The sequence below is a fragment of the Streptomyces montanus genome (genome assembly GCF_005786655.1).
Lineage (GTDB): Bacteria > Actinomycetota > Actinomycetes > Streptomycetales > Streptomycetaceae > Streptomyces > Streptomyces sporangiiformans.
In genome coordinates this window covers 1-89,739 of record NZ_VBZC01000029.1, presented here as the reverse complement: position 1 = coordinate 89,739, position 89,739 = coordinate 1, and the positions used below count along the sequence as shown (strand labels likewise).

Annotated in this window: 82 protein-coding genes; 40 read left to right on the top strand and 42 right to left on the bottom strand. The window is 70.7% G+C overall.

What is annotated here, in order from left to right; translation table 11 throughout:
- The 4 genes from FE633_RS25495 to FE633_RS25480 all read right to left on the bottom strand — a co-directional run.
- Positions 1–682, bottom strand: a 682-nt coding sequence (locus tag FE633_RS25495; protein ID WP_246113828.1) for a hypothetical protein, incomplete at its 3' end; no start/stop codon positions are given.
- Positions 675–1,415 carry a T4 family baseplate hub assembly chaperone gene (locus tag FE633_RS25490; RefSeq protein WP_138047522.1) on the bottom strand — a complete coding sequence of 247 codons (741 nt, stop codon included), beginning with the start codon at positions 1,413–1,415 and terminating at the stop codon, positions 675–677. The genes FE633_RS25495 and FE633_RS25490, both read right to left, overlap by 8 nt.
- A gap of 69 nt (positions 1,416–1,484) precedes the next feature.
- Complete coding sequence (locus FE633_RS25485) at positions 1,485–2,009, bottom strand: phage tail protein (RefSeq protein ID WP_138047521.1); 525 nt, start codon at positions 2,007–2,009, stop codon at positions 1,485–1,487.
- Positions 2,010–2,048: 39 nt separating this feature from the next.
- Positions 2,049–3,914: a phage tail sheath family protein gene (locus FE633_RS25480; RefSeq protein ID WP_138047520.1), complete on the bottom strand. Its 1,866-nt coding sequence runs from the start codon at positions 3,912–3,914 to the stop codon at positions 2,049–2,051.
- Between the two features lie 371 nt (positions 3,915–4,285).
- Between FE633_RS25480 and FE633_RS25475 the strand changes: the two genes are divergently transcribed.
- Positions 4,286–4,708: a YchJ family protein gene (locus FE633_RS25475; RefSeq protein ID WP_138047519.1), complete on the top strand. Its 423-nt coding sequence runs from the start codon at positions 4,286–4,288 to the stop codon at positions 4,706–4,708.
- A 14-nt stretch (positions 4,709–4,722) separates the two neighbouring features.
- Here FE633_RS25475 and FE633_RS25470 read toward each other — a convergent pair whose 3' ends face one another.
- The gene (locus tag FE633_RS25470; protein WP_138047518.1) at positions 4,723–5,424 is read right to left on the bottom strand and encodes a FadR/GntR family transcriptional regulator; all 702 of its coding nucleotides are present in this window, start codon (positions 5,422–5,424) and stop codon (positions 4,723–4,725) included.
- Between the two features lie 163 nt (positions 5,425–5,587).
- On the opposite strand from FE633_RS25470, the gene FE633_RS25465 reads away from it, so the two are divergent.
- The 4 genes from FE633_RS25465 to FE633_RS25450 all read left to right on the top strand — a co-directional run bounded on the left by FE633_RS25465 (position 5,588) and on the right by FE633_RS25450 (position 9,446).
- Positions 5,588–6,121, top strand: coding sequence for a gluconokinase (locus tag FE633_RS25465; protein ID WP_138047517.1), 534 nt, complete (start codon positions 5,588–5,590; stop codon positions 6,119–6,121).
- A gap of 64 nt (positions 6,122–6,185) precedes the next feature.
- Positions 6,186–7,583, top strand: a complete 1,398-nt coding sequence (locus tag FE633_RS25460) for a GntT/GntP/DsdX family permease (protein WP_138047516.1) — start codon at positions 6,186–6,188, stop codon at positions 7,581–7,583.
- Positions 7,584–7,614: 31 nt separating this feature from the next.
- The gene (locus FE633_RS25455; protein WP_138047515.1) at positions 7,615–8,379 is read left to right on the top strand and encodes a glucose 1-dehydrogenase; all 765 of its coding nucleotides are present in this window, start codon (positions 7,615–7,617) and stop codon (positions 8,377–8,379) included.
- Positions 8,380–8,393: 14 nt separating this feature from the next.
- Complete coding sequence (locus tag FE633_RS25450; protein WP_138047514.1) at positions 8,394–9,446, top strand: L-idonate 5-dehydrogenase; 1,053 nt, start codon at positions 8,394–8,396, stop codon at positions 9,444–9,446.
- A gap of 244 nt (positions 9,447–9,690) precedes the next feature.
- Here FE633_RS25450 and FE633_RS25445 read toward each other — a convergent pair whose 3' ends face one another.
- The 5 genes from FE633_RS25445 to FE633_RS25425 all read right to left on the bottom strand — a co-directional run bounded on the left by FE633_RS25445 (position 9,691) and on the right by FE633_RS25425 (position 15,619).
- Positions 9,691–10,290: a cytochrome b/b6 domain-containing protein gene (locus FE633_RS25445; protein ID WP_246113827.1), complete on the bottom strand. Its 600-nt coding sequence runs from the start codon at positions 10,288–10,290 to the stop codon at positions 9,691–9,693.
- A gap of 37 nt (positions 10,291–10,327) precedes the next feature.
- A complete protein-coding gene (locus FE633_RS25440) occupies positions 10,328–11,071 on the bottom strand; it encodes a molybdopterin-dependent oxidoreductase (RefSeq protein ID WP_138047512.1) in 744 nt (247 codons plus the stop codon).
- A 135-nt stretch (positions 11,072–11,206) separates the two neighbouring features.
- The gene (locus FE633_RS25435; RefSeq protein ID WP_138047511.1) at positions 11,207–12,781 is read right to left on the bottom strand and encodes an APC family permease; all 1,575 of its coding nucleotides are present in this window, start codon (positions 12,779–12,781) and stop codon (positions 11,207–11,209) included.
- Positions 12,782–12,816: 35 nt separating this feature from the next.
- Positions 12,817–13,773 carry a hypothetical protein gene (locus tag FE633_RS25430; protein WP_138047510.1) on the bottom strand — a complete coding sequence of 319 codons (957 nt, stop codon included), beginning with the start codon at positions 13,771–13,773 and terminating at the stop codon, positions 12,817–12,819.
- Between the two features lie 190 nt (positions 13,774–13,963).
- Positions 13,964–15,619 carry an FAD-binding dehydrogenase gene (locus tag FE633_RS25425; protein ID WP_138047509.1) on the bottom strand — a complete coding sequence of 552 codons (1,656 nt, stop codon included), beginning with the start codon at positions 15,617–15,619 and terminating at the stop codon, positions 13,964–13,966.
- Positions 15,620–15,765: 146 nt separating this feature from the next.
- Here FE633_RS25425 and FE633_RS25420 point away from each other — a divergent pair, with 146 nt between their 5' ends.
- The 5 genes from FE633_RS25420 (at position 15,766) to FE633_RS25400 (ending at position 19,445) form a co-directional block, all read left to right on the top strand.
- Positions 15,766–16,281: an NUDIX hydrolase gene (locus tag FE633_RS25420; protein WP_138047550.1), complete on the top strand. Its 516-nt coding sequence runs from the start codon at positions 15,766–15,768 to the stop codon at positions 16,279–16,281.
- A 43-nt stretch (positions 16,282–16,324) separates the two neighbouring features.
- Positions 16,325–16,717 carry a YidH family protein gene (locus FE633_RS25415; protein ID WP_138047508.1) on the top strand — a complete coding sequence of 131 codons (393 nt, stop codon included), beginning with the start codon at positions 16,325–16,327 and terminating at the stop codon, positions 16,715–16,717.
- The gene (locus tag FE633_RS25410) at positions 16,714–17,064 is read left to right on the top strand and encodes a DUF202 domain-containing protein (protein WP_138047507.1); all 351 of its coding nucleotides are present in this window, start codon (positions 16,714–16,716) and stop codon (positions 17,062–17,064) included. Before FE633_RS25415 ends, FE633_RS25410 begins: the two co-directional genes overlap by 4 nt.
- 137 nt (positions 17,065–17,201) lie before the next feature.
- A complete protein-coding gene (locus FE633_RS25405) occupies positions 17,202–18,224 on the top strand; it encodes a phosphotransferase family protein (protein WP_138047506.1) in 1,023 nt (340 codons plus the stop codon).
- Positions 18,225–18,230: 6 nt separating this feature from the next.
- Positions 18,231–19,445, top strand: coding sequence for an acyl-CoA dehydrogenase family protein (locus FE633_RS25400; protein ID WP_138047505.1), 1,215 nt, complete (start codon positions 18,231–18,233; stop codon positions 19,443–19,445).
- Positions 19,446–19,556: 111 nt separating this feature from the next.
- On the opposite strand, the gene FE633_RS25395 is transcribed toward FE633_RS25400, so the two are convergent.
- Genes FE633_RS25395 through FE633_RS25385 form a run of 3 tightly spaced genes read right to left on the bottom strand, consistent with a single transcriptional unit; the run spans position 19,557 to position 22,625 of the window.
- Complete coding sequence (locus tag FE633_RS25395) at positions 19,557–20,150, bottom strand: TetR/AcrR family transcriptional regulator (RefSeq protein WP_138047504.1); 594 nt, start codon at positions 20,148–20,150, stop codon at positions 19,557–19,559.
- 25 nt (positions 20,151–20,175) lie between these two features.
- A complete protein-coding gene (locus FE633_RS25390; RefSeq protein WP_138047503.1) occupies positions 20,176–21,861 on the bottom strand; it encodes a class I adenylate-forming enzyme family protein in 1,686 nt (561 codons plus the stop codon).
- Positions 21,858–22,625: an SDR family oxidoreductase gene (locus FE633_RS25385; RefSeq protein WP_138047502.1), complete on the bottom strand. Its 768-nt coding sequence runs from the start codon at positions 22,623–22,625 to the stop codon at positions 21,858–21,860. The genes FE633_RS25390 and FE633_RS25385 overlap by 4 nt, the downstream gene beginning before the upstream one ends.
- Before the next feature lie 186 nt (positions 22,626–22,811).
- On the opposite strand from FE633_RS25385, the gene FE633_RS25380 reads away from it, so the two are divergent.
- Both FE633_RS25380 and FE633_RS25375 read left to right on the top strand, forming a co-directional pair.
- On the top strand, positions 22,812–24,131 hold the full coding sequence (locus FE633_RS25380; RefSeq protein ID WP_138047501.1) for an exo-beta-N-acetylmuramidase NamZ family protein: 1,320 nt from the start codon (positions 22,812–22,814) through the stop codon (positions 24,129–24,131).
- Positions 24,132–24,334: 203 nt separating this feature from the next.
- Positions 24,335–25,738, top strand: coding sequence for a serine-threonine protein kinase (locus tag FE633_RS25375; protein ID WP_138047500.1), 1,404 nt, complete (start codon positions 24,335–24,337; stop codon positions 25,736–25,738).
- Positions 25,739–26,048: 310 nt separating this feature from the next.
- Here FE633_RS25375 and FE633_RS25370 read toward each other — a convergent pair whose 3' ends face one another.
- On the bottom strand, positions 26,049–28,910 hold the full coding sequence (locus tag FE633_RS25370) for a penicillin acylase family protein (protein ID WP_138047499.1): 2,862 nt from the start codon (positions 28,908–28,910) through the stop codon (positions 26,049–26,051).
- Between the two features lie 59 nt (positions 28,911–28,969).
- Between FE633_RS25370 and FE633_RS25365 the strand changes: the two genes are divergently transcribed.
- Together FE633_RS25365 and FE633_RS25360 are read left to right on the top strand one after the other, a co-directional pair.
- On the top strand, positions 28,970–29,203 hold the full coding sequence (locus tag FE633_RS25365) for a hypothetical protein (protein WP_138047498.1): 234 nt from the start codon (positions 28,970–28,972) through the stop codon (positions 29,201–29,203).
- 15 nt (positions 29,204–29,218) lie between these two features.
- A complete protein-coding gene (locus tag FE633_RS25360; protein WP_119103396.1) occupies positions 29,219–29,821 on the top strand; it encodes a hypothetical protein in 603 nt (200 codons plus the stop codon).
- 76 nt (positions 29,822–29,897) lie between these two features.
- Here FE633_RS25360 and FE633_RS25355 read toward each other — a convergent pair whose 3' ends face one another.
- Positions 29,898–30,416: a hypothetical protein gene (locus tag FE633_RS25355; protein WP_138047497.1), complete on the bottom strand. Its 519-nt coding sequence runs from the start codon at positions 30,414–30,416 to the stop codon at positions 29,898–29,900.
- Positions 30,417–30,546: 130 nt separating this feature from the next.
- Positions 30,547–31,071, bottom strand: coding sequence for a redox-sensitive transcriptional activator SoxR (gene soxR / locus FE633_RS25350; protein ID WP_138047496.1), 525 nt, complete (start codon positions 31,069–31,071; stop codon positions 30,547–30,549).
- Between the two features lie 123 nt (positions 31,072–31,194).
- Here soxR and FE633_RS25345 point away from each other — a divergent pair, with 123 nt between their 5' ends.
- Positions 31,195–31,656: a MaoC family dehydratase gene (locus FE633_RS25345; protein WP_138047495.1), complete on the top strand. Its 462-nt coding sequence runs from the start codon at positions 31,195–31,197 to the stop codon at positions 31,654–31,656.
- A gap of 167 nt (positions 31,657–31,823) precedes the next feature.
- Here FE633_RS25345 and FE633_RS25340 read toward each other — a convergent pair whose 3' ends face one another.
- Complete coding sequence (locus FE633_RS25340; protein WP_138047494.1) at positions 31,824–32,450, bottom strand: TetR/AcrR family transcriptional regulator; 627 nt, start codon at positions 32,448–32,450, stop codon at positions 31,824–31,826.
- A gap of 162 nt (positions 32,451–32,612) precedes the next feature.
- On the bottom strand, positions 32,613–32,900 hold the full coding sequence (locus tag FE633_RS25335; protein WP_119103401.1) for a YiaA/YiaB family inner membrane protein: 288 nt from the start codon (positions 32,898–32,900) through the stop codon (positions 32,613–32,615).
- Between the two features lie 198 nt (positions 32,901–33,098).
- Between FE633_RS25335 and FE633_RS25330 the strand changes: the two genes are divergently transcribed.
- From FE633_RS25330 to FE633_RS25320, 3 genes are all read left to right on the top strand, one after another.
- Positions 33,099–33,740 (top strand): TetR/AcrR family transcriptional regulator, encoded by a 642-nt coding sequence (locus tag FE633_RS25330; protein WP_138047493.1) that lies wholly within the window; start codon positions 33,099–33,101, stop codon positions 33,738–33,740.
- 91 nt (positions 33,741–33,831) lie between these two features.
- On the top strand, positions 33,832–34,578 hold the full coding sequence (locus FE633_RS25325; RefSeq protein WP_138047492.1) for an ArsR/SmtB family transcription factor: 747 nt from the start codon (positions 33,832–33,834) through the stop codon (positions 34,576–34,578).
- Between the two features lie 122 nt (positions 34,579–34,700).
- Positions 34,701–35,669 carry a DMT family transporter gene (locus tag FE633_RS25320; RefSeq protein ID WP_138047549.1) on the top strand — a complete coding sequence of 323 codons (969 nt, stop codon included), beginning with the start codon at positions 34,701–34,703 and terminating at the stop codon, positions 35,667–35,669.
- A 39-nt stretch (positions 35,670–35,708) separates the two neighbouring features.
- Here FE633_RS25320 and FE633_RS25315 read toward each other — a convergent pair whose 3' ends face one another.
- The 9 genes from FE633_RS25315 to FE633_RS25275 all read right to left on the bottom strand — a co-directional run bounded on the left by FE633_RS25315 (position 35,709) and on the right by FE633_RS25275 (position 47,885).
- A complete protein-coding gene (locus FE633_RS25315; RefSeq protein WP_138047491.1) occupies positions 35,709–37,031 on the bottom strand; it encodes an MFS transporter in 1,323 nt (440 codons plus the stop codon).
- A 248-nt stretch (positions 37,032–37,279) separates the two neighbouring features.
- On the bottom strand, positions 37,280–38,362 hold the full coding sequence (locus tag FE633_RS25310) for a Zn-dependent alcohol dehydrogenase (protein ID WP_138047490.1): 1,083 nt from the start codon (positions 38,360–38,362) through the stop codon (positions 37,280–37,282).
- Between the two features lie 11 nt (positions 38,363–38,373).
- Positions 38,374–39,765 (bottom strand): aldehyde dehydrogenase family protein, encoded by a 1,392-nt coding sequence (locus tag FE633_RS25305; RefSeq protein WP_138047489.1) that lies wholly within the window; start codon positions 39,763–39,765, stop codon positions 38,374–38,376.
- A 111-nt stretch (positions 39,766–39,876) separates the two neighbouring features.
- Positions 39,877–41,217: an ABC transporter ATP-binding protein gene (locus FE633_RS25300; RefSeq protein ID WP_138047488.1), complete on the bottom strand. Its 1,341-nt coding sequence runs from the start codon at positions 41,215–41,217 to the stop codon at positions 39,877–39,879.
- Between the two features lie 180 nt (positions 41,218–41,397).
- Positions 41,398–42,624, bottom strand: a complete 1,227-nt coding sequence (locus FE633_RS25295; protein ID WP_138047487.1) for an MFS transporter — start codon at positions 42,622–42,624, stop codon at positions 41,398–41,400.
- A 36-nt stretch (positions 42,625–42,660) separates the two neighbouring features.
- Positions 42,661–44,136, bottom strand: a complete 1,476-nt coding sequence (locus FE633_RS25290; protein WP_138047486.1) for a CitMHS family transporter — start codon at positions 44,134–44,136, stop codon at positions 42,661–42,663.
- A 122-nt stretch (positions 44,137–44,258) separates the two neighbouring features.
- Positions 44,259–46,571 (bottom strand): molybdopterin oxidoreductase family protein, encoded by a 2,313-nt coding sequence (locus FE633_RS25285; RefSeq protein ID WP_138047485.1) that lies wholly within the window; start codon positions 46,569–46,571, stop codon positions 44,259–44,261.
- 109 nt (positions 46,572–46,680) lie between these two features.
- Entirely contained in the window at positions 46,681–47,298 is a 618-nt protein-coding gene (locus FE633_RS25280; RefSeq protein WP_138047484.1) for a TetR/AcrR family transcriptional regulator, read from the bottom strand.
- Positions 47,295–47,885, bottom strand: a complete 591-nt coding sequence (locus FE633_RS25275; protein ID WP_138047483.1) for a hypothetical protein — start codon at positions 47,883–47,885, stop codon at positions 47,295–47,297. Before FE633_RS25275 ends, FE633_RS25280 begins: the two co-directional genes overlap by 4 nt.
- Positions 47,886–48,091: 206 nt before the next feature.
- Between FE633_RS25275 and hmgA the strand changes: the two genes are divergently transcribed.
- The 3 genes from hmgA (at position 48,092) to FE633_RS25260 (ending at position 51,557) form a co-directional block, all read left to right on the top strand.
- The gene (gene hmgA, locus FE633_RS25270) at positions 48,092–49,441 is read left to right on the top strand and encodes a homogentisate 1,2-dioxygenase (protein ID WP_138047482.1); all 1,350 of its coding nucleotides are present in this window, start codon (positions 48,092–48,094) and stop codon (positions 49,439–49,441) included.
- Between the two features lie 28 nt (positions 49,442–49,469).
- A complete protein-coding gene (locus tag FE633_RS25265; RefSeq protein WP_138047481.1) occupies positions 49,470–50,216 on the top strand; it encodes a GntR family transcriptional regulator in 747 nt (248 codons plus the stop codon).
- Positions 50,217–50,357: 141 nt separating this feature from the next.
- Positions 50,358–51,557 carry a type ISP restriction/modification enzyme gene (locus tag FE633_RS25260; RefSeq protein ID WP_138047480.1) on the top strand — a complete coding sequence of 400 codons (1,200 nt, stop codon included), beginning with the start codon at positions 50,358–50,360 and terminating at the stop codon, positions 51,555–51,557.
- 52 nt (positions 51,558–51,609) lie between these two features.
- Here FE633_RS25260 and FE633_RS25255 read toward each other — a convergent pair whose 3' ends face one another.
- The gene (locus tag FE633_RS25255; RefSeq protein WP_138047479.1) at positions 51,610–52,341 is read right to left on the bottom strand and encodes a TetR/AcrR family transcriptional regulator; all 732 of its coding nucleotides are present in this window, start codon (positions 52,339–52,341) and stop codon (positions 51,610–51,612) included.
- Between the two features lie 63 nt (positions 52,342–52,404).
- Between FE633_RS25255 and FE633_RS25250 the strand changes: the two genes are divergently transcribed.
- A complete protein-coding gene (locus FE633_RS25250) occupies positions 52,405–53,361 on the top strand; it encodes an ATP-binding cassette domain-containing protein (protein WP_138047478.1) in 957 nt (318 codons plus the stop codon).
- Positions 53,358–54,140: an ABC transporter permease gene (locus tag FE633_RS25245; RefSeq protein WP_138047477.1), complete on the top strand. Its 783-nt coding sequence runs from the start codon at positions 53,358–53,360 to the stop codon at positions 54,138–54,140. The genes FE633_RS25250 and FE633_RS25245 overlap by 4 nt, the downstream gene beginning before the upstream one ends.
- A gap of 196 nt (positions 54,141–54,336) precedes the next feature.
- On the opposite strand, the gene FE633_RS25240 is transcribed toward FE633_RS25245, so the two are convergent.
- From FE633_RS25240 to FE633_RS25230, 3 genes are all read right to left on the bottom strand, one after another.
- The gene (locus FE633_RS25240) at positions 54,337–54,606 is read right to left on the bottom strand and encodes a hypothetical protein (RefSeq protein ID WP_138047476.1); all 270 of its coding nucleotides are present in this window, start codon (positions 54,604–54,606) and stop codon (positions 54,337–54,339) included.
- Between the two features lie 115 nt (positions 54,607–54,721).
- The gene (locus FE633_RS25235) at positions 54,722–55,558 is read right to left on the bottom strand and encodes an anti-sigma factor (protein ID WP_138047475.1); all 837 of its coding nucleotides are present in this window, start codon (positions 55,556–55,558) and stop codon (positions 54,722–54,724) included.
- Positions 55,555–56,097, bottom strand: a complete 543-nt coding sequence (locus tag FE633_RS25230; protein WP_119103422.1) for a sigma-70 family RNA polymerase sigma factor — start codon at positions 56,095–56,097, stop codon at positions 55,555–55,557. Before FE633_RS25230 ends, FE633_RS25235 begins: the two co-directional genes overlap by 4 nt.
- A 263-nt stretch (positions 56,098–56,360) precedes the next feature.
- On the opposite strand from FE633_RS25230, the gene FE633_RS25225 reads away from it, so the two are divergent.
- The 4 genes from FE633_RS25225 (at position 56,361) to FE633_RS25210 (ending at position 63,631) form a co-directional block, all read left to right on the top strand.
- Positions 56,361–57,923, top strand: a complete 1,563-nt coding sequence (locus tag FE633_RS25225; RefSeq protein WP_138047474.1) for a DUF4331 domain-containing protein — start codon at positions 56,361–56,363, stop codon at positions 57,921–57,923.
- A 106-nt stretch (positions 57,924–58,029) separates the two neighbouring features.
- Entirely contained in the window at positions 58,030–60,288 is a 2,259-nt protein-coding gene (locus FE633_RS47420; protein ID WP_138047473.1) for a tetratricopeptide repeat protein, read from the top strand.
- A 17-nt stretch (positions 60,289–60,305) separates the two neighbouring features.
- Positions 60,306–61,922 carry a HoxN/HupN/NixA family nickel/cobalt transporter gene (locus FE633_RS25215; RefSeq protein ID WP_138047472.1) on the top strand — a complete coding sequence of 539 codons (1,617 nt, stop codon included), beginning with the start codon at positions 60,306–60,308 and terminating at the stop codon, positions 61,920–61,922.
- A gap of 44 nt (positions 61,923–61,966) precedes the next feature.
- On the top strand, positions 61,967–63,631 hold the full coding sequence (locus tag FE633_RS25210; RefSeq protein ID WP_138047471.1) for a serine/threonine-protein kinase: 1,665 nt from the start codon (positions 61,967–61,969) through the stop codon (positions 63,629–63,631).
- A 3-nt stretch (positions 63,632–63,634) separates the two neighbouring features.
- On the opposite strand, the gene FE633_RS25205 is transcribed toward FE633_RS25210, so the two are convergent.
- Complete coding sequence (locus FE633_RS25205) at positions 63,635–64,444, bottom strand: SGNH/GDSL hydrolase family protein (RefSeq protein ID WP_171060117.1); 810 nt, start codon at positions 64,442–64,444, stop codon at positions 63,635–63,637.
- Between the two features lie 361 nt (positions 64,445–64,805).
- Here FE633_RS25205 and FE633_RS25200 point away from each other — a divergent pair, with 361 nt between their 5' ends.
- The 6 genes from FE633_RS25200 to FE633_RS25175 all read left to right on the top strand — a co-directional run bounded on the left by FE633_RS25200 (position 64,806) and on the right by FE633_RS25175 (position 73,254).
- Positions 64,806–65,156: a hypothetical protein gene (locus FE633_RS25200; RefSeq protein WP_342791213.1), complete on the top strand. Its 351-nt coding sequence runs from the start codon at positions 64,806–64,808 to the stop codon at positions 65,154–65,156.
- Between the two features lies 1 nt (position 65,157).
- Entirely contained in the window at positions 65,158–66,279 is a 1,122-nt protein-coding gene (locus FE633_RS25195; protein ID WP_138047469.1) for a GNAT family N-acetyltransferase, read from the top strand.
- Positions 66,280–66,611: 332 nt separating this feature from the next.
- Positions 66,612–67,433 carry a glycosyltransferase family 2 protein gene (locus FE633_RS25190; RefSeq protein ID WP_138047468.1) on the top strand — a complete coding sequence of 274 codons (822 nt, stop codon included), beginning with the start codon at positions 66,612–66,614 and terminating at the stop codon, positions 67,431–67,433.
- Positions 67,430–68,434, top strand: coding sequence for a glycosyltransferase family 2 protein (locus FE633_RS25185; protein ID WP_138047467.1), 1,005 nt, complete (start codon positions 67,430–67,432; stop codon positions 68,432–68,434). Before FE633_RS25190 ends, FE633_RS25185 begins: the two co-directional genes overlap by 4 nt.
- Before the next feature lie 37 nt (positions 68,435–68,471).
- Positions 68,472–69,266 (top strand): polysaccharide deacetylase family protein, encoded by a 795-nt coding sequence (locus FE633_RS25180; RefSeq protein ID WP_171060116.1) that lies wholly within the window; start codon positions 68,472–68,474, stop codon positions 69,264–69,266.
- Positions 69,259–73,254: a lipopolysaccharide biosynthesis protein gene (locus FE633_RS25175; protein WP_138047466.1), complete on the top strand. Its 3,996-nt coding sequence runs from the start codon at positions 69,259–69,261 to the stop codon at positions 73,252–73,254. Before FE633_RS25180 ends, FE633_RS25175 begins: the two co-directional genes overlap by 8 nt.
- Before the next feature lie 67 nt (positions 73,255–73,321).
- Here FE633_RS25175 and FE633_RS25170 read toward each other — a convergent pair whose 3' ends face one another.
- Complete coding sequence (locus FE633_RS25170) at positions 73,322–74,740, bottom strand: GH39 family glycosyl hydrolase (protein WP_138047465.1); 1,419 nt, start codon at positions 74,738–74,740, stop codon at positions 73,322–73,324.
- 190 nt (positions 74,741–74,930) lie between these two features.
- Here FE633_RS25170 and FE633_RS25165 point away from each other — a divergent pair, with 190 nt between their 5' ends.
- Both FE633_RS25165 and FE633_RS25160 read left to right on the top strand, forming a co-directional pair.
- Positions 74,931–76,025 (top strand): DUF5925 domain-containing protein, encoded by a 1,095-nt coding sequence (locus FE633_RS25165; protein ID WP_138047464.1) that lies wholly within the window; start codon positions 74,931–74,933, stop codon positions 76,023–76,025.
- A 51-nt stretch (positions 76,026–76,076) separates the two neighbouring features.
- The gene (locus tag FE633_RS25160) at positions 76,077–76,877 is read left to right on the top strand and encodes a DUF72 domain-containing protein (RefSeq protein WP_138047463.1); all 801 of its coding nucleotides are present in this window, start codon (positions 76,077–76,079) and stop codon (positions 76,875–76,877) included.
- Between the two features lie 120 nt (positions 76,878–76,997).
- Here FE633_RS25160 and FE633_RS25155 read toward each other — a convergent pair whose 3' ends face one another.
- Entirely contained in the window at positions 76,998–77,372 is a 375-nt protein-coding gene (locus tag FE633_RS25155) for a GntR family transcriptional regulator (RefSeq protein ID WP_171060115.1), read from the bottom strand.
- A gap of 71 nt (positions 77,373–77,443) precedes the next feature.
- Between FE633_RS25155 and FE633_RS25150 the strand changes: the two genes are divergently transcribed.
- Entirely contained in the window at positions 77,444–78,364 is a 921-nt protein-coding gene (locus tag FE633_RS25150; RefSeq protein ID WP_138047461.1) for a GNAT family N-acetyltransferase, read from the top strand.
- Positions 78,345–78,845, top strand: coding sequence for a ribonuclease FAU-1 family protein (locus tag FE633_RS25145; RefSeq protein WP_138047460.1), 501 nt, complete (start codon positions 78,345–78,347; stop codon positions 78,843–78,845). Before FE633_RS25150 ends, FE633_RS25145 begins: the two co-directional genes overlap by 20 nt.
- On the opposite strand, the gene FE633_RS25140 is transcribed toward FE633_RS25145, so the two are convergent.
- A complete protein-coding gene (locus FE633_RS25140) occupies positions 78,842–79,474 on the bottom strand; it encodes a class I SAM-dependent methyltransferase (protein ID WP_425473224.1) in 633 nt (210 codons plus the stop codon). The two genes, FE633_RS25145 and FE633_RS25140, sit on opposite strands and share 4 nt — an antisense overlap.
- Before the next feature lie 177 nt (positions 79,475–79,651).
- Between FE633_RS25140 and FE633_RS49295 the strand changes: the two genes are divergently transcribed.
- Positions 79,652–79,786 carry a hypothetical protein gene (locus tag FE633_RS49295; protein WP_281291256.1) on the top strand — a complete coding sequence of 45 codons (135 nt, stop codon included), beginning with the start codon at positions 79,652–79,654 and terminating at the stop codon, positions 79,784–79,786.
- A 6-nt stretch (positions 79,787–79,792) separates the two neighbouring features.
- Here FE633_RS49295 and FE633_RS25135 read toward each other — a convergent pair whose 3' ends face one another.
- From FE633_RS25135 to FE633_RS25125, 3 genes are all read right to left on the bottom strand, one after another.
- The gene (locus FE633_RS25135) at positions 79,793–80,242 is read right to left on the bottom strand and encodes a GNAT family N-acetyltransferase (RefSeq protein ID WP_138047459.1); all 450 of its coding nucleotides are present in this window, start codon (positions 80,240–80,242) and stop codon (positions 79,793–79,795) included.
- Between the two features lie 59 nt (positions 80,243–80,301).
- Positions 80,302–81,162 (bottom strand): esterase/lipase family protein, encoded by an 861-nt coding sequence (locus FE633_RS25130; protein ID WP_138047458.1) that lies wholly within the window; start codon positions 81,160–81,162, stop codon positions 80,302–80,304.
- Between the two features lie 180 nt (positions 81,163–81,342).
- Positions 81,343–81,789 carry a MarR family winged helix-turn-helix transcriptional regulator gene (locus FE633_RS25125; protein WP_138047457.1) on the bottom strand — a complete coding sequence of 149 codons (447 nt, stop codon included), beginning with the start codon at positions 81,787–81,789 and terminating at the stop codon, positions 81,343–81,345.
- 100 nt (positions 81,790–81,889) lie between these two features.
- On the opposite strand from FE633_RS25125, the gene FE633_RS25120 reads away from it, so the two are divergent.
- Positions 81,890–82,264, top strand: a complete 375-nt coding sequence (locus FE633_RS25120; RefSeq protein WP_138047456.1) for a cupin domain-containing protein — start codon at positions 81,890–81,892, stop codon at positions 82,262–82,264.
- A 3-nt stretch (positions 82,265–82,267) separates the two neighbouring features.
- Here the strand turns inward: FE633_RS25120 and FE633_RS25115 are convergent, their stop codons facing one another.
- From FE633_RS25115 to FE633_RS25100, 4 genes are all read right to left on the bottom strand, one after another.
- Positions 82,268–83,245: a DNA polymerase Y family protein gene (locus FE633_RS25115; protein WP_138047455.1), complete on the bottom strand. Its 978-nt coding sequence runs from the start codon at positions 83,243–83,245 to the stop codon at positions 82,268–82,270.
- Positions 83,242–86,736 (bottom strand): DNA polymerase III subunit alpha, encoded by a 3,495-nt coding sequence (locus tag FE633_RS25110; RefSeq protein WP_138047454.1) that lies wholly within the window; start codon positions 86,734–86,736, stop codon positions 83,242–83,244. The genes FE633_RS25115 and FE633_RS25110 overlap by 4 nt, the downstream gene beginning before the upstream one ends.
- A gap of 191 nt (positions 86,737–86,927) precedes the next feature.
- Positions 86,928–88,010 carry a S1 family peptidase gene (locus FE633_RS25105; RefSeq protein ID WP_138047453.1) on the bottom strand — a complete coding sequence of 361 codons (1,083 nt, stop codon included), beginning with the start codon at positions 88,008–88,010 and terminating at the stop codon, positions 86,928–86,930.
- 285 nt (positions 88,011–88,295) lie between these two features.
- A complete protein-coding gene (locus FE633_RS25100) occupies positions 88,296–89,351 on the bottom strand; it encodes a slipin family protein (RefSeq protein ID WP_138047452.1) in 1,056 nt (351 codons plus the stop codon).
- 106 nt (positions 89,352–89,457) lie between these two features.
- Between FE633_RS25100 and FE633_RS25095 the strand changes: the two genes are divergently transcribed.
- On the top strand, positions 89,458–89,739 hold a 282-nt coding region (locus FE633_RS25095), incomplete at its 3' end, for an alpha/beta fold hydrolase (RefSeq protein ID WP_138047545.1).

Genomic DNA, 89,739 nt, shown 5'->3' with positions numbered 1-89,739 from the left:
CCGACGGCGAGCCGGCCGCCGTCACTTCGAGCCGCCCGATCTGCACCTGCACCACCTGCTCGGCGCCGCGCGCCGACCGCCTGCCCGCCGCCTGCCGTACGGCGTCGCGTGCTGCCGCCGTGTCCGCGGCGCTGGGGCGCAGCGCGGCGGACACGGCGGCGCGGGAAGCGGCGTCCGTACCCGGGGGGGTGGGTACGGGCGTCGCACGCTGGTCGGAGGGACGCTCCGCGTCGCCACGAACTGCCGTCCGCCGCGTGGTGTCGGGTACCGGCCGCGGGCTGGGCGTCACCGGTATCGCGGGGCGGAGCAGCGGCGCGTCGGGCACGGCCCGCTCGGCAGGCCACGGCTCGGTTTCCCCGGACGGCGCCCGCTCGGTCCGTACGACGGTCCGCTCGTGCTCCGTGCGGAACCGGACCTCATGAGCCGCCGAAGGCGCGGGGTCGCCGTCCGGCGCCGGTGACGGAGCGGAGGAGGGCCACAGTGGCTCCGTCGCGTCCGGCTCCGGCGGCCCGGACCGTACGGCTTCGACCCGCTCGAAAGGACCGGCGAGTCGCGGCCGTACCCGCACCACACCGGAACGTGGCGCGGCGGCCGGCGTGTGCCGGGCGAGCAGCCGGTCGAAGAAGTCGGGGGCCCGGGACGGCCGGTCCTCGACGGGGCGCCCTCCCCAGGAGTCAGACATCCGCACACAGCTCCAGGTAGTAGCGACGCCGCAGCGGGCTGAGCGCCAGGATCTCCGGCTCGCTCCAGCCGTACGCGGTGGCGAGCAGGTGGACGTCGAGGAGCGTGTCCCGTGCCCAGGCGTCCAGTTCGGTCCACAGATAGGAGGCGATGTCGAGTTCGGCGCGGGTGGCCGCCGCGCACTCGGGGCAGTTGACGTTGAGCGTCACGTCGGCGCCCGGGTCGGCTGCCTGTGCCGCCTCGGCGAGCCGGCGCTGCACCACCTCGGGCAGGGCGTCGGAGAGAACGTCGGCGGCGACGGTCTCCCCGTCGCGCACCGCCGAGACGACGCACCGCGCGAGCAGGGCCCGCCGGGCGTCCGGCTGCCGGGCCGCCGCCGTCAGGTCGGCGACGCTCGGCACCCGGAACTCGACCTCCCAGCCGCCCTCGGCGACCCGAACCCGCGGTTCGGCGGGAGCGGCCGACGACCGGGCGAACTCCCGGGCGTCCAGGTCGAATTCCATGTCCTCGCCGCACGCACCGCAGGCGAGGCGCACCTGCATCCGCTCGCCGAACAGCGCCAGGCGCAGCGCGAAGAGGTCCGCCTCTCGCTCGCCCACCGGCAGCGAGGACAGCGCCTCGCCGCCGGTGTCCGGACGTGCGGCACGGTGCAGCAGCTGGGCGCGTCCCCAGGGAGCCTGGGCAAGCCCCGCTTCCCAGGTGGCCAGGAGTTCAGCCGCCCGAGTGATCGCCATGCCCGCCCCCGTTCCGTACCCGCCCCGCCGCCATGGCAGCAGCCCCGCTTTCGTTCAACACGCCACCGTTCAGGCGGGGTTGAGGAACGAGGGCTCCTCCGGCTCGGACACCTCGTAGTCCCGCTCCCAGCCCTCGCACTCGAGCTTCAGCGACTGGATCGCCACCGCGTTGGCGTTGGCGTCCATCTCGCCGAGGACCTGGTACTCGCTCGGCCAGGTCCGGTAGAGCTTGTGCGAGACGGCCACCTGACCGGCCTCGTTGAGGACCTGGATCACGATGTCCTTGCGGAAGTCGGCGAGGGACACCTCGGAGCCGAGGCCCGCGCCGACCTGCCAGACCTTGTTGGCCCAGCGGTCGAACTCGGGGTCGTGCGTGACCCCGCGCTCCAGCGTGATGCCCTCGAACTCGGAACGCCCGGGCGACTTGCGCGGGGAGCTGGGGTCGCCGCCGTGCCGGTGCTTGACGACCTCGGTGGTCCGCTTCAGCGGACTGATCTTGCTGATGCCCGCGACCGTACGGCCGTCCCAAAGGACGAGGAACTTGAAGTTCTTGTACGGGTCGAAACGCTGCGCGTTGACAGTGAACTCAGCCATCGATTTTCCTCAAGATTCCATTCCCTGGAGCCGGATTCCCTAGAGCTCGAACTGCCCGGACGTCTGCTGGATCCTGACGATCACGAACTCGGCGGGCCGGACCGGCGCGATGCCGACCAGGACGTTCACGACGCCGTTCGCGATGTCCTCGTCCGTCGTGGTGTCGTGGTCGCACTTGACGAAGTACGCCTCGCGCGGCGTCCCGCCCTTGAAGGCGCCCTGACGGAAGAGGTTGTGCAGATACGCGGAGGCGTTGAGCCGGATCTGCTGCCAGAGGTTCTCGTCGTTGGGCTCGAAGACGGCCCACTGCAAGCCGCGCTGCAGGCTGTCCTCCACGTGCAGTGCGAGCCGCCGCACGGAGACGTACTTCCACTCGCCGTCGAGCGCGTCGGAGCCCTCCAGGGTGCGCGCGCCCCACACCAGCGGGCCGACCATCGGGAAGGTGCGCAGGCAGTTGACGCCGAGCGGGTTGAGCAGCCCGGTCTCGCGGTCGGTGAGGTTGACCGTGAGCGAGTGCACTCCCGCGAGCCGTGCTTCGGTGCCGGCCGGTGCCTTCCATACGCCGCGCTCGGAGTCGGTGCGCGCGAAGACCCCCGCGACCGCGCCGGACGGCGGGAAGGAGCGCAGCCGCCCGGTGAGCGGGTCGGTGAGCTGGAGGTGCGGGAAGTACAGGCCCGCGTGGTTGCCGCGCACGGCGTCGAAGGCCGCGAGTCCGGCTCGGGCCGTGTCCACGCTGACCCAGTTGCCGGGGGCGTCGACGAGGAGGAAGATCCGCCGCTCCTGGCACAGCCGCTGCGCCGCCGAGACAACCGTGATCATGTCCTCGGTCGACTCGTACGCCGCGAGCTCCGGCAGGACGAGCAGGTTGACGTCCGCGACACCGCGCAGCGACTGGATGCCGCTCTTGTCGGCCTCGCTGCCGATGAGGTCACGGGGTCCCGGCGCCTCGCCGTCCTCCCCGCCCTCCAGCGGGAACACGGGCGCGTTGACGGAGGCCTCCAGGCCCAGGTCGTTGGCGCACTCGCCGACGAACCGGACGACGTCCTCGGGGTCGGTGGAGCCCGCCACGACCTGGATGCGCCGGCCGAAAGCGGTGACCTCGGCGCCCGCGAAGGCGTGCTTGCCGGGCGCGTCGGGCAGCGCCCGCAGCTTGCGCTCCAGGAGCAGGGCCAGTTCGGTGACGCCGCTCGGGGCCTCGCCGTCCGTGTCGGGGTCGTAGAGCGTGAACTCGCGCTCGACCTCGCCGATCTTGACGGTCAGGTCGACGGCCAGGTCGGGCAGTTCCTGCCCGAACGGCTTGGAGACGGTGCCGGACGGGTCGGGGCGGCCCTCGCCGACGGCCTCGACGCGGATCAGCCGGGAGCCCGCGTTGACCACGGTCGGCGCGTAGTGGCCGTGCGAGGCGTCCATGGACAGCCCGGTGAAGCTCTCGCGGGCGTCGCCCTTGGCGTCGTACACACGCAGGTTGAAGGTTTCTTCGGTGCAGGGCGCCTCGTAGTCGACGGCGACGCGCAGGCCGTTGCCCCACACGCCCGGCTCCTTGGCGTGCACTTCGAGGACCGGGCTTTCGCTGTGGCCCTCGGTGGACTCCAGGGTGACGCAGGCGGCCTGGCCGCTGCCCGCCTTGGCGACGCGGACGATCACGGCGACGGTGCCACCGTTGCCGAAGAACTGGTGGACCGCGTAGCCGACGGCGCTCTGCGAGCTCAGGCCGCCGAAGCGGCGCTCGAACTCGGTGAAGCTGGTGACGCGCACCGGCTCGTTCAGCGGTCCACGCCGGGTGTGCCCCACGAAGGCAGTCACCGAGGTGGTGACGGTCGAGATGGTACGGGCGCTGCTGGGAAGCTCTTCGACGTAGACGCCGGGATACGTCGGCTTGGCAGTGCTCGCCGCGGTCATCGGCATTCCCCCTCCTAATCCGTTCTCGGGCACCGGATGAAAGGCACCAAGAGACGGCAGAGGAAGAGGGTGCGGTACAGCGCGCGCCAGATCGTCCCGCGCGGAGTAGCCGCAGCGGGACAGGCGCACCTCATCAGTCCCCCGTCAGTGCCCCGGGCGGTTGGCCGTCCAGGTCAAGCGATGTGCTTGTGACTCCTGATGCGTGAGTGCTGCCGCCAACCCTGCGGCGTGCGGAAAGGCCGGAACAAGACCCCTTCAGGCCACCACGCGGGGAGGTTCCGTGAAGAGGATTCCACGCCATTCGCACGCCGTTGCCTCGTGTCGCGGCGGATGATCCACAACACCGGCACAGGAGGCGATGCCGCAGAATGGGGACCATGTCCCGACGCACCAAGCGCCCCGCGCGACAGGGGTCGACCCGTCCCACACCGTCCGCTTTCTGCCCCTGTGGGCGGCCGGACAGCTACGTAACCTGCTGTGGCCGGTTTCATGGGGGTGAGGGAGCGGCGCCGACCGCCGAGGCGCTGATGCGGTCTCGGTATGCGGCGTTCGTGAAGCGCGACGAGGCGTATCTGTTGCGAACCTGGCATCCACGGACCCGGCCGGCGCACGTCGAGTTCGATCCGAGGATGCGCTGGACCGGCCTGGAGATTCTCGCCACGGCCGAGGGCTCGGCCTTCCACAGCACCGGGACGGTGACCTTCCGGGCCTCGTACGCCGGGGGCTCGCTGCAGGAGCGCAGCCGCTTCGAGCGGGTCGACGGGGCGTGGGTGTACGTGGACGGGGACTTCCCCGAGTAGCGACGGCGCCTCGGTCAGGGCGCGAGGATGTCGAGCTCCTGGAGTGCGCCCACCGTGATCTCGCGGGTCAGTTCCTCGGCGCGGGACGCGTCGCCCCCGCGTACCGCCTCGGCGACCTGGACGTGCAGGGTGACGGCTTCCGGGTCGGGGTCCTCGAACATGACCTGGTGGTGGGTACGGCCCGCCAGGACCTCGGCGACCACGTCACCGAGGCGGGCGAACATCTCGTTGCCGGACGCGTTGAGGATGATCCGGTGGAAGGCGATGTCGTGCACGAGGTACGCCCGCAGCTGGTTGCCGCGTGAGGTGGCGACCATGTTCAAGGCGCACTGGGTGAGTTCGGCGCACTGGTCGGCCGTGGCGTGCTGGGCGGCGAGGCCCGCGGCGACCGGCTCGACGGCGGAGCGCAGCACGGTGAGCGAGCGCAGCTGGCGCGGGCGGTCGGCACCCGCGAGGCGCCACCGGATGACCTGGGGATCGTAGACGTTCCACTCGCTGGTGGGGCGCACGGTCACGCCCACCCGGCGGCGGGACTCCACGAGGTGCATCGACTCCAGGACCCGGACGGCCTCGCGCATCACCGAGCGCGACACTTCGAAGCGCTGCGCCAGTTCGTCGGTGCGCAGCACGCTGCCCGGCGGGTACTCACCGGCGGTGATCGCAGGCCCGAGGCCGTCCAGTACATGGCCGTGCAGCCCCCGGCCCGGTGTGCTCATGGGGCTCAGCCTACGAGGCGGACGCCCCGGAGAAAAAGTCAGACTTTTTAGGGTCGACCTCTTGAACTCGTATGACCTAATGAGTTTCAGTGTCGTGAACGGATGCGGCACCCGACGTACCCCGACGTCGACCATCCGATGTCGAAGAAGACAGCGAGACACGATGAATTCACCGCGCACCCACGAACCGCGCAGTCCCCATGTCGTCGTGATCATGGGTGTGGCGGGCACGGGCAAGACCACCGTCGGACCCCTGCTCGCCGACCGGCTCGGCGTGCCGTACGCCGAGGGCGACGGCTTCCACCCCGAGACCAACATCGCCAAGATGTCGGCCGGGACGCCGCTCACGGACGAGGACCGCCGGCCATGGCTGGACGCCATCGGCGAGTGGGCGCACGAGCGGGCCGGACTCGGCGGCGTGGTCAGCTGCTCGGCGCTGAAGCGGAGTTACCGCGACCGGTTGCGGGCCTCCGCTCCCGGCCTGGTGTTCGTCCAGCTCACCGGCGACCGGAAGCTCATCGAGGACCGGATGACGCACCGTCAGGGTCACTTCATGCCGACGGCCCTGCTGGACTCCCAGTTCGCCACCCTCCAGCCGCTCCAGGCGGACGAGGCGGGTGTCGCCGTGGACGTCTCCGGCAGTCCGGAGGAGATCGCCGAACGGGCCCTCTCCGCTCTGCACGGCCTCGACCAGTAACTCCCCCTGGCATCCCCCGCATTCCCCCTGACTGCCCCAGCCCACACCCCAAGGACCAAACACCGTGACCGGACTCAGCGTCGAGATGCTGGCAGCGGACCCCGTCGAGCCGATCACCTCGGCGGGACATGCGCAGCTGGGCATCGCCGTCCTGGCAGGCATCGCCGTCATCGTCCTGCTCATCACCCAGTTCAAGTTGCACGCCTTCCTCGCGCTGACCATCGGGTCGCTGGCGCTCGGCGCGATCGCCGGAGCGCCGCTCGACGCGGCCATCACCAGCTTCAGCAAGGGTCTTGGTGACACGGTCGCCGGCGTGGGCGTCCTGATCGCACTCGGCGCCATCCTCGGCAAGCTGCTCGCGGACTCCGGCGGCGCCGACCAGATAGTCGACACGATCCTCGCCAGGGCGGGAGGGCGCGCGATGCCCTGGGCGATGGTGCTGATCGCCTCGGTGATCGGGCTGCCGCTGTTCTTCGAGGTCGGCATCGTGCTGCTGATCCCGGTCGTCCTGATGGTGGCCAAGCGCGGCAACTACTCGCTGATGCGGATCGGCATTCCGGCGCTCGCGGGTCTGTCCGTGATGCACGGTCTGATCCCGCCGCACCCCGGCCCGCTGGTCGCGATCGACGCGGTCAAGGCGGACCTTGGTGTGACGCTGGCCCTCGGCGTGCTCGTCGCCATCCCGACCGTGATCATCGCGGGCCCGCTCTTCTCGAAGTACGCGGCCCGCTGGGTGGATGTCCCCGCGCCCGAGAAGATGCTCCCCCAGCGCGCCTCCGACGACCTGGAGCGGCGCCCCGGCTTCGGCGCCACCCTCGCCACCGTGCTGCTGCCGGTCGTGCTGATGCTGGCCAAGGCGCTGGTGGACATCGTCGTGGACGACCCCGAAAACATGGTGCAGAGGGTCTTCGACGTGATCGGCTCGCCGCTGATCGCGCTGCTCGCGGCGGTCCTCGTCGGCATCTTCACGCTGGGCCGGGCGGCCGGGTTCACCCAGGGACGGATCGCCTCGACCGTCGAGACGTCGCTCGCCCCGATCGCGGGCATCCTGCTGATCGTCGGCGCGGGCGGCGGCTTCAAGCAGACGCTGATCGACTGCGGTGTGGGCGAGATGATCCTCGACATATCCCAGGACTGGTCGATACCCGCCCTGCTCCTCGCCTGGCTGATCGCCGTGGCGATCCGGCTCGCGACCGGTTCCGCGACGGTCGCCACCATCTCGGCCGCCGGTCTCGTCGCCCCGCTCGCCGCTGACATGTCGACCACGCACACCGCCCTGCTGGTGCTGGCGATCGGCGCGGGCTCGCTGTTCTTCAGCCATGTCAACGACGCCGGCTTCTGGCTGGTCAAGGAGTACTTCGGCCTCGGCGTCGGTCAGACGATCAAGACATGGTCGGTGATGGAGACCATCATCTCGGTGGTCGCCGGAGCCGTGGTCCTGCTGCTGTCACTCGCCATCTAGGGATACAGGGAATCAAGGAAGAGGTACGGCCATGAGTCACCCTCTGTTCGACATCAGCGGCCGTACGGCGCTGGTCACCGGGTCCAGCCGGGGCATCGGGCTCGCGCTGGCCCGGGGGCTCGCGGAGGCCGGCTGCACGGTGGTACTCAACGGGCGGGACACCTCGCGGCTCGCGAAGGCGGCGGCGGAACTGGACGGCACCGGCAGGGTCCACACCGCGGCCTTCGATGTCACCGACGGCCCGTCAGTGGCGGCGGGCATAGCGGAGGTCGAGGACCGAGTGGGCCCGCTCGACATCCTCGTCAACAACGCGGGGATGCAACTGCGCGCTCCCCTGCTGGAGTTCGCGGACGCCGACTGGCACCGGATCCTGAACACCAATCTGACGAGCGCGTTCCTGGTGGGCCGGGAAGCCGCCCGGCGGATGACGGAACGCGGTCACGGCAAGATCGTCAACATCTGCTCGCTGCAGAGCGAGGTGGTACGGCCCGGGATCGCGCCGTACGCGGCCACCAAGGGTGCGCTGAAGATGCTCACCAAGGGCATGTGCGCGGACTGGGGGCCGCACGGCGTGCAGGTCAACGGGCTCGGTCCCGGTTACATCGAGACCGAGCTGACCCAACCCCTCGTGGACGACCCGGAGTTCAGCGCGTGGGTGCGGCGGCGTACGCCCGCCGGGCGCTGGGGGCGTACGGAGGACCTGGTCGGCGGGGTGCTCTTCCTCGCCTCACCCGCCGCCGACTTCGTGAGCGGGCAGATCCTGTACGTCGACGGCGGCATGACCAGCGTTCTGTGAAAGGAGCCTTCGCGATGCTCGGTTGCGTGATCCACGGCCAGGGAGACCTGCGGGTCGACGAACTCCCCGTCCCTTCCCCCGGCCCCGGCGAGGCGCTCGTCGCCGTGCGGTACGGCGGCGTGTGCGGCTCCGATCTGCACTACTGGCGACACGGCGGCGTCGGTGACTTCCGTCTGCGGGAGCCGATGGTGCTGGGGCACGAGGTGGTGGGGACGGTCGTGTCGTACGGGGACGGGGGCGACGAGTCCGCGCCGACCGGGGCCCTGAACCTTCCCGCGCCGGGTACGGACGTCGCGGTGCATCCGGCGACGCCCTGCGGGGTGTGTCCGGAGTGCGTGTCAGGGCGGCGGAACGTGTGCCGGGACACCCGCTACCTCGGCAGCGCGGCGCGCACACCGCATGTGCAGGGCGGGTTCGCGGGCCGGGTCGTCGTGCCCGTCGAGCAGGTGCGGGCGCTGCCGGCCGGGCTTTCGCTGCGCCGGGCCGCGCTGGCCGAGCCGTTGTCGGTCGCGTTGCACGCGGTGCGGCGGGCCGGTGATGTGGCCGGCCAGCATGTCCTTGTCACCGGCGCGGGGCCCATCGGCTGTCTCGTCGTCGCGGCGGCGAAGGCGGCGGGTGCCGCGCAGGTGACGGTCACGGATCTGGTGCCGCGTGCGCTGGAGTTCGCGGAGGCGGCGGGTGCCGACACCGTCGTACGCGCCGACGATCCTGCCGCTCATGGGTGGCCCTCGGAGGTGGACACCGCGATCGAGGCGTCCGGGGTTGCCGCCGGGCTGGACACCTGCCTTCGCCTCGTGCGGCGCGGCGGTGTCGTCGTGCAGCTCGGGATGCTTCCGCCCGGCCAGAGTCCTTTCGCCGGGAACCTTGTGGTCAGCCGGGAGATCGACCTTCGCGGGGCGTTTCGCTTCGACTCGGAGTTCGACGACGCGCTGGCGTTGCTCGCGCGGGAGTCTCGCTTTGATGCGCTGGTGAGCGCGACGATCTCCCTCCGGGAGGCGGAGCAGGCATTTGCTCTGGCGGCGGATCGGGGCAGGTCCTGCAAGGTGTTGCTGGACTTCGAAAGCTAGCCACTCCGTGGACCTGCGGTCGCCCTCGGGCGGGAGGGAGGAAGGGGGAGGGGTGGGTTTCGTCCTTCGGCTGCGGGCCGGCTGTGGCTGGTCGCGCAGTTCCCCGCGCCCCTAAAGGGGCGCGCCCCACTCGCCCTCAGTCACCCAGCGGCCCCTGAAGGGCGCACCCCCACGCTCCCGCGGTCGCCCCCGACCCACCAACCCAGCAGCAGGCGCCCCCGCCCAACCGCCGGAGGCCAGAGGCTCACGGGCGCCACAGGGGATGCTCGCGCTCCGCCCACTCGCGGCTCACCGAGCCGGTGCGGAGGCCTCTGCGGGACTCCGGGGCGGACAGGGCCATGCCGATGTGGCCGGCGAGGACGATGCCGATCGTCAGGGCGAGCCAGTCGTGGACGAAGGTCGCGCTGGTGCGCCAGACGAGCGGGGTGAGGTGGGTGAACCACATCAACAGCCCCGTGCCCAGCATCACCAGCGTCGCTCCGGCGATCCAGGCCGCGTACGTCTTCTGCCCCGCGTTGAACTTCCCGGCCGGCCGCGAGGCCGGCCGGGCGTCACGGCGCAGGGCCGAGCGCAGCCAGACCCGGTCGTGCGGGCCGAAGCGGTTCAGCCGGCCCAGGTCCGCCCGGAACGCGCGAGAGGCAAGACCCAGCAGCACCGGAACCGGCAGGAGCAGACCCGACCACTCGTGCAACGTGACCACCAGGGCGCGGCGGCCGACGAGTTCCGCCAGCTGGGGAACGTAGAGGCAGGCCGCGGTCAGTACGCACAGCCCCATCAGGAGGGCCGTCACCCGGTGCACCCAGCGTTCGGCGCGGGTGAAGCGGCGCACCCGGGAGGAGCTCATGGGCTCCCCGGTCTTCGCCGCCGCAGGCGCCGTCGTCTCATGTGGACTCATCGTCACGTCCGTTCGAGCGGCCCACCCACGCGTCCACGTCGTAGCCACGGTCCTCCCAGTAGCCGGGGCGGACGTCCGACGTGACGGTGATGCCGGACAGCCACTTCGCCGACTTGTAGAAGTACATGGGGGCGACATAGAGGCGGACGGGGCCTCCGTGGGAGTGGGACAGGTCCTTGTCCTGCATACGGAGCGCGACGAGCACGTCCGCGCGGCGGGCTTGAGAGAGCGTCAGGCTCTCCGTGTACATGCCGTCGAAGCACCTGAAACGCACCGCACCCGCCGAGGAACGCACCCCCGCGGCATCCAGCAACCGGGACAGCCGCACCCCCTCGAAGGGCGTGTGCGGCACCCGCCAGCCCGTGACGCACTGGACGTCGCGGACCAGCCGGGTCTGCGGCAGCGCACGCAGATCGGAGAGCGTGTACGTGGTGGGGTGGTCGACGAGGCCGTCGATGGTGAGGCGGTAGTCGTCGGCGTCCTTGTGCGGCACGGACGAGGTGACCGAGTAGTAGCGGAAGCCGCCTCCATTGGGAAGGAGGCCGGTCAGACCGGTGGGGTCCTTGTCGGCGGCGCCGCCGAGGAAGGACTCGAGGCCGCGCTGGAGCGTGGGCGCGGCGGCCACGCCGAGCGCCCCGAGCCCGAGCATGCCGAGCAGGAGCCGCCGCCCTACGGGGGAGCCGCCCTCCTCGGGCTCCCGATCCCGTTCCGGTTCCGGTTCCGATGGCATCGGTCGTTGCGAGTTCACCCTCTGATTCGAGCACCCTTGGCCCCCGATGGCCAGGGGATCAAGGGTGCTCGTCAGTGTTCCGTAATCACTGGTGTTCCGTGATCACTGGTGTTCCGTCATCACTTCCGACCGGCCTCAGGAGACGGATTCCGCCGCCTTGTCCAACTGGAACGCCTCGTTGCCGAGCCCGATGCGGGCGTGGGCCTCGGGCTTGCGGGAGCGCATGAACAGGCCGTGGAGCAGCCCCAGAACGGCGGCCAGCGCGATGATGCCCGGCAGCACCCAGCTCAGCGCCGACCCGGGGCCCGAGCCCACGAGGACGTCGAAGTCCTTGACCGTGTAGCCCGCGATGACCAGGAGTGCGACGCCCGCGATCGCGGAGGCGGCCAGCCGCCACGCCTGCGCTCGGGCGGAGCCCCGGCGGGCGAAGAAGACGACGACCGAGAGCGAGGCCGTCGCCATCAGCAGGATGACGCCGAGCGCTCCGATGTTGCCCAACCACGTGAACAGGTGCAGCACGGGCGCGGTCGGGTCCCCGGCCGGCTTGTCGTCGGCCAGCGCGAAGGCCGCCACGACCACCACCGCGACGGCGCTCTGCAGGAGCGAGCCCGTGCCGGGAGCGCCGCTCAGGCCCGTCGTCCGGCCGAACGCGGCGGGCAGCAGCCCCTCGCGGCCCATCGCGAAGGCGTACCGGGCGACGACGTTGTGGAAGCTGAGCATCGCCGCGAACATGCCGGTGACGAACAGGACATGGAGGACGTCCGTGAACGTCCCGCCGAGCCGCGACTCGGTGAGGGCGAACAGTAGCCCGGCGCTCTGCTTCTGCGAGGCGGCCACGATCCCGGAGGGGCCGGTGGCGACGGTCAGCGCCCAGGAGCTGATCGCGAAGAAGACGGCGACGAATCCGACCGCCAGGAACATCACGCGCGGGACCAGGATGTGCGGACGGCTGGTCTCCTCGGCGTACACGGGGGCCTGTTCGAAGCCGAGGAATCCGGCGACGCAGAAGCACAGCGCGGTGCCGAGTCCCGCCCCGGTGAGGGTGTCCGGGTTGAAGGCGTGCAGCGACAGGCCCTCCTTGGCGGGGTCGGCGACGGCCGCGAGGTCGAAGACGACGACGAGCGCCACCTCGATGAGCAGCAGGACGCCGAGGACGCGCGCGTTGACGTCGATCTTCAGCCAGCCGAGCGCGCCGACGACGAGTGCCGCGGCCAACGCCGGTATCCACCAGGCGACTTCGACCTCGAGATAGGTGGCGAACAGTCCGGACACCTCGAAGCCGAAGATGCCGTAGATGCCGACCTGGAGCGCGTTGTAGGCGACGAGCGCGACCAGTGCGGCGCCGGCGCCCGCGGTGCCGCCGAGGCCGCGCGCGACGTAGGCGTAGAAGGCGCCCGCGTTGTGGACATGGCGGCTCATCTCGGCGTACCCGACGCTGAAGAGGACCAGCACCACCCCGAGGACGACGAAGAGCACCGGCTGGCCGACGATGCCCATCACCGCGAATGTTGTGGGCATGACACCAGCGACCACCATGAGCGGGGCGGTCGCCGCGAGGACGGAGAGCAGCAGGCCCCCCGTACCGAGCCGGTCGGCGCGCAGCGCGCGATCCTGCCCCTTGAAGGTGCTGATGCCGGCACCGTCGGCCGCCTGTCTGCTCGTGCCCGAGACGCTCGAGGCGCTCGAGGTGTGGGAACTGCCCGTCGTCATCGCGGGGTTGTCCTTTCGGATTTCGGGATGGTCGTTCATGCCGTGCCGAGCGCGCTGTCGCGTGCGGCGCGGAAGGCCTTGTACGGGTCGCGGTCCGGGTACGACCACGGCGCCGGGGTCGCGTACGGTCCGATGCGGTGGAACAGGGCGGCCGCTTCGGCACCCCGGCCCTCGCAGAACTTCGCGTGGGCGAGGAAGTTGAGGTCGATGTGGCTGCGCGGGTGGTCGTCGCGCTCCCACTCCAGCCACCAGTCGAAGGCCGCCTTCATCACCTGGCGGGCCCGGCGGCCGACCCAGTGCCCGGAGGCCACGGGGTCGGTGGCGCCGCCGCCGGCGGCGGCCAGGACGCGGTAGCGCTCGGCGTGCGCGACGACGGGCAGGATCGCGAGCGGCGAGTCGGCGGGCGCGTGTTCGGCCGACCAGGCGGCGAAGTCGTAGACCTCGTGCAGCGGGTCCCGGCCCGCGTCCGGCCGGCGCTCGGCGAGCCGGGCCGTCATCAGATGGTGGGCGTGGTGGTGATCGGGATACCGGTGCCGCACCTCGTCGAAGAGCTTGACCACGTCCTCCTCGGCGCCGAGGAATCGCTCCAGGATCAGCAGACCGAGCCAGGGCGTGGGGTCGGCGGGCGCGAGGGCGGCCGCGGCGCCGCAGGCCGTGCGCGCCCGGTCCGGCTTCGACTTGCCGTTCAGGGCGCGTTGCACGGTGGCCAGGGCGAGCAGGACGTTGGCGTCGGCGGACTCCGGTTCGGCGACCAGCCAGTCACGGGCCCAGGCGTGGGTGTTCGGTTCCTGCGCGAGCACGGTGACGCGATGCCCGCGACGGTCCCAGTCGTCACCGGTCGCGGCGAGCAGCGCACGTACGGCGGTCCACCGTCCCTGCGCCAACGCGGCGCGGGCGCCGATGAGTTCGACGTCGTCGAGCGCGGCGTCGAAGGTCTGGGCCGCACGCTTGCGGCCACGGCCCAGGGGCGGTGGAGGTGGGGGTGGGGGCACCGCGGGACTTCCTCACAGGACAGCGGTTCTGTCAGCACGTGATCGCGCAAAGACAATCTCTAACCAACGCTTCACGTCAAGCGGAACAGAGGCGCTACCCGTGTGAACAGGCCAGACCGCCGACCGCCGGTCCGGCCTTAGCGTCCTCCTTGGCCAAGGATCCGTGCCGTCGGCCCTGCCTCCGGCGCGCTCAGCTCACCGCCCTCGCCGCCGCACGGCCCGCCGTACGGCCCGAGAAGAGGCAGCCGCCGAGGAAGGTGCCTTCGAGGGAACGGTAGCCGTGGACGCCGCCCCCGCCGAACCCGGCTGCCTCGCCGGCCGCGTACACACCGGTCAGCGGGTCTCCGCCCTCGGTCAGTACGCGTGAGGAGAGGTCGGTCTCCAGGCCGCCGAGGGTCTTGCGGGTGAGGATGTTGAGGCGTACGGCGATCAGCGGGCCGGCCTTGGGGTCGAGGATGCGGTGCGGGGCGGCCGTACGGACCAGCTTGTCCCCGAGGAACCTGCGGGCGCCCCGGAGGGCCATCACCTGGAGGTCCTTGGTGAAGGGGTTCACGACCTCCCGGTCGCGGGCGGTGACCTCGCGGCGCAGGGCGGCTTCCTCGATGAGCGGCTCCTTGGTGAGCGCGTTCATGCCGCGGACCAGCGCGCCCAGGTCCTTCTCCACGACGAAGTCGACGCCGTGGTCCATGAACGCCTTGACCGGAGCGGGCACGTCCGCGCGCGCTCGCACGAAGACGTCCCTGACGGACTTCCCGGTGAGGTCGGGGTTCTGCTCCGAGCCCGAGAGCGCGAACTCCTTGCCGATGATCTTCTGGTCGAGCACGAACCAGGTGTAGTCGTACCCGGTCTTCATGATGTGTTCCAGCGTGCCGAGCGTGTCGAAGCCCGGAAAGAGCGGGACGGGCAGACGGTTGCCGCGGGCGTCGAGCCAGAGCGAGGACGGGCCCGGCAGGATGCGGATGCCGTGGTTGTCCCAGATGGGATTCCAGTTCTGGATGCCCTCGGTGTAGTGCCACATGCGGTCGCGGTTGATGAGGTGGGCCCCCGCGCCCTCGGCGATACCGAGCATCTTGCCGTCGACGTGCGCGGGTACGCCGGAGATCATCCGCTCCGGCGGACTGCCCAGCCGCTCCGGCCAGTTGGCGCGTACGAGATCGTGGTTGCCGCCGATACCGCCCGAGGTGACGATCACCGCCTGCGCCCGGAGCTCGAAGGCCCCGGTGACCGTGCGGCCGCTCGCCTGGCCTCGCTGGATGTCCGAGGGCTCCAGGATCTCGCCGGTGACCGTGTCCACCGTGCCCGCACTGCGCGACAGACCGGTCACCCGGTGCCGGAACCTGAGCTGTACGAGGCCACGCGCGACCCCGGCGCGCACCCGCCGCTCGAAGGGCGCGACCAGTCCGGGCCCGGTCCCCCAGGTGATGTGGAAGCGCGGCACGGAGTTGCCGTGCCCGTTCGCGTCGTAGCCGCCGCGCTCGGCCCAGCCCACCACCGGGAAGAACCGCACTCCCTGGCCGTGCAGCCAGGACCGCTTCTCACCGGCCGCGAAGTCCACGTACGCCTCGGCCCACTTGCGCGGCCAGTGGTCCTCGGGGCGGTCGAAGGCGGCGGTGCCCATCCAGTCCTGGAGGGCCAGCGCGTGACTGTCCCTGATCCGCATACGGCGCTGCTCGGGAGAGTTCACGAAGAACAGTCCGCCGAAGGACCAGTGCGCCTGGCCGCCGATCGACTGCTCCGGCTCCTGGTCGAGGAGGATCACCTTGCGCCCCGCGTCGACGAGCTCCGCGGTCGCCGCGAGCCCGGCGAGGCCCGCCCCGATCACGATCACGTCAGCGTCGTACGCCATAGCAGGCCCTCCCGGCATTGTTACTGGTCAGTCAGATCCTTGGGCAACGGCGTGACCGAGTCAACTGCCTGGATGCGGCGCATCCCGTCCTGTTTGGATGACGCCATGAGTTCCCAGGAGAAGGCATGAGTTCCCAGGACAGCGGCATGAACCCCGCCGACGAGATCCTCGACGTCGTCGACGAGCACGACCGGGTGGTCGGACAGGCCCCGCGCGGTGAGGTGTATGCCCGCGGGCTGCGGCATCGCAGCGTGTTCATCGAGGCCCGGGACGCCTCGGGGCGCGTGTTCGTCCACCGCCGCACACCGACCAAGCTGATCTTCCCGTCCCTGTACGACATGTTCGTCGGCGGGGTCGTCGGGGCGGGCGAGACGTACGACGACGCCGCGCTGCGCGAGGCCGAGGAGGAACTGGGCGTGACCGGCCTGCCGCGGCCGGTACGTCTCTTCAAGTTCCTGTATGACGACGGGGCCGGGCAGACCTGGTGGTCGGCCGTGTACGAGGTGCGCTGCGAGGTGCCGGTGCGTCCCCAGGCGGAAGAGGTCGCCTGGCACGGCTTCCTGCCGGAGGACGAGGTCCGGCGGCGGCTCGGCGACTGGCCGTGGGTGCCGGACGGGCTGGCGGCGTACGAACGCCTGCGGGAGTACCGGGCGACGGGCTGAGACGGGTTCGGTTTTCTTCCCCGCGGTCGGTAAGGTCGCCCATGTGATCGAATTGGTGCGGAACGTCCGAGTGTGGTTCGCGCCCGAGCGGGTCAGGGAGGACGGCGCCACGCCGGACTACCGGTTCTCGCTCGCCAATGAGCGCACGTTCCTGGCCTGGCTGCGCACCGCGCTGGCACTGATCGGCGGAGGCTTCGCCGTGGATCAGTTCCTGCCGGACCTGCGATGGGGTTGGCGGGTCGGGCTCGCGCTCGCGCTGCTGGCGGCCGGGGTGCTGTGCTCGTTGCGCGCGGTGAACCACTGGGTGCGCTGTGAGCGCGCGATGCGGCGCGGCGAGGACCTGCCGGTCTCCCGCTTCCCCGCGCTGCTGGGCATCGCGGTGGCGATCGTCGCCGTCGCGATGGTCGTGATCGTTCTCGCCGGCTGGGAAGGATGACCGTGCCCGCCGCACCGGACCCCCATCAACAGCCCGCCGCGCGGGACCCCGGCCTGCAGCCGGAGCGCACCCGGCTGGCATGGCGGCGTACGACCCTCGCGAGCACCGTCGTCGCCGTGCTCGCCGCGAAGACGACCCTCCAGGGCGGGCCGACGGCCGCGCGGGTCGCCCTGAGCGCCGTGTGCTGCGCCCTCTGGCTGGGCTTCCTGGCCGTCGCCCATCACCGCATCCGCACGCTGGCGACGGCCGAGGGCGGCCGCCCGGCGGCCCTCACTCCAAGGCACGCGACGGCCGCGGTGCTGTGCACGGTGGCCCTGGCCGCCTGCGCGGCGGCGCTCGTCTCCTGAAGCGATCCGGAAGAGATCTACCGGAAGAGATCTAATGGAGGCCGAGACGCGGATCACGTTTCGTCCCCGCACTGGACGGCATACCGACCGGTCGGCATCATAAGTAGGACCCCTTACCCGGAGTACGGAGGAACACGATGAGCTCAGACCACCCGCCAGGTCTCGATCTCGACCGGTTGCGCGGGCTGCTCGACGCCGAGCGGCCCGGACTGGTCAACGGCCCGCTGACCGGCCGGCTGATCGAGGGCGGACGGTCGAACCTCACGTACGCCGTGACGGACGGCACCGCGCGATGGGTCGTACGACGGCCTCCGCTGGGCCATGTGCTGGCCACCGCGCACGACATGAAGCGCGAGCACCGGGTGATCAGCGCGTTGCACCCGACCGCCGTGCCGGTGCCGCGGCCGGTGCTGCTGTGTGAGGACGAGGAGGTGCTGGGCGCGCCGTTCTACGTCATGGACTTCGTGGAGGGCACGCCGTACCGGACCGCCCCTCAGCTCGCCCCGCTCGGTGCGGAGCGCACCCGCGACGCGGTGCTGAGCCTCGTCGACACGCTGGTCGAACTGCACGCGGTGGACCCCGCCGAGGTGGGGCTGGCGGACTTCGGCCGGCCTGAGGGTTTCCTGGACCGGCAACTGCGGCGCTGGGGAAAGCAGTTGGACGCCTCCCGCAACCGGGAGCTGCCCGGGATCGACGAACTGAGCGCCGCGCTCGGGCGCGAGCTGCCGCACTCCCCCGCGGCCACGGTCGTGCACGGCGACTACCGGCTCGACAACGTACTGATCGGCGAGGACGGGCGGATCGCGGCGATCCTCGACTGGGAGATGTCCACGCTCGGTGATCCGCTCACCGACCTGGGGCTGCTGGTGATGTACAGCATCCCGCTGGAGGTGCCCGACTCCCCCGTTTCCACGACCGCCTCGGCCGCCGGGCATCCTGCACCGGCCGAGATCGTCGAGCGGTACGCCGCGCGCTCGGGGCGCGACGTGTCCGCCGTCGCCTGGTACACGGCGTTCGCCTGGTTCAAGCTCGCCGTGATCCTCGAAGGCATCCACTACCGCTACACGCTCGGCCAGACGGTCGGCGCGGGCTTCGACCGCATCGGCGAGCTGGTGCCCGTGTTCATCGGGCACGGCCTGACCACTCTTCAGGAAGGCTGACCGGACATGGACTTCGCTTTCGACGCACGTACCGAAGAACTGCGGGCGAGGCTTCTGGCCTTCATGGACGAGTACGTCTATCCCGCGGAAGCCGTCGCCGAGGAGCAGCGCGCCCGGCTCGCCTCGCCGTGGGACACGCCCGCCGTGGTCGGGGAGTTGAAGGCCGAGGCCAAACGGCAGGGTCTGTGGAACCTCTTCCTGCCGGACGCCGAGTACGGCGCGGGGCTGACGAACCTCCAGTACGCGCCGCTCGCCGAAATCACCGGCCGTTCCCCGCACTTGGCCCCCACGGCGCTGAACTGCGCGGCGCCGGACACCGGAAACATGGAGGTGCTGGCCCAGTTCGGCGACGAGCAGCAGAAGAAGCAGTGGCTGGAGCCGTTGCTGGCGGGTGAGATCCGCTCGGCGTTCGCGATGACGGAGCCCGAGGTGGCCTCGTCCGACGCCACGAACATCACCACGCACATCGAGCGGGACGGCGACGAGTACGTCATCACCGGCCGCAAGTGGTACATCTCCGGGGCGATGAACCCGGATTGCCGGATCTTCATCGTGATGGGCAAGACGGATCCGGACGGCGCCGACATCCGCCGCCAGCAGTCCATGGTGCTCGTGCCCCGTGACACTCCGGGCGTCGAGGTGCGCCGCGCGATGCAGGTCTACGGGTACGAAGACCACTCTCACGGCGGGCACGCCGAGGTCGTCTTCGACCACGCGCGCGTGCCGGTGGCGAACCTCGTCGGCGAGGAGGGCGGCGGCTTCGCCATCGCCCAGGCGCGGCTCGGGCCGGGCCGCATCCACCACTGCATGCGGCTGATCGGCATGGCGGAGCGGGCCATCGAGCTGATGTGCCGGCGGGCAGTGTCACGCACGGCCTTCGGCAAGCCGCTCGCCCAGCAAGGTGTGGTGCAGAACTGGATCGCGGACGCGCGGGTCGCCGTCGAGCAGGTGCGGCTCCTCGTCCTGAAGACGGCCTGGATGATGGACACCGTCGGCAATCGCGGGGCGCACACCGAGATCCAGGCGATCAAGATCGCGACTCCGCGCACGGTCGTCGACATCCTCGACAAGGCCGTCCAGCTGCACGGCGCGGGCGGCGTCAGCCAGGACTTCCCGCTGGCCGAACTGTGGGCGAGCGCCCGCACGTTGAAGCTCGCGGACGGCCCGGACGAGGTGCATCAGCGCTCGCTGGCCCGCCGGGAGATCAAGCAGTACCTCTAGGCCTTCAGGGCCACGCGGCGCCCAAGGCGCGGTCGTCACATTCCCATCGACCCCCGCGGACAGGAATGTGACGGCCGGCCTGTCGGCCGCGCCCCTACGGCCGCCGCACCTCTACGGCCGCAGAGCGCGCAGCAGCAGGTCGGCGAGGTGGTCGGCCACCTGCTGTGGGGTCAGCGGCCCGTCGGGGCGGTACCACGTCGACAGGTGGTGGACGGAACCGAAGTGGTAGTCCACCACCAGGTCCGCGGGCGTTGCCTTGGAGAAGACGCCCGCTTCCTGCCCCTCCTCGATCAGGGCGCGGAAGCGTTCGTGGTAGCGGCGGCGTTCGGCGCGTACCTGCTTGTTCTTCTCGGGGCTGAGGTGGTGCATGGAGCGGAAGAAGATCGCCGCGTCGTCGAGGTTGTCGATCGTCGTGACGACGACGTCCGCCGCGGCGGCCCGCAGCCGCTCGTCGACGGGCGCGTCCGCGTCCGCGAAGGCGTCAAGACGCTCCTGCTGAACGCGCAGCACGCGCGCGTACACCTCGTGCAGCAGGTCGTCCTTGGAACCGAAGTAGTGGTACAGGGCGCCTTTGGTGACGCCCGCCGCCTCGACGATCTCCTGCACCGAAGTGCGGTCGTACCCCTGCTCGGCGAAGAGTCTGGTGGCGGCCGCCAACAGCCGCCTCGGTACGGGTGTCCCGTCCCCGTCCGTCATCCTGGCCACTTTGCAGCCACCTGCCTTCCGAAAGTCACTGACCGTTGTCGGGGCTGCCCGCACCGTCCGTGCGCGTGCGCAACTCCCGCCGGAGGATCTTCCCACTGGCCGTTTTCGGCAAGTCAGGCAGGATCTCGACTACGCGCGGAGACTTGTACGCTGCCAGTTTCTCCCTGCAATACGTAGCGAGTTCGTCGCCGTCCGTGTCACTGCCGGGGCGCAGACTGATGTACGCCTTGACCGTCTCGCCGCGGTAGCTGTCCGGTACGCCCACGACCGCCGCCTCACGGACCGCCGGGTGGGTGTAGAGCACGTCTTCGACCTCGCGGGGCCACACCTTGAAACCGGACGCGTTGATCATGTCCTTCTTGCGGTCGACGACGTAGAGCCAGCCGTCCGCGTCCATGAAGCCGATGTCGCCGGTGCGCAGTTCGCCGTCCGGGAAGGTCTCCGCGGTGGCCTCGGGGCGCCGCCAGTAGCCGGGCACGACCTGCGGTCCGCGCACGAGGATCTCGCCCTGCTCCCCGAACGGCACCTCCTTGCCCTGGTCGTCGACGATGCGTACGACCGTGTCGGGGCCCGGCACACCGACGGCCAGCGTCCCGGAGACCGGATCGACGGGGGCCTCCTGGCCGGGCGGCACGGAGGCGCACGGCGCGCTGCACTCGGTGAGGCCGTAACCGTTGCGGATGTACGGCCCGAAGCCGGCGCGGAACTTCTCGACCAGCGCGGGCGGCAGCGGCGCACCGCCCGAGGAGATCATCCGGAAGGACGCGAAGTGCTCGCGCGTACAGGACGGGTGGGCGGCGAGTGCCATGAAGGCGGTCGACGGGCCGACGGTGTAGACGGGCCGGTGTTCGGCGAACGCGTCGAGGACGACGCCCGCCTCGAAGCGGTACGCGAGGACGAGCGTTCCGGCGCTGTTGAGGCAGGCACCGAGCTGGCAGACCATCCCGGTGATGTGGAACAGGGGCGCCATCGCGAAGTAGACGGGCGCCTCGGGCAGGCCGAGGCCCGTCCGCTGCCGCTCGGCGTTGAACATGATGTTGCCGTGGGTGTTGGTGGCGCCCTTGGGCGTGCCGCTCGTGCCCGAGGTGTAGCTGATGAGCGCGATGTCGGACGGCCCGGGGTCACGGCCCGCGGGAGCCTCGTGGCGCAGCCGGGCGACGGTCGCCAGGTCGTCCGCGTCGGCGGCCTGCGGCAGCCGCTCGAAGCTCAGCACGCGCGCGTCGTCGCGCGATTGGAAGTCCAGCTCGCATGCGGTGAGGACGATGCGTACGGGCGAGTCGGCGGCCGTGTCGCGCAGATACGACTCCCAGGCACGGTCCGCGCAGACGAGCGCCGTGACCTCGGCGTCCCGCAGGACGTGGCTGACCTCGCCGGTCTTGTACATCGGGTTGACGGGGACGACGATCGCGCCCGCCTTCCAGGCGCCGAGGAGGGCGAGCACGAAGTGCGGGCTGTTCTGCAGCAGGATCGCGATCCGGTCGCCGGCCCGCACGCCACGGGCCGCGAAGTACGCCGCCAGGGAGTCGCTCAGCTCGTCCACCTCGGCGTAGCTCAGCCGTCCGTCGAAGTAGGCGAGGCAGGGGTGATCCGGCGTTTCGGCGACGGCTGTGCGCAGGGCGTGCACCAGCGAGGGCGCCGGGCTGACGGGTGCGCGCTGGGCGTCGTTGAGACGGGCGAGCCACGGCTTCGCCGCGTACAGAGAGGTCGTCACCTGCCGTCCGCCTCCCACTTCTGCTGGATGTGGTTCATGTTCGTCAGCCAGCGGTCGGGGTCGGTGGCCCGCGCCCGGTAGAACCCGGCGACCTCGGGGTGCGGCAGGATCAGGAAGCGGTCCGCCTCGATGCCTTCGAAGAGCGCGTCCGCGACGTCCTCGGGCTCGATCGCGGTCGGCTGGAGCACGAGATCGCCCGCGCTGCCCGTGGCGGCCAGCATGTCGGTGCGTACGCCCTGGGGGCAGATCGCGTGGACCTTGATGCCGCGGTGGCTATAGGTGAGCGAGAGCCACTCGGCGAAGGCGTACGCGCCGTGCTTGGTGACGCTGTAGGGGGCGGCGCCGACCATCGTGAGCAGGCCCGCCGCCGAGACCGTGGAGACGAAGCGGCCGCTGCCGCGCTCCAGCCAGGCGGGGAGCAGTTCGTGCGCCGCGCGGACGTGGGCCATCACGTTCACGTCCCAGGCCAGTGCCCAGACCTTCTCGTCGGCTGCCTCGGTTCCGCCGGAGGCGAGGCCGGCGTTGGCGCAGTAGACGTCGACCGTGCCGCCGAGCGCGTCCCGGGCCTCGGTCACGATCGCGGAGGCGTCGCCGGGGACCGCGATGCCGCCGATCTCGTCGGCGACGGCCTTCGCCTTCGCGGCGTCCAGGTCGTTGACGACGACGCGGGCCCCTTCGGCTGCGAAGCGGCGGGCCAGTGCGGCACCGATACCGCCTCCCGCTCCGGTGACGACCACTCCGGCATCCTGCACGGCTTCCACCATCGGTCTCCTTCGACGCGACGAGAATCGGCTCTGCTGCAGGCCAGACTAACCGGTCGGTATGTAACTGTGGAAGGGGTGGTGGCCCGCACCACAGGGGTGTCCGACCGGTTCTGTCCGCTTCGTTCCCCGGCGCCGATCCGCACGCTAGCGTGCGGATGCCAGCTTCCGCGACCATGGAGGTACACCATGCGCCCCCACGTTCCCGGCACCGCCCGACCGGGGGGCAACCCGCTGCCCAGACGGGGATTACTCGCCGCCGCCACCGCCGCGGCCGCGTTCTCGGCGGGCCCGTCCACCGCAGGCGCGTCCAGCGCGGCCGCGCAGACAGCGGGTTCGGGTACATCCGCAGCCGGCGGTCGCCGGTTGCGTACCGGCTTCGAGCGCCTGGCCGCGGGCGGCTACGCGCCGCTCGACGGCGAGCGGGTCGGCATCGTCACCAACCCGACGGGCATCACCAGGGACGTACGCCACATCGTGGACGTGATGCACGCCGACGACCGGGTGAACCTGATCGCGGTGTTCGGACCCGAGCACGGCTTCCGGGGGACGGCCCAGGCGGGCGGCTCCGAAGGGCGGTACGACGACCCCGCGACCGGACTGCCCGTCTACGACACGTACCTGAAGAGCGGCCGGCCCCTCGCCGACATCTTCACGGCCTCCGGCGTCGACACCGTCGTCTTCGACATCCAGGACGTGGGCGCGCGCTTCTACACGTACATCTGGACGCTGTACGACTGCATGGAGGCCGCCGCCCTCGCGGGCAAGCGCTTCATGGTGCTCGACCGGCCGAACCCGGTGACCGGGCGGGCGGCCCAAGGGCCCGTGCTGCACAAGGAGTTCGCGACGTTCATCGGACGACAGCCGATCTCACAGGCGCACGGCATGACGGTCGCGGAGCTCGCGCGGCTGTTCAACGGCGAGTTCCTGACGTCTCCGGTGCCGCTCGAGACGGTCCTGATGAGCGGATGGAAGCGCACCCAGTTCTACGACGACTCCGGGCTGCCGTGGGTGCCGCCGAGCCCCAACATGCCGACCCCCGACACCGCCCTCGTGTATGCGGGAACCTGTCTCTTCGAGGGCACGAACCTGTCGGAGGGGCGCGGTACTACCCGCCCGTTCGAACTGCTCGGCGCGGAGGGCATCGACCGGCGCTGGGCCGCCGAGGTCAGTCGACTCGGGTTGCCCGGCGTGCACTTCAGGGAGGCGTACTTCGCGCCCACCTTCTCCAAGTTCCAGGGCAAGACCGTCGGGGGCGTACAGATCCACGTCCACGACCGGACGGCGTACGACCCCGTACGCACCGGAATCGCGCTCCTGGTGACCGCCAGGAAAGCGTGGAGCGGCTTCGCCTGGCGCTCCGACAACTGGATCGACAAGCTCACCGGCTCCACACAGGTACGCACGATGATCGACGCGGGGGCGAGCGCCGACGAGGTCGTGGCGGCGTGGCAGGGAGAGCTGGCCGCGTTCCGGCGCGTACGCCGGGAGTACCTCCTGTATGGCTGAGCCGCTCTGCCACCGGTAGGCCCCTCGGTTACGGCTGAGCTCCTCTGCCACCGCCGAGCCCCTCGTGCCACCGCTGATGCGCCCCCTTCCACCGAGACATCAGTTCGGGCATGCCGGACCTGACGTGGCGTATGGCCAACCTTCGCCCTCGGCGGGACGATGCGGGCACATCGCACCGGACACGGGGCCGAAGGGGGCTCGTCATGGCGGAACCGGATGTGGGCGTGACTCCGTACTGGGAGTTGACTTTCGACGCGGACGGGGATGTGAACGGCAAGCAGCGCGACCGGCTGCTCCAGCAGGCGCGGGAGCGGGGCGTCCACGACCTGCTCGTGTTCGCGCACGGCTGGAACAACGACCGGTCGATCGCGACACGGCTCTACAGCCGCTTCTTCGAGCACATCCCCGGGCTCGCGCCGACGGCCCATCTCGGATACGTGGGGGTGATGTGGCCGTCGATGCGGTTCACGGACGAGCCGATCCCCGACTTCGAGCGGTCGGTGATCCCGGCCGCGCCCGGCCGCCCAAGGCTGGACAAGGGCACGCGGCGCGCGCTGGTGGAGGTCTTTCCCGATCGGGCCACCGTGATCGACCAGATCAGCGAGTTGCTCGACGAACAGCCGGACGACGACGCCTCGTTGGCGGAGTACGGGCGGCTCGTGCGGCTCCTTGTCGAGGCGCCTGCTGAGGGGCCGCAGACCGGTTTCGCCGAGGACACCTTGACGGAAGGGCCGGAGGGACCGGAGGGACCGGCGGGGACGGCGGGGACGGCGGGGACGGCGGGGAAACCCCGGTCCGAGCCGGAGATGCTCTCCGGGGACACGGCGGAGATGTGCCGGGCTTTCGCGCGGGCGCTCGCCGACACCGCGCACGACGGCGAGGGCGCGCCGGCCCCGCCGGGACCCGGCGGGGCCGAGGCCGCGTTCGGGCTGCCCCAGTTGTGGGACGGGGCGCACGAACTGCTGCGCCAGGCCACCTACTACGCCATGAAGCGGCGCGCCGGCACGGTCGGTGAGCGCGGACTCGGACGCACGCTCGGGCAGCTCGCGCATGCGTCGCCCGACCTGCGCGTCCATCTCGCGGGGCACAGTTTCGGCGCCCGACTCGTCTCGTTCGCGCTGCGCGGGCTGCCCGAGGGCGTACACACCGTCAAGTCCGTGACCCTGCTCCAAGGGGCCTTCTCCCACTACGCGTTCGCGACGCGTCTGCCCCACAACGCGCGGGGCAAGGGGGCACTGCACGGGCAACAGAGCCGCATCGACGGCCCCTTGGTGTGTTGTTTCTCGCGCTTCGACTCCGCGCTCGGCACGCTCTATCCGCTGGCCTCGCGCATGGCGGGCGACGACTCCTCGGCCGCCGGCCTCGGGCTGCCCCGCCTTCTCGGCGCGAAGTGGGGCGCGCTCGGCCACAACGGGGTCCAGGCGGTCGAGGGCACGAAGAAACTCACACTCGCCGAGGCCCTGCGCACGAAGCTGCCGACGTCGGGGGTCGTGAACATCGACGCGGCCTCGGTGGTGAAGCGGGGTGGGCCCCCGTCCGGGGCCCATAGCGACATCTGCCACCGGGAGTTGGCTCAGGTGGTGCTGGCGGCGGGGCGCGTGCGGTGACGCGTGGCGGCGGAGGTCCGGGGTTTCTCGCCCCCGCCGCCCCTACCCATTCCCGTCCCCTGGGGCTCCGCCCCAGACCCCGCCAGGGGGCCAGCCCCCTGGACCCCCGCTCCTCAAACGCCGGAGGGGCTGAATTACCGCGGCCCGGGCTGATCATTTCAGCGGAGGCCGGCATCAATCAGCCCGTCCGGCGTTTGAGGACGAGGCCGTTCAGGCCGATACGGGGGTCTGGGGGCGGAGCCCCCAGGTACGGGATGGGACGGGTAGGGGCGGCGGGGGCGAAAAAACCGGACCCGCCGCCCCGCACCCGTCACCGATGCGACGGAAACTCCACCACCTGCTGATACGTGGGCCGGTTCTGCCACTGGATCGGGCGGTGGGTGATCCCGCCGACCGCTCGCTGGACGATCGCGTCCGCGCACCACTGGTCCCCGGCCGAGCACCGATCGTCGCCCGGGTAGACCTCGGTGGCGGGCTTGGCCGCGGCCCGGCCGAGGGTGCTCAGCAGAGCGTCCCGGCAGGCATCGAGGCCCCCGTCACCACAGAACGTAGGGCCCAGCTTGCCCTCCACCGGATCACCGAGAACCGTACGCAGGTCCTTGTCGACGTAGCCCCACCACCCGTACTGGAAGGCCGAGCCCGCATGCGCCCCGGTCGGACCGTGCCCCGCGGACGGCGACTCGTCGACCGTGAGCTGCGCGGTCAGCGCGGCCCACAGATCCTGACCCAGGCCGGGCTTGAACTCGGCCTCGACCAGCAGCGGCCACCACGCGTCCATCACCCGGATCGCGTCCGCGTGCGCATAGGTCTTCGAGGCCGCGGACGTCTGGTTGCGCTGGGCACCCGCCTTCAGCCAGGCCGCCAACTGGTCGACCGCCTTGGCCTGCGCGGGATCGCTGATCGGCTTGCCGCGCAGGATCCTCAGCAGTTCCGGCAGTACTTGCTCACCGCGCAGATCGGTGACCGCCGCCTCCGCCATCGCCCGCGCCAGGGCCGCCCTGGTGACCCCGCCCTTCGCCACGAGCTTCTTCACCCGCTCGTCGAGCAGGTCGCCCCGGTGCACCGCGCCCAGGCTGAAGTCGGCGGCACTGAAGTCCTTGGCCTGCTTGTTGTTCCAGGAGATGTAGTAGTCCTGGTTGACCGACTGCGGATGCTCGGCGGGCGGCGTGTGCGCGGCCGTGTTGTGCCCCGGGTCGAAGTCCTGCCACTCGTACGCCTTCTCGGCCTTCACCGGGAAGGAACCGTCGACGTCCTTCGCCCGCACCGGGTTGTCGCCGCTCATGTAGTAGGCGGTGTCGCGGGAGTCCGTGTAGAACCAGTTGAAGGCGTACGAGATGTGCTGTGCCGCCTGCTGGAAGGACTTCGCGTCCTTGACGTACGACGGGTCGTTGAACATCTGGAAGCCGATGACCGAGTCGGCTTCGTGACGGTAGGTGGAGCGCAGCGAGGTGTACGCGACGGGTTTGCCGTCGATCGTCGCGCGGTGGGTGACGATGCCGTAGTTCGTTCTGAAGACCCGCATCCGGTAGGAGCCCGCGGCCGTGGAGTCGGCGGTCGAGGGTTTCCAGGCGTTGGTCTTCTCCAGCTTCTCCATGGGGGTGCAGACGCCGTGGTAGAGGTAGGACGTGGACTGCTTGGTGGGTGCACCGCCGCCGGGCTCGCACAGCTGGACGGCGTAGGTGTCCGTGATGTCCTGGTGCGATGAGGTGGCCGACCAGGAGTAGTCCTGTCCCCGGCCGAGCTGCACGTACATGCCGACGCCCGCGAAGGAGACGCCGCGTGCGCTGATGCCGGGCCCCTGGAGCTCCTGCATCATCAGCAACTGCGGGGCGAAGTAGCCGGTCTGCGGACCGAAGACGGCGATCGGATGGCCACTGGCCGTGGACTTCCCCGAGACGAGCAGGGCGTTGGACATGCCCTTCTTGCTCGCGCCGCCGCTGAAGAGGTCTTCCGGGAGCACTCCGTCGTCGAAGATCCCCTTCAGGGGCTTCAGCGCGCTCGGCGTCGGCACCGCGGAGGTGGTCGTCCGCGCGTCCGTCCGGGCGGAGCCCGTGCGGTCGTGGACGAGTTGCTCCTTCTCGACGGATCCCGGATCGGGCAGGGCGGTGCCCTTCGGGTTCGCCGGCTTCTGTCCGTACGGGAAGCTGCTGCCGTCGTGGAGGGTGAGCACGGTCTCCGGGTCGTTGCGTCCGCGGAACGACTCCCAGACCTTGGCACCCTCCTCGAAGCCGTACTTCCGCTGGGCTTCGAGGAGGGAGAGCGCGGACTCGACCTCTCCCCCGCCGCCGGTTCCGAACAGGGCGCCCACGACGGAGGCGAGCGCGATCATGTCGGTCACCTTGAAGGGCTCGATCTCGCCCACGTTGGTGATCGAGTCGATCTTGCCGGTGAGGACGTACTCGCCGGGGAAGTAGCGGCCGTTCTTCGCCGCCACGCGGTAGGCGTTGAGGCCGTCGACATAGGCCTGGGCGTCCGCCATGGCCTGCTTCCCGCGCTCGCCGGAGTTGTTGAGCAGCCAGTCGACCTGCTTCTGGAGGTCGGCCTCCGTGTACGGGGCCTGCGGCCAGAACTCCTGCTCCAGCCCCTGGTTGGCGGCCGCGCCGCCCGCGAAGGGGGTCAACTCGCCGCGTCCGATGTGCCGGAAGAGGTCGATGAGCCACATCCGGTCCTGGCCGGCCGCGTATCCCGCGCCGAACTCGGTGCCGTAGCGGGTGGTGCCCTCGATGTGCGGGATGCCGTACTTCTTGTCACGTGTGATCGCCACGTCGCCACGGGGCCGGGTGACGGAGGCGACCTGGTCGGACGGGACGCCGAAAGAGGCGTCGGCGTAGAAGTTCTTGAGGGTGTCGTCGGTGAGAGTGGGGTACCCGGACGACAGCGCGTCGTACGGGCCGAGTTGATCGTCCGCATGGGAGGGCTGCGTACCGAAAACCTGGTGGGTGAGGATCTCGGCGAGCGTGGCGCTGCCGTTGGCACCCGGCGGCAGGATGTCCGCGCACTGCCCCTGGCAGTAGTCGGTCGCGGCCGCCGCCGGATCGGCGGCGGCGGACTGCGGCAGAGGTGACAGCAGACCAGCCGTGAGAACGAACACGGATACGGCTGTCAGGAACCCCGCGAATCCGCGGGGAGTTCTCAGTCTGTTGAGGGTGGTGCGTGAGGTGCGCCGTCGCATAACTGCTCCTCCCGGCGTTGGTGAGCCGGAGGTTACCGCCGGTAGCACGGAAGTGGAAGATGAGCAGTCGTCAGCTTTGCTCATCGCCACGTCGGGAGGTGCCGGGCGACACCTTGGACATGTGGCTGAAAGGGGTTGGGCAGGCGGCCGAAAGCCGTTCCAACGAGGGGCTGACGGGGGGGGTTATGGCCGTCATCGGAAATTGGATGGAGCCGAATCGGGTGTCGATACGTCTATTCGGCGACGTCCGTACGACGACGGCCGAAGTGACCGAAGTACAGGTGCAGGTGTGACGGAGGTGCAGGGCGATGGCCGGTTTCCGGAGTCTGGCGAGACAGGTGCGCGATCCGAGGAGCGATCTTGCACTGCGGCGCTATTCACTGCGCAAGTGCCTTGAAAGATTTGCCCCTTACGGGCATCGGGCCACCTGGGACCACCTGTGTTCCCGGGCCGGGTTCGGACCCGAGGACCGTTCCCCGGATCCGGCACGGCTGGTGGCCGCGCTCGACGAACTCGAGGAGGCGCGCTCGGTGTGGCTCGCCTACGAGGACGCGTTCGCCGAGCGCCGCAGAAAGGAAAAGCACGACGGGTTACGCCGGCCGGGCAGTGTGGACGACTGGCACCGGCTGACCTGGGGCGGTTTCGGAGTCGCGTGGTGCGACGACCCCCGGGTCCACCCCGATGAGCCGCTGGCGGAGGTACTGCGCCGGCTGATCGCGGCCCTGGAGCGCGAGCCCGGCTCCGTCTGCCCGGCGTGTTCGGGCGAACGCCTCACATGGAAGTACGACCTGGCCCACGAGCCGTCCTCGGGCCCGGTCTGCACAAGCTGCGGAATCGTGGTCCCGCGGCCCGTTCTGACACCCGAGGCCCTGGCCGAGGCCAGGCGGGGGCGCATGTTGGTGTCGGTCTGAGCACGACGGGGGTGCGCCGGTCGAAGCCGCACCCCCGTGCACGTAATGCCGTGATGGTCTTGACGCCCTGTGATGCCTACGGCCGCACGACATCCGTGTGGATGGCGAGCTTGAACTCCGCGAGGAATATCGGCACGGCGACCTTCGTGTCGCCGGTTCCGCGCGCGGATATCTTCAGGCCGAGTGGTGTGCCGGGATGCACGAACATCTGCCACACGTAGGTGCGGTACTGGCCGCCACGGGTCGTCTGGATGTCGGTGGTACCGGTCGAGTTGTAGCCCGTGCCGGCGTTCAGCGGGTCGCGCACGAAGCGCGCCCGGTACTCGTGTGCACGGGTGTCCGCCTGCCAGAACACCATCGCGCAGAGCACGCCCCAGCCGTCGTGGCTGGGCCAGATCAGCCCGGAGCGCGGGTCCGGGAACTGCGAGGCGGAGCCCGAGCCGTTCGCCGGGTCGTGCATCTTCCAGGGGTCGTACTGCTCCTCACCCGTGACGTACGGGAAGCGCACCAGGTGGTAGCCGTCCGGGTCGTACGTGATCCTCTGTGTCCCGGAGTGCGCGGATTCCCACTTCAGCGAGCAGATGGCGGTGCTCATGAGCGTTCTCCTCTCCGTGCCGGGTCCGTCCCAACTCCCCTGTGGACAAGACACGTTGACGGAGAAAGCGGTTGCGGAGCGGGGACCGCCAACTGCTTCAGCAGTCCTCGGGCACCTTCAGTCGCCCTTCTCAGGCGCCTTCGACTTCAACGCAGCCCTCGGGCGCCATCTCCCGGCGCATCCGCTTCGGCCGCCCGGAGCCGCGCTCCACCATGAGCCGCGAGCCGCTCCGCTCCTCGCCGAAGACGTCGTCCGGGTTGGACAGCACGCAGGTCTCCAGGGACAGGCAGCCGCAGCCGATGCAGTCCGTGAGGTGGTCGCGCAGGCGGCCCAGCTGCTTGATGCGCTCGTCGAGTTCGGACCGCCAGGCCTCCGAGAGGCGGGACCAGTCCTCCCGGGTCGGCGTGCGTTCCTCGGGGAGTTCGGCGAGTGCGTCACGGATCGTGGCCAGCGGGATGCCGACGCGCTGCGCGGCCCGTACGAACGCGACCCGCCGCAGTGCGTCACGCTGGTAGCGGCGCTGATTGCCCGTGGTCCGGCGGCTGCTGATCAGACCCTTGGACTCGTAGAAGTGCAGGGCGGAGACGGCTGCGCCGCTGCGGGCCGACAGCTGGCCGACCGTGAGTTCATGGATCTTCTCTGGAATCTGCGGCATCCCGTGAAGCCTACCCACCGCGCCCTACTCCCCGTCTGCACGCTCCCGGTGCGTTGACAGAGACCCCGCGGCGGACCATGCTAAGCAGTTGCTTAGACACCGTTACGTGAGAGGCCGGGAAACATGGCAGAGCCGAGGATCTTCACGTCAGCCGACGAACTGAAGGCGGCCGTGGGCGAGCAGTTGGGGCACAGCGACTGGCTGGAGATCGACCAGAAGCGGATCGACCTGTTCGCGGAGGCGACCGGCGACCACCAGTGGATCCACGTGGACCCCGAGAAGGCGGCGGCCGGGCCGTTCGGCACGACCATCGCGCACGGCTATCTGACGCTGTCGCTGCTGCCCACGCTCGTCCCGCAGGTCCTGCGCGTCGAGAACGTGCAGATGGGCGTCAACTACGGCACCAACAAGGTGCGGTTCCCCGCCCCCGTGCCCGTGGGCTCGCGGCTGCGCGCCACGGCGGTGCTCAAGGAGGTCGCGGAGGCGGGCGGTGGCGTCCAGATCACGACCGCGGTGACCGTGGAGCGCGAGGGCGGCGACAAGCCGGTGTGCGTGGCGGAGTCGGTGTCCCGCTACTACTTCTGAGCGGGGGCGCTCCGCTTGGGAGAGCCTGAGAGTCTGCGGATGGTTTTGAGCTGCGGGTGACACGTGGCTGGTCGCGCAGTTCCCCGCGCCCCCTACGGGGTGCGGGTGGCGCGTGGCTGGTCGCGCAGTTCCCCGCGCTCCTTATGGGGCGCGGCACGGCACCAGGCTCATCCCCTGGCCCCCACCATCCGCAGCACGAGGTCGGCGTAGAGCGCGCCGACCTCGTCGGGTGTCCGGGGGCCGTTCACGTTGAACCAGCGTGCGACGTCGACGCACAGGGACAGCACCGCGAGCGTGGTGCCCGGGACGTCCGGCACGTCGAACTCGCCCGCCGCCACACCGTCCTGGATGATGCCCCGCACGACGGCGTCCGTCTGGCGGCGCAGCCCGAGGATCTCGGCCCGGGCCTCGGGGCCGAGCGCCTCCAGTTCGTACTGCACCACGCGCGCCGTGGTGTGCTGCGCGGCGTGCCAGCGGACGAAGGAGCGTACGGCGACCGAGAGCCGCTCGGCCGCGCCGCCCTCGCCGTCGGCCGCCGCGTTCAGGATGGCGAGCGCCTTGTCGTGCCCGATACGGCTGATCCGGTGGAGCAGCTCTTCCTTGGTCTTGTAGTGGATGTAGAGCGCGGCCGGGCTCATGCCGGCACGGCCCGCGATGTCACGGGTGGTCGTCGCGTGGTACCCGCGCTCGGCGAAGGCCTCCACCGCGGCGACGAGCAGCCGCCGGGCCGCGTCCGGGGTGACCTCGGCCCACGGCCGCATCTCGCCGCCGGACGTCTCCTCCGCCGTACTCATCGCTGTTCGCCCCTTCTCCACTGACGCCGCTCCGCTGACAGGACGAACCACAATACCCCGGGACCTGAGCGGGCGCTTAGCGAGCGTATGACGTCCGCCCGGCTGCCCCTCCCCGAGAACCCGCGACGCCCCGCGACACCCTGCGACGACCCACGCGAGGGGTCACACCTTCTCGAAGGGGTCGTACTCCGCGAGGAGTTTCTCCAGCCGGGCCTGGTCGACCCGGCTGACGATCTGCCCGGCCTCCTGTCTGTCCCGGATCACCTTGGCCAGCGTGAAGGCCGAGGTGACGAGGTAGAGGACGGCGATCCCCAGGAAGCCGCGCACCCAGGCGTCGGCGTGCAGGTTGAAGATGCCGAGAGCGGTGGCCGCCATCGCGACGCCGAACGAGGCGACGGCCTGACCGTAGAAGGCTGCCGTGCTCTGCTGCTTGACCGGTGTCTCACTCATGCGGGCAAGTTTCGACGAATGGGCCGGAGACCACATCCGCCCACATACTCAGCCGGATACTCAGAAGACCGAAACGTCCGCAGCCGAAAGGTCAACAGCCGTGCGGAGCCGCCGCACACCGACGTTGAAGTCGCGCGGCGGAGCATCGCCCGCAGATCAGCACTGCCGGTTTCCGTGCCCCGCCCTACGATGTGCGCCATGGCCCGACCGCGTAAGCCTCTCCTCAGCACCGATCGCATCGTCGCGACGGCACGGGCGCTCGTGGACGCGGAGGGCCTGGCCGCCGTCTCCACGCGCCGGCTCGCCGCCGAGCTGGGGGTGAGCGGGCCCTCGCTCTACAACCACTTCCGCACGAAGGACCAGATCCTGGAGGCGGTGGCCGACGCGGTGAGCGCACAGGTCGACCTGTCGATGTTCGAGGACGGCCGGGACTGGCGGACCGCGCTGCACGACTGGGCCGTCTCCTACCGGGCCGCCCTGCGCGACCACCCGAACATCGTCCCGGTCCTCGCACGCGGTCCCGGCCGCCGCCCGGCCGGTCTGCGCCTGGCGGACGCGGTGTTCGGCGCGATGGTCGACGCGGGCTGGCCGCCCGCGCAGGCCACGTCCATCGGCGCGCTGATGCGGTACTTCATCATGGGCTCCGCGCTCGGATCCTTCGCCGGCGGCTTCGTGGACGACGAGACCGCCTACGACCCCGCCGACTATCCGCACCTCGGGCAGGCCCATCTGCTCTCCGAGCAGCAGGAGAAGATCGACGAACGGGCCTTCGCGACGGGACTCGCCGCGCTGCTGGACGGGCTGTCGCAGCAGTACGAGCAGATGCGGCGCACGGCGTGACGCGGCCGGGAGGGACCACGCGAGGGTGCCCCAAGCACCCTCCCGGAACCGTTCGGCGCTCACCGAACCGTCCGTGTTCCATGCTGGAGCCATGAGCACCAGGAACGCGCACCGCACACGGCCCGGGAACGCCCAGGCTCCTGGGCTCGCGGCGCTTGCCGGGCTGATCGCCGACGAGACTCGGGCCGCCTTTCTGCTGGTGCTGCTCGACGGACGGGCCTGGACCGCCGGCGAGCTGGCCCGGTACGCGGGGGTCGCCGCGTCGACGGCCAGCGAGCACCTGGGCAAGCTCGTCGCGGGCGGGCTGCTCGCCGAGGAGCGGCAGGGACGGCACCGCTACGTACGGCTGGCCGACGCGCAGGTCGCGCAGCTGGTCGAGGACCTCGCCGCCCAGGTGTCTCCGGCCGCCGTCGAACGGCCGCGCGGCCTGCGTGAGTCCAGTGCCGGGTCCGCGATGGCGCGGGGCCGCACCTGCTACGACCACCTCGCCGGGCGGCTCGGCATCGCCGTCACCGACGCCCTGACCGGCCTCGGACTGCTGCGAACGTACAAAAAAGGCGACGCCGGGTTCGCGCTCACGGACGAGGGGCTGGCCTGGTTCGACGGCCAGGGCATCCCTCTCGTACGCACCGGGCGGCGGCCGCTCGCCCGGGCCTGCCTCGACTGGACCGAACGACGGCCGCATCTCGCGGGCGTGGCGGGCGCCGCCCTGTGCCGGCACGCCCTGGACGCGGGCTGGTGCGTACGCATCGGCTCGGAACGGGCCGTGAAGGTCACGGACGAGGGCGATCAGGCCTTCGCGGAGCTCCTGGGGATCGAGTCGGCGGCGCTCCACTGAGCCGGCGAGGCTCCGCCGAGATGCTCCGCTGACCGCCTTGTCCGCAGGGGGCCGCCGCTCCCAGCACCGTGTCCGAAATCCGCGAGCCCTCCCGCCTCTTCCCGCCTAACCTCTGGAGCGTGATGAAGTCTCCTCCGTCCGCCCGTCGTACCGACCTGCTGGCCGCCGGTGCCGCAGCGGTGACCGTCGTGTTGTGGGCCTCCGCGTTCGTGTCCATCCGGAGTGCGGGATCCGCGTACTCCCCCGGGGCGTTGGCTCTGGGGCGACTGCTGGCCGGGGCGCTCGTGCTCGGCCTGATATGCCTCCTGCGTGGGGAGGGGCTGCCGCCGCGCGCCGCCTGGCCGGGGGTCGTGATCTCCGGGCTGCTCTGGTTCGGGCTCTACATGGTGGTGCTCAACTGGGGGGAGCAGAAGGTCGACGCGGGAACCGCCGCCCTGGTGGTGAACGTCGGCCCCCTGGTCATGGCCCTCCTCGCGGGGTGGCTGCTCAAGGAGGGGCTGCCGCCGCGGCTGCTGGCCGGGATGGCGGTGTCGTTCGCGGGCGCGGCGGTGGTCGGTCTGTCGATGTCGGGCGAGGGCAGCGCATCCGTACTCGGTGTCCTGCTGTGCCTGCTCGCGGCGGTGGCGTACGCGGGCGGTGTCGTCGCCCAGAAGCCGGCCCTGCGGCACGGCTCCGCGCTCCAGGTGACCACGTTCGGTTGTGCGATCGGCGCGGTGGCCTGTCTGCCGTTCGCCGGTCAGCTGGTCTCCGAGGCCCGTGACGCCCCGCTGTCCGCGACCCTCAACATGCTGTATCTGGGCGTCTTCCCGACTGCCCTGGCGTTCACCACCTGGGCCTTCGCCCTGGCCCGTACGACGGCCGGGAAGATGGGCGCGACGACGTACGCGGTGCCCGCGCTGGTGGTGCTGATGTCCTGGCTGGCGCTGGACGAGGTACCGGGGTGGGTCACCCTCGTCGGCGGGCTGGTGTGTCTGGCGGGCGTCGCGGTGTCGCGGTCCCGGCCTCGGGAGCGGGCGGTCACGACCGCCGCCGTCACGGCCACGACCGCGGCTCCGGAGGAGAGTCCGGAGCCGCAGCCCGAGCAGGCGTAGCCGCTGCGTACAGCCGTCACAGCCGGTAGGCACAGCTGTTCAGCGTGAACGCGCCCTGTTCGCGAGGACCTTGATCGATGCGAGCGCGATCACGGCGAGCCCGATGATGTAGCCGGACACGGACATCGACGTGCCCGTCGCCTCCAGCAGCAGCACCATCACGAAGGGCGCGAGTCCGCCGCCGAGTACGGCCGCTATCTGGTAGCCGAGCGAGGCGCCCGTGTAGCGCATCTCGGGCGTGAACAACTCGGCGAACAGGGCGGCTTGCGGGCCGTACATGATGCTGAGGAAGCAACTGGCGACGAACGTGCCGACGGCCAGCCACAGCAGCGAGCCGGTGTCGATCAGCAGGAACATCGGCACTGCCCACAGGGCGATCCCGGCCGCGCCGAACCCGTAGATCCGGATGCGGCCGACGCGGTCGGAGAGCGCGGCCGCCGCGGGGATCAGCACGAGCTGGGTGAGGCTCACGCAGAGCGAGACGGTGAGGACGGCGCCGCGTTCCATGTCGAGTTCGCGGGTCGTGTAGTCGAGGACGCCGGTGATGAGGATGTAGAAGGTCGCGGTGTTCACGGCGAACGAGCCGCCCGCGAGGAACACCGTGCCGAGATGACCGCGGAGGACGGTGCGCAGTGGGGAGTTCTTCTCGCCCTTCTCCTTCTCGGACAGGGCCCGTTCGGCCTCGCGGAACGCCGGGGTCTCCTCGACGCGTGTGTGGATGTACCAGGCGAGTCCGAGGACGAGCAGGCCGACCAGGAACGGTACCCGCCAGCCCCAGGAGGCGAACGCGCTCTCGCTGGTGAGGGCACCGGCGAGCAGGAAGACCGAGTTGGCGGTCACCACGCCGATGGGGACGCCGAGTTGGACCACGCTGCCGTAGACGCCGCGCTTGCCCTCGGGGGCGTACTCCGTGGCGAGGAGCATCGCGCCGCCCCACTGGGCGCCGACCGCGATGCCCTGCATCACGCGCAGGACGACGAGGAGTACGGGGGCGGCGATGCCGATCGTCGCGTACGTGGGGAGGAGGCCGATGCCCGTGGTGGCCACGCCCATCAGGGTCAGGGCCAGGACCAGCATGGGCTTGCGGCCCCGTTTGTCGCCGAGTTGGCCCGCGATGACTCCGCCGAGCGGGCGGGCCAGGAAGCCGACGGCGAAGGTGGCGAACGAGGCGAGGACTCCTGCGGAGGGGCTGCCCGCGGGGAAGTACAGGTCTCCGAGGACGAGGGCCGCGGCGATACCGAAGACGAAGTAGTCGTACCACTCGACGGCGGAGGCGAGGGCGGCGGCGGTGGCCACCTTGCGGCGGTTTCTGGTGTCTTGGCTGGTAGTGCTGTCGGGGAGAGCGGAAGGTGCGGTGTCCATGCGTGCACACTCCGGTGGGTGCGGGGACGTTCCGGGGAACGTACTGACCGGACGGTATGTAGGTCAACGGTCGTGCGCGCACCGGTTGGGGCGGGTGGGTGTTTCTCGCCCCCGCCGCCCCTACCCTCCCCAAGCTCTCGGCTTCGCTCGAGCAGGGGGACCCCCATCCGTCCCCTGGGGCTCCGCCCCAGACCCCGCTCCTCAAACTCCCCCAGCTACCGCTGGGAGGTGCCCCCAGGGGCTGATTTTCAGGCGAACTCCACCAACGCCCGCCCACCCTTCCCCGCCACCATCGCGTCGAACGCCGCCGGGATCCCCTCCAGCGCGATCCGATCCGTCACCAGCGCCCCCAGGTCGAGACGCCCCGCGCGCACATGCTCGGCCAGGACCGGCAGGTCCCGTGCCGGGTCGGAGTTGCCGTACACGCAGCCCGCCAGCGTCCGGCCCCAGTGGAAGATCTCCAGGGCGTTGAAGGAGACCTGCTGATCCTTGCCGCCGATGCCGACGACCGTCGTGCGGCCTCCGCGCCGCGTGGACTCCCAGGCCGCACGGATCGTGACGGCACGCCCCACGCACTCGACGGCCACGTCGACCCCCTGCTTGCCGGTGAGGCCACGGATTGCGCGCGCGGTGTCCTCGGAGGCGACGACGTAGTCGGTGGCGCCCGCCGCGCGGGCCAGCCCCTCCTTCTCCGGGGACACATCGACCGCGACGATCTTCGAGGCGCCCGCGATCCGGGCCGCCTGCAACGTCGCGAGACCGACCCCGCCGACTCCGAACACCGCGACGGACTCACCCGGCCGGACCTTCGCCGAGTGATGGACGGCGCCGTATCCGGTGAGTACGGCGCAGCCGAGGAGGGCCGCGTCGGCCAGAGGGACGCCGTCCGGCGCGGGCAGCACGCACCCGGCGGCCACGACGGTCTCCTCCGCGAACGCCGCGACGTTCAGCCCGGGATGCAGCTCCGTGCCATCGGCACGATGCGCGTATACGTCCGCCGCGCCGGCCAGCGCGTTCGCGCACAGCCACACTTCCCCGAGGGAACAGGCATGGCAACTCCCGCAGGAGGGTGCCCAGTTGAGTACGACGTCGGTGCCGGGCGCGACATGCGTGACTCCCTCGCCGACGGAGACGACCGTGCCCGCTCCCTCGTGGCCGAGCACGGCCGGGACCGGCACCCTCATGGTGCCGTTGGACAGCGACAGGTCGGAGTGACAGACCCCGGCGGCGGCCAGCCTGACACGGACCTGTCCGGGGCCGGGCTCCGGCAGATGGATCTCCGTGATCTCCAGCGGAGCACCGACGGCGGGCAATACGGCAGCGCGAACCACGTACGAACTCCTCAGAACTGGAGGGACTTGGTCTGGAGGTACTCGGCGAGCCCGTGCGAGCCCAGCTCCCGCCCCACTCCGGACTGCTTGTAACCCCCGAACGGAGCGAGAGGGTTGAACCGTCCGCCGTTGATGTCCACCTGCCCGGTGTCCAGTTGACGCGCGAAAGCGACCGCCTCGGCCTCGTCGCCCGCCCACACGGCGCCGGCCAGCCCGTACACGGTGCCGTTGGCGATGCGCAGGGCGTCCGCCTCGTCCTCGTACCGGATGATCGACAGGACGGGGCCGAAGATCTCCTCCTGGGCGATCGTCATCTCCGCCGTCACATCGGCGAAGACGGTCGGGCTGACGAAGTAGCCCTGCTCCCGCGGGGATTCGGGACCGCCCGCGACCAGCCGCGCGCCCTCCGCGACGCCCTTCTCGATGTAGCCGCGCACGCGCTGCCGCTGCCCCGCGTTGACGAGCGGGCCGATGCGATCGCCGTACTTGGCGGCGGCGTCTGCGGCCAGCTCGACCGCCTCGTCGTAACGCGAGGTGTGCACCAGCATGCGGGTCCAGGCGCTGCAGGTCTGGCCGGAGTTGGACATCACGTTGGCCACGCCGATGTTGACCGCCTTCGCGAGGTCGGCGCTCGGCAGGATGACGTTGGCGGACTTGCCGCCGAGTTCGAGGGCGACCCGCTTGACGGCCGCACCGGCGGTCGCACCGATCTGCCTGCCGACCGCGGTGGAACCGGTGAAGGAGACCAGGTCCACCCCCGGATGCTCGGCGAGCGCCTGGCCGGCGACCGGGCCGAGGCCCGTGACCAGGTTGAACACCCCGGCCGGTACACCTGCTTCGTGCGCCGCCTCGGCGAAGAGCTGGGCGGTCAGCGGGGTGTCCTCGGCGGGCTTGAGGACGATCGTGCAGCCCGCGGCCAGCGCGGGGGCGACCTTGTTGACGATCTGGTGCAGCGGATAGTTCCACGGAGTGATCGCGCCGACCACACCGGCCGGCTCCTGGTAGACGGTCGAGTTGCCGACCTTCTCCTCGAAGGGGTACGTGGCGGCCAGTTCGGCGTACGAACCCGCGACCATGATCGGCAGACCCACCTGCACCTTCTGCGAGAACGGCAGCGGTGAGCCGAGCTCGGCGGTGATGGTCTCGGCGATCTCGTCCTTGCGGGCGACGAGAACGTCCCGCAGAGCCGCCAGCCGGGCCCCGCGTTCGGCGGGCTCGGTCGCCGCCCAGCCCGGGAGCGCGGCACGGGCGGCACGCACGGCGGCATCGATGTCCTCCGCGCCACCCGCGGGGACCGTGGCGATGAGCTGCTCGTCGGCGGGGTTCACGACCGGGATACCGGCCTCGGTGCCGACACCGCCGCACCACTCGCCGCCGATGTACATGCCGTCGTGGGCCTTCATGACTTCCTCCCTGGCTGTTCCTGTCGTCCGCCCCTCAAACTAGCGGCGTTAGTTTTGGTACGCCAGGGGCGGCAGGGGGCGCCGGCGTTCACCAGGCAGAGGAGCCAGAGTTCACCACCCCAGGTCCGGCGCGTGGTCAGGCGCCGGGGAGATGCGCTCCCCGTACCGGTCGAAGACGAAGAGGTGGTCGAGGTCGACCAGGAGGGGGACCTGCATGCCCTGGCGGAGGTCGACGTCGGGGGTGGTGCGCACCACCAGATCGCCCGTGGGGGCGGGCAGCCGCTCCTCCCTGGGCTCGTACGCGTCGCCGTCCCGGTCCAGCACCACCACGGGTCCGGCCCGCAGGGAGACCGCGCGTTCCCTCAGCCGGTCCAGCACGGTCATCCGGGAGGTGTCCCTGCGACGGCGTACGAGCGACTGCGGGCGCGGGGCCTCCAGCTCCGGTACGACGGCGGGCTGCGAGCCGGTGTTGAAGTGCACCAGCACCTCGTGCCCCTGGTACTCGACGTGCTCCACCAGACCGCTGATCGGCACCTCGCCGGGTCTGGCCGCGGAGCGCGGGGCCAGGCGTACGGCCTCCGAACGCAGGCCGACGATGACCTCGCGGCCCTGCTGCACCCGCAGCAACTGATGGTCCAGACAGAGGGGTTCGGGCAGCCGCAACGCCTGGCGGCCCAGACCGATCGACATCGCTCCGTCGAGCGGCGCGCGGACGACGCCGCGCAGCAGATTGATCCGCGGGATGCCGATGAAGGCGGCGACGAAGACATTCGCGGGCCGTGCGTAGACCATGCGCGGGGTGTCCAGCTGCTGGAGGATGCCGCCGCGCAGCACCGCGACGCGGTCGCCCAGCGACATCGCCTCGGCCTGGTCGTGGGTGACGTACACCGTGGTGGCGCCCACCTCCCTGGTGACCCTGGAGATCTCGGTCCGCAGATGGTTGCGGAGCTTGGCGTCGAGATTGGACAGCGGCTCGTCCATCAGAAAGGCGGAGGGGTGCCGGGCGATGGCACGGCCCATGGCGACGCGCTGGCGTTCGCCGCCGGAGAGCTGGTGGGGGTAGCGGCCCAGCAGGTCCTCGATGCCGAGCATCCGGGCCGTGGCGTCCACGCGCGGGGAGTGGTCCTCGCCGGGGCTCTCCATGCGCAGCGGAAAGGCGATGTTTCCGCGTGTCGTCATGGTCGGGTACAGGGCGAAGCTCTGGAAGACCATGGCCATGTCGCGCTCGCTGGGATCCAGGTCGTTGGCGTACTCGCCGTCGAGGAGCACCTCGCCCTCGGTGACCTCCTCCAGTCCGGCGATCATCCTCAGCACGGTCGACTTGCCGCAGCCCGAGGGTCCGAGCAGGACGAGGAACTCGCCGGGCTCGATGTCGAGTGACAGCTTTTCCACCGCGCGGATGCCGCGCTGGTACGACTTGCTGACCCTGTTCAGGGAGATGGCGCGTGTCATTGCGTGGGTTCCCCCGGGGCTTCCGGTGTGCGTGCGCGGAAAAAAGTCGTGGGGGTCACGGAAACTAACGGACCGCACGGGCGCGGGGAAGACCGTCCGAAGGATTGGTACGGTCCGTTTACGGAGAATCCGGAAGAGGATTCTCCGCTTCAACCCGGCGCACGCTCGCTGTGCGCCGGATCAGTGCCGCTCGTGCTCCGGCGCGGACGTCGTATGCTCCGTCTTCCGCGTCCGCGCGCCCCCCGTACGATGCGGCCGCAGCCCCAGCCCCGAGGCGATCAGCAGCAGCGCGCCCAGCATCACGAACGGGGCGGCCGTGCCCGCGATTCCGGCGATCAGGCCCGCGGCCGCCGGTGCCGCTGCCTGGCCCAGCCGGTTGCCGGTCAGGCGCAGTGCCAGGGCCGTGGAGCGGGCGTCCTCCGGGGCGGCCTGGACCACCGTCGTCATCGACAAGGGCTGGCCGACGCCCAGGCAGAAGCCGAGGGCCGCGAGCATCACGGCCAGCGCCCAGACCGGGACCGGCAGCGCGATGCCCACGCACAGGAAGGCCGCCAGCAGACAGGTCGTGGTGAGCAGCACGGCCCGGCCCAGCAGTCGCAGCATCGGCGTCATCACCAGACGGCACGCGATGGTCGCCGCCGCGCGCAGGCTCAGCAGCAGGCCGATCACGGACGGTGCGATGCCCCGGTGCTCGCCGACCACCGGAAGGTACGCGGTGAGGATGTCCGTCGCCGAGAGGACGGCGAGGCTGATGAAGATGCCCGCGGGGACGCCCCGGGTGCGCAGGATGCGGTGCACGGGGGCGCGCTCACCCTGGCGGGCACGGGACGTGGCCGGCGCGCGGTGCTCGATGCGCCACAGCGAGGTGAACGAGACCGCGGCGCCCGCGCCCGCGACGAGCAGCGCGAGCGCGCTCGTGCCGGCCATGTCGGGGCCGCCGATCAGTGCGCCCGCGGCGATCGGGCCGACCAGCTGACCGAGGGACGCGCCGATGGTGAAGTGGCCGAAGTTGCGGTCCTGTTCGTGCGGCTCGGACTGGCGGGCCACGATCGACTGGGCGCCGATCACGAAAGAGAGGTGCCCGAGGCCCATCACCCCGCTCCAAGCCGCCATCGCGAGCAGGGAGTTCGCCGTACCGCTGAGGGCACAGCCACCGGCGATGAGCACGACGCCGGCCGGCAGCAGTGGAGCGCACCGTCCGTGGTCGGTCCTGCGGCCGAGCGGTACGGCGGCGAACAGCGGCAGCAGCGCGTACACGCCCGCGATGACACCGACCGCGCGCTCGTCCGCGCCCAGCGCGAGGGCCCGGTAGGAGACGGCGGGCCGGGCCATCGACACCGCCCCCTGCGCGAAGCTGAAGGCGATGACGAGGCGGAGCAGCCAGCCGCGGTTCCGACCGGGCCTCACGATGTGTTCCTCCAAGAAGGGGTCGGGAGTACGGGGTCAGATGATGCCGAACACAATCCCCGCGCCGAGTACCACGAGCGACGTGAGCGCGGCCCACTTGACCACGAACTTGGTGTGGTCGCCGAACTCCACCTTCGCCATACCCACCAGGACGTACACGGCCGGCACCAGCGGGCTCGACATGTGCAGCGGCTGGCCGACGAGCGAGGCGCGGGCGATCTCGAGCGGCGAGACGCCGTGCGCGGCTCCGGCCTCCGCGAGCACCGGCAGGACGCCGAAGTAGAAGCCGTCGTTCGACATGAAGTAGGTGAGCGGCAGGCTCAGGAAGCCGGTGACGAGCGCCATGTGCGGGCCCATGCCGCCGGGGATGCTGTCGACGATCCACTTGGCCATGGAGTCGACCATGCCGGTGCCCTGCAGGACGCCGGTGAAGACGGCGGCGGCGAAGACCATGCCGGAGACGTTGAGGACGTTGTCGGCGTGGGCCGCGAGCCGGGCCCTCTGGTCGGGAATACGCGGGAAGTTGACGGTCAGCGCGAGCGCGGCACCGAGGATGAACAGGACCGGGATCGGCAGCCACTCCATGATCATCGCGGTGAGGAGGACGACCGTGAGCAGCGCGTTGAACCAGTAGAGCTTGGGGCGCAGCGTCGGGCGGTTGGGGTCCAGGCCCTGGAGCCGTGCGTCGTCTTCGGAGTCGTCACCCTGGGAGTCGTCCGAGCCGTCCGAGCCGTTGGATCCGTCCGAGCCGTCGGAGGCCTCGGCGTCCGTCCCGGTGCCGGCACCGCCGGCGGCCTTCGCGGTGCGGCCCTTCTTGTCGCCGGAGCCGCCCGAGCCGGCGCCGACGAGGACCGTCTCCGTCTGCGGCTCCTTCTCCAGGACGTCGGTCAGGCTCAGTACGCCGAGCCGCTTGCGCTCGCGGCGGCCGAGCACGTACGAGAGCGCGAAGACGAAGAGCAGGCCGACGGCGAGGGCCGGGATCATCGGGACGAAGATCTCGCCGGCGTCGAGCTTGAGCGCGGTGGCGGCGCGGGCGGTGGGGCCGCCCCACGGGAGGGTGTTCATGACGCCGTTGGCGGTGGCGGCGACACCGGTCATCACGACCAGGCTCATCTTGAGCCGCTTGTACAGCGGGTACATCGCCGAGACCGTGATCATGAAGGTCGTCGAGCCGTCGCCGTCGAGCGAGACGATCGCGGCCAGCAGGGCCGTACCGACGACGATCCTCAGGGGGTCTGCCTTGCAGAAGCGCAGGATGCCCCGCACGATCGGGTCGAAGAGCCCGACGTCGATCATGACACCGAAGTACACGATGGCGAACATCAGCATCGCGGCGGTGGGCGCGAGTTGACCCACTCCCTCGATGACGTAGTCGCCGAGCTTGGCCCCCTTTCCGACGAATACGCAGAAGAGTGCCGGGATCAGTACGAGCGCCGCGATCGGCGACATCTTCTTCATCATGATCAGGACCAGGAAGGTCGCGATCATGGCGAAGCCGAGGATGGTCAACATGAATGGTTACCTAACGTTCGCCCTTGAACAGCCACCAGGGCCGGCGGTTGGAGTGACGTTAGGGCGGGTCCACAAGCGTTAACAAGACGTTGACATGCGAGCAATAAGCGCAAAACTCCTGGTCACAGCGTTGCCCCTGTTGGCGCGACGTCGACGGGCACACCATTGAGGACCGCCGTGCCGGACAGCGGGTCGAGCAGACTGCCGTCCAGAAGCTGGTTGACGTTGACGCCGGGTGACTCGGCGGCATGGGTCAGCCGGGTGCCGGGCCGGTCGTGTCCCCAGCCGTGCGGCAGGCTCACCACACCGCGCCGTACACCGTCGGTGACCTCGGCGGGAGCGGTCACCTCTCCCCCGGCGCCCTTGACGCGTACGGGTGCTCCGTCCCGCACACCGAGGCGTTCGGCGTCGTCCGGGTGGATGTGCAGGGTGCAGCGATTGGTGCCGCCGGTGAGGGCGGGGATGTTGTGCATCCAGCTGTTGTTGGAGCGCAGATGGCGGCGGCCGACGAGGACGAGGCCCTCGGGACGTTCACGCAGGGCGTCCCTGAGGCGTGGCAGGTCGTCGGCGATCGGCCGCGGCAGCAGTTCGACGCGTCCGCTGCGGGTCTTCAGGGGCTGTGGCAGGCGCGGCTGGAGCGGTCCGAGGTCGATGCCGTGCGGCTGGTCCAGCAGCTTGTCGAGGTTCAGCCCTTCCGGTCGCAGACCGAATCCGTCGCCGTACGGGCCGAGGCGCAGCATCATGTCGAGCCGTCGCTCCGGTCCGCTCTCGCCGGTGAGCGCGGCGGCGAGTTCGCGGGGGTCGCGGCCATGCACCGGCGAGTGCGGTTCCTTGACGGACTTGCCGAGGGTCTGGTCGATGACCATGGCGTCGACGGCGGAGGGGTCCGCGCCGTGCAAGCCCGTGGCGGCGAGGACGAGCCGGGCGAGGATCTCGGTCTCGGCCATGCGGCCGGGTTCGAGGGGGACGGCCGCGCGGGTGTAGCGGACCTGGTTGCGGATGGCGAGGGTGTTGAACGCGAAGTCGTGGTGCGGGCTCTGCGCGGGCGGGGGCGGCGGCAGCACGACGTGGGCGTGGCGCGAGGTCTCGTTCAGGTAGGGGTCGACGCTGACCATGAAGTCGAGCGAGTCGAGGGCCTTGTCGAGTCGTTCGCCGTCGGGTGCGGACAGGACGGGGTTGGCGGCGACGGCGATGAGAGCGCGTACGGGTTCGCCGTCGGCGGTGGCGGTGTCGATCTCCTCTGCGAGCGCGGCCATCGGCAGTTCGCCCTTGGCTTCCGGGTACCGGCTCACCCTGCTGTGCCAGCGTCCGAGCGCGAAGCCGCGGCCGGGTCCCGCGGGGCGGGGCGTCTTGTCGGTGGCGGCCTGCGGGAACAGGACGCCGCCGGGCTGGTCGAGGTTGCCGGTGAGGATGTTCAGTACGTCGACGAGCCAGCTGGCCAGGGTGCCGTGCGGGACCGTGCAGCTGCCGATGCGGGCGTAGACGGCGGCGGTGGGCGCGGCGGCCAGTTCGCGGGCGAGCGTACGGATCGTATCGGCGTCGATGTCGCAGGCTTCCGCGGCCGCTTCGGGGGTGAAGTCCCTTACGGCGTCGGCGACTTCGTCGAGTCCCTGCACCAACGGGGCGAGTTCGCCGAGGTCGGTGAGCTTCTCCTCGAACAGGACGTGGGCCATCGCCGCCAGCAGAGTCGCGTCGGTGCCGGGGCGGATCGCGACGTGCCGGTCGGCGAGTTTGGCCGTGCGGGTGCGGCGCGGGTCGATGACCGTCAGGGTGCCGCCGCGCTGCTTGAGGGCCTTGAGCTTGCCGGGGAAGTCGGGTGCGGTGCACAGACTCCCGTTGGATTCGAGCGGGTTGGCGCCGATCAGCAGCAGGTGGTCGGTGCGGTCGAGGTCGGGTACGGGGATCGCGTTCGCGTCGCCGTAGAGCAGTCCGCTGGAGACGTGCTTGGGCATCTGGTCGAGGGTGGACGCCGTGAAGAGGCTGTGGGTGCCGAGTCCGGCCAGCAGGACCTGCGGGTAGAGGGCGCCGGCCATGGTGTGGACGTTCGGGTTGCCCAGGACGATTCCGACGGCATGCGGTCCGTGCCGCTCGACGACCGGCCGCAGTCCGGCGGCGACCGCGTCGAACGCCTCCTCCCAGGTGGCCTCGCGCAGCTCGCCGTCCTCGCGCACCAGCGGTGTGCGCAGCCGGTCGGGGTCCGCGTCGACGGCCCCGAACGAGGCTCCCTTCGGGCAGATGAACCCCTGGCTGAACACGTCGTCGCGGTCCCCGCGGGCGCCGGTCACCCGTGTGCCCTCGATGGTGAGCGTCAGCCCGCAGGTGGCTTCGCACAGCGGACAGATGCGCAGGGCGGTACGGGAGTCGGGGGTGGTGGACACGGGTCCTCCCGGAGGCGTGGCGACGGTGGCACGACGGCCCGACGGGATGCGGACCATGGTCGAGCATACCGAGCGGTATGCAGTGAGGGGAGGCCCGTCGAGAGGTCACGTCGGAAATTCGCGCGACGTTCGCCGTCCGCCCCCTTCCGCCTCACACGTCCGGCCTTCAGTCGAGGGACCGCGCGAGATACGCCCGCAGCAGCACCCGGGTCTCCTCGATGATCCGTTCGTCGCCCGACGGGCCGATGCGGAAGGCGAGTTGGACGAGGGTGTCGGCGGCCTCGACGGCCACCAGGAAGGTACGGCGGAGGTCGTCGTCGGGTTCGCGGCCGAGGTAGGCGGAGAGCAGGTCGGTGAGGCGGTCGGCGACACGGGTGTTGGGTTCGGCGCCGCGGGTGCCGACGGGTATCTGGTTGCCGAAGTCGACGAGGGAGAAGCCGGGCGCGGTGCGCTTCATGACGAGGTACTCGTCGAGCACGGCGTCCATCGCCGCACGCCACCCCCCTGAACCGACCTCTTCGAGGCGGTCGGTGACACGCTCGGCGTAGCGGTCGAGGTTGCGCTGGGCGAGGGCATCGGCCATGGCGCGCTTGTTGCCGAAGAAGCGGTAGACGGAGCCTATGGGGACGCCCGCGCGCAGAGCGACCGCGCGAGTGCTCAGGTCGTCGTAGCCGACCTCGTCGAGGAGGTCGGCGCAGGCGTCGAGGATACGGGTGAGTCGTTCCGCGCTACGGCGCTGGACAGGCGCACGGCGGAGTGTTGTCGCGTGGGGCACGGGCTTCATGATGCCTTTCCGCGGGGATGCGGTGAACCGTGCCCCTCCCTACGCCCGTCGGCGCCACCCGCACTCACCGACGGCGAGGGTCCGGGCTCGGACGCGGTGATGTCCGCGGTGCTCTCGACGGGTTCACCGTCGACGGCCCAGACGGTGTCGTCGTCGGCGTACAGGCGCGCCGTGACCTGATGCGTCCCCCGGGTGACGAGATCGCCGGCGAGGTGGTGGGCCGGGTCGCGGAGCACGGCGACGCCGCGGCCGTCCAGCCGGAGGAGGGCATAGCCGCGTCCTTCCTCGGCCACATCCTTCGTGCGAGCCGGTGAGAAGCGGAAGTCGCGGACGGTCACGCGAACGTCCCAGCCGCCGTCGGCGTCGGGTTGCACTTCGATCGCGACCTCGGGTGCGCGCTTCTTGTCGATCTCACGGTAGTGCCGCCCCTCTTCGTCCGTGTCGTCCAGCACCTTCCCCACCGGTGACGGATTCACCCCACCGTCCTCGCCCGCACCACCGGAGTCGCAGCCCGTCAGACCCGCCGGCAAGGCACCGAGCAGGACACAGACCGCGAGCACGGCGAGGAGTCCGCGCGTCCACGACATGCCGGGGAGATTAGGGCACCGCTCCGACAGGCGAATCCCCCTGAAGTCGGGTTCTCGGGCCCTACAGCGACAGCGGGCCTTGACCCGATCGAGCCGTCTCCCGCCGTCTTCCCGCCGTCCCCCATGGTCTCCGCTCGCGCACGCCTTGCGCCCGGAAACCCTGAATCCTACGGTGTTGCATAGGAATCATGAAAAAGGGAGCGATCATGCACGGGGATGCGCGCAAGACCGCCGAGGCGCTGACGTACCTCTCGGGCTTCGGCAACGAGCACAGTTCGGAGGCGGTGCCGGGCGCGCTGCCGCTCGGCCGCAACTCACCGCAGCGCGCACCGCTCGGGCTGTACGCGGAGCAGCTGAGCGGTTCGGCGTTCACGGAGCCGAGGGCGCGGAACCGCCGTTCGTGGCTGTACCGGATCCGCCCGTCGGCCGCCCACCCGGCGTTCACTCGCACCGACAACGGCGCCCTCCGCACGGCGCCCTTCACGGAGACGGTGCCCGATCCGAACCGGCTGCGCTGGGACCCGCTGCCGGAACCCGAGCCGGGCACCGATTTCGTGCGGGGCCTGTGGACCCTGGGCGGCAACGGCGACGCGACGCGGCGCACCGGCATGGCCGTGCACCTGTATCACGCCAACTCCTCGATGGAGCGGGTGTTCAGCGACGCGGACGGCGAGCTGCTGATCGTGCCGGAGAGCGGCGGGCTGCTTCTGCGCACCGAGTTCGGACTGTTGCGGGTGGAACCCGGGCATGTGGCGCTGGTTCCCCGTGGGGTGCGCTTCCGTGTGGAGCTCCTCGACGCCGTGCCGGACGGCGGGCAGAGCCCGACCGCACGGGGCTATGTCTGCGAGAACTACGGGGCGCCCTTCGAGCTCCCCGAGCTCGGCCCGATCGGCGCCAACGGTCTCGCGGGCGCGCGGGACTTCCTGGCGCCGGTCGCCGCGTACGAGGACGTCGAGGGCCCGGTGGAGGTGCTGAACAAGTTCTGCGGCAATCTGTGGACGGCGACGTACGACCACTCGCCGCTGGATGTCGTCGCCTGGCACGGCAGCCATCTGCCGTACGTCTACGACCTGCGCCGTTTCAATGTGATCGGCAGCATCAGCCACGACCACCCGGACCCGTCGATCTTCACCGTCCTCACCTCCCCGACGGACACGCCGGGCCTCGCGAACGTCGACTTCGTGGTGTTCGCACCGCGCTGGCTGGTGGGCGAGGACACGTTCCGGCCGCCGTACTTCCACCGGAACGTGATGAGCGAGTACATGGGGCTCATCGAGGGCGCGTACGACGCCAAGGCCGCCGGTCAGGGGGGTTTCGTCCCGGGCGGGGGTTCGCTGCACAACATGATGTCGGCGCACGGGCCGGACCGGGAGACCTTCGACCGGGCGAGCGCCGCCGAGCTGAAGCCGCAGAAGGTCGACGACGGCCTTGCCTTCATGTTCGAGACGCGCTGGCCGGTGACCGCCACGGCCCAGGCGGCCCGCGCGGAGCACCTGCAGCGCGCGTACGACGATGTGTGGCAGGGCCTCGAACGTCACTTCGGCCCGTTGCACTGAACGCCTCGTGACCGGTACGGATACCTCCGTGACCTCATTCGCCCCGGACTCGATCGTCCTGAACCGCAAACTGCCGCTCTGGTATCAGGTCTCGCAATCGCTGCGGGCCTCGATACTCGGGCGGTCGCCGGAGGACCCGCTGCGCCTGCCGACCGAGGAACAGCTGGCGGGGCATTACGGTGTGAGCGTCCTGACCATGCGGCAGGCGCTCAAGGAGCTGGAGGACGAGGGCCTCATCACGCGCCATCGCAGGCGCGGCACGTTCATCGAGCCGAGTGCCCAGCGGGGCACGCCGGTGCGGCTGCTCGGCTCGGTGGACGCGATCGTGGCCCAGCAGTCGGGTATGGCGACGGAGATGCTCGGTCACGGCACGGCGCCCGTGCCGACCGGACTCGCCGAGTACTTCCCGGATCTGGCCGAGGTCGCGACGTATCACCGGTTGCGCAGTGACGAGAAGACCGGCGAGCCGACGAACCACGCCCGCAACTACGTGCGGCCCGAGCTGGCCGGGCGCATCGACCTCAAGGACCTGGCCCGCTGGCCGATGACGAAGGTGCTGCGGGACGTGGTGGGCACGCACATCAGCCGCATCACCGACACCGTCGAAGCCCGCCTGGCGGACCCGGAGACGGCCCGTCTGCTCCAAGTGCCGCTGCTCAGCCCGATCCTGCACTACACAGGCGTCGCCTACGACGAGGGCGGACAGGTCCTCGACGTGGCGGTCATCCACTACCGCGGAGACAGGTTCTCCTTCACGGTCACCCTCGACGCCTGAGCGCTCCGCTGTGAGGCCGATTCCTGGCTGCGGGTCCGTTGTGGCTCGGCGCGTCGGGCTCGCCTGCACCGCTCAGGACCTGTTCCGGCGGGCGCCACCTGGCAGCCGCCACCCCGACACGGTCGCCGGCCACGTCGTACGATGCCGAGCGTGACGCACGACGACGCTCCGCTGCTCGCGGACCTCATGCCGTGGTCCGTCGCACCGCCGCGGCTGGGCCGGGGGTGGCCGACGGCACCCGAAGCGGCATCCCTGAAAGCGCGCTGGGACGCCTTCGTGAAGGCCGACGGGCCCGGTCGTGAGGCGTTGTTCGGTGTCACGCGCGCACGGAACCTGCACTCGGCGGTGGCTCAACTGCCGGGCCAAACAGGCGGGACCGGCCGGCTGGCCCGCGCCTCGGGTCCCTGCCCGGAGCCCGTGCGGGTGCTGCACGGGCCGTTCGACGAGCACTGGCTGATCCCGGACCACCGGCTGATCGACGCGGCCCGCCCCGAGCTGTGGCGGGTGACGGACGAGCGGCAGGTGTTCGCCGTCGAGCAGGCGGCCGCGCCCGAGGGACCGGCGCTGCTCGTCGCGTCCGTCCTCCCCGTGATCCCGCCCCAGGCGAAGAACGTCCCCGCGGCCCGTCCCGGCCGTATCCGGCCGCTGTACCGGCGCCCCGGCGGCCTCGAACCGAACCTGGCGCCCGGCCTGGTCGACCACCTGGCCGAACGCCTGGGCCACTCCCCCGCTCCGCTCGACATCCTCGCCTGGACCGTCGCGGTCGCACGGCCGGGCCCCGACGGCTGCATCGTCCCGCTCACCGCCGAACCCGAACTCTGGGCGTACGGCACCGAGTTGGGCCACCGCATGCTGTGGCTCATGCGCCGCGACGGCGAACGCCCCAAGCTGCCCGGCGGCCGCCGCCCCTACGTACGCGCCCCGCTCCCGGCCCGCCCCCTCGAACTGCGCTACGACCGCGACGAGGAGGCCCTCCACCTCGACGAGGGCCGCATCTCCCCCGTACCGCCGGCCGCCTGGGACTTCGAGGTGGGAGGCGTACGAGTCCTGGAGCAGTGGTTCACCGCCCGGACCACGCCGCCGGAGCCCGGCACCCTGGAGGCCGTCCGCCCCGCGACGTGGCCCCAGACCTGGACGTCCGAGCTGCTCGAAGTGATCACGGTCCTCGCGCTGCTCGCGGAACTGGGGCCCCAGCAGGCCGAGTTGGCGACCGGCACACCGGTCACTGCGGCCGAGCTGCGCCGCGCGGGCGTGCTCCCGGTTCCGGCGGCGGCGCGCCGGCCCGCCTCCGTGCTAGACCATCACGAAGAAGGCCCCGAAGGCCAGTTCACCCTGCTCTAGGGCTGGGCGCTCGGCACTGGACGCTCAACTCTGTACGCTCTGCTCCTGCCGCTCAGCGCTCGGCGCCCCGCTTCGGGGCGTACGCGTCCAGGACCCTGCCGAGCGCCCGCTCGAACACCGCCTCCAGGTCGATCGGCCCGGATTGCTCACCCTCCATGAAGGCCGCGGCCAGCCGCGGATAGGCGCCGGTGGCCACCTGGCTGCCGAGGTAGGCGATACGGGCCGCGTTCTCCTCCTCCTCGGACCACGGCAGGGAGCGGGTGCGCTCGGCGGTGGCGAGCTCGTTCGCGGTGTACGTCGTCACGACGCCGTTGATCAACGCGACCAGCTCCATCTTCGTGCCGTACGGGAGGTCGAGCGGTTCGAGGCAGGCCAGGCAGTGCTCCAGATAGCGCAGCGTGTTGGGGCTGAACCCGTAGACCCCCGCCATCAGACGCGGCACCCAGGGATGGCGGTGCATGATGGCGCGCGTCTCCTGGGCGTTCCGGATCATGTCGGCGCGCCAGTCGCCCGACGGCTCCTTGATGTCGTGCTCGACGCCGACGGCGTCGATCATCAGCTCGTACAGGTCCTCCTTGCGGGGCACGTAGTTGTAGAGCGACATCGTGCCGCAGCCCAGCTCGGCGGCGATGTGCCGCATGGAGACCGCTTCCAGCCCCTGCGTGTCCGCGATCCGCACCGCGGCCGCCGCGATGTCGGCGCGGCTGTACGTCGGCCGGGGGCCGCGGCCCGTGCGCTCGGGGCGGTTCCAGATCACTTCGGGTTCTGCCCCGCGTGCTGCCATCAGTCGATCACCTCACCCACATCCTAGTTACGTACAGCGTACGTAGTGCGCTATGGTCTACCCATGACTACTACGTACGCTGTACTTAGTGAAGGTCTCGAGAAGCGCTTCCGTGATGTGCGAGCCCTGCGCGGGCTCGATCTGGCGGTCGCCGAGGGCACGGTCTGCGGGGTGCTCGGGCCGAACGGCGCGGGCAAGACCACGGCCGTGCGGGTCCTGGCCACGCTGCTGCGGCCCGACGCGGGATCCGCGCGGATCGCGGGACACGACCTCGTACGGGAGCCGGACGCGGTACGCCGCGCCATCGGCGTGACGGGCCAGTACGCCTCGGTCGACGGCGATCTCACAGGGCGGGAGAACCTGCGGCTCTTCGCGAAGCTGCACCGCGCCCCGAAGGCGTCCGCCCGAGCCGACGAACTCCTCGAACGCTTCGAGCTGACCGAGGCCGCGGACCGCCCCACCTCCACCTACTCCGGCGGCATGCGGCGCCGCCTCGACCTCGCCGCGAGCCTGATCACACGCCCGGCGGTGCTCTTCCTCGACGAGCCGACAACCGGACTCGACCCGGCCAGCCGCAACCAGATCTGGCAGGCCGTACGCGACCTCGCCGCGGACGGCACGACGGTGCTGCTGACCACGCAGTATCTGGAGGAGGCGGACCGACTGGCCCACGACATCGTCCTGGTGGACCGCGGCCGGGCGGCCCAGCGCGGCAGCCCGGCCCAGCTCAAGGCGCTCATCGGCTCGTACGCGGAGGTGGTCGTCGCGCACGCGGACGCGATGGCAGCGGCGGCCGGCGTGCTCGATCAACTCACCGGCGCCGAACCGCACTTCGACCACGAACGGCGTGCCGTCGGCGCCGTCACCACCGACGTGACCCTCACACTGCCGCGTCTGGTCCGTGAACTCGACGCCGCGGGCGTGCCGTTGCTCGACGCGAGCCTCCGCCCGCCGACCCTCGACGACGTCTTCCTGCGCCTGACCGACAGCCCTGCCGATCCGAAGGACCTGGTGGCATGAGCACCCTCGCGTACGACACGACGGCCATGGTGGGGCGGCAGCTCCAGCGCGTCCGGCACAACCCCGGGCTGCAGATCCTCACCCAGACGATGCCGATCACGATGCTGCTGTTCTTCGGCTACGTCTTCGGCAGCGCGCTCGCCATGCCGGGCGCGGAGTACCGCTCGTTCCTCGTGCCGGGTCTGCTGGTGGCGACCGCGGCCAACGGGATCATGACGGGGATGTTCCAGGCCGCCCAGGACTCGCACCGGGGCGTGATGGACCGCTTCCGTACGCTGCCGATGAGCCGGACCGCGGTCCCGCTCGGGCAGGCGGCGTCCGATCTGGTGCTCACCGGCGTAGGGATGGTGCCGCTGCTGCTGGTCGGGCTCGCGGTGGGCTGGCGCATCGAGGGGTCACCGCTGGAGGCCGTGGCGGCCGTCGCGCTGCTGCTGCTCTTCCGGTTCGCGACGTCATGGATCGGCATCCTGCTGGGGCTCGCGTCCCAGAGCGAGGAGGCCGCCGGGCAGTTGGGCGGCGCGACCTTCATCCTGCCGCTGCTGTCCAACGCGTACATCCCGACGGACAATCTGCCGGGCTGGCTGCGCACGGTGGCCGAGTGGAATCCGATCAGCGCGGTGACGACGGCGGTGCGCGACCTGTTCGGCAACGCGCCCGTACCGGACGGGGCCGCCTGGCCCGTGGCACATCCCGTCGCCGGGTCGCTGGCCTGGTGCGGAGCGATCATCGCGGTGTTCCTGCCGCTCGCCGTCCGCCGGTACACGCGGTCCGAACGGTGAGTGGCATGCGGAAAGCGGCATGCGGTGAGCAGGGAGAGCCGTACCCGCGCTCGGGGTACACACCGGGAGCGCCGCCGCGTGCCGTGGGGATGACGGACGATGAGATCGCAGCGCGGCGCCGGAGCGGTGTGGACACCTGAGCGCGGGTCGGGATCCTGCTCGGGGACGGTCGCCCTTCAGCGACCGGGGTCGCTGCTCAGCGGCCGCCGAACAGGGAACGGCGCAGCCGACGCAGCGGCGCGAAGAGCGAGACCCGCCTCACGCGCGCGAGCCTGCTGTTGCGCTCGTGCGTGGTGTCACGTGCGGTGAGCTCGCGCATCAGCGACGTCGCCTCGACCGTCTCGCCCTGAGGGATGGCGGGGCCACCCATCACCGAGAGATGGCGGTCGAGGCGCGAGCTGCTTGCGCTGCTCCCGCAGGTGATCGCAGGGACTCGCGCCCTGCCACGCACTGTTATCTGTTCCATGTCACTCCCCACCCGTACGAGGGCACCCGGCCCGGGCAGGTTAACCCTATCGCTCCCTCATCACACTCGTGTATCCCGGGAGCAGGATTCACCTTCCCAGTAAGGCTGTTGACGGTCACTCTCCGAATCCAACTGTTTCTAGGGCGAGTTGGACAATGGGTGCGGTAGTGGGCTGTGGAGAGCCGCCCTGCGGTTCCACGGTGACAGCGAGTGAGGTCGCGTCCGTGTTCAGGTCGGTGGCGACCAAAGGCGTGTCGCCGTCGAACAGGCCCAGGGAGCGCGGTTTCGCCTCGGGTCGCATGAGCCACAGCTGGTGGACCCTTCCGTTCGTAGGTCTGCGGAGTTTCGCGGCGGTCACCACGGCGGTGTGCTGCGAGGCGGACGCGACGACGCTGATGCCCTGTCCGCCGGCGTCACCTCCGGACGTCGCACGGGCATCCGGTGCCCCGAGAACGTGGGCGATCTCACGTGCCTGGGCGCGTTCCTGGTCGAGCTGGTCCTGGGTGCGCGACGCCTGGACTCCGAAGAGCGCGGCGACGACGAGCGCGGCCGCGGCCGTGGTGGCCGCGAGGGGGGACAGCAGGCCCTGCAACCGCGAGCCACGGGCGCGTGGCCGCTGCTGGGCCGCACGCGCACCGGGCAGTCGTTGCGCGGCGTACGCGCCGGGCAGCTGTTGTGCGGCATGCGCGCGTGGCGTCGGCCCCGCGGCGCCCTCCTGGGGTGTCGTACGTACGGCCATGAGGACCCGGTCGCGCAGCGCGGCCGGGGCCGGGGCGGCCGTGGACCAGGCGAGGCGGACCGCGTCCTCGCGCAGCGCGCGCACCTCGGCGGCGCAGCGGTCGCAGCGCCTCAAGTGCTTCTCGAAACGCTGCTGTTCGGGCGGTTCCAGGGCGTCGAGCGCGTAGGGGGCGGCGAGCGAGTGCAGTTCGCGGCGCCTGAAGAGGACGGTCATACGGCACCTCCCAGGCATTCCCGCAGCCGCGTGAGTCCGTCGCGCATACGCGTCTTGACGGTGCCGAGCGGCAAGGAGAGCCGCTCGGCCACTTCACGGTACGTGTAGCCGTCGTAGTAGGCGAGGGTGACGGACTGGCGTTGCAGCGCGGTGAGCCGGTCCAGGCAGCGGCGCACCCATTCACGTTCGAGGCCGGCCTCCACCTCCTCGGCGACATGGTCGAAGGCGGGCCCGTTCGCGCGCCGGGCCATCCGCAGTTCGCGCTCGCCGGCCGCGCGGGCGCTGCGGACCCGGTCGACCGCCCGGCGGTGCGCGAGGGTGAGGACCCAGGCGAGCGCGCTGCCGCGGGCGGGGTCGTACCGCCCGGCGGAGCGCCAGAGTTCGAGCAGCACTTCCTGGGCCACCTCCTCCGACTGGGCCGGATCTCTCACCACGCGGCGCACCAGGCCGAAGACCGGCCCGGACACCAGTCCGTACAGCTCCTCGAAGGCCTTCTGGTCGCCTCCGGCCACGAGCACCAGAAGTTCGTCAGCCTCCACCCGTTCCCCTCTCTCCGGCCTCGTAGGGCCCGTCCCCGCTCACTCAATCATTCGGCGCGAGAGCGCCTCCGGATGGGGTTACGGATCAACTGCCTCAGAAATGCGGGTGAAAGTCGAACCAATCCGCCCGCCCAGCCGTACCGAATGGCGATTGACAGGCAACAAAAACACACGGCACGAGTGCAAGGGCCGACCGGACGACAACCGTTCGCCGTCTCTCGCCAGAACCGCCGGTACGCAGCTTGTAACAGAGGACGGACGGCATGACACCTAACACCCGAAGGATCGTGGGACGCAGGAGCCTCGCGACCCTCGTCTGTGGTGCGCTGGCTGCCGGGGGGCTAGCAGCCGCCGGCGTGACGGCGCTCGAACCGGGAACGGCGAGCGCCTCCAGCCACCGGGAAGCCCCGCTGATCTCGGGCCAACCGCAGTTCGACAACACGGACCTGTACGCGTTCGCCAGCCCCGACAAGCCGGACACGACGACGATCGTGGCGAACGTGATCCCGATGGAGGAACCGGCGGGCGGACCGAACTTCTACACGTTCGCGGAGGACGCCCAGTACGACATCCACATCGACAAGGACGGGGACGCGCAGGGCGATCTGCTCTTCCGCTACACGTTCGACACGGACGTCAAGAACGACAAGAGCTTCCTGTACAACACGGGCCCGGTCGAGAGCCTGGACGACCCCGACCTGAACATCACGCAGTCGTACGACATCGAGCTGCTGCAGCTGAAGGACCAGCACCTCGTCAAGCGGACGCAGATCGCGGACGACGTGCCGGTCGCGCCGTCGAACGTCGGCAAGGCGTCGATGCCGGACTACGGCAAGCTGCGCGACCAGGCGGTCCAGGAAATCGGGGGCTACCAGGCCAAGACGTTCGCCGGTCAGGCGGACGATCCGTTCTTCGCGGATCTGCGTGTCTTCGACCTGCTGTACGGGGGGAACCTGACCGAGGTCGGCAATGACACGCTCAAGGAATACAACGTCAACTCCATCGCGCTGCAGCTGCCGAACGACGTGATCCGGGAGTCGGCCGAACAGCCGAACGTCGGCATCTGGACGACGACGAACCGCAAGAGCGCGTCCGGGCACTTCCGGCAGGTCTCGCGGCTCGGGAACCCGCTGGTGAACGAGGTCGTCAACCCGCTGAAGGACAAGGACACGTTCAACGCGTCCGCGCCGTGGGACGACGGCCAGTTCCTGAAGAACGTGACCAACCCCGAGCTGCCGAAGCTCATCGAGGCGATCTACAAGATCCCGGCGCCGGACGAGCCCAGGAACGACCTGGTGGACGTCTTCCTCAAGGGTGTGGACGGGCTCAACCAACCGCCGCATGTGACGCCTTCGGAGATGCTGCGGCTCAACACCTCGATCAAGCCGGCGAAAAAGCCGAAGCGGCTCGGTGTACTCGACGGCGACAACGCGGGCTTCCCGAACGGGCGCCGGCTCACCGACGACGTGATCGACGCCTCGCTGCAGGTCGTCGAGGGTGAACTGCTGGGCGCCAAGAACGACTTGGGCGACGCGGTCGACGAGAACGACAAGAAGTTCGAGAACGAGTTCCCGTTCGTGGCCGAGCCGACCTCTGGTTCGCGAGGCCCGCTGGCCAAGGGCACAGACGCCACCAAGGGCGATGTCCGCAACCAGCTCGGCGACGCGCTGACGCCCGCGGGAACCAGCGGCACCGGCAACATCACCAGCATGGACGACACCACGCTGATCGCCGTCTCGGCGGTTTCCGGCGCGGCCGGGTTCCTGCTGCTCGGCACCGGCGTGCTCTGGTGGCGCAGCCGTCGCCGGGTCAACGGCTACTACTGAGCCGCCCCACCGGCTGGCGCGGCCCGTACCCACAATCCCCCACGGCGCGGGCCGCGCCGCTCACCCCCACGACTTTCGCTTCCGCCCAGGACAATGAGGAGAGGGCATGTCCCCGCGCACGAACGAGGACGCGCAGGAGAGGAACCGCGCCGACGAGGCCACGCACAAGGCCCCCGTCGCCGGCACCCCGCTCCAGCAGAACGGCGGCACGCCCCGGCCTCCCGAGTCCACACCGGCCGCCTCCGGCTCCACGGAGACCGCGCCCCCCTCGGACGAGGGCGCCTCCCACTCCAGCGAGAGCGGCCCACGCGCGGACACCACCAGTGAGCACGCTCCCCCGGCCGACGAGAGCACGCCCGACTCCGGCCAGGCCCGCCCCCAGGCCGACGCGAACGCGCCCGGCTCCACCGAGAAAACCCCCGGCCCCAGCGAGAACGCGACCCAGGCAGGCGAAGACGCGCCCGGCTCCAGCCAAGCCCGCCCCCAGGCCGACGCGAACGCGCCCGGCTCCAGCGAGAGCCCTTCCCGGGCCGACGCAGGGACACCTCGGCCCGGCACGGGTGACCTCCGGGCGGATACGAGCACACCCGAACCTGGCGACCACACCTCCCTGACAGACACGAAGACACCCCGGCCCGGCACAAGCGCCCTCCGCACAGACCAGAGCACACCCCAGTCGAGCACGGGCGCGCCCAAGGCGGGCGAGACCACACCCGAAGCCGGCGGCGAACCACCCGAGGCAGGCACAGAGGCCCTCCCCTCCGGGGACGCAACCCCACGGGCAGACAAGAGGGTGCCCGGCTCCGGCGCGGGCGCTTCCCGGGGCGACCAGGACACGTCACGCTCGTCGAGCGAAGCCCCTCTGCAGATCGACCTGGACGCGGGCGCTTCCCGGGCCGAGGGCACGCCCGCCCTGGGCGCGGACACCCCCACAGCCGGCGAAGTCGCGGTCCTGTCCGCTGGGGACACTCCGCACGCCGACGAACGCGCGACGGGCCTCGGTGCCGAAGCGCCCGAGGCACGGCGGGAGTCCAGGCGGCGACGCGCGCTGCGGCTCGCCGCGTGCGCCGTCGCTCTCGCCGTCGCCATGACCGCGGCGGCCGTGGTCATGGGGGCGCGGGACGACAGCGGAGCGAGTACCGCGGCGTCGGCGCCCGCTGTCACACCCGAGTTGCTGGCGAGCGGGAGCCTCGACGCGAGTATCTCCGCGCTCCAGTCCCATCTGAAAGCGCAGCCCAAGGACTTCACCGGCTGGGCCACACTGGGTATCGCGTATGTCGAGCAGGCGCGCACCAAGGGCGACCCGTCGCGGTATCCGCAGGCTCAGCGCGCGCTGGACCGGTCGCTGAAGGTGCGCCCCGACAACGACCCGGCGCTCGCGGGCCGGGCGGCGCTGGCCGCGGCGCGGCACGACTTCCGCGGGGCGCTGCGGTACTCGGACGAGGCGCTGGACCAGAACCCGTACAGCGAACGGGCGTTGGCCTCGCGGATCGACGCCCTGGTCGAACTCGGCCGCTACGACGAGGCGTTGAAGGCCACCGACGAGGCCGACGCCCGCCGCCCCGGCGTTCCGGTCTTCACGCGGTACGCCTACGTACGCGAGCTGCGCGGTGACGTACCGACGGCACGGCGCGTACTGGAGCAGGCGCTCGCCAGTGCCACGGCACCCGGCGACGTCGCGTACGTGGCGACGTCGCTCGGCCAACTCTCCTGGCGCGAGGGCAAGTACGAGAAGGCGCTGACGTTCTACACGCGGGCGCTGCGGGCCGACGGGGCGTACCTCCCCGCGCTGGAGGGCCGCGCCAGGGCCCAGGCCGCGAACGGCGACCGCGCGGCCGCGATCCGCGGCATGGAGGAGGTCGTGGCCGGCTATCCGCTGCCCGGCCCGCTGGTCGCGCTGGGCGAGCTGTACGAGGCCCGCGACGGCAAGGGCGACCGGGCGAAGGCCCGCGAGCAGTACGCCCTGGTCGAGGCGTGGACCGCGCTGGCCCGCGCGAACGGCGTCAACGTGGACCTCGACACGGCCCTCGCGGCGGCGGACCACGGCGACCGCAAGGCCGCCCTGCGCGCCGCCCGCGACGACTGGGACCGCCGCCACACCGTGCACACCGCGGACGCCCTCGCCTGGGCCCTGCACGTCAACGGCCGTGACGCGGAGGCCCTCCCCTACGCCCGCCGCGCCACGGCGACCGGTTACCGCGACGCGACGTTCCTCTACCACCGCGGCATGATCGAACGCGCCACCGGCCACGAGCGGGAGGCCCGCGACAGCCTCTCCGCCGCCCTGGAACTCAACCCGGGCTTCTCGCCTCTGGGAGCGAAGGTGGCCCGGTCGGCCCTGGACGCGCTGGGTGGTGCCAAGTGAGCGCCAGGATCCGGGACATGTACCGAAGGAACCGGAGGAGCTCCTTGCCCCGCCGCCGTTTCGCCGCCTGTGTGGCCCTCCTGGTGGCCACCTGCGCCCTGCTGCTCGTACCCGCCGGGACCGCGGCCGCTCACCCGCTCGGGAACTTCACCGTCAACCGTTACGACGGTCTCGTCGTCGGTCCCGAGAAACTGCGGGTCGACCATGTGGAAGACCTCGCGGAGATCCCGGCGACCCAGGCCAAGCCCCAGATCGACAAGGTGGGCAGGGCGGACTGGGCCCGGGAGCGGTGCGAGACGGCGGCCCGGAAGAGCCGGGTGACCGTGGGCGGGCGGCAGGTCGCGCTCACCGCCGGCGAGAGCCGCGCCCGCGTGCGGCCCGGGCAGGCGGGCCTGGACACCCTGCGGGTGGAGTGCCGTTGGACGGCGCCGCTGCCCGAGGGGAACCTCTCCCTGCGCTTCCACGGCTCCGCCGGCAACGGCCCCGGCTGGCGCGAGATCACCGCACGCGGCGACGAGATGACGCTCACCTCCTCGGACGTTCCCCAGAAGTCCGTCTCCCGCGAACTGACCAGCTACCCCGAGAAGTTGCTGTCGTCCCCGGAGAACACGGCGACCGCGTCCCTGCGTGTCCGCCCCGGTGGCGACGCCCTCGCCGAGGAGCAGTCCGACGCCCCGGCCGCCTCCGTACTGCCGCGCGGCGCCGACCGCTGGACCCGCGCCCTCGACTCACTCGTGGCCCGCCAAGACCTGAGCTTCGGCTTCGCGGCGCTCGCGTTCTCCATCGCCGTGCTGCTCGGCGCCATGCACGCCCTCGCCCCGGGCCACGGCAAGACGATCATGGCCGCCACGGCCGCCGCCCGCGGCACGGCCACGCTCCGCGACGTCCTGCCGCTCGCCGCCTCGGTGACCGTCACCCACACGCTCGGCGTGGTCGCCCTCGGTCTGCTCGTCGTCGCCGGTTCGGCGGCCGCCCCCTCAGTCATCGCCTGGCTGGGCGTGACCAGCGGCATCGTCGTCACCGTCGCGGGCGCCACCCTCGTACGCCGGGCTTGGCGCACACGGGGCCACGGGCACGGGCACACGCACGGCCACGGTCACGGTCACGGTCACGGTCACGGTCACGGTCACTCACATGATCACGGCCATGGCCACAGTCATGGACACGGACACAGCCACACTCACGGACACGACGAGGACCACGACAGCAGCCACAGCCACGACCACGGGCATGACCACACCCATGCTCACGGCCATGCCCACTCCCACTCCCACAGCCACACCCGACCCCCCACCCTCAAGGACACCCTCCTCCTCGGCTTCGCCGGAGGCCTCGTCCCCAGTCCCTCAGCGATCGTCGTCCTCGTCGGTGCCGCCGCGCTCGGCAAGGCCTGGTTCGGGCTGCTGCTCGTGCTGGCGTACGGCGCGGGGCTCGCGCTCACGCTCACGGCGGCCGGGTTCGCGGTGGTCAAGGTCGGCAGCCGGGTGTCGAAGGCCATCGAGAACGGCGCCCGGTGGTCGAGCGGGCGCGCCGCCGGCCTGGTCCGGCGGTCCGCCCCGCTCGGCTCCGCGTTCGTTGTGGTGGCGCTTGGGGCTGGATTGGTGTTCAAGGGGGCGGCAACCGCGCTCGGTTGAGCTACTTTTGTTCTGAATCGTGCGGTTGCGAATGGGGGGCTTCCGTGTCCGAAGAGCCGGGCAGTGAACGGGTGATCGCGGGGCGCTACCGACTGCTGTCCCCATTGGGCGAGGGCGGGATGGGGACCGTGTGGCGCGCCCGTGACGAGGTGCTGCACCGCGAGGTCGCCGTCAAGGAGGTGCGCGCCCCGGCCGGGCTGCCCACCCCCGAGGTCGAGCGGATGTACGCCCGCCTGGAGCGCGAGGCGTGGGCGGCCGCCCGCGTCTCGAACCGGAACGTGGTGACGGTCTACGACGTGGCCATGGAGGAAGGCCGCCCCTGGATCGTGATGGAGCTGGTCCGCGGACTCGCGCTCTCCGATCTCCTGGACGCCGAGGGCCCGTTGCCGCCGCAGCGCACCGCGCACATCGGCGCCGAGGTGCTGGCGGCCCTGCGCGCCGCGCACGAGGCCGGGGTCCTGCACCGCGACGTGAAGCCCGGCAATGTACTGATCGCGAACGACGGCCGCATCGTCCTCACCGACTTCGGCATCGCCATGGTCGAGGGGAGCTCCGCGCTCACCATGACCGGCGAGGTGATCGGCTCTCCCGAATTCCTGGCTCCGGAGCGGGCGTTGGGGCGTACACCGGGTCCCGAGTCCGACTTGTGGTCGCTCGGTGTGCTGCTGTACGCGGCGGTCGAGGGCAGTTCGCCGTTCCGTCAGCACACCCCGCTCAGCACGCTGCGCGCGGTCGTCGACGAGGAGTTGCCGCCGCCGCGTCGCGCCGGCCCTCTCACGCCGATCATCGAGGGCCTGTTGCGCAAGGATCCGGCCGAGCGGCTCTCGGCCGAGGCCGCCGAGCGGGACCTGCGGCTGATCGGCGCGGGCGGCACGCCCCGTACGGGCTCCGCCGCCTACGCACCGACCGTCGCGGCCAACCCCCAGCCGTCCCACCACCAAGCGGCCCCTCACCCGACCCCACCGCAGCCCGCAGCCACGGCTTCCACGGCGTCGCGCACCCCGGCCGCCGCGACCACCACCGCGGAGCCCGCCCACCCGCGCCGTGCGACGGTCGCCGTGATCGCGGGCATGGCCGCCCTGGCGTTCGCCCTCGCAGGACTGACGTACGCCCTGGTCAACCGAGACGACGGAGGCGGCGGGGGCAACAGCGCCAGTACCGGCGGCGGCTCCAACGGCGGGAGTTCCACCGGCGGTTCGACGGACGGCGGCGACAACGGCGGGAGCGGTGGGAGCGACGGAAGCGACGGGGGTGGCAGCGACGGCGGCACCACCACCGAGAGCTCCGGCACGACCGGCGACTCGACCACCGGCGGCGGCCGGACGACCACTCCCCCGCCCCAGTCGGTCAAGGTCACCCTGACCGGGGCCAACACGCGGTACAGCGGCGTCTGTCCACCGCCCGGGGCGGAGGCACCCACATTCACGGCGACCCTCACGGTGGGCCGCGTCCCGGTGAAGGTCGACTACCGCTGGGTGACGAAGAGCGGCGAGCCGTCCGACCCGGGCTGGAAGACGCTCTCGTTCTCCGGCGGTGACAAGTCCCAGCAGGTCAACCATGTGGAGACGACGTACGAGGAGGACGGTACCTACGAGAACGAGATGAGCGTCGAGGTGCGCGGCCCGGTGCACACGACGTCCAACTCGGTGGCGTTCTCCGTGACGTGCGAGACGGAGACCCCGACGGGCGGGGCCTCCACTACGCAATAGCGCTCAGGCCACGCGGTCGAGGACGGGCAGATATCCGCCGGACTGGCCGGCCGCGTTCGGGTGGTACGACTCGCCGATGTTCAGCCAGTTGACACTGTGCAGCCAGGAGCTGCCCGAGCAGATCTCGTGTCCGGTGAAGGTGCTCCGGACGTCGCCGAAGGTGAAGCCGTGGTCGGCGGCACGCTTGGCGATGGCGCTGTCCAGATAGTCGGCGGCGTCGTTGATCGCGGACCGCTCGCCCTCGGTGAGGCCGGCCACGCAACTGCCGTTCAGCTTGTAGAAGCGGGGGTAGCCCAGGACGACCACTTGGGCCGCCGGAGCCTTGGCGCTGATAGCCGAGTAGACGGTGTCGAGCCTTCCGGGCAGCGTCGAGTCGACGTACGCCTTCGCCGTGTTGATGCGGGCGATGCAGGACTGCTCGGACTGGAGCACACAGGTGGTCATGACGTCGGCGAAGCCGGCGTCGTTGCCGCCGATGGAGAGCGAGACCAGACCCGTGCCGGAGCCGAGCGGGCCCAGCTGGTTCGCCACGACATCACTCGTACGAGCGCCCGAGCAGGCCGTGAAGTGGAACGACGAGGGTGAATGGGCAGCGGCCCAGAGGTACGGGTATGCCTTCGTACTGCGCTTGCAGTCACCGCTGGAGGCGATGTATCCACCCGCGCCGACACCGGAGGAGTAGGAGTCGCCGAGGGCCACATAACCGGTGGCTGCGGCCGCTGGGGATGCCTGTGCCGCCGTGGCCCCGGTGAGGGCGAACGCGGCGGCGAGGAGGAGCGAGGTCACGGTTGCCGTGAGTCGGGAACGTCTCATGGAACCTCCCTTTAGCAGGATCTCTGCCATAACTTTCGTAGCGGCTACGCGCGTTGATAGGAAGTGTCCATGCCAAGACTTTTCAGGACCGACCGGGAGTCATCGACGCGTTCACCGTGTACTTCGTTTCCTACCCATGACTAAGACATGACAAAGCTGTGTCGAGCCCCCAACTCCCTTGAGCCTGCCCGTCGCGGGCACGTGACACTTCCGCGTCTTGACGGCCCGACGCCCGCTGCGCCACATTGAAGCCCGGCATCCGGCGCTTCGGGGGGCAAAGTCGCCAATGCAGACCTTAGGCATCAAGTCATCTTCATCAGACAGCGGCGGGCCGCCGCGACAGGATCCGGGGAGGGACCTGTTGCCGCTGCTCGCGGGAGCCGCGGCGGCCATCGCGGGCGTCGGTGCGGTGCTCGCACTCATCGACGTGAACTCACCGCTGCGCGCCCCGTTCACGCTCTTCTTCCTGCTGGCCGCGCCCGGTACGGCGGTGGCGGCCGCGCTGCGCGGGCTGGAACCGTTCGGCCGGACCGTGGCGTCTCTGACAGCGGCGATAGCCGTCAATCTCCTGGTCGCCCAGGGCATGCTGGCTGTGCACCGATGGTCGGTCCGGGGCGGGATCGTGGCCGTCGCCGCGCTCAGCTCACTCATTCTCCTGCTGGTCCTGGTACGGCGGCTGCGTGGCCGTACAGCGAGAAGACGGGCTTCCTGACGTGGACATCCGTGTGTACCGTCCCGGTCAACTGACCGCCGCCGACCGGGCGGCGTGGACGGCACTGCAGTCCAAGGCTCACCTCAACGGCTCGGCCGAGCTGGCGAACCCGTTCCTGTCGCCGGAGTTCACGCTCGCGGTGGGACGCTGCCGGCGAGGCGTGCGCATCGCGGTCGTCAGAGAAAACGGAGAGCCCGCCGCCTTCTTCCCGTTCCAGCGGACCACCACCGGCGTCGGACGGGCCATCGGTCTCGGCGTCTCGGACTGCCAGGGCCTGGTGCACCGGCCCGGCTTCACCTGGGACGCGCGGCAGCTGCTGCGGGCCTGCGGGCTCGCGGTGTGGGAGTTCGACCACCTGGCGGAGGGCCAGACGACGTTCGAGGCCGAGGCCTCCGGCAGGTTCCCGTCCCCCGTCATGGACGTCGACCAGGGGTACGAGGTCTATCTGGGCCGACTGAGGGCCCAGTCGCCGAAGTTCACGAGGACGACACTCGCCAAGGAACGCAAGCTCGGCCGTGACCATGGCGAGTTGCGCTATGTGCACGACGAGCGTGATCCCGCGGCACTGCGCACCCTGATGGAGTGGAAGTCGGCGCAGTACCGCAGAACCGGGCGCAGCGACCGCTTCGCACACCCCTGGATCACCCGGCTGGTGCACCAGCTCTTCCACACCCGCTCCGAGCCGTTCGCCGGGATCCTGTCGGTGCTCTACGCGGACGGCCAGCCGGTCGCCGCGCACTTCGGACTGCGTTCCGAGCGGGTGCTGGCGTGCTGGTTCCCGGCGTACGACCCCGCGTTCTCGAAGTACTCCCCCGGTCTTGTCCTGCATCTGCGCATGGCCGAGGCGGCCGCCGCCGACGGCATCGCCTATCTGGATCTGGGCCGGGGTCAGAAGGAATACAAGGACTCCCTGAAGACACGTGAACTCACCGTGTCCGAGGGGTGGGTGACGCGCCGCCATCCGGTGGCGTTCGGGCACCGGGCGCGACGCGCTCCGGTCCGGGCGTTGCGGAACGCGGTGCTGGCGCGGCCGGAACTGTTGGAGCCGGCCGACAAAATACTCAAACGGATGGGCAAAATCCGCGCGAGTGGTCAGGTAACGTCCAAAACAACGAAAATGTGAGGTCTCGTTCCAGGTCTTGCCATAGGGACTGAATCATCAATATCGTCGTACATCCACCCGCATCGGCCCATCAGTAGCGGCTCTAGGGGAGGGCTCAAGGACCGCGATGGTTCCGGCGCGGGGCGCGGTAGGGGGGTGCCGTGCTCGGTGACCACATCCGTATCGAGCCGTGCCGCGAGACCGACTTTGCCCGTCGGCCAGTTTTGCCAGCTCACCCGGCGTGCACGGAGATCCATTTCGGCATGCCGTAAGTGAGAACCCCCCTTTCGAACCGGACACAATGCCGGACCGCCCAGGGGCGGGCGGTCCACCGGACGAGAGGGACCAGACTCATGAGTTCTTTTCTGCGCCCGGCGGTTTCGGGTCAGGATCCGTCGTTGGCCACGAAGAAGTACCGGCCCATCTCATCTCACCTGGCCATCGCGCCTCCGGTGAGTGTCGTGATTCCCGCCATGAACGAGGCGGAGAATCTTCCCTACGTCTTCAAGACGCTGCCCGACTGGATCCACGAAGTCGTGCTCGTCGACGGCAATTCCACGGACGACACCGTCGCCGTGGCCCGTGATCTGTGGCCGGACGTCAAGGTGGTGAAGCAGCTCGGAAAGGGCAAGGGGGATGCCCTGATCACCGGGTTCGCGGCGTCCACCGGCGACATCATCGTGATGGTCGACGCGGACGGCTCGGCCGACGGCCAGGAGATCGTGTCGTACGTCTCCGCGCTGGTCTCCGGCGCGGACTTCGCGAAGGGGTCGCGGTTCGCCAACGGCGGCGGCACGGACGACATGACGCCCATCCGCAAGCTGGGCAACTGGGCGCTGTGCACGGCCGTCAACAGAAAGTTCGGCGCGCGCTACACCGACCTCTGCTACGGCTACAACGCGTTCTGGCGGCACTGCCTCGACAAGATCGACCTCGACTGCACCGGCTTCGAGGTGGAGACCCTGATGAACATCCGGGTGGTCAAGGCCGGGCTGAAGGTCCAGGAGATTCCGAGCCACGAGTATCTGCGGATCCACGGCGCGAGCAATCTGCGCGCCGTCCGGGACGGGCTGCGGGTCCTCAAGGTGATCCTCAAGGAGCGCTCCAACCGCCGTTCGCTGCGCCGCCGTCCTCACGCGGTCGCGCTCCACACCACCCGGGGAGAGATGTCTTGAGCTCACCCGACATCTCCGTGGTGATCTGCGTCTACACCGAGGACCGCTGGGAGGACATCCTGGCGGCGGTCTCCTCGGTGCGGGCGCAGTCCCGCCCGGCCCTGGAGACGCTCCTGGTCGTGGACCACAACCGGGCACTCCTGGACCGGCTTTCCCAGGAGTACAAGGAGACGCGGGAGGTCCGGGTGCTCGCGAACGCGGGCCCCCGAGGCCTGTCCGCCGGCCGCAACACCGGCATCGCCGCCTCCTACGGCGAGGTCATCGCGTTCCTGGACGACGACGCGGTGGCCGAGCGCGACTGGCTGCGCCACTTCGCGGCGGCGTACGCGGACCCGCGGGTGATGGCCGTCGGCGGCCGGACGATGCCGATCTGGGCCTCGGGCCGTCGGCCGGCCTGGTTTCCGGAGGAGTTCGACTGGGTCGTGGGCTGCACGTACAAGGGCCTGCCTCCGGGGCGGGTACCGGTGCGCAACGTGCTCGGCGGCAACGCCTCGTTCCGCCGTACGGCGTTCGACGCGGCGGGCGGCTTCGCGACCGGCATCGGGCGCGACGGCGACAAGCGGCCGCTGGGCTGCGAGGAGACGGAGCTGTGCATCCGTCTCACCCGCGCCAGGCCGGACGCGGTCCTGCTGATCGACGACCGCGCGGTGATCCACCACCGGGTGCCGGCGGCACGCGAGCACTTCGCGTACTTCCGCACGCGTGCATACGCGGAGGGGCTGTCGAAGGCGCTGGTCGCCCGGAGTGTCGGGGCCGACAAGGGACTTGAGTCCGAGCGCCGCTACACCACGCGCGTGCTGCCCGCCGGGGTGGCCCGAGGGCTGCGCGACGCGCTGCTCGCCCGCCCCGGCGGTGCGGGCCGGGCGGCCGCGATCGTGGCCGGAGTGGCGACCGCGGCGGGTGGGTACGTACTCGGGAGCGTCCGGGCACGCAGGGGTGGCCCCACCTTCTCCGTGGTGGAGATCGAGGGGGTCCCGGGCGACGAGGGGGCAGCGGCATGAGCGGTACACGTGTGTGCGGGACCTGGGGTGATGCCCGATGAACGCCCCTGTGCCCATCCTCATGTACCACGCCGTCTCGACCGCGCCCAACGACGCCACACGGGCCCTGTCCGTGGCGCCCGAGGCGTTCGCCGAGCAGATGGCCCTGATCGACGACCTCGGGTTCACTCCGGTCAGCACCGCCCAGCTGGCGCGGTGGTGGCGCGCCACGGGACCACTGCCCGAGCGTCCCGTGCTCATCACCTTCGACGACGGCTACGAAGGCGTGCACCGGCACGCGCTGCCCGTGCTCGCCAAGCACGGCTTCGCGTCCACGCTGTTCGTCTCGACGGGCTGGCTGCGCGGTACGTACGACACCGGGGGCGGCCTGGACACGATGCTCGACTGGGACCAGGTGCGCGAACTCGCGGACGAGGGCGTCGAGATCGGCGGTCACAGCCATACGCACCCGCAGCTCGACCAGCTCACGGACGACACGCTCCGGTTCGAGCTGACGCGCTGCAGGGAGATCGTCGCGGACGAACTGGGCAGCGCGCCCGTCTCGTTCGCGTACCCCTACGGCTATTCCAGCCGCCGCGTGCGCGAGGCCGTACGCGAGGCGGGATACGGCCAGGCGCTGGCCGTCGGCAACGCCCTGGCCCGCAGGCGCCAGGGGCCGTACGCACTGCAGCGGGTCACCGTCCACCGCAACACCGGCATCGAGGAGTTCGAGCGGCTCGTCGAGGGCCGCGCCATCGCCCGCAACTTCGCCAGGGACCGTGCCCTCACCAAGGGGTACGCCATGGTCCGAAGAGCACGACAGGTCCGGAAGGCCATCCGTTCCCGTGTCTGACACGACCACAGCCCAGCCCGAGACGCCCGCGACCGGGGTGGCCGAACAGCAGTCCGGCCGTCGGCTGCGCCTGCCCGGAATGAGCAAGGGATCAGGGGGCAGCCAGCTGTTCCGGAACGCCTATGCCCTGATGCTCAACACCGGGATCTCCGCCGTGCTCGGGCTCGGCTTCTGGCTGGCCGCGGCCCGCTACTACTCCGATTCCGCGGTCGGCCAGGGTTCCGCCGCCATCGCCGCGATGAAGCTCCTCGCCGGGCTCACCGCGGTGACGCTGACGGGCGCTCTCGCGCGTTTCATCCCGGTCGCGGGACGCGGCACGGGACGCCTCATCCTGCGGACGTACGCGGGCAGTTCGGTGATCGTGGCGCTGGCCGCGGGCGTCTTCCTGCTCACGCCGAACGTCTGGGGATCCTCGTACCGTTTCCTGCACGACCCGGTCAACGGCCTCATTTTCATCCTGGCCGTCGTCGCCTGGTCGTTGCTGACGCTCCAGGACGGGGTGCTGACCGGACTGCGCAGCGCGCTGTGGGTGCCGGTCGGGAACACAGTGTTCTCGGCGGTGAAGCTGGTGCTGCTCGTCGCGTTCGCCGCGGCGATCCCCACCGCGGGTGTGTTCGTGTCGTGGGTCGCGGCCATCGCGGTGTCCGTACTGCCACTGGGCTGGCTGGTGTTCCGGCGTCTGGTGCCCCGGCATGTGAAGGCGACGGAGGACCACGCGCGGCCGCCGACGCTGAAGGAGATGGGCCGGTTCCTCGCGGGCGACTACACCGGCTCGCTGTTCTCGCTCGCCGTGGTGTACCTCATCCCGGTGATCGTCGCCGTGCAGGTCAGCGACGCGGACAACGCGTACTTCTACATCACCACGACCATCGGCGGCACGGTCAACCTGCTCGCCATCAACATGGGTGCCTCGCTCACCGTCGAGGGCTCGCACGATCCCGCGCGGCTCGCGGCGAACACCCGGGCGGCGCTGCGCCGGATGGCCCGGATCATGCTGCCGGTGTGCGCGGTGCTGTTCTTCGGGGCGCCGTACATCCTGGGCGTGTTCGGCCAGGGATACGCGGATGCCGCCACACCTCTGCTGCGCTGGTTCGCGGTGGGCGCCGTGCTGCGGGTGGTCATGGAGACCTACTTCGCGGTGCTGCGCGCCCAGAGCCGCACCGCCGGGCTCGCCTGGCTGCAGGGCCTGTTGTGCGTGCTGGTACTCGGTCTCACGCTGATCCTGCTGCCCCGTATGGGCCTGACGGGTGCGGGTGTCGCGGAGATCTCCGCCCTCGCGGTGATCGTGACGCTCGCCGCACCCAAGCTGTACCGGATCGTCAGGACCGCGCCGCCGGCCGCCGTGCCCGAGGACGCGGCCCCCGACGGGGACCTCGCGGACCTGGGCGCCCGTGACGTGCCGGCGGCCGAGAAGGACGAGCCGACGAAGGGGCGCGGTCCGGCCTGGGCGCAGAAGCTCGACTCGGACACCCTCGCGCTCGGCGTCCAACTCGACTTCGACCACCTGGAGCGGCGGCCCGACGTACGGCCCGGCCCGGGGACGCCGCCCACCGGGTCACCGGCGGTCCAACGGCCCGAACAGCGGCCGGATCGCGGGCCTGAGCACGGGGCCGATCACCGGACAGATCACCGGCCGACCTGGGCGCTCAGGGCGCCCCTCCAGCTCCCGGGGCCACGGCGAGAGGTGGGCCTGCCCGTCGAGGAGCGGGAACCGGGCAGCGAGACCTCCCTGGGACCGGCCGATGTCGAGGCCGAGGTCGAGGTCGACGCGCCGTTCGGCACCTCCGCGCTCGTCCATCGGGGACGCGAGGAATACGAAGAGCGCGAGGGAGACGAGGAACACGAGGGGCACCAGGGAGACGCCGACGAGACCGGTGCGCCGCCCGGACAGCAGCCAGGACAGCAGCCGGGACAGCAACCCGTGCCGTCGGCCGGACCGTCGGCCGGATCCCCGTCGTCTCCGTGGGAGCGACTGCGGCCCACCCGGGTCGGCGTGGTGCTCGGCTGTCTGCTGCTGGCCGCGCTCGTCCTGTACTGGGTGCCCGTGTCCGCCCTCGGGGAGAGGGACCTCGACCGGATGGGCGGGCTCGGGCTGGTGTCCATCCTGCCCCTGCCCACACTGGCCGGGGCCGCGCTGCTGGTCACGGTGTTCGCCTCGCTGCTCTGGCGCAACCGCGAGCACAGGGGGCTGCTCCTGGTCACCCTGCTGGCCACCGTCGTCTCGCTGCACGCGCTGCCCGCGGTGATCGAGACCGAACCGCGGTTCGCGACGGCCTGGCAGCACCTCGGGTTCCTGGAGTACATCGACCGGACCGGTTCGGCCGTGCCCGACCTGGACGCGCGCTGGAGCTGGCCCGGCTTCTTCGCGGCGGCCGCGTTCGTCGCGAAGGCCTGCGGGGTCGACGACCTCACCGAGGTCATCCGCTGGTGGCCGCTGACCATGCAACTCCTCTATCTGGCGCCGATGTTCCTGCTCGTACGCCATATGCGCGCGGGCTGGCGGGCCAAGTGGACGGGCGTGTGGGTCTTCGTGCTCAGCGGCTGGGTCGGCCAGGACTACTTCTCGCCGCAGGGCTTCACCTACCTGCTGTATCTCGTCTTCGTGGCGATCCTGCTCGTGTGGTTCCGGGCGCCGCGCGTGCTGTGGACCAAACAGCGTCCCGGCGAGCTGGAGGTCGAGCCGACGAACCGGCGCCAGCGGGCCGTGCTGCTGATGGTCCTGATCGGCCTGTTCATGGCGACGGTCCCGGCACACCAGCTCACGCCGTTCGTGATGCTGGGCGTCCTCACGGTCCTCGTCATGATCGGCCGCTCCGAACTGCGGGGCCTGCCCGTTCTGTTCGCCGTCATGGTGACCGTATGGGTGGGCTTCCTCGCCGAGCCGTACTGGTCCGGACACTTCGACGAGATGTTCGGCGGGGTCGGCGGAGTGGGCGGCAATGTGTCGTCGTCGGTCTCCGGCCGTATCGGCGAGGGCAGTTCGAGCCACAAACTCGTGCTGTACGCGCGCGTGGCCCTCGCCGGCTCGGTGATGGCGCTCGCCTGCTGGGGCTGGTGGCGGCGGCGCGACCACAAGTACCGCGAACGGTCGCTGCTCGTCCTCACCTTCGTGCCGTTCCTGGGCTTCGGCATGCAGTCGTACGGCGGCGAGATGGCCCTGCGCGTATTCATGTTCGCCCTGCCGGGCGCGGCGCTGCTCGCCGGACTCGCCCTCTTCCCCCGCACCGGAGTCACCGCGAAGGAGCGGGAGCGCGACCGGGTGAGTCTCGCGCCGCTCGCCGCCCTGATGGCGGGGCTGCTCCTGATCGGCGGATTCCTGCTGGCCCGCTGGGGCAACGAGCCCTTCGAGCGGATCCGTCCGGGCGAGGTCGCCGCCATGGAGTACGTGTACCAGCACGACAAGCCGACCACACGGCTGCTGTGGATGAGCAATGACACGGTGGACAACGTGACGCCCGCGATGCCCTGGGGCACCCGGGACATGGAGAAGGTGGAGTACGTCCCGACGCTCGCGCCCGCCGATCCGGTACTGGTGTCGGGCCTGGTGAAGTCACTCAAGGACGCCGGCCCCAACTCGTACCTCATGATCAACCGCAGCCAGGTGATCTATCTCCAGATGGATGTGGGCTACTCGGCGAGCTGGGAGTCCCGGCTCATCCGCCACCTCGACGACCGGCAGGAGCTCAAGAAGGTCTTCGTCAACGACGACGTGACCATGTACACCATGCGCGATCAGCCGGAGGGCAAGGTCGCGAAGCCCGATCCCGGGCCGATCGGCCCTCAGGTGACCTGGACGCCCTGGTCGGTCGTGGGCGGGCTCGCGGCGATCGCGCTGATCGTGCTGCTGACGGTACGCGAGGTGGTACGGGTGGCCGTGCGGCCGAGCGTGCGGCAACTTCGGTGGCTGCAGAGCAGCTTCTGGTTCTCACTGCCGCTGCTGGCGGTGCTGCTGGCCTCGCTGGTGCAGCGGTTCGTGACGATGGCGTGAGGCGCGCGGGGTGCGGGGCGGGGCCGGTGAGTGGTTCAGTGGCTCAGCGGTTCAGTGGCTGAGCGGTTCAGCGGTTCAGCCACTTCACCCCGTACGCGCCCATGTCGAACCGCTTCCCGTCGACCTTCACGCTGATCTCCCGGTCCAGGGTGTTCACGACGACGACCGCCTTGTCGTCGGCGAGGACCCGTACGTTGGGCACGTCGTCGGCGGCGACGGACACCTTCTCGTACCTCGTGCCCGGCGGGAACTCCTTGTTGAAGCGGGAGAGCAGGTCGAGCATGGGCAAGGCCTTACCGCCGTCGCTGGTGTCGGTCGGAGACCAGAGGCAGCCGGCGCAGGCGGAGCCCTTCTCGTTCTCGGGGTTCCAGTAGAAGGCGGAGGTGGTGCCGCCGCGGGCCATCGCGATCATGCCTGACGCCTGGACGGCGACACGGCGCGGCTCGGACCAGCCCTCCCGCTCGTCGTCGGCGTCGGCCGGTTCCACGTAGTACTCGGCCCACCACAGCGGCAGGCCGCGGGTCCGCTCGCGCACCCAGCGGGAGACGGCCGTGAACTTGGCGGTGGCCGCGAACTCGTCGGGCAGCAGCTCGTCGTCCTTGGTGTAGCTGGAGCCGTCCACCACGACGAAGTCCGCGCCCGCCTTGTTCTTGTTCCAGTAGTCGAAGGCGTCGAGGATGCGCTGGTCCATGGCGCCCCACGGGCCCTTCACCGTGGTCGAGGCGTCTTCCTCGCGCGGGTCGAGGCTGTCCATCACCAGATAGGGACCGCCCACCCGGATGTCCTTGTTGACGTTCTTGAGCGCCTTGTAGACCAGGTTGTAGAGCTCGGTGTAGCCCTCGTAGTCCCAACGCGCCTCGGCGTCGTTCCAGAAACCCTTGAACTCGTTCCACACGACGAAGTGGCGTACGTCCGGATAGCGCTTGGCGACGGTCGCGGCGAGCGCGGCGAAGTCCTTGTAATGGGCGCGCTCGGGGGCGGTCTCCAGGGCCTCCTGGCTCCAGTCGGTGTTGTCGGAGCCGGACTTGCCGCCCTTCATCCAGTCCGGGGCGCAGCACAGGGTGACGACCGGGGTGCCGCGTGACTCACGGATGAAGTCGATACGACGGTCCATGTCCTCGAAGTCGTAGAGCCCCTTGACCGGCTCGGGGTTGCCCGAGCCCCAGCCCATGATGTGCTGGATCTGCGGCAGGGGCTGTGCGCGCAGGCGTTTCTCCACCCGTTTCGTGGCGGCGTCGCTGCCCTCGTCGGCGCTGAACTGGGTGTGGGTGAAGCCCCATCCGACGTCCGGTTTCGTCTCCCCCCGCGGGAGGGCGGGCGTGCCGTGCACCTTGTCGCCGTCGCGTGTCGTGCCGGCGGCGCTTCCCTCGTCCCCGGGCAGGGTGTTGATCAAGGTCAGCACCAGGGCCAGAGCGGCCACGCCCACGCCGAGCAGAGCGGTGAGTCGCCACCGCCGCGCCCCCGAATTCCACCCATGACGTCCCATCAAGGACAACAGTAACGTCGTGGGGCGGCGGTAGGGCAGCTTCCGGTGCACACCTGGGGCTGCATTTCCTGGAGGTGCGCCCCCGGACTCCCCACCCGAAGAGCCTTCGACCGGGCCCGCGTCAGGAGACCCCACGGACGGGCCGCGGAAATTCGGTGCATAAGACGCCTCGGTGACGGATCATGGCGGCATGTCTGCGAACCCACACGACGCTCTGCCGATCCGGCTCAACGTCGACGACAGCGACTCGCCGTCGGACGTCGTCGACGCGCTGTTCCTCGGCCGCTTCGCGACGGGCGAGCAGCCGCACTCGCACTCCGCGAACATCGACCGGGTGCGGTCCGGGGCGACTCTGCTGCCACCGGATGCCCAGGTGTTGCGATCCGCCCGCGACGACGACCGCAGCGCCACGCTCGCCCAGGGGGACGGATGGACGCTGCTGGTGTCGCGCTGGAACCGCGGTGCCGACGTCACGGTCACAGCGACCAGCGAGGAGCTCGCCGCGAAGGTACTCGGCCAGGCCACGGACGGCGCGGCCGACGACCCGGAGCCACAGCCCGAGAACGTGACGATGGGCTTCTGGTACGTCTCACCGAGGCGCGGTCCGCACCGCACCACGCGCCAGATCTCGGCGGGTACGTGGGAGGAGGTACGGCCGAACTACACCGCGCCGGTGGCGGACGCGATGGACCACCTGATGAAGACCACGCCGGAGGACATCGCGGGCCGGCTGCTCCTGCTGCACGGCCCGCCGGGCACGGGCAAGACCTCGGCGCTGCGCACCCTGGCCCGCTCCTGGCGGGACTGGTGCCAGGTCGACTGCGTCCTGGACCCCGAGCGCCTCTTCTCTGACGTCGGCTATCTGATGGACATCGCCATCGGCGAGGACGACAGCACGGGCAAGGGGCGCTGGCGGCTGCTGCTCCTGGAGGACTGCGACGAACTGATCCGCGGCGAGGCCAAGCACACGGCGGGTCAGGCCCTGTCGCGCCTGCTCAATCTCACCGACGGTTTGCTGGGACAGGGCCGCAACGTCCTGGTGGGCGTCACGACGAACGAGGACCTGGAGCGCCTCCACCCGGCCGTCGTCCGCCCCGGCCGCTGCCTGGCCCGCATCGAGGTCGGCCCCCTGACCCACCGCGAGTCGGTGAACTGGCTGGGCACCGAGGAGGGCGTGGGCCGCGAGGGCGCGACCCTGGCCGAGCTGTACGCCCTGCGCCGGGGCACGTCACCGACGTCGGTTCCGGGCGCTCGCGAGGGCGCGGACGCCGGGCTGTACCTGTAGCGCGGAGGAGGGGCCGGCGGATCGTACGGCGAGTGGTGCTTTGATGGTGGTATGACCCTTTTCTTGGGTACGTCGGGATGGCAGTACAAGGACTGGCGCGGTGTCCTGTACCCGCCCGGGGTGCCCACGCGGCTCTGGCTGGAGGAGTACGCGGCGCGGTTCGCCACGGTCGAGATCAACAACGCCTTCTATCGGCTGCCGTCGCGGGAGACCTTCGAGGCCTGGCGGGAGCGCACACCGCCGGACTTCGTCGTGGCCGTCAAGGCGAGCCGCTTCCTGACCCACATCAAGCGCCTGCGGGACCCCGAGGAGCCGGTGCACCGGCTGATGAGCCACGCCGCCGGACTCGGCGACCGGCTCGGACCGGTGCTGCTCCAGCTCCCGCCCACGCTGCGCGCCGACGCCGGCCTCCTCGACGACTGCCTCGCCGCCTTCCCGGCCGGCACCCGGGTCGCGGTCGAGCCGCGCCATGACTCCTGGTGGACGCCCGCGGTCCGCGAGGTGCTCCAGACACGGCGTGCCGCGCTCTGCTGGGCCGACGTCCTGTCCCGGCCGGTGACCCCGCTGTGGCGGACCGCCGACTGGGGCTATGTCCGCTTCCATGTGGGCCGCGCCCGACAGTGGCCGCACTACGGCCGGCAGTCCCTGCTGACCTGGGCGCGACGGATCGCGGACGCCTGGCCCGACGACCGCGACGTATACACGTACTTCAACAACGACCCCCACGCAGCGGCGGTCCAGGACGCCCTGGCCTTCGCCCGAGCCGCCACAGCAACAGGCCTGACAGTCACCCGCACCCCACACCGGCTACCGCCCACCGCGGCGGACGCCCACAGAGGGCTCGCCGACTGAGAACGCGCCGACGGAAGCGCCCCCTCAGGAGCGCGGGGCTGTCACATCATGCGGCTCCGCCGCGTGGGCGCGACCAGCCACGACCGACCCGCACCGTCACTCCACCCGGCCGCGCAGCGTTCAGTCGCCGTAAGCCGCGCGCAGCGCATCCCGCACGGCGTCGAGCGCCGCCGACTCGGCAAGCCCGAGCCGCCGCACCCGCTCGGCATAAGCCTGCGCAGCAGACGCGGCCTCCCGCTCGGCCGCCGACCCCGCGGACGCGACGAACGTTCCGTTGCGGCCCCGCGTCTCGATCACCCCGTCGGACTCCAGCGCCCGGTACGCCTTGGCGACCGTGTTCGCGGCGAGGCCGAGCGATTCGGCCAGCCCTCGCACGGTCGGCAGCCGATACCCCACCGGCAGGTCCCCGGCCCGAGCCTGCTCGGAAATCTGCGAGCGCACCTGCTCGTAGGGTGCGACCCCCGAACCGTCATCAATGTCGATCTCCAACGTCACCCAGTGATTGTCCCGCACGCCACGAAAAATGAGAGGCGCCCCGGCCACGCCCACGCGTAGCGTGCGGCCTCATGACAGTGATCGTCCGCGACTTCCGGCCGGGAGACGCCGAGGGCTTCGCCCGCATCCGGCACCTGTCCCTCCCCTTCATGCTCTTCACCGCCGAGTCCATCGCCTACGACGTCGCGCATGCCCATCCCGACGCCCACTTCCAGCCGCTGGTCGCCGAGAAGGACGGCGAACTGATCGGAACGGCCCAGGTGGGCCTGGTGTACGACAGCCCGCAGCCCGGCCAGGGCTGTCTGAACGTGTACGTGCACCCGGAGCGGCAGGGCCACGGCGCGGGCTCGCTGCTGGTGCGCACGGCCGAGGAGCGCCTGGCCGTGCTGGGCTCGACGAAGCTCTTCTCCTGGGTCCTGGACGCCCCCGCGAACCGCGCCTTCGCCGAGAAGCGCGGCTACCGCGCGAGCCGCTCCGCGCACTTCCTGCGCCTCGATTTGGCGAACGGCACACTGCCGCCACGCCAGGCGCTCCCGCCGGACGTCGAACTCCGTAGCGCCGCGGACTTCGCGGACGACCCGCGCCCCCTGTTCGCCCTGGACGCCGAGACGCTGGCGGACGAGCCGGGCGACATCACGCACGAGTTCACGGACTACGGGGCCTGGCTCCGGGAGACCTGGAACCATCCGCTGCTCAGCCACGAGTTGACCACGGTCGCCCTCGTCGACGGGCACCCCGCCGCGTTCAGCGCGGCCCGCACGGACGGTGCCACCCGCTACGGCACCGTCATGACCGGCACCGCCCGCGCCTTCCGCGGCCGCGGACTCGCCAAGCTCGCCAAGAACGACTCCCTGCACCGCGCCCGCGCCGCCGGGTACACGGAGGCGTTCACGGGCAACGACAGCGGCAACGGCCCGATGCTGGCGATCAACAACTGGTTCGGCTACGAGGTCTGCGCGACGGAGGTCTGCCATGTCCGTGAATTCGACTGAGCCCGCGGACGAGTTGGAGGTCGTCCTCGTCAAAGGCGGCCGCACGAAGCTGCGCTACGCCGCCGAACTGCTCGACGACGACGGCAACCGAATCGCTGTCCGCGCCCCGTGGGCGGGCGAAGGCGTCCGCGACTTCGGCTTCGTACGCTTCGAGGCCGGTGATGTCTTCACCGAGTACTACTGGCGCGACCGCTGGTACTCGGTGAAGGAGGTGCGCGACTCCACGGGCACGCTCAAGGGCTGGTACTGCGACATCACCCGCCCGGCCGCGCTCCGGGGCACCGAACTGATCGCCGAGGACCTCGACCTGGACCTCTGGCGCTCGGCGGACGGCACGTCCGTACTGCGCCTGGACGAGGACGAGTTCGCGGACAGCGGCCTGACGGAGACGGACCCCGAGGCCGCGGCGGCCGCCGTGGCAGCCCTCGACGAGCTGGAACTCCTGGCCCGCGAGGGCGGCTTCGACGCGCTCCTCGCTTAGACCACCGCCACCACCCCGTACCGCTCGTCGTCCACCTCCCGTCCCCAGAGCAGCGCGTCGTCCGACAGCCGCTCCACGCGCACGTCCCGCACCAGGGGCGCGAGCAGCCCGGTCAGCCGGGCGGCGGGTATGCCGACCGGGCTCACCGTCCCCCACACGCCCTCTATGAGGACGAGCCGGCCTCCGGGGCGGAGGAGCCCGCACCAGTGCCGCAGGGCGCGCTCGGGATCGGGCAGCGTCCACAGCACATGTCGCACGAGCACCACGTCGAACCGCTGTTCGCCGACCGGCGGGGCGGCGGCGTCACCGACGAAAAACACGGCGTCGCGGCCGGCCAGTTTGGCGCGGGCGAGGTCCACCATGCGGGGCGAGAGGTCGACGCCGGTGACCCGGTGCCGCTGCTCGGACGCCAGGAGGGACAGGCTGCCGGTGCCGCAGCCCAGGTCCAGAACGTCGGACGGGCCGCGCGGCAGCCAGCCGAGCAGCCGGGCTGCCCAGGCCTCCCGGACGGCGGGGTCGCGCAGCCCGTGGTCCGGCTCGTCGTCGAAATCGGCGGACTCGGCGTCCCAGTCGACGCCCGCCCGCGTTTCGACATCGCTGTTGATGGACATGTCACCGTTACTCGTCATGTGCCCACAGTGACACCCGCCACTGACAACGATGGGAGGGAGCGTGACGACCGCCACTGACAACGCAGGCAGGAGCGTGACCGTCGCCACTGACAGGTGGACATCGATGAGTCACGCTCCCCGAAAGGGTCTACCTCCGTACAAAACACGGAACCCGGTGGACACAAGGAGGCCGTCATGCGTCGTGTGACCCTGCAGAAGCCCCTCAGGAAGTCGGATTCCCGCCGTGTACGGGACGAGGCCGACGAACGGACCGCCGAGCGCCCGGAGGTCCGAAAAGACATCCACCGCACCTGGTGGCCCGACGGATGAGAATCGTCAGGGCGTCAGCCGCTTGCGGTAGTGGAGCCGGTCGTACGGCCCCTCCACACGACGCTCCATGAGCTCGTACCCGTACTTCGGGTAGATCTTCTGGTTCTCCCACATCATCGCGTTCGTGAGAAGCCTGACCTCGGGCAGTCCGAGCGCACGCGCGCGTGCGTCCACGAAGGCGAGGAGCCGCCGCCCGATGCCCTGCGCGTGGGCGTCCGGGTGGACGGCGATGATGTCGAGGTAGAGATGGTCCGCGTGCTCCTCCAGGACGAGGAGCCCCACGACCGGATCCCCGGTGACGTACACCCGCCCCGCCGTGATGTTCGCCGCGTGGTCCGCTTCCATCGGCATGGGGACGATCCCGATGCGCTCGATGTAGGGATGGAAAGCCGCGTCGATCACGGCCTTCACGGCGGGTTCGTCTTCGGCTTCGGCGAGGCGGATGTCGTCGCTCATACCCGAACGCTATGCCCGGACGCCATGCCCGAACACCGCGTGCTCGTACGAGTGGTTTCTTATCCCAGGGCGGAGGCGCAGTTGGTCGGGGTGGCGTGCGCCGGGTCGAGGGCGTTCGCCACCTCGTGGTACGCGACGCGGTCGAACAGGCCGATCGCCACATGCTCGGAGAGATCGACCGCGCACAGGTCCTGGAGCAGGACGTTGCGTACGTTCGCCCCGTCGAGGAACCCAGAGCGGTACGGCGTCACCACCTCGTCGTACCGGGTGGCGATGACCGTGTAGCGGACACCCGCGACGGTGTCGCCGCCCGCGTTGAGCTTGGCCAGGAAGGCGGAGCCGGCGATCTGGTCGGCGAGGCCCGGCGTGGCCTTGGACAGCAGATCGCTCGCGCCGGGGAAGTACGGCAGCAGGTTGGCGAGGCCGGACAGTGTGGTGCCGTGGTTGTCGGGGGCCAGCCCGACGAGGGCGTTCACCTTGGCGGCTCCGCCGAGGAACTTGAGGTAGTAGCGGGGCATCATGCCGCCCTGCGAGTGGCCGACGAGGTCGGTCTCGGCGGCACCGGTCGCGGCGAGCACCTTGTCGACGAAGGCCCGGAGTTGCTCTGCCGACTTGTCGATGGGGCCGAGGCCGTGGAAGAGGGGGACGCCCGGCAGTTGACCGTAGTCGAGGGAGAAGACGCAGTAGCCGCGTTTCTTCAGGTACGGCGCGAGGGCCAGCCAGTTGTCGACGGAGTTCCCGAAGGTGCCGTGGACGAGGACGACGGGGCGCGGGTGGGCGGCGGACGGTTTGCAGGAGTAGTCGTTCCAGCCCGTGCTGGGCGCGGATTCGGCTCGGGCGGTGGCGGCGGGGACGACGGTGACGGCGGCGGTCAGCAGGAGCGCGGTCAGGAATCCGGGCACTCGCTTCCAGGGCAGCATCGTGTGATCTCCTTGCGGCTCAAGGGAGTTGCGACGGCGTACGCCCTGTGATCCGGATCACGAGGATGCTGTTCTTTTGTCAAATTACGATCCAGTAGTAAAAGTGTGAAGTTACGCGTCAGTAAAAACTTTCCGTAACAGCCGGCGGCAGCGGTGAACCTGACGCACGCTGACGCGCTGTCACCAGATGGGCTTGATGGGGCCATGGGGCGCGATGCGCAGCAAACCGTGACGCAGCGCTCGGACTTCACGCTCGCCGAGCAACTCGGCCCACGGCCGTACGGCCTCCGCGGCCGCCTCCTCGGCGGCACGGGTACACGCCCATCCCTGTTCGGTCAGTACGACCAGCCGCGCGCGGGCGTCATCGGGATGCGGCCGCCGCTCGGCGTACCCCTTGCGCACGATCTCGTCGACCAGCTGACTCGCCGCCTGCTTCGTCACGCCCAGATGGGTGGCGAGTTCGGTGACCGTCGCTCCGGCCGGGGCGAGCCGGGCGAAGGCGAAGCCGTGCGCGGGCCGCACCCCTTCGAAGCCGCGCGCCTCCACCCCGTCATGGATGCGCTGAGTGAGCTCGCCCGCCACAGCGAGCAGGGCGGCGGACAGGGTCATGGCCTCGGAGTTCTGCACGCATGCATTGAACACCCTTGACGAACTGGTCAACCTGCTTGACCATATCCGTGAGCCACATAGTCAAGTAACTTGACCATCTCAGCTTTCGGAGGCATCCATGCCAGTCGTCCGCGCGTCCGACGCCGTGACCCACGAGATCCACGGCGCCCGCTTCATCTCGTACGCCACTCCCCTGACCGGCAGCAAGGAGCTCTGCGCCTGGCGGGGAGAGATTCCCGCCGGGACCAAGGCGCCCGTGCACACGGTCAACCGGGAGGAGATCTTCCATCTGCTCGACGGCGAACTGCTGATCACGCTCGACGGTCGTACCGAACGGATCGCCGCGGGTGACACGCTGATCATCAACCCGGGTGCCACCCTCGGTGTCGAGAACCCGACCGACCGGACCGCGGTCTCCTGGGTCACCACCTCCATCGGCCTGGAGGCGGAGCTCGCCGACGGCAGCCGGATCACCCCGCCGTGGGCCAACTGAGACTCACACGAGGGCCAGCGTCCCCGGGAACACCGCGCGCGGCCCGAACTTGGCCCGCGCCCGGTCCGCCACCTCCTCGATACGGCGGGCCTTCTCGTCCAGCTCGTCGAAGGTGAGCTGGTGGGAGGCCTGCTCGGCGGGGTCCAGACCCTCGGCGCGCAGGGCGATCGCACGGACCCGGGCGCGCTGGAGGCCGAGCGCCTCGTACATGCGGTACGCGGCGTCGGTGAGCGCCGAGGAGTGGGCGGTCGGCTCGGGGAGCGTACGACTGCGAGTGGTCGTGGAGCGGTCGGCGTAGCGCACGGTAAGGGTGAGCGTGCGGCACACCTTCTCCAGGGCGCGCAGCCGGGCGCCCAGTTCCTCGGCGGCGGAGAGCAGGGCACGGCGGTGCCTGTCCGGGTCCAACTCGTCGCGCGAGAAGGGGCGTTCGGCCGCGAGGGAGCGGGAGACGGCATTGGGTACGACGCGGCCGCGGTCGATGCCCTGGGCCTTCTCGTGCAGTTCGCGACCGCCGCGGGCGCCGCAGAGCCGTTGCAGGGTCGACAGCGGCGCGGCGGCGACCTTGCCGACGGTGTCGAGGCCGTACTCGCAGAGGGTGCGGGCGGTGGCGGCGCCGACTCCGGGGAGCGTGGCGACCGGCTGTTCGTCCAGGAACTCCGCGAGGGCACGGGGCTCTTCGGGCACCACGCGAGTCTCTCCGGGCCCGGTGCCGCGCAGGGCCATCCGCGCGAACATCGGCCCGGACCCGGCTCCGATCGCGCACTCGACCCCGTACCAGGCGAGCGCCCGGACGCGTATCAGCGCGGCCAGCTCCACGGCGTCCCGCCCGAAGTACCGCTCGGCGCCCCGCAAGTCCACCAGGGCGCCGTCGGGCGGCAGCGCCTCGATGACAGGGGTGAACCCCTCGAGCATCCCGAGGAGCTCGGGCAGGGCGGCCTCGCGCGTCGGAGGCAGTTGGAAACGTACACAGAGGATGGTCATCCCGCACTCCCCGGACTCTGGTGCCACAACTTCCTTCCGCTCGCGGGCCCTTCGCCCGCCGGGCGCAGATCCGCCCACGGATGCATTTCGTATCCCGTGGGCAAATGGATTCGACGGCCGTCCGCCGAATCCCCTTCGCCCCGGGAGCCGGCGGGAGCCCCGGCCTCCTCGGCCTCCTCCCCGGCCTCCCCGGTCGCCACGTTGTTCGGCTCCGCCAGCCGCAGGGCGACCCCGTCCAGCCCCTCCTCGCGCCGCAGTTCCACCAGGTCGGCGAGGTTCCAGGCCGCCGACCCGACCACGCTGAGGCTGCGCGGGCCGCGGCGCTGGACCACACCGCGCACGAGCAGGAGCCAGGAGTGGAAGACGGTGTGGGCACACGCGTCGTGGGAGTCGTCGAAGAAGGCGAGGTCGACCAGGCCGGTGCCGTCGTCCAGGGTGGTGAAGATGACTCGCTTGCCGGAGCGGATCGGCGGGGTCTGGGTGGCCGCCTTGGCGCCCGCGACCAGCACCGCCTCGCCGTGCCGGGTCTCGCGCAGCCGGCGTGCCGTGACCACGCCCAACTCCTCCAGGAACTCCCGGTAGTCGTCCATCAGATTGCGGGACACGTCCATGGAGAGCACGCCCAGCTCGGCGCTGAGCCTCTCCGCGTCGTCGAGGTCGGGCAGCCCGACGAAGGCGGTGTTCCGGCCACCGGACAACGGGAGCTGTCCCCCGCGCACGCCCGGCGCACCCCGGTGCAGCTCGGTCAAGTGCAGTTGCAGATCACGGCGATTGGCGCCGAACGCGTCCAGCGCGCCGACCTGCGCGAGCCGCGCGGCAAGCGGACGGCTCGGGCGGGCCCGCTCCCAGAAGTCGACCAACGAGGCGTACGGCTGCCCGTCCGCGATCCGCTCCGCCTCGGCCTTGTTGATTCCGTATACGTCGGAGAGCGCCAGCCGCACGCCCCACCGGTCCGGAGAATCCCCTTTACCGCACACCAGTTCGATCCGATGTGCGACCGCCGATCGGTTCACGTCCAACGGCAGGATCGGCACTCCGCGCCGCCGCGCGTCCGCGAGCAGCAGCCGCTTCGGGTACATCCCGGGATCGTGCGTGAGCAACCCGGCGTAGAAAGCGGCCGGATGATGGGCCTTCAGCCACGCCGACTGGTACGTCGGTACGGCGAAGGCGACCGCGTGCGCCTTGCAGAAGCCGTACGAACCGAAGGCCTCGACGATCTCCCAGGTGCGCTCGATCGTCTCCGCGGAGTACCCCTTCGCGGCCGCCTGCTGCGCGAACCAGGAGCGGATCCGCTCCTGCGACTCGGGATCGGACAACCCGCGCCGCACCTGGTCGGCCTCGTCCCGTCCGCAGCCGGTCATGAGGTGCACGATGTCGATGACCTGCTCGTGGAAGACCACGACCCCGTAGGTCTCCCGCAGCGGTTCCGCCAGGTCCGGGTGCGGATAGCGGACCGGCGCCCGGCCGTGCCGCGCCTCGATGAACGGACGCACCATGTCGGCGGCGACCGGCCCGGGGCGGAAGAGGGAGATATCGACCACGAGGTCGTGGAAGGTCGCGGGCTGGAGCCTGCCGACCAGGTCCCGCTGTCCCGGCGACTCGATCTGGAAGCAGCCCAGGGTCTCGGTGGACCGGATGAGTTCATACGTCGCCGGGTCGCCCTCGGGCACCGCGTCCAGGTCCACGGGCACTCCCGTCGCCCGCTCGACCTCCGCGACCGCGTGCGCCATCGCGGACTGCATCCGCACGCCCAGCACATCGAGCTTGAGCAGCCCGAGATCCTCGACGTCGTCCTTGTCGAACTGCGCCATGGGGAACCCCTCGCCGCTGGTCGGCATGACCGGCGTACGGGCGAGGAGGGAGGCATCCGAGAGAAGCACTCCGCAGGGATGCATGGCGACTCCGCGCGGCAGGGCGTCGAGCGCTTCGACCAGCTCCCACAGCCTGCCGTACCGCCCCTCTTCCCGCTGGAACTCCCTTGCCAGCGCACGGAGTTCGGGAAGTTCGTCCAGTGCCGCGCGGGCGTCGCGGGCGCGGATGTGCGGGAAGGACTTGGCGATCCGGTCGATGTCGGCGGGGTCCATGGAGAGCGCGGCGCCGACGTCGCGGATGGCGTGCCGTACGCGATAGGTCTCGGGCATGGCGACGGTCGCGACGCGCTCGGTGCCGAACCGGTCGATGATCGCGCGGTACACCTCCAGCCGGCGCGCGGACTCGACGTCGATGTCGATGTCCGGCAGGGCCAGTCGGCGCTTGGACAGGAACCGCTCCATCAGGAGCCCGTGTTCGACGGGGTCCGCGTGCGCGATACCGAGGAGATGGTTGACGAGGGATCCGGCGCCGGAGCCGCGCGCGGCGACCCGGATGCCCATCTTCCTTATGTCGTCCACGACTTGAGCGACCGTCAGGAAGTAGGAGGCGAAGTTGTGGTGGGCGATGATGTCCAGCTCCTGGTGCATCCGCTCCCAGTACGCGCGCCGTGAGTCGTAGCCGCGCAGCACCATCCCCGCCGCCGCGCGCGAGGCCAGCACGCGCTGCGCGGTGCGGCGCCCGGCGCCGACGAGGTGCGGCTCGGGGAAGTGGACGGCCCCGATGCCGAGGTCGTCCTCCGGGTCGACGAGGCACTCGGCGGCCGTGGCCTCAGTCTGTTCCAGCAGACGGTGCGCGGCGTCGCGGCGGTGTCCCGCGGCCTCGACGATCCGTTCGGCGGCGCCGGACATGGCTCCCGCGTCCTTGAGCCAGCGCTCGCCGCTGTCCAGCTCCTTGCGGGGGTCGATGGGGACGAGGCGGCGGGCGGCGTCCAGGACGTCGGCGACCGGGCCCATGCCCGGATCGGCGTACCGGACGGCATTGCTGAGCACCGAACGCACCCGTTGCTCGGCGGCGAAGCCGACGGTACGGGCGGCGAGGCGCAGCGAGCCGGGGCCGGTGCCCTTGCGGCCGTGCCAGACGGCTTCGAGGCGCAGGGCGTCACCGTAGATCTCCCGCCAGGGCGCGAGCAGCTTCGCGGCCCGGTCGGGGCGGCCCGCGGCGAGCGCGCGGCCCACATCGGAGGCGGGGCCGAGCAGCACGGTCAGGCCCTCGGCGTGGTTGTCCGCCCAGGGCAGCAGTGGCGGACCCTCGCCGGCATGCGATGCAGTAACGATTCTGCACAGATCGGCCCAGCCGCTCGCACCGTTCCGGGCGAGAAAGGTCACGCGGGGTGTCGACTCATCGATGAAGGCACCGCCACGCACGGGGGCACGTCGCCGCGCCCGCCGCTCCGGCTCCCCCGGCGGAGCCACCGCGAGTTCCGCCCCGAACAGCGGACGCACCCCCTCGGCGGCACAGGCCTTGGCGAACCGGACCGTACCCGCGAGGGTGTCCCGGTCGGTGAGTGCGAGGGCGTCCAGACCCCGCTCGGACGCACGCTCGGCCAGCCGCTCCGGATGAGAGGCCCCATAACGTAGGGAAAACCCGGAAACGGTGTGCAGATGCGTGAAACCCGGCACACGCACCTCCACTACCCAGGGGCTCCCACGCCAGCCCTCGAACATTCGTTCCCTACTCCCTCGCCCCCACCATAGACCAATTCTCGAACGGATGTACGACATCCGCACGGGCACGCCCCACCTGCGGAAACGCGAAAGTCCCGCCCCCGCAAAAGCGCGCGGGGACGGGACTCTCCGAGTCGGTGGAGCCGTCAGCCGATCTCGGTGCCGGTTGCCTTGAGGGCCTCCGTGACCGGCTGGAAGAAGGTCTCGCCGCCGGAGGTGCAGTCGCCGCTGCCGCCGGAGGTGAGGCCGATCGCCTTGTCGCCGGCGAAGAGCGAGCCGCCGCTGTCACCGGGCTCGGCGCAGACGTCGGTCTGGATGAGCCCCTCGACGACGTCGCCGCTGCCGTAGTTCACGGTGGCGTTCAGGCCGGTGACCTTGCCGTCGTGCACCTGCGTGGTGGAACCGCTGCGGGTGACCTCCTGGCCGACGGTGGCCTCGGCCGCGCCCGTGATCTTCTGCGAGGAACCGTTGTAGAGGTTCACCTCGCTCGGGTGCTCCGTGTCCCCGCTGTACTTCACCAGGCCGTAGTCGTCGCCCGGGAAGCTGGAGTCCGCGTTCTCGCCGATCGCGTTGCCGTCCGAGTCCGACCAGCTGGTGATCGCCTCGGTGCAGTGCCCGGCGGTCAGGAAGTGCGGCTCCCCGCCCTTGACCACGTTGAAGCCGAGCGAACAGCGGCTGCCGCCACCGGTGATGGCGTCACCGCCGGCGATGAAGGGCTTGAACTCCCCCTTCGTGGTCTTGAGTTCGACCTTGGAGCCGAGTTCGTCGACGACCTTGTTCAGCTTGGTCATCTTCGCGCCCTTGACCGTGCGGTCCGCGGTGACGACGACCTTGTTGGTCGCGGGGTCGGTCGCCCACGAGGTGCCGGGGATGGTCGCGTCCTGCTTCAGCGTCGTACGGGCGCTCTTGAGCTCGGCGAGGGAGTTCTCGACGATTCTCGCCTTGGCTCCCGCCGCCTTGACGGCTTCGGCCGAGGCCTTGTCGAGCACGTTCACGACGAGGTTCTTGGCCTTCGCGTCGTAATACGTTCCCGCCGCGTCGGCGCCGAGGTCCTTGGCGAGCGTCGAGGCGAGCTTTCCGGCCGCCGCGACCGAGAGGGTCTCGGGCGTGGGTGCGGGCGCGGTCTCACTCGCGTTCGCGGACTGGAAGGTAACTCCCGCGGCCACCAGTGCGGCGATACCCGCACCTGCCACGGCGGCACGCCGCTTGGGTATGCGTCGGTGCTTCAACTTGCGTCCTCCTGTGGGGGGTCGGCCGCGGCGGTTATGGGGACCACCGAGACCGAAAGGGCGTACGGACATGGACATGACAGACAGAAAAGCCACATCCACGCCAGCGGACACCGACCACTATCGCGAGGCACCCAGGGACACACAAGGTCGACTTCAGGACGGGCACTCTCCAACAAGTGCATACCCCCGGCTGGTTGACGCGCGTTGACCCGCCGGAATAAAGACCATGTCAGTTCCCGCAGCAAACACTACGAGCGAGTAACTAAGGGCAGCGCGTGAGGTCTAGCCCTGTCCGGATTTCGACCCTTCGGGGTCCGGATCGAACGACTCCAGTACGGGCGGAAGTTGCTCCCGCATCGATTGCTCCCCCGCCGCGGGCATCGACGGCACGGACCGCTCCGGCTCGGACGACGGCTCCTTCGCCTCCGGCAACGGCTGCTGAGACTGGGACAACAACCGCTGAAGCTGGGCGAACAACTGCGGGGAGAGCAGCGCCTGCTGCTGGGCGGAAGCCGACTGCCCCTCGGACGGCGACGACTGACCCTCGGACGGCAACGGCTGCTGAGCGGCCGGCGTCGGCTGCTGCGCGCGCTCCAGGAAGCGCAGCAGCTCCACCGGGAAGGGCAGCACCAGCGTGGAGTTCTTCTCGGCCGCGACCGCCACCACGGTCTGCAGCAGCCGCAGTTGGAGGGCGGAGGGAGTGTCGGCCATCTCCTTGGCGGCCTCGGCCAGCTTCCTGGAGGCCTGCAGTTCCGCGTCGGCGTTGATGACCCTGGCCCGCCGCTCGCGGTCGGCCTCCGCCTGCCGCGCCATCGACCGCTTCATCGTCTCCGGCAGCGACACGTCCTTGATCTCGACACGGTCGATGGAGACGCCCCACTCCACGGCCGGACTGTCGATCATCAACTCCAGCCCCTGGTTGAGCTTTTCGCGGTTGGAGAGCAGATCGTCCAGCTCGCTCTTGCCGATGATCGAGCGCAGCGACGTCTGCGCCATCTGCGAGACCGCGAACCGGTAGTCCTCGACCCGCATGATCGCGTCGGCCGCGGACACCACCTTGAAGTAGATGACGGCGTCCACGCGCACCGTGACGTTGTCCCGCGTGATGCCGTCCTGCGCGGGCACCGGCATCGTCACGATCTGCATGTTGACCTTCTGGAGCTTGTCCACGAAGGGCACGATCAGGGTGAACCCAGGGCCCCGTACACCGGAGCGCAGCCGGCCGAGCCGGAGCACCACACCCCGCTCGTACTGTTTGACGACCCGGGCCGCCGCCATCGCGTACACCGCTCCGACGGACACGAGCGCTGCTCCCGCCGCCACCAGCTCCTCGACCATGACGACCCCCCCAGGGTCCGTACCGAGCGCATCAGGTGTGTACTTCGAAGGTAACTCCAAGGTGGACGCGAAGGGGAGATGGAGGACACAGGTGCCGAGCAGCGTAATGATGCGGGACGGACGACGGCTGGCGTTCGAGGAGTGGGGCGACAAGGGCGGGACGCCAGTGGTGCTGCTGCACGGCACACCGGGCTGCCGGTACGGGTCGGTGCCCGAGAAGGTGAGGGAAGCGCGCCCCGGGGTGCGGTTCATCGCGTACGACCGCCCCGGGTACGGGGAGTCGGACCGCGGCCCCGGCCGCCGGGTCGCCGACGCGGCGCGGGACGTGGCCGCGGTGGCCGACGCGCTCGGGCTCGACCGGTTCGCGGTGCTGGGCCGCTCGGGCGGC

Coding starts and splice junctions, on each gene's coding strand:
- FE633_RS25490 (WP_138047522.1), bottom strand. CDS start 1,415: ATGGCGATCACTCGGGCGGCTGAACTCCTGGCCACCTGGGAAGCGGGG.
- FE633_RS25485 (WP_138047521.1), bottom strand. CDS start 2,009: ATGGCTGAGTTCACTGTCAACGCGCAGCGTTTCGACCCGTACAAGAAC.
- FE633_RS25480 (WP_138047520.1), bottom strand. CDS start 3,914: ATGCCGATGACCGCGGCGAGCACTGCCAAGCCGACGTATCCCGGCGTC.
- FE633_RS25475 (WP_138047519.1), top strand. CDS start 4,286: ATGTCCCGACGCACCAAGCGCCCCGCGCGACAGGGGTCGACCCGTCCC.
- FE633_RS25470 (WP_138047518.1), bottom strand. CDS start 5,424: ATGAGCACACCGGGCCGGGGGCTGCACGGCCATGTACTGGACGGCCTC.
- FE633_RS25465 (WP_138047517.1), top strand. CDS start 5,588: ATGAATTCACCGCGCACCCACGAACCGCGCAGTCCCCATGTCGTCGTG.
- FE633_RS25455 (WP_138047515.1), top strand. CDS start 7,615: ATGAGTCACCCTCTGTTCGACATCAGCGGCCGTACGGCGCTGGTCACC.
- FE633_RS25450 (WP_138047514.1), top strand. CDS start 8,394: ATGCTCGGTTGCGTGATCCACGGCCAGGGAGACCTGCGGGTCGACGAA.
- FE633_RS25445 (WP_246113827.1), bottom strand. CDS start 10,290: ATGAGCTCCTCCCGGGTGCGCCGCTTCACCCGCGCCGAACGCTGGGTG.
- FE633_RS25440 (WP_138047512.1), bottom strand. CDS start 11,071: ATGCCATCGGAACCGGAACCGGAACGGGATCGGGAGCCCGAGGAGGGC.
- FE633_RS25435 (WP_138047511.1), bottom strand. CDS start 12,781: ATGACGACGGGCAGTTCCCACACCTCGAGCGCCTCGAGCGTCTCGGGC.
- FE633_RS25425 (WP_138047509.1), bottom strand. CDS start 15,619: ATGGCGTACGACGCTGACGTGATCGTGATCGGGGCGGGCCTCGCCGGG.
- FE633_RS25420 (WP_138047550.1), top strand. CDS start 15,766: ATGAACCCCGCCGACGAGATCCTCGACGTCGTCGACGAGCACGACCGG.
- FE633_RS25410 (WP_138047507.1), top strand. CDS start 16,714: ATGACCGTGCCCGCCGCACCGGACCCCCATCAACAGCCCGCCGCGCGG.
- FE633_RS25405 (WP_138047506.1), top strand. CDS start 17,202: ATGAGCTCAGACCACCCGCCAGGTCTCGATCTCGACCGGTTGCGCGGG.
- FE633_RS25400 (WP_138047505.1), top strand. CDS start 18,231: ATGGACTTCGCTTTCGACGCACGTACCGAAGAACTGCGGGCGAGGCTT.
- FE633_RS25385 (WP_138047502.1), bottom strand. CDS start 22,625: ATGGTGGAAGCCGTGCAGGATGCCGGAGTGGTCGTCACCGGAGCGGGA.
- FE633_RS25380 (WP_138047501.1), top strand. CDS start 22,812: ATGCGCCCCCACGTTCCCGGCACCGCCCGACCGGGGGGCAACCCGCTG.
- FE633_RS25375 (WP_138047500.1), top strand. CDS start 24,335: ATGGCGGAACCGGATGTGGGCGTGACTCCGTACTGGGAGTTGACTTTC.
- FE633_RS25370 (WP_138047499.1), bottom strand. CDS start 28,910: ATGCGACGGCGCACCTCACGCACCACCCTCAACAGACTGAGAACTCCC.
- FE633_RS25365 (WP_138047498.1), top strand. CDS start 28,970: ATGAGCAGTCGTCAGCTTTGCTCATCGCCACGTCGGGAGGTGCCGGGC.
- FE633_RS25360 (WP_119103396.1), top strand. CDS start 29,219: ATGGCCGGTTTCCGGAGTCTGGCGAGACAGGTGCGCGATCCGAGGAGC.
- FE633_RS25355 (WP_138047497.1), bottom strand. CDS start 30,416: ATGAGCACCGCCATCTGCTCGCTGAAGTGGGAATCCGCGCACTCCGGG.
- soxR (WP_138047496.1), bottom strand. CDS start 31,071: ATGCCGCAGATTCCAGAGAAGATCCATGAACTCACGGTCGGCCAGCTG.
- FE633_RS25345 (WP_138047495.1), top strand. CDS start 31,195: ATGGCAGAGCCGAGGATCTTCACGTCAGCCGACGAACTGAAGGCGGCC.
- FE633_RS25340 (WP_138047494.1), bottom strand. CDS start 32,450: ATGAGTACGGCGGAGGAGACGTCCGGCGGCGAGATGCGGCCGTGGGCC.
- FE633_RS25335 (WP_119103401.1), bottom strand. CDS start 32,900: ATGAGTGAGACACCGGTCAAGCAGCAGAGCACGGCAGCCTTCTACGGT.
- FE633_RS25330 (WP_138047493.1), top strand. CDS start 33,099: ATGGCCCGACCGCGTAAGCCTCTCCTCAGCACCGATCGCATCGTCGCG.
- FE633_RS25325 (WP_138047492.1), top strand. CDS start 33,832: ATGAGCACCAGGAACGCGCACCGCACACGGCCCGGGAACGCCCAGGCT.
- FE633_RS25320 (WP_138047549.1), top strand. CDS start 34,701: ATGAAGTCTCCTCCGTCCGCCCGTCGTACCGACCTGCTGGCCGCCGGT.
- FE633_RS25315 (WP_138047491.1), bottom strand. CDS start 37,031: ATGGACACCGCACCTTCCGCTCTCCCCGACAGCACTACCAGCCAAGAC.
- FE633_RS25305 (WP_138047489.1), bottom strand. CDS start 39,765: ATGAAGGCCCACGACGGCATGTACATCGGCGGCGAGTGGTGCGGCGGT.
- FE633_RS25300 (WP_138047488.1), bottom strand. CDS start 41,217: ATGACACGCGCCATCTCCCTGAACAGGGTCAGCAAGTCGTACCAGCGC.
- FE633_RS25290 (WP_138047486.1), bottom strand. CDS start 44,136: ATGTTGACCATCCTCGGCTTCGCCATGATCGCGACCTTCCTGGTCCTG.
- FE633_RS25285 (WP_138047485.1), bottom strand. CDS start 46,571: ATGGTCCGCATCCCGTCGGGCCGTCGTGCCACCGTCGCCACGCCTCCG.
- FE633_RS25280 (WP_138047484.1), bottom strand. CDS start 47,298: ATGAAGCCCGTGCCCCACGCGACAACACTCCGCCGTGCGCCTGTCCAG.
- FE633_RS25275 (WP_138047483.1), bottom strand. CDS start 47,885: ATGTCGTGGACGCGCGGACTCCTCGCCGTGCTCGCGGTCTGTGTCCTG.
- hmgA (WP_138047482.1), top strand. CDS start 48,092: ATGCACGGGGATGCGCGCAAGACCGCCGAGGCGCTGACGTACCTCTCG.
- FE633_RS25260 (WP_138047480.1), top strand. CDS start 50,358: ATGCCGAGCGTGACGCACGACGACGCTCCGCTGCTCGCGGACCTCATG.
- FE633_RS25255 (WP_138047479.1), bottom strand. CDS start 52,341: ATGGCAGCACGCGGGGCAGAACCCGAAGTGATCTGGAACCGCCCCGAG.
- FE633_RS25250 (WP_138047478.1), top strand. CDS start 52,405: ATGACTACTACGTACGCTGTACTTAGTGAAGGTCTCGAGAAGCGCTTC.
- FE633_RS25245 (WP_138047477.1), top strand. CDS start 53,358: ATGAGCACCCTCGCGTACGACACGACGGCCATGGTGGGGCGGCAGCTC.
- FE633_RS25240 (WP_138047476.1), bottom strand. CDS start 54,606: ATGGAACAGATAACAGTGCGTGGCAGGGCGCGAGTCCCTGCGATCACC.
- FE633_RS25235 (WP_138047475.1), bottom strand. CDS start 55,558: ATGACCGTCCTCTTCAGGCGCCGCGAACTGCACTCGCTCGCCGCCCCC.
- FE633_RS25225 (WP_138047474.1), top strand. CDS start 56,361: ATGACACCTAACACCCGAAGGATCGTGGGACGCAGGAGCCTCGCGACC.
- FE633_RS47420 (WP_138047473.1), top strand. CDS start 58,030: ATGTCCCCGCGCACGAACGAGGACGCGCAGGAGAGGAACCGCGCCGAC.
- FE633_RS25215 (WP_138047472.1), top strand. CDS start 60,306: ATGTACCGAAGGAACCGGAGGAGCTCCTTGCCCCGCCGCCGTTTCGCC.
- FE633_RS25205 (WP_171060117.1), bottom strand. CDS start 64,444: ATGAGACGTTCCCGACTCACGGCAACCGTGACCTCGCTCCTCCTCGCC.
- FE633_RS25190 (WP_138047468.1), top strand. CDS start 66,612: ATGAGTTCTTTTCTGCGCCCGGCGGTTTCGGGTCAGGATCCGTCGTTG.
- FE633_RS25180 (WP_171060116.1), top strand. CDS start 68,472: ATGAACGCCCCTGTGCCCATCCTCATGTACCACGCCGTCTCGACCGCG.
- FE633_RS25170 (WP_138047465.1), bottom strand. CDS start 74,740: ATGGGACGTCATGGGTGGAATTCGGGGGCGCGGCGGTGGCGACTCACC.
- FE633_RS25165 (WP_138047464.1), top strand. CDS start 74,931: ATGTCTGCGAACCCACACGACGCTCTGCCGATCCGGCTCAACGTCGAC.
- FE633_RS25160 (WP_138047463.1), top strand. CDS start 76,077: ATGACCCTTTTCTTGGGTACGTCGGGATGGCAGTACAAGGACTGGCGC.
- FE633_RS25150 (WP_138047461.1), top strand. CDS start 77,444: ATGACAGTGATCGTCCGCGACTTCCGGCCGGGAGACGCCGAGGGCTTC.
- FE633_RS25145 (WP_138047460.1), top strand. CDS start 78,345: ATGTCCGTGAATTCGACTGAGCCCGCGGACGAGTTGGAGGTCGTCCTC.
- FE633_RS25140 (WP_425473224.1), bottom strand. CDS start 79,474: ATGACGAGTAACGGTGACATGTCCATCAACAGCGATGTCGAAACGCGG.
- FE633_RS49295 (WP_281291256.1), top strand. CDS start 79,652: ATGCGTCGTGTGACCCTGCAGAAGCCCCTCAGGAAGTCGGATTCCCGC.
- FE633_RS25135 (WP_138047459.1), bottom strand. CDS start 80,242: ATGAGCGACGACATCCGCCTCGCCGAAGCCGAAGACGAACCCGCCGTG.
- FE633_RS25130 (WP_138047458.1), bottom strand. CDS start 81,162: ATGCTGCCCTGGAAGCGAGTGCCCGGATTCCTGACCGCGCTCCTGCTG.
- FE633_RS25120 (WP_138047456.1), top strand. CDS start 81,890: ATGCCAGTCGTCCGCGCGTCCGACGCCGTGACCCACGAGATCCACGGC.
- FE633_RS25115 (WP_138047455.1), bottom strand. CDS start 83,245: ATGACCATCCTCTGTGTACGTTTCCAACTGCCTCCGACGCGCGAGGCC.
- FE633_RS25100 (WP_138047452.1), bottom strand. CDS start 89,351: ATGGTCGAGGAGCTGGTGGCGGCGGGAGCAGCGCTCGTGTCCGTCGGA.